The 115343-nt window shown below is 45.9% G+C and carries 113 protein-coding genes, 11 tRNA genes, 1 pseudogene, 1 riboswitch and 1 other annotated feature (1 of these 127 running past the window's edge); of the genes and pseudogenes, 90 read left to right on the plus strand and 35 right to left on the minus strand.

Annotated elements, in window-relative coordinates; translation table 11 throughout:
* Positions 1 to 31: 31 nt before the first annotated feature.
* The 16 genes from AC58QO_RS23030 (at position 32) to AC58QO_RS23105 (ending at position 8380) form a co-directional block, all read left to right on the plus strand.
* A tRNA-Asp gene (locus AC58QO_RS23030) sits at positions 32 to 108 on the plus strand.
* A 21-nt stretch (positions 109 to 129) separates the two neighbouring features.
* Positions 130 to 205, plus strand: a tRNA-Phe gene (locus AC58QO_RS23035).
* Positions 206 to 221: 16 nt separating this feature from the next.
* Positions 222 to 297, plus strand: a tRNA-Thr gene (locus AC58QO_RS23040).
* Positions 298 to 306: 9 nt separating this feature from the next.
* Positions 307 to 388, plus strand: a tRNA-Tyr gene (locus AC58QO_RS23045).
* A 13-nt stretch (positions 389 to 401) separates the two neighbouring features.
* Positions 402 to 475, plus strand: a tRNA-Trp gene (locus AC58QO_RS23050).
* Between the two features lie 25 nt (positions 476 to 500).
* Positions 501 to 573: transfer RNA gene (locus AC58QO_RS23055), tRNA-His, on the plus strand.
* A 22-nt stretch (positions 574 to 595) separates the two neighbouring features.
* Positions 596 to 667, plus strand: a tRNA-Gln gene (locus AC58QO_RS23060).
* A gap of 8 nt (positions 668 to 675) precedes the next feature.
* Positions 676 to 750 (plus strand) — tRNA-Gly (locus AC58QO_RS23065).
* Between the two features lie 10 nt (positions 751 to 760).
* Positions 761 to 834: transfer RNA gene (locus AC58QO_RS23070), tRNA-Cys, on the plus strand.
* 15 nt (positions 835 to 849) lie between these two features.
* Positions 850 to 938 (plus strand) — tRNA-Leu (locus tag AC58QO_RS23075).
* A gap of 17 nt (positions 939 to 955) precedes the next feature.
* A tRNA-Leu gene (locus tag AC58QO_RS23080) sits at positions 956 to 1034 on the plus strand.
* A 254-nt stretch (positions 1035 to 1288) separates the two neighbouring features.
* Positions 1289 to 2998, plus strand: coding sequence for a sensor histidine kinase (locus tag AC58QO_RS23085; protein WP_497269630.1), 1710 nt, complete (start codon positions 1289 to 1291; stop codon positions 2996 to 2998).
* Positions 2991 to 4595, plus strand: a complete 1605-nt coding sequence (locus AC58QO_RS23090) for a response regulator transcription factor (RefSeq protein ID WP_497269632.1) — start codon at positions 2991 to 2993, stop codon at positions 4593 to 4595. Before AC58QO_RS23085 ends, AC58QO_RS23090 begins: the two co-directional genes overlap by 8 nt.
* Positions 4596 to 4811: 216 nt before the next feature.
* The gene (locus AC58QO_RS23095; RefSeq protein ID WP_497269634.1) at positions 4812 to 5792 is read left to right on the plus strand and encodes an ABC transporter permease; all 981 of its coding nucleotides are present in this window, start codon (positions 4812 to 4814) and stop codon (positions 5790 to 5792) included.
* A 15-nt stretch (positions 5793 to 5807) separates the two neighbouring features.
* Positions 5808 to 6755 (plus strand): carbohydrate ABC transporter permease, encoded by a 948-nt coding sequence (locus tag AC58QO_RS23100; protein ID WP_497269636.1) that lies wholly within the window; start codon positions 5808 to 5810, stop codon positions 6753 to 6755.
* 74 nt (positions 6756 to 6829) lie between these two features.
* Positions 6830 to 8380 carry an ABC transporter substrate-binding protein gene (locus AC58QO_RS23105; protein WP_497269638.1) on the plus strand — a complete coding sequence of 517 codons (1551 nt, stop codon included), beginning with the start codon at positions 6830 to 6832 and terminating at the stop codon, positions 8378 to 8380.
* Between the two features lie 77 nt (positions 8381 to 8457).
* On the opposite strand, the gene AC58QO_RS23110 is transcribed toward AC58QO_RS23105, so the two are convergent.
* Positions 8458 to 8565, minus strand: coding sequence for a YjcZ family sporulation protein (locus AC58QO_RS23110; RefSeq protein ID WP_497269640.1), 108 nt, complete (start codon positions 8563 to 8565; stop codon positions 8458 to 8460).
* A 250-nt stretch (positions 8566 to 8815) separates the two neighbouring features.
* Here AC58QO_RS23110 and AC58QO_RS23115 point away from each other — a divergent pair, with 250 nt between their 5' ends.
* Together AC58QO_RS23115 and AC58QO_RS23120 are read left to right on the plus strand one after the other, a co-directional pair.
* Complete coding sequence (locus AC58QO_RS23115) at positions 8816 to 9526, plus strand: class I SAM-dependent methyltransferase (protein WP_497270016.1); 711 nt, start codon at positions 8816 to 8818, stop codon at positions 9524 to 9526.
* A 76-nt stretch (positions 9527 to 9602) separates the two neighbouring features.
* Entirely contained in the window at positions 9603 to 10817 is a 1215-nt protein-coding gene (locus AC58QO_RS23120; RefSeq protein ID WP_497269642.1) for an ROK family protein, read from the plus strand.
* On the opposite strand, the gene AC58QO_RS23125 is transcribed toward AC58QO_RS23120, so the two are convergent.
* Positions 10807 to 11604 (minus strand): alpha/beta fold hydrolase, encoded by a 798-nt coding sequence (locus AC58QO_RS23125; RefSeq protein ID WP_497269643.1) that lies wholly within the window; start codon positions 11602 to 11604, stop codon positions 10807 to 10809. The two genes, AC58QO_RS23120 and AC58QO_RS23125, sit on opposite strands and share 11 nt — an antisense overlap.
* A gap of 182 nt (positions 11605 to 11786) precedes the next feature.
* Here AC58QO_RS23125 and AC58QO_RS23130 point away from each other — a divergent pair, with 182 nt between their 5' ends.
* From AC58QO_RS23130 to eutC, 9 genes are all read left to right on the plus strand, one after another.
* Positions 11787 to 12170 carry a hypothetical protein gene (locus AC58QO_RS23130; protein ID WP_497269645.1) on the plus strand — a complete coding sequence of 128 codons (384 nt, stop codon included), beginning with the start codon at positions 11787 to 11789 and terminating at the stop codon, positions 12168 to 12170.
* Between the two features lie 180 nt (positions 12171 to 12350).
* Positions 12351 to 13706, plus strand: coding sequence for a molybdopterin-dependent oxidoreductase (locus AC58QO_RS23135; protein WP_497269647.1), 1356 nt, complete (start codon positions 12351 to 12353; stop codon positions 13704 to 13706).
* A gap of 94 nt (positions 13707 to 13800) precedes the next feature.
* Entirely contained in the window at positions 13801 to 14445 is a 645-nt protein-coding gene (locus AC58QO_RS23140) for an MOSC domain-containing protein (protein ID WP_497269649.1), read from the plus strand.
* Positions 14442 to 15056, plus strand: a complete 615-nt coding sequence (gene mobA / locus AC58QO_RS23145) for a molybdenum cofactor guanylyltransferase (RefSeq protein ID WP_497269650.1) — start codon at positions 14442 to 14444, stop codon at positions 15054 to 15056. The genes AC58QO_RS23140 and mobA overlap by 4 nt, the downstream gene beginning before the upstream one ends.
* 84 nt (positions 15057 to 15140) lie before the next feature.
* Positions 15141 to 16145: a GTP 3',8-cyclase MoaA gene (gene moaA / locus AC58QO_RS23150; RefSeq protein ID WP_497269652.1), complete on the plus strand. Its 1005-nt coding sequence runs from the start codon at positions 15141 to 15143 to the stop codon at positions 16143 to 16145.
* A 29-nt stretch (positions 16146 to 16174) separates the two neighbouring features.
* Positions 16175 to 17473 carry a molybdopterin molybdotransferase MoeA gene (locus AC58QO_RS23155; RefSeq protein WP_497269654.1) on the plus strand — a complete coding sequence of 433 codons (1299 nt, stop codon included), beginning with the start codon at positions 16175 to 16177 and terminating at the stop codon, positions 17471 to 17473.
* A 748-nt stretch (positions 17474 to 18221) separates the two neighbouring features.
* On the plus strand, positions 18222 to 19688 hold the full coding sequence (locus AC58QO_RS23160; protein ID WP_497269656.1) for an ethanolamine ammonia-lyase reactivating factor EutA: 1467 nt from the start codon (positions 18222 to 18224) through the stop codon (positions 19686 to 19688).
* The gene (locus AC58QO_RS23165; RefSeq protein WP_497269657.1) at positions 19685 to 21058 is read left to right on the plus strand and encodes an ethanolamine ammonia-lyase subunit EutB; all 1374 of its coding nucleotides are present in this window, start codon (positions 19685 to 19687) and stop codon (positions 21056 to 21058) included. Before AC58QO_RS23160 ends, AC58QO_RS23165 begins: the two co-directional genes overlap by 4 nt.
* Before the next feature lie 4 nt (positions 21059 to 21062).
* Positions 21063 to 21755 (plus strand): ethanolamine ammonia-lyase subunit EutC, encoded by a 693-nt coding sequence (gene eutC / locus AC58QO_RS23170; protein ID WP_497269659.1) that lies wholly within the window; start codon positions 21063 to 21065, stop codon positions 21753 to 21755.
* 80 nt (positions 21756 to 21835) lie between these two features.
* Here eutC and AC58QO_RS23175 read toward each other — a convergent pair whose 3' ends face one another.
* Complete coding sequence (locus AC58QO_RS23175) at positions 21836 to 21940, minus strand: YjcZ family sporulation protein (protein ID WP_497269661.1); 105 nt, start codon at positions 21938 to 21940, stop codon at positions 21836 to 21838.
* Between the two features lie 157 nt (positions 21941 to 22097).
* Positions 22098 to 22889, minus strand: coding sequence for a stalk domain-containing protein (locus tag AC58QO_RS23180; protein WP_497269662.1), 792 nt, complete (start codon positions 22887 to 22889; stop codon positions 22098 to 22100).
* A gap of 4 nt (positions 22890 to 22893) precedes the next feature.
* Positions 22894 to 23045, minus strand: a riboswitch (cyclic di-AMP (ydaO/yuaA leader).
* A 153-nt stretch (positions 23046 to 23198) separates the two neighbouring features.
* Between AC58QO_RS23180 and AC58QO_RS23185 the strand changes: the two genes are divergently transcribed.
* The 5 genes from AC58QO_RS23185 (at position 23199) to lepB (ending at position 26994) form a co-directional block, all read left to right on the plus strand.
* Entirely contained in the window at positions 23199 to 23864 is a 666-nt protein-coding gene (locus tag AC58QO_RS23185) for a PspA/IM30 family protein (RefSeq protein ID WP_497269664.1), read from the plus strand.
* 134 nt (positions 23865 to 23998) lie between these two features.
* A complete protein-coding gene (liaF, locus tag AC58QO_RS23190; protein WP_497269666.1) occupies positions 23999 to 24661 on the plus strand; it encodes a cell wall-active antibiotics response protein LiaF in 663 nt (220 codons plus the stop codon).
* Positions 24662 to 24685: 24 nt separating this feature from the next.
* Positions 24686 to 25753, plus strand: a complete 1068-nt coding sequence (locus AC58QO_RS23195) for a sensor histidine kinase (RefSeq protein ID WP_497269667.1) — start codon at positions 24686 to 24688, stop codon at positions 25751 to 25753.
* 26 nt (positions 25754 to 25779) lie between these two features.
* The gene (locus AC58QO_RS23200) at positions 25780 to 26427 is read left to right on the plus strand and encodes a response regulator (RefSeq protein WP_497269669.1); all 648 of its coding nucleotides are present in this window, start codon (positions 25780 to 25782) and stop codon (positions 26425 to 26427) included.
* 18 nt (positions 26428 to 26445) lie between these two features.
* Positions 26446 to 26994, plus strand: coding sequence for a signal peptidase I (lepB, locus tag AC58QO_RS23205; RefSeq protein WP_497269671.1), 549 nt, complete (start codon positions 26446 to 26448; stop codon positions 26992 to 26994).
* 93 nt (positions 26995 to 27087) lie between these two features.
* On the opposite strand, the gene AC58QO_RS23210 is transcribed toward lepB, so the two are convergent.
* Positions 27088 to 27807: a hypothetical protein gene (locus AC58QO_RS23210; protein WP_497269673.1), complete on the minus strand. Its 720-nt coding sequence runs from the start codon at positions 27805 to 27807 to the stop codon at positions 27088 to 27090.
* 130 nt (positions 27808 to 27937) lie between these two features.
* Here AC58QO_RS23210 and AC58QO_RS23215 point away from each other — a divergent pair, with 130 nt between their 5' ends.
* On the plus strand, positions 27938 to 28384 hold the full coding sequence (locus AC58QO_RS23215) for a GNAT family N-acetyltransferase (RefSeq protein ID WP_497269675.1): 447 nt from the start codon (positions 27938 to 27940) through the stop codon (positions 28382 to 28384).
* Between the two features lie 56 nt (positions 28385 to 28440).
* On the opposite strand, the gene AC58QO_RS23220 is transcribed toward AC58QO_RS23215, so the two are convergent.
* Entirely contained in the window at positions 28441 to 28809 is a 369-nt protein-coding gene (locus AC58QO_RS23220) for a hypothetical protein (RefSeq protein WP_497269677.1), read from the minus strand.
* Positions 28810 to 29000: 191 nt separating this feature from the next.
* Here AC58QO_RS23220 and zwf point away from each other — a divergent pair, with 191 nt between their 5' ends.
* The 4 genes from zwf to AC58QO_RS23240 all read left to right on the plus strand — a co-directional run bounded on the left by zwf (position 29001) and on the right by AC58QO_RS23240 (position 34379).
* Positions 29001 to 30536, plus strand: a complete 1536-nt coding sequence (gene zwf, locus AC58QO_RS23225; RefSeq protein ID WP_497269679.1) for a glucose-6-phosphate dehydrogenase — start codon at positions 29001 to 29003, stop codon at positions 30534 to 30536.
* Between the two features lie 48 nt (positions 30537 to 30584).
* Positions 30585 to 31796, plus strand: coding sequence for a metallophosphoesterase family protein (locus tag AC58QO_RS23230; protein ID WP_497269681.1), 1212 nt, complete (start codon positions 30585 to 30587; stop codon positions 31794 to 31796).
* 47 nt (positions 31797 to 31843) lie between these two features.
* A complete protein-coding gene (locus AC58QO_RS23235) occupies positions 31844 to 33427 on the plus strand; it encodes a peptide chain release factor 3 (RefSeq protein ID WP_497269683.1) in 1584 nt (527 codons plus the stop codon).
* A gap of 127 nt (positions 33428 to 33554) precedes the next feature.
* The gene (locus tag AC58QO_RS23240; RefSeq protein ID WP_497269685.1) at positions 33555 to 34379 is read left to right on the plus strand and encodes a YheC/YheD family protein; all 825 of its coding nucleotides are present in this window, start codon (positions 33555 to 33557) and stop codon (positions 34377 to 34379) included.
* Here AC58QO_RS23240 and AC58QO_RS23245 read toward each other — a convergent pair.
* On the minus strand, positions 34374 to 35738 hold the full coding sequence (locus tag AC58QO_RS23245) for a putative bifunctional diguanylate cyclase/phosphodiesterase (protein WP_497269687.1): 1365 nt from the start codon (positions 35736 to 35738) through the stop codon (positions 34374 to 34376). The two genes, AC58QO_RS23240 and AC58QO_RS23245, sit on opposite strands and share 6 nt — an antisense overlap.
* A 272-nt stretch (positions 35739 to 36010) precedes the next feature.
* Between AC58QO_RS23245 and AC58QO_RS23250 the strand changes: the two genes are divergently transcribed.
* The 4 genes from AC58QO_RS23250 to AC58QO_RS23265 are packed head-to-tail and all read left to right on the plus strand — an operon-like array spanning position 36011 to position 40032.
* Positions 36011 to 37045, plus strand: a complete 1035-nt coding sequence (locus tag AC58QO_RS23250; protein ID WP_497269689.1) for a LacI family DNA-binding transcriptional regulator — start codon at positions 36011 to 36013, stop codon at positions 37043 to 37045.
* A gap of 60 nt (positions 37046 to 37105) precedes the next feature.
* Complete coding sequence (locus AC58QO_RS23255) at positions 37106 to 38245, plus strand: Gfo/Idh/MocA family protein (RefSeq protein WP_497270018.1); 1140 nt, start codon at positions 37106 to 37108, stop codon at positions 38243 to 38245.
* 35 nt (positions 38246 to 38280) lie between these two features.
* Positions 38281 to 38913: a ThuA domain-containing protein gene (locus AC58QO_RS23260; RefSeq protein WP_497269691.1), complete on the plus strand. Its 633-nt coding sequence runs from the start codon at positions 38281 to 38283 to the stop codon at positions 38911 to 38913.
* A gap of 21 nt (positions 38914 to 38934) precedes the next feature.
* A complete protein-coding gene (locus tag AC58QO_RS23265; RefSeq protein WP_497269693.1) occupies positions 38935 to 40032 on the plus strand; it encodes a Gfo/Idh/MocA family protein in 1098 nt (365 codons plus the stop codon).
* A 246-nt stretch (positions 40033 to 40278) separates the two neighbouring features.
* Here AC58QO_RS23265 and sspI read toward each other — a convergent pair whose 3' ends face one another.
* A complete protein-coding gene (sspI, locus tag AC58QO_RS23270) occupies positions 40279 to 40482 on the minus strand; it encodes a small acid-soluble spore protein SspI (RefSeq protein ID WP_497269695.1) in 204 nt (67 codons plus the stop codon).
* 161 nt (positions 40483 to 40643) lie between these two features.
* On the opposite strand from sspI, the gene AC58QO_RS23275 reads away from it, so the two are divergent.
* The 7 genes from AC58QO_RS23275 to AC58QO_RS23305 all read left to right on the plus strand — a co-directional run bounded on the left by AC58QO_RS23275 (position 40644) and on the right by AC58QO_RS23305 (position 47917).
* Positions 40644 to 41303 (plus strand): potassium channel family protein, encoded by a 660-nt coding sequence (locus AC58QO_RS23275; RefSeq protein WP_497269697.1) that lies wholly within the window; start codon positions 40644 to 40646, stop codon positions 41301 to 41303.
* A gap of 8 nt (positions 41304 to 41311) precedes the next feature.
* A complete protein-coding gene (locus AC58QO_RS23280) occupies positions 41312 to 42115 on the plus strand; it encodes a TrmH family RNA methyltransferase (protein WP_497269699.1) in 804 nt (267 codons plus the stop codon).
* A 240-nt stretch (positions 42116 to 42355) separates the two neighbouring features.
* Positions 42356 to 43117 carry an SDR family oxidoreductase gene (locus AC58QO_RS23285; protein WP_497269700.1) on the plus strand — a complete coding sequence of 254 codons (762 nt, stop codon included), beginning with the start codon at positions 42356 to 42358 and terminating at the stop codon, positions 43115 to 43117.
* 171 nt (positions 43118 to 43288) lie between these two features.
* Positions 43289 to 44740, plus strand: coding sequence for a spore germination protein (locus AC58QO_RS23290; RefSeq protein ID WP_497269702.1), 1452 nt, complete (start codon positions 43289 to 43291; stop codon positions 44738 to 44740).
* Positions 44741 to 44764: 24 nt separating this feature from the next.
* Positions 44765 to 45853 (plus strand): GerAB/ArcD/ProY family transporter, encoded by a 1089-nt coding sequence (locus AC58QO_RS23295; protein WP_497269703.1) that lies wholly within the window; start codon positions 44765 to 44767, stop codon positions 45851 to 45853.
* Entirely contained in the window at positions 45850 to 46926 is a 1077-nt protein-coding gene (locus AC58QO_RS23300) for a Ger(x)C family spore germination protein (RefSeq protein ID WP_497269705.1), read from the plus strand. The genes AC58QO_RS23295 and AC58QO_RS23300 overlap by 4 nt, the downstream gene beginning before the upstream one ends.
* Before the next feature lie 82 nt (positions 46927 to 47008).
* Entirely contained in the window at positions 47009 to 47917 is a 909-nt protein-coding gene (locus AC58QO_RS23305; RefSeq protein WP_497269706.1) for an ATP-dependent DNA ligase, read from the plus strand.
* Positions 47918 to 48071: 154 nt separating this feature from the next.
* On the opposite strand, the gene AC58QO_RS23310 is transcribed toward AC58QO_RS23305, so the two are convergent.
* A complete protein-coding gene (locus AC58QO_RS23310) occupies positions 48072 to 49226 on the minus strand; it encodes a glycosyltransferase family 4 protein (protein ID WP_497269708.1) in 1155 nt (384 codons plus the stop codon).
* Between the two features lie 557 nt (positions 49227 to 49783).
* On the opposite strand from AC58QO_RS23310, the gene AC58QO_RS23315 reads away from it, so the two are divergent.
* The 6 genes from AC58QO_RS23315 to AC58QO_RS23340 all read left to right on the plus strand — a co-directional run bounded on the left by AC58QO_RS23315 (position 49784) and on the right by AC58QO_RS23340 (position 56479).
* Positions 49784 to 50701, plus strand: a complete 918-nt coding sequence (locus AC58QO_RS23315; RefSeq protein ID WP_497269710.1) for an RNA polymerase sigma-70 factor — start codon at positions 49784 to 49786, stop codon at positions 50699 to 50701.
* 416 nt (positions 50702 to 51117) lie between these two features.
* Positions 51118 to 51597: a carboxymuconolactone decarboxylase family protein gene (locus AC58QO_RS23320; protein ID WP_497269712.1), complete on the plus strand. Its 480-nt coding sequence runs from the start codon at positions 51118 to 51120 to the stop codon at positions 51595 to 51597.
* A gap of 127 nt (positions 51598 to 51724) precedes the next feature.
* The gene (locus tag AC58QO_RS23325) at positions 51725 to 52570 is read left to right on the plus strand and encodes an ATP-dependent DNA ligase (protein WP_497269713.1); all 846 of its coding nucleotides are present in this window, start codon (positions 51725 to 51727) and stop codon (positions 52568 to 52570) included.
* 312 nt (positions 52571 to 52882) lie between these two features.
* On the plus strand, positions 52883 to 54253 hold the full coding sequence (locus AC58QO_RS23330) for a spore germination protein (RefSeq protein WP_497269715.1): 1371 nt from the start codon (positions 52883 to 52885) through the stop codon (positions 54251 to 54253).
* A complete protein-coding gene (locus tag AC58QO_RS23335) occupies positions 54246 to 55358 on the plus strand; it encodes a GerAB/ArcD/ProY family transporter (protein WP_497269717.1) in 1113 nt (370 codons plus the stop codon). Before AC58QO_RS23330 ends, AC58QO_RS23335 begins: the two co-directional genes overlap by 8 nt.
* Positions 55355 to 56479, plus strand: a complete 1125-nt coding sequence (locus tag AC58QO_RS23340; RefSeq protein WP_497269718.1) for a Ger(x)C family spore germination protein — start codon at positions 55355 to 55357, stop codon at positions 56477 to 56479. Before AC58QO_RS23335 ends, AC58QO_RS23340 begins: the two co-directional genes overlap by 4 nt.
* Positions 56480 to 56639: 160 nt before the next feature.
* Here AC58QO_RS23340 and AC58QO_RS23345 read toward each other — a convergent pair whose 3' ends face one another.
* Entirely contained in the window at positions 56640 to 56813 is a 174-nt protein-coding gene (locus AC58QO_RS23345; RefSeq protein ID WP_497269720.1) for a hypothetical protein, read from the minus strand.
* A 213-nt stretch (positions 56814 to 57026) separates the two neighbouring features.
* On the opposite strand from AC58QO_RS23345, the gene AC58QO_RS23350 reads away from it, so the two are divergent.
* The 21 genes from AC58QO_RS23350 to AC58QO_RS23450 all read left to right on the plus strand — a co-directional run bounded on the left by AC58QO_RS23350 (position 57027) and on the right by AC58QO_RS23450 (position 78464).
* Complete coding sequence (locus tag AC58QO_RS23350) at positions 57027 to 58157, plus strand: GntR family transcriptional regulator (RefSeq protein ID WP_497269722.1); 1131 nt, start codon at positions 57027 to 57029, stop codon at positions 58155 to 58157.
* A 287-nt stretch (positions 58158 to 58444) separates the two neighbouring features.
* Positions 58445 to 59674: a glycoside hydrolase family 125 protein gene (locus tag AC58QO_RS23355; protein WP_497270019.1), complete on the plus strand. Its 1230-nt coding sequence runs from the start codon at positions 58445 to 58447 to the stop codon at positions 59672 to 59674.
* A gap of 68 nt (positions 59675 to 59742) precedes the next feature.
* On the plus strand, positions 59743 to 61080 hold the full coding sequence (locus AC58QO_RS23360; protein WP_497270021.1) for an ABC transporter substrate-binding protein: 1338 nt from the start codon (positions 59743 to 59745) through the stop codon (positions 61078 to 61080).
* Positions 61081 to 61138: 58 nt separating this feature from the next.
* Positions 61139 to 62026 (plus strand): carbohydrate ABC transporter permease, encoded by an 888-nt coding sequence (locus AC58QO_RS23365; RefSeq protein ID WP_497269724.1) that lies wholly within the window; start codon positions 61139 to 61141, stop codon positions 62024 to 62026.
* Positions 62027 to 62038: 12 nt separating this feature from the next.
* Complete coding sequence (locus AC58QO_RS23370; RefSeq protein ID WP_497269726.1) at positions 62039 to 62905, plus strand: carbohydrate ABC transporter permease; 867 nt, start codon at positions 62039 to 62041, stop codon at positions 62903 to 62905.
* Between the two features lie 24 nt (positions 62906 to 62929).
* A complete protein-coding gene (locus AC58QO_RS23375; protein WP_497269728.1) occupies positions 62930 to 64117 on the plus strand; it encodes a glycoside hydrolase family 76 protein in 1188 nt (395 codons plus the stop codon).
* Positions 64118 to 64204: 87 nt separating this feature from the next.
* Positions 64205 to 65005: a sugar phosphate isomerase/epimerase family protein gene (locus AC58QO_RS23380; RefSeq protein WP_497269730.1), complete on the plus strand. Its 801-nt coding sequence runs from the start codon at positions 64205 to 64207 to the stop codon at positions 65003 to 65005.
* Between the two features lie 30 nt (positions 65006 to 65035).
* The gene (locus AC58QO_RS23385; protein ID WP_497269732.1) at positions 65036 to 66388 is read left to right on the plus strand and encodes a TrkH family potassium uptake protein; all 1353 of its coding nucleotides are present in this window, start codon (positions 65036 to 65038) and stop codon (positions 66386 to 66388) included.
* Between the two features lie 201 nt (positions 66389 to 66589).
* A complete protein-coding gene (locus AC58QO_RS23390) occupies positions 66590 to 67570 on the plus strand; it encodes an aldo/keto reductase (protein ID WP_497269734.1) in 981 nt (326 codons plus the stop codon).
* Positions 67551 to 68444, plus strand: coding sequence for a creatininase family protein (locus AC58QO_RS23395; RefSeq protein ID WP_497269736.1), 894 nt, complete (start codon positions 67551 to 67553; stop codon positions 68442 to 68444). Before AC58QO_RS23390 ends, AC58QO_RS23395 begins: the two co-directional genes overlap by 20 nt.
* Positions 68445 to 68634: 190 nt before the next feature.
* Positions 68635 to 69234, plus strand: coding sequence for a TerD family protein (locus AC58QO_RS23400; RefSeq protein ID WP_497269738.1), 600 nt, complete (start codon positions 68635 to 68637; stop codon positions 69232 to 69234).
* 38 nt (positions 69235 to 69272) lie between these two features.
* On the plus strand, positions 69273 to 69854 hold the full coding sequence (locus AC58QO_RS23405; RefSeq protein ID WP_497269740.1) for a TerD family protein: 582 nt from the start codon (positions 69273 to 69275) through the stop codon (positions 69852 to 69854).
* Positions 69855 to 70072: 218 nt separating this feature from the next.
* Positions 70073 to 70819 (plus strand): TerC family protein, encoded by a 747-nt coding sequence (locus tag AC58QO_RS23410; protein ID WP_497269742.1) that lies wholly within the window; start codon positions 70073 to 70075, stop codon positions 70817 to 70819.
* Positions 70820 to 70883: 64 nt separating this feature from the next.
* A complete protein-coding gene (locus AC58QO_RS23415) occupies positions 70884 to 71987 on the plus strand; it encodes an HpcH/HpaI aldolase/citrate lyase family protein (RefSeq protein WP_497269744.1) in 1104 nt (367 codons plus the stop codon).
* On the plus strand, positions 71932 to 73347 hold the full coding sequence (locus tag AC58QO_RS23420) for a phosphoribosyltransferase family protein (protein WP_497269746.1): 1416 nt from the start codon (positions 71932 to 71934) through the stop codon (positions 73345 to 73347). The genes AC58QO_RS23415 and AC58QO_RS23420 overlap by 56 nt, the downstream gene beginning before the upstream one ends.
* Entirely contained in the window at positions 73320 to 74453 is a 1134-nt protein-coding gene (locus tag AC58QO_RS23425; protein ID WP_497269748.1) for a cysteine protease StiP family protein, read from the plus strand. Before AC58QO_RS23420 ends, AC58QO_RS23425 begins: the two co-directional genes overlap by 28 nt.
* Positions 74450 to 75283: an HAD family hydrolase gene (locus AC58QO_RS23430; protein ID WP_497269750.1), complete on the plus strand. Its 834-nt coding sequence runs from the start codon at positions 74450 to 74452 to the stop codon at positions 75281 to 75283. The genes AC58QO_RS23425 and AC58QO_RS23430 overlap by 4 nt, the downstream gene beginning before the upstream one ends.
* Complete coding sequence (locus AC58QO_RS23435; protein ID WP_497269752.1) at positions 75280 to 76302, plus strand: ATP-grasp domain-containing protein; 1023 nt, start codon at positions 75280 to 75282, stop codon at positions 76300 to 76302. The genes AC58QO_RS23430 and AC58QO_RS23435 overlap by 4 nt, the downstream gene beginning before the upstream one ends.
* 261 nt (positions 76303 to 76563) lie before the next feature.
* Positions 76564 to 77172, plus strand: coding sequence for a sigma-70 family RNA polymerase sigma factor (locus AC58QO_RS23440; RefSeq protein ID WP_497269754.1), 609 nt, complete (start codon positions 76564 to 76566; stop codon positions 77170 to 77172).
* Between the two features lie 57 nt (positions 77173 to 77229).
* Complete coding sequence (locus AC58QO_RS23445; protein WP_497269756.1) at positions 77230 to 77874, plus strand: pentapeptide repeat-containing protein; 645 nt, start codon at positions 77230 to 77232, stop codon at positions 77872 to 77874.
* A 26-nt stretch (positions 77875 to 77900) separates the two neighbouring features.
* A complete protein-coding gene (locus tag AC58QO_RS23450; protein WP_497269758.1) occupies positions 77901 to 78464 on the plus strand; it encodes a 5' nucleotidase, NT5C type in 564 nt (187 codons plus the stop codon).
* A gap of 562 nt (positions 78465 to 79026) precedes the next feature.
* Here the strand turns inward: AC58QO_RS23450 and AC58QO_RS23455 are convergent.
* Positions 79027 to 79896, minus strand: coding sequence for an IS1595 family transposase (locus AC58QO_RS23455; protein ID WP_497269760.1), 870 nt, complete (start codon positions 79894 to 79896; stop codon positions 79027 to 79029).
* Between the two features lie 399 nt (positions 79897 to 80295).
* Here AC58QO_RS23455 and yunB point away from each other — a divergent pair, with 399 nt between their 5' ends.
* Positions 80296 to 81027, plus strand: a complete 732-nt coding sequence (yunB, locus tag AC58QO_RS23460; RefSeq protein WP_497269762.1) for a sporulation protein YunB — start codon at positions 80296 to 80298, stop codon at positions 81025 to 81027.
* A gap of 12 nt (positions 81028 to 81039) precedes the next feature.
* On the opposite strand, the gene AC58QO_RS23465 is transcribed toward yunB, so the two are convergent.
* Positions 81040 to 82095 (minus strand): M23 family metallopeptidase, encoded by a 1056-nt coding sequence (locus AC58QO_RS23465; RefSeq protein ID WP_497269764.1) that lies wholly within the window; start codon positions 82093 to 82095, stop codon positions 81040 to 81042.
* Positions 82096 to 82193: 98 nt separating this feature from the next.
* On the opposite strand from AC58QO_RS23465, the gene larC2 reads away from it, so the two are divergent.
* Positions 82194 to 82697 (plus strand): nickel pincer cofactor biosynthesis protein LarC2, encoded by a 504-nt coding sequence (gene larC2 / locus AC58QO_RS23470; protein ID WP_497269766.1) that lies wholly within the window; start codon positions 82194 to 82196, stop codon positions 82695 to 82697.
* A 26-nt stretch (positions 82698 to 82723) separates the two neighbouring features.
* Here the strand turns inward: larC2 and larC are convergent, their stop codons facing one another.
* Genes larC through larE form a run of 3 tightly spaced genes read right to left on the minus strand, consistent with a single transcriptional unit; the run spans position 82724 to position 85299 of the window.
* Positions 82724 to 83671 (minus strand): nickel pincer cofactor biosynthesis protein LarC, encoded by a 948-nt coding sequence (larC, locus tag AC58QO_RS23475; protein WP_497269768.1) that lies wholly within the window; start codon positions 83669 to 83671, stop codon positions 82724 to 82726.
* 9 nt (positions 83672 to 83680) lie between these two features.
* Positions 83681 to 84454: a nickel pincer cofactor biosynthesis protein LarB gene (gene larB, locus AC58QO_RS23480; RefSeq protein WP_497269770.1), complete on the minus strand. Its 774-nt coding sequence runs from the start codon at positions 84452 to 84454 to the stop codon at positions 83681 to 83683.
* Entirely contained in the window at positions 84451 to 85299 is an 849-nt protein-coding gene (gene larE, locus AC58QO_RS23485) for an ATP-dependent sacrificial sulfur transferase LarE (RefSeq protein WP_497269772.1), read from the minus strand. Before larE ends, larB begins: the two co-directional genes overlap by 4 nt.
* A gap of 85 nt (positions 85300 to 85384) precedes the next feature.
* Here larE and lipA point away from each other — a divergent pair, with 85 nt between their 5' ends.
* Both lipA and AC58QO_RS23495 read left to right on the plus strand, forming a co-directional pair.
* Positions 85385 to 86332 (plus strand): lipoyl synthase, encoded by a 948-nt coding sequence (gene lipA / locus AC58QO_RS23490; RefSeq protein ID WP_497269774.1) that lies wholly within the window; start codon positions 85385 to 85387, stop codon positions 86330 to 86332.
* A gap of 42 nt (positions 86333 to 86374) precedes the next feature.
* Positions 86375 to 86695, plus strand: a complete 321-nt coding sequence (locus AC58QO_RS23495; protein WP_436234680.1) for a YutD family protein — start codon at positions 86375 to 86377, stop codon at positions 86693 to 86695.
* 89 nt (positions 86696 to 86784) lie between these two features.
* On the opposite strand, the gene AC58QO_RS23500 is transcribed toward AC58QO_RS23495, so the two are convergent.
* The 4 genes from AC58QO_RS23500 to ylbJ form a co-directional block, all read right to left on the minus strand.
* On the minus strand, positions 86785 to 87597 hold the full coding sequence (locus tag AC58QO_RS23500) for an NAD kinase (protein ID WP_497269776.1): 813 nt from the start codon (positions 87595 to 87597) through the stop codon (positions 86785 to 86787).
* Positions 87598 to 87608: 11 nt separating this feature from the next.
* The gene (locus AC58QO_RS23505; RefSeq protein ID WP_497269778.1) at positions 87609 to 88280 is read right to left on the minus strand and encodes a flagellar brake protein; all 672 of its coding nucleotides are present in this window, start codon (positions 88278 to 88280) and stop codon (positions 87609 to 87611) included.
* A gap of 133 nt (positions 88281 to 88413) precedes the next feature.
* On the minus strand, positions 88414 to 90963 hold the full coding sequence (gene glgP / locus AC58QO_RS23510) for an alpha-glucan family phosphorylase (RefSeq protein WP_497269780.1): 2550 nt from the start codon (positions 90961 to 90963) through the stop codon (positions 88414 to 88416).
* A 46-nt stretch (positions 90964 to 91009) separates the two neighbouring features.
* A complete protein-coding gene (gene ylbJ / locus AC58QO_RS23515) occupies positions 91010 to 92248 on the minus strand; it encodes a sporulation integral membrane protein YlbJ (protein WP_497269782.1) in 1239 nt (412 codons plus the stop codon).
* A gap of 276 nt (positions 92249 to 92524) precedes the next feature.
* On the opposite strand from ylbJ, the gene AC58QO_RS23520 reads away from it, so the two are divergent.
* On the plus strand, positions 92525 to 92917 hold the full coding sequence (locus AC58QO_RS23520; protein ID WP_497269784.1) for a globin domain-containing protein: 393 nt from the start codon (positions 92525 to 92527) through the stop codon (positions 92915 to 92917).
* A gap of 45 nt (positions 92918 to 92962) precedes the next feature.
* Entirely contained in the window at positions 92963 to 93664 is a 702-nt protein-coding gene (locus AC58QO_RS23525; protein ID WP_497269786.1) for a DUF2225 domain-containing protein, read from the plus strand.
* Positions 93665 to 93726: 62 nt separating this feature from the next.
* Here the strand turns inward: AC58QO_RS23525 and AC58QO_RS23530 are convergent, their stop codons facing one another.
* Genes AC58QO_RS23530 through AC58QO_RS23540 form a run of 3 tightly spaced genes read right to left on the minus strand, consistent with a single transcriptional unit; the run spans position 93727 to position 95277 of the window.
* Positions 93727 to 94836 carry a GGDEF domain-containing protein gene (locus AC58QO_RS23530; protein WP_497269788.1) on the minus strand — a complete coding sequence of 370 codons (1110 nt, stop codon included), beginning with the start codon at positions 94834 to 94836 and terminating at the stop codon, positions 93727 to 93729.
* Between the two features lie 27 nt (positions 94837 to 94863).
* Positions 94864 to 95109, minus strand: coding sequence for a hypothetical protein (locus AC58QO_RS23535; protein ID WP_497269790.1), 246 nt, complete (start codon positions 95107 to 95109; stop codon positions 94864 to 94866).
* A 3-nt stretch (positions 95110 to 95112) separates the two neighbouring features.
* A complete protein-coding gene (locus AC58QO_RS23540; protein ID WP_497269792.1) occupies positions 95113 to 95277 on the minus strand; it encodes a YycC family protein in 165 nt (54 codons plus the stop codon).
* Positions 95278 to 95424: 147 nt separating this feature from the next.
* Between AC58QO_RS23540 and AC58QO_RS23545 the strand changes: the two genes are divergently transcribed.
* Positions 95425 to 97242, plus strand: coding sequence for a M3 family oligoendopeptidase (locus tag AC58QO_RS23545; protein WP_497269794.1), 1818 nt, complete (start codon positions 95425 to 95427; stop codon positions 97240 to 97242).
* Positions 97243 to 97711: 469 nt separating this feature from the next.
* Here the strand turns inward: AC58QO_RS23545 and AC58QO_RS23550 are convergent, their stop codons facing one another.
* Positions 97712 to 98971 carry a methyl-accepting chemotaxis protein gene (locus tag AC58QO_RS23550; RefSeq protein ID WP_497269796.1) on the minus strand — a complete coding sequence of 420 codons (1260 nt, stop codon included), beginning with the start codon at positions 98969 to 98971 and terminating at the stop codon, positions 97712 to 97714.
* A gap of 298 nt (positions 98972 to 99269) precedes the next feature.
* Here AC58QO_RS23550 and AC58QO_RS23555 point away from each other — a divergent pair, with 298 nt between their 5' ends.
* Complete coding sequence (locus tag AC58QO_RS23555) at positions 99270 to 99623, plus strand: O-methyltransferase (RefSeq protein ID WP_497270023.1); 354 nt, start codon at positions 99270 to 99272, stop codon at positions 99621 to 99623.
* Positions 99624 to 99661: 38 nt separating this feature from the next.
* Here AC58QO_RS23555 and AC58QO_RS23560 read toward each other — a convergent pair whose 3' ends face one another.
* The 3 genes from AC58QO_RS23560 to AC58QO_RS23570 are packed head-to-tail and all read right to left on the minus strand — an operon-like array spanning position 99662 to position 102593.
* On the minus strand, positions 99662 to 100492 hold the full coding sequence (locus AC58QO_RS23560; protein WP_497269798.1) for an ABC transporter ATP-binding protein: 831 nt from the start codon (positions 100490 to 100492) through the stop codon (positions 99662 to 99664).
* A 32-nt stretch (positions 100493 to 100524) separates the two neighbouring features.
* Complete coding sequence (locus AC58QO_RS23565; RefSeq protein ID WP_497269799.1) at positions 100525 to 101574, minus strand: FecCD family ABC transporter permease; 1050 nt, start codon at positions 101572 to 101574, stop codon at positions 100525 to 100527.
* Complete coding sequence (locus tag AC58QO_RS23570; RefSeq protein WP_497269801.1) at positions 101571 to 102593, minus strand: FecCD family ABC transporter permease; 1023 nt, start codon at positions 102591 to 102593, stop codon at positions 101571 to 101573. The genes AC58QO_RS23565 and AC58QO_RS23570 overlap by 4 nt, the downstream gene beginning before the upstream one ends.
* Positions 102594 to 102779: 186 nt before the next feature.
* Here AC58QO_RS23570 and AC58QO_RS23575 point away from each other — a divergent pair, with 186 nt between their 5' ends.
* On the plus strand, positions 102780 to 103772 hold the full coding sequence (locus AC58QO_RS23575) for an ABC transporter substrate-binding protein (protein WP_497269803.1): 993 nt from the start codon (positions 102780 to 102782) through the stop codon (positions 103770 to 103772).
* Between the two features lie 77 nt (positions 103773 to 103849).
* On the opposite strand, the gene AC58QO_RS23580 is transcribed toward AC58QO_RS23575, so the two are convergent.
* Positions 103850 to 104086: an alpha/beta-type small acid-soluble spore protein gene (locus tag AC58QO_RS23580; RefSeq protein WP_056613391.1), complete on the minus strand. Its 237-nt coding sequence runs from the start codon at positions 104084 to 104086 to the stop codon at positions 103850 to 103852.
* A gap of 155 nt (positions 104087 to 104241) precedes the next feature.
* Here AC58QO_RS23580 and AC58QO_RS23585 point away from each other — a divergent pair, with 155 nt between their 5' ends.
* The 3 genes from AC58QO_RS23585 (at position 104242) to ilvD (ending at position 107225) form a co-directional block, all read left to right on the plus strand.
* Positions 104242 to 104739, plus strand: coding sequence for a hypothetical protein (locus AC58QO_RS23585; protein ID WP_497269805.1), 498 nt, complete (start codon positions 104242 to 104244; stop codon positions 104737 to 104739).
* A gap of 1 nt (position 104740) precedes the next feature.
* Positions 104741 to 105391, plus strand: coding sequence for a ribonuclease H (gene rnhA / locus AC58QO_RS23590; RefSeq protein ID WP_497269807.1), 651 nt, complete (start codon positions 104741 to 104743; stop codon positions 105389 to 105391).
* 148 nt (positions 105392 to 105539) lie between these two features.
* Positions 105540 to 107225 carry a dihydroxy-acid dehydratase gene (gene ilvD / locus AC58QO_RS23595; protein WP_497269808.1) on the plus strand — a complete coding sequence of 562 codons (1686 nt, stop codon included), beginning with the start codon at positions 105540 to 105542 and terminating at the stop codon, positions 107223 to 107225.
* A gap of 303 nt (positions 107226 to 107528) precedes the next feature.
* Here the strand turns inward: ilvD and AC58QO_RS23600 are convergent, their stop codons facing one another.
* Positions 107529 to 108542, minus strand: coding sequence for a permease (locus AC58QO_RS23600; RefSeq protein WP_497269810.1), 1014 nt, complete (start codon positions 108540 to 108542; stop codon positions 107529 to 107531).
* A 226-nt stretch (positions 108543 to 108768) separates the two neighbouring features.
* Positions 108769 to 109039 (plus strand) — a binding site (T-box leader).
* Positions 109040 to 109113: 74 nt separating this feature from the next.
* Between AC58QO_RS23600 and trpS the strand changes: the two genes are divergently transcribed.
* Positions 109114 to 110097 (plus strand): tryptophan--tRNA ligase, encoded by a 984-nt coding sequence (gene trpS, locus AC58QO_RS23605; protein ID WP_497269811.1) that lies wholly within the window; start codon positions 109114 to 109116, stop codon positions 110095 to 110097.
* 63 nt (positions 110098 to 110160) lie between these two features.
* Here trpS and AC58QO_RS23610 read toward each other — a convergent pair whose 3' ends face one another.
* Entirely contained in the window at positions 110161 to 110346 is a 186-nt protein-coding gene (locus AC58QO_RS23610; RefSeq protein WP_497269814.1) for a DUF5325 family protein, read from the minus strand.
* Positions 110347 to 110517: 171 nt separating this feature from the next.
* On the opposite strand from AC58QO_RS23610, the gene AC58QO_RS23615 reads away from it, so the two are divergent.
* The gene (locus AC58QO_RS23615; RefSeq protein WP_497258137.1) at positions 110518 to 110748 is read left to right on the plus strand and encodes an alpha/beta-type small acid-soluble spore protein; all 231 of its coding nucleotides are present in this window, start codon (positions 110518 to 110520) and stop codon (positions 110746 to 110748) included.
* Positions 110749 to 110902: 154 nt separating this feature from the next.
* Here AC58QO_RS23615 and AC58QO_RS23620 read toward each other — a convergent pair whose 3' ends face one another.
* Positions 110903 to 111886 (minus strand): metal-dependent hydrolase, encoded by a 984-nt coding sequence (locus AC58QO_RS23620; RefSeq protein ID WP_497269816.1) that lies wholly within the window; start codon positions 111884 to 111886, stop codon positions 110903 to 110905.
* A gap of 124 nt (positions 111887 to 112010) precedes the next feature.
* On the opposite strand from AC58QO_RS23620, the gene AC58QO_RS23625 reads away from it, so the two are divergent.
* Positions 112011 to 112307, plus strand: a complete 297-nt coding sequence (locus AC58QO_RS23625) for a hypothetical protein (RefSeq protein WP_497269818.1) — start codon at positions 112011 to 112013, stop codon at positions 112305 to 112307.
* A 53-nt stretch (positions 112308 to 112360) separates the two neighbouring features.
* Here the strand turns inward: AC58QO_RS23625 and gerQ are convergent, their stop codons facing one another.
* The 5 genes and pseudogenes from gerQ to urtD all read right to left on the minus strand — a co-directional run.
* Complete coding sequence (gene gerQ, locus AC58QO_RS23630) at positions 112361 to 112807, minus strand: spore coat protein GerQ (protein ID WP_497269820.1); 447 nt, start codon at positions 112805 to 112807, stop codon at positions 112361 to 112363.
* A gap of 137 nt (positions 112808 to 112944) precedes the next feature.
* Positions 112945 to 113117: pseudogene (locus AC58QO_RS23635) on the minus strand (cell wall hydrolase); the annotation flags it as partial.
* A gap of 130 nt (positions 113118 to 113247) precedes the next feature.
* Positions 113248 to 113940, minus strand: coding sequence for a response regulator transcription factor (locus AC58QO_RS23640; RefSeq protein ID WP_497269822.1), 693 nt, complete (start codon positions 113938 to 113940; stop codon positions 113248 to 113250).
* A 220-nt stretch (positions 113941 to 114160) separates the two neighbouring features.
* Entirely contained in the window at positions 114161 to 114904 is a 744-nt protein-coding gene (urtE, locus tag AC58QO_RS23645) for an urea ABC transporter ATP-binding subunit UrtE (RefSeq protein ID WP_497269824.1), read from the minus strand.
* Positions 114849 to 115343: the 3' portion of an urea ABC transporter ATP-binding protein UrtD gene (urtD, locus tag AC58QO_RS23650; RefSeq protein ID WP_497269825.1), read on the minus strand. The gene runs 297 nt beyond the window's last position; 495 of the gene's 792 nt are visible here — the last part of the coding sequence; the start codon falls outside the window, past its right edge; the stop codon is at positions 114849 to 114851. The genes urtE and urtD overlap by 56 nt, the downstream gene beginning before the upstream one ends.

Here is a 115343-nt window from a genome sequence, read left to right on the forward strand (position 1 = left end):
AATCCTGCCCCCGCAACCAAATAATGAATGTGGAGCTGTGGTGTAGTGGCCTAACATGCCTGCCTGTCACGCAGGAGACCGCGGGTTCGAATCCCGTCAGCTCCGCCATTTAACACATTCAACTAGTAAGGCTTTGTAGCTCAGTCGGTAGAGCAGAGGACTGAAAATCCTCGTGTCGGCGGTTCGATTCCGTCCAAAGCCACCATTTATCAACTTAATAAGCCGTTGTAGCTCAACTGGTAGAGCAACTGACTTGTAATCAGTAGGTTGGGGGTTCAAGTCCTCTCGACGGCACCATTGCTTTGTGGAGGCTTAGTGAAGTGGCTAAACACGGCAGACTGTAAATCTGCTCTCTTCGAGTTCGGTGGTTCGAATCCATCAGCCTCCATTTACCTTTTTGTAGGGGCATAGTTTAAGGGTAGAACAAAGGTCTCCAAAACCTTTGGTGTGGGTTCAATTCCTGCTGCCCCTGCCAAAAATGCAAGAAAACTAATATTGTGGCGGTCGTGGCGAAGGGGTTAACGCACCGGTTTGTGGATCCGGCATTCGCGGGTTCAAGTCCCGTCGTCCGCCCATTATTACCAAAGCAACATAATGGGGATTAGCCAAGCGGTAAGGCAACGGACTTTGACTCCGTCATGCCAAGGTTCAAATCCTTGATCCCCAGTTTTATATGCGGAAGTGGCTCAGCGGTAGAGCATCGCCTTGCCAAGGCGAGGGTCGCGGGTTCGATCCCCGTCTTCCGCTCCATTATTACTAAGGCGCCATAGCCAAGTGGTAAGGCAGAGCTCTGCAAAAGCTTTACCCCCAGTTCGAATCTGGGTGGCGCCTCCACAATCAATTTTATTAGCCGGAGTGGCGGAATCGGCAGACGCACAGGACTTAAAATCCTGCGGTAGGTGACTACCGTACCAGTTCAAGTCTGGTCTTCGGCACCATTGTTTTACAAGTTTATGCCGGCATGGCGGAATGGCAGACGCGCTCGACTCAAAATCGAGTCCGAAAGGGTGGAGGTTCGAGTCCTCTTGCCGGTATAACGAACAAAGAAAGCCTATGAAATCATTGATTTCATGGGTTTTTTTTCTGTTCACTTTTGTATTATCTTGGATGCAGCAACATTGTATCTAAAATGCTATGTAGATGTGTTTTACAGATAGTAAAATAAGTAGGGAATACTTACAATGGTAGTTCATACCCAAAATGACAAATGAGGCGGGGAACGCTTTTGAATATAGTGAATTCGGTTAGGTTTAAGATTTTTATTGGGTTTGTGTTGGTGGTTGGTCCCTTGGTCTTATTTCTGATTTTTAATAATGTATACTCCATGAATGTGGTGAGGGATCAAATTTCTCAAAACTATAATAAGCTTCTGCAGCAATATGTGGAGGACACGGATAACACGCTCAAAGAATTCGATAATTATTTGTTTCATCTCTACAGTGATCCTGATGTGATCAATATGAACTTATATCCTCTGGAATCGGATGATTATGTTTTAGCGAAGCAGCGCTTGTTCAATAAGCTTACCCGGCAGTTGGATATCTACAACTTGGTCAATACGTTTTTTGTTTTTTCAGCGACAACGGGAGATCTGTTACTATCTACAAGAGAGAATACGTACTACTATGATCGCGTCCAGACGGTGAAGCAATTTATCGTTGAGAATTCGAAGACACGCCCCAATGACAGTTCAAACGGGAACTGGCTGATTATGAAGGCACCGAATGGCGATCACTATTTGATGAAAATAAATAAGGACTTAGGCGCGGGGCTATCAGGCGGAATTCTCATAAAAATGAGCAGCATGGTTGAGCCGCTTAGCAAGTGGGACACTGGAGAAGGTGGAGGAACTATCGCGGTATCGCCAGAAGGGACTACGCTGACAACGGCCTACTTCCCTTTACAAAGGTATGAGAACATTAGTGACCAGATTGCTCCCAAAAACTCTGGCTTTCAAATTGTCAAAGACAAGGAACTCAATCAGCAATTTTTGATTGTACGCGAAGCTTCTTCGCACGCAGATTTGGAGTTCGAGCTCATCATCGCGGAGAAAAATATGCTGCAGAATTTGCCTTACTTGCAGATGCTCATTTACTTTTTACCATTGGGCGGAGCCTTTGTGCTGGGGATTTATTTGTTATATGTCCAGAGGATCCTATTCAAACCATTGATGCAATTAATCCGTGGTATGAGGAAGATTGCCCAAGGGGAATTGTCGATTCGTTTGCATGAGGCCAGCTCGACGGAATTTGCTTTTCTGATTGCTACTTTTAATAAGATGGTGGATCAGATTGAGAATTTGAAGATTTCGGTATACGAGGAGAAAATTCGCGTGCAGCAAGCGGAATTTAAGCATCTGCAGGTGCAGATCAACCCTCATTTTTATATGAATAGCTTAAATATCATTTACAATCTCGCGGCGCTGAAGGATACGAAATCAGTTCAGAAGATGTCCTTGCATCTGGCGGATTATTTCCGGTTTATTATGAGAACCAATCGGACGACGATGACGCTGAAGGATGAGATCGATCATATCCGCAATTATTTGGAGATTCAAGTGATGAGATATCCGGATCATTTGAAATTCGAGATTGGGCTGCCTGAGAGATACAGTCAATTCGCGATACCACCACTCATTGTGCAGCCATTTGTAGAGAATGCGGTAATCCATGGGTTTACGAAGCAGTATGGCACCTATGAAATTCAAGTAAGCGCAGCGCCAGATCCAGAAGCACCTGAGGAGTTCTTTCTTCTTTCCGTTGGCGATAATGGGGAGGGGTTTCAACCGGAAATGCTGCAGCAATTGAATTCAGCGGAGTATTTGGACCAATCAGGTGATGAGCATCTGGGGATATGGAATGTACGTCATCGGTTGCAAATGAATTATGGGAGCAATGTAGCACTGAGATTTCTGAATAAGCCGGAGAGAGGGGCCTTGGTTCAAATCAGGCTGCCGCTTCATACCCCGATTGTAGAAGGGACGGATACGGATGTTTAATTTATTGGTCGTAGATGACGAGAAGATCGCGGTAAAAGGAATAACAGTGGGGATTGATTGGGAAGCGTTTCCGATTGGTCACATTTTTGAAGCGTTGGATGTGAATGAAGCGAAGCAGATTCTTTCAGAGAATCGAATCGACATCATGATTTCGGATATCGAAATGCCGGGTAGCAATGGCTTGCAGCTGCAGGAGTGGGTGCGTACGAATTCACCGCAAACGGAGACGATTTTTCTAACGGGACATGCGAACTTCGAATATGCTCAGCAGGCTGTTCGTTTAGGCAGCTTTGACTATGTGTTAAAGCCGGTGGATCATGATCGTTTGCAAGACATCGTAAGACTCGCTATTGAGAAGATTAAAGAGGATCAGGAGCAGTTAGATTTTCATGAAACCTATAAGATGTACTACAGTCACTGGGTTAATGAGCTGCCGACGTTGGTGGAGAAGTTCTGGCAGGAGCTGCTGAGCGGGAAAATACCTGCAAATGAGGAGCGGTTAACTCGCAATTTCCAGATGTATGAAATACCATTGGATATGACGAGCACGATTTTACCCATCTTAATCAGTGTGGAGCACTGGAAGGAAGATTTGAACGCAAGAGACGAAGAGATCATGGAGTATGCAATTCGGAAAGCTGCTGCTGAAATCATTCTTGTGGAACAACCTGGCTGTGTGATTCAAGAGAATGGCTCGACTTTAGTACTGCTATATGTTGCAGAAGGTAGCAAACCCTCTCTCTCTGAAATAAAAGCGAAATGTGAGGCTTATATTAGTGCTTGTCATCGCTATTTCCAATGCAGCTTGTCCTGTTATATGGGCGATGTTACGCCTCTGCTCAAGTTGACAGGGAAGGTAGCTGATCTTTTTCAAAGTGAACGGAATAATGTGACGAAAAGCAATTGTGTCCTTATGGACAATGATACGGATCAGCCTCTCATGAGCAAGCCGCAAGCGCCAACCTTTGCAGATTGGATCGTACTGCTTGAGTCTGGGAAGAAAGCGGAGCTGGTGACCCGCATTCATGAGAATATTGACGGTCTGCAGAAAACTGATGACGTGGGTTCTGAAACCGTAGAGGCCTTCTACTATGGGCTGCTGCATGTGGTGTATCATGTTTTGCATAAAAAGGGATTAGCCGTCCATGATATGCTGCCTCATCAAGAACTGCAGGATTATGGTAGTGCGACACGTTCGTTAAATCAGTTGAGGAATTGGGCGATACGTATCGCTACGGTTAGCTGTGACTATATGAATAGCCATCTGAAGGGCGTCTCAGCGGTTACGGCGAAGGTGTGCCAATACATTGACGAGCATATGCAGGAGGAGCTAAGCAGAGAGGAACTAGCGGCTTCTGTGTATCTGAATCCAGCGTATTTATCTCGTTTGTTTAAGAAAGAAACGGGGCTCTCCATCTCGGAGTATAGCTTGAAGGTTCGTATGGAGAAAGCGAAGAAGCTGCTAGCAGAAACAAACGATAAGATCAGCTATGTGGCGGAGCAAACAGGTTATTCGCACTTTTCCTTTTTCGCTAAAATGTTTAAGAAATATACAGGTCTTCCTCCTCAGGAGTATCGAAAGAACTTCCAGGGTTGATGGGATTGAAGGAAGTCGAGTGATAGGCAAGGTAGAAAAGCTGCCCGTAATTTGGGCAGCTTTTGACGTTAAGCGCGAACATTTCGCGAATGTCACAGAAGTGCTGATTCGGTCACTGGGAAGATAGAGATTTGTTTATAAAAACTTTAGAATGAACCTATAGTAAAGAGGATCACTAGTAAGCGGATCCATCGGAAAGGGGAACACAGTGAGCTTATGAGTGACACATCTAATGTTGCAGCAGTGAACCCGGTTAAATTAAATAAAAAAACGAGAGTAAAAACAGGTTTTCTATGGACTGTTCGCAGGTATTGGATTTTCTATGTGATGATGGCGCCAGCAGCTTTGCTGATTATCATTAACAACTACATTCCAATGGCGGGTGTTCTGATCGCTTTTAAGAATGTGAATTACACCAAAGGGATTCTAGGAAGTCCGTGGGTGGGCTTCGATAACTTCAAGTATTTATTCTCCAGTGAGGTCGCGTGGGTCATTACACGAAATACGATCTCCTACAATCTCGTGTTTATCGTATTGAATTTAGTGATAGCGGTTGCAATGGCCATCATGTTTAATGAGATGCGCAGCAAATTCCTATCGAAGTTTCATCAAAGCACGATGTTTCTGCCGTTCTTTCTCTCCATGGTGTGTGTAGCTTATCTTGTATATGCCTTCTTGGGAGCTGAGCATGGCTTCGTGAATACGGTGCTTTTGCCCAAACTAGGTATTCAGCCGATTGACTGGTATACAGAGCCGAAATATTGGACGGTTATCCTGCCCATCGTCAACACTTGGAAAAACCTTGGTTATTATACGGTTATTTATATGGCCGCCATTATTGGGATTGATAACGAGTATTACGAAGCCGCATTAATTGATGGCGCGAACAAATGGGAGCAAGTGAAACGGATTACGATTCCACTCATCATGCCCGTCATGATTACGATGACATTGCTTCAAGTAGGAAGAATTTTCTATGCGGACTTTGGCTTATTCTTCCAAGTCACCAAAAATGCAGGCGCTTTATTTCCTACCACGCAAGTTATTGATACCTATGTGTATCAGACTTTCCTAACCATGGGGGATATCGGAATGTCGTCGGCAGCAGGCTTGTACCAAGCCGTAGTAGGTTTCCTGCTTGTCCTAGTTACGAACTTATTCGTAAGAAAAGTGAGTAAAGAGAATGCACTATTCTAAGAAGGAGTGGCTGTCGTGAGTGAAGCAATTGCTGTACGTAACCAACAACGGATAGCCAAGAAGCGAGGACCTAACGAATTATCACCTACAGCGAATTTGTTGGTTAACGTTTTCTTTTGGATATATACCGCAGCATGTATCATGCCTCTTGTGTTAGTTATTATCGTTTCCTTTTCAGATGAAAAGGGAGTTCTGATACATGGTTACAATTTCATCCCAGAAGCTTGGAGCCTGGAAGCCTATAAGTTCATGTTTAAGGATTGGCATCAAATATTACGCTCCTTCGGGATCTCAGTCTTCTTAGCAACGGTGGGAACGGCAATTAGTTTAGTGATGATGTCGTTATATGCGTATCCCATCTCGCGAAGTGATTTTCCACATAAAAGTTTCTTCTCATTCTTCATGTTTTTCACCATGCTGTTCAATGGGGGACTCGTTCCTTGGTATCTCGTGTATACGCAGATGCTGGACTTGAAAAATACGATTGCAGCACTCATGCTGCCTTTGCTTGTATCTGCCTTCTTTGTTCTGCTGCTGCGAACATTTTTCGCTAATTCGATTCCGATGCCTCTCATTGAAGCAGCGAAGATTGATGGCGCCGGGGAGGTTCGGATTTTCAGCCAGATCATTATTCCGCTCTCCTTGCCAGTACTGGCTTCGGTTGGATTGTTCCAGGTGTTAAACTATTGGAATGACTGGTTCCTCAGTCTGGTGTTCATCTCAGGAAGTAAGAACATTAATCTGCAGTTCATGATGTATAAAACGATGCTGGATATTCAGTTCTTAACCTCGAATGTGCAGGCCAGTCAAGGTCTATCCCAAGCAGGAGGCATGCTCCAGCTGCCAACGGAGACCGTACGTATGGCGATGGCTGTACTCGGAATTGGTCCCATCGTGTTCGCGTATCCATTCTTCCAGAAGTATTTCAAGAAAGGCTTGACGGTTGGTGCAATTAAAGGTTAGTTTAACACGGCTTGTACCAGTGTAGACTGGTTTAGCATATAGGAACAATTGAGAAAAAGGGAGGCAATCCATCCATGAAAGCTTTGAAAAAAAGCACTCTTGCACTTCTTACATTAACGTTTTCGTTATCACTCACTTTGGCGGGCTGTTCGAAGAGCAATACAGAAACGACTTCAAGCGCTACACCGGCACCTGCATCAAGTACTGCGCCTGCTGCCACGAAAGCCGCAACATCGGATTTGAAGCCTTATGAAGTGAAGCTGGTGTACCCTGGTACGCCACAACCGGATCAAGCTAAAGTGGAAGAAGCGATGAATAAAGTTTTGAAGGAAAAAATCAATGCAACGATCAAATTGATGCCAATCGACTGGGGTCAATGGGATAACAAAACGAACTTAATGATCGCATCCCGTGAAGAGTTCGATATCTTATTCACAGCACAATGGAATGGTCATGCAGTTAACGTAGGTAAAGGCGCGCTAATGCCGCTTAACGACCTATTGGGGCAATATGGTAAAGGGATTACGGATTCCTTGGATCCGGCGTTCTTGCAAGGCGCTAAAATCAATGGCAAAAACTATGGTGTTCCAACGAATAAAGAACTAGCTGCTTCAGGCGGGATCGTGTATCGTTCGGATATCGCAAAAGAGTTAGGCATCGATATGTCTGCTGTTAAAACGATGGCAGATCTAGGCAATGTTCTCAAAACAGTTAAAGAGAAAAAACCGGAAATGACAGCCTTCTTCCTTCGCGATGGGGATAACCTGAATGCGCATTATTTGGCACAATATGACTATCTGGGTGATAGTACAATTCCAGGTGTTATTATGAAAGATGGCACGGATACGAAGGTTATTCCAAAATGGGATCAACCTCGCTACAAAGAAATTTTGAAATTAACACGTGATTTTATGCAAAAAGGTTATATCAATAAAGATGCGGCTACAACGCAATTGTCGGGTCAAGATGCTTTGAAATCCGGAAATGTATTCATGATTACTTCATCTTTGAAGCCTGGTAAAGACAGTGAATTAGCAAATGCAACGAACTTGGTAGGCAAGCTTGGCCAAATCGAGCTGACACCACGTACAATCTCCACAGGTGACACGGCGGGTTCCATGTTGGGTATTTCCGTAACGTCCAAGGATCCAGCTCGTACGATGATGGTCATTAACCTTTTGCATACAGATAAACAATTGAACAATCTAATTAACTTCGGTATTGAAGGTACGCACTACACGAAAGTGTCTGACAACATTATTAAAGCAACAGATGCTGGTAAAAATTATGCACCAGGTGCTGCTTGGCAGTTCGGTAACCAATTCTTGAACTACTTGTACGATAATGAAGATCCGCAAAAATGGGATAAATTCAAAGAGTTCAACAAAACAGGTAAGAAATCCCCTGGCCTTGGCTTTACTTTCGACTCTGAGCCTGTCAAAACACAAGTGGCTGCTGCAGTTAACGTAGGTAAAGAATTCGATGCAGCGATGGATACAGGTTCTGTGGACATGGATGCTTCCTTGCCGAAATATCAAGATAAAATGAAAGCAGCAGGGATTGATAAAATTATCGCTGAAAAGCAAAAGCAATTGGATGCGTTCTTAGCAGCGTCGAAGAAATAAGACGTTCTATGTATAAGGAGCCAGACTCAGTAATGAGTCTTGGCTCCTTTTGTTTGTGATCGGACATGTATGACTAATTACCAAGCATAAGTCATAGTTACGATTACGAGCAATACGAACAACACAAGAACAGCAGCAGCAGAAGTTCCACCATAACCTGCACCAGTACCTACAGCAACACCCATTTATGTCACCCCCCATCTCTAGGAATGCTCTTCCGCAGAAGCGAATGAGAGACAATACTATCCTATGGAGAGATGTCTCGATTTGCTTGGGTGTTTAGCCTAAATCTACTGTGAGATGGGCTACTTTTAGGCAAACGCCTGTTTTTTGAAAAAGTGGGAGAGAAGTTGAACAAGTGGCAGGAGCCTTCCATATGGTAGAAAAAGAACGTAATGCCATTGCGGAGGTGTAGGGGCTATCGATTACTTGGATATGTTAGCGAAGCTCGGGATAGGAAATGCACATCCCGGAGGGTTTGGAGAGACGATTGAGCAATTGAAGAAATATCCCATAGAGAAAGGGAAAAGAGTATTGGAGGTTGGCTGTGGAACAGGAAGAACGGCCTGTTATTTGGCAGAGCAAGGCCTAGATGTCACCGCTGTCGATATACGTCCAGAGATGATTAATAAAGCTAAGATACGAGCGGATAAGCAAAGGGTTCAGGTGGATTTTCTGATTGGGGATGTATGTCAGCTGCCATTTGAGGACCATACTTTTGATGTAGTCATGGTGGAGTCGGTTACGAACTTTGCAGATGCTCAGAAAGCCGTATCTGAGTACTATAGGGTCTTAAAGCCGCAAGGAAAACTCTATGACCGAGAAGTGATTAAAGTGAAAGAGATGACAGCAGGTATCCATAGAGCCTTATGCAGCTTCTACGGGGTTAATAAGATCTATAAGCTGGAGGAATGGCAAGAGCTCTTTGAGAGCAACAAATTCAGCTCTGTCACCTCGACAGGTATACATCCTTTCCCGCTCACGATGTTCGAAGATCAGGTTCAGCATCCAGATCCTGTACATTTATCGGATCGACAATCATTCATGGATCCGCGCATATGGCAGATCACTGCGCGTTATGACGAGCTTGTTAGTAAATACCATCCGTATATGGGCTACACCCTCATGATTGGCTCCAAAGAGTAAGGAAGGTAAATAAGCAGGAAATTGGTTCCTTAATGGCGAATTATATGAGAAAGATTATCATTGGGGGCTGCTTCTTTTGAACGTAGAAGTGATATCAGAACGAATTTCGAACCGTAAAGCAAAGGAAGTTTATGAGCTGATTACGCGTCAAACGACGGTTTCGAAAATAGATTTATTAGACCAAAGCGGCATGACAGTCTCGACGTTGACACGACTGTTAGAGGAGTTAACGAGTCAGGGACTCATCTTGGAATCCGGCTTTGGTGCATCTACGGGCGGGCGTAGGCCGATTTTGTATGAGAAGAATCCGGCCTATGCTTATATATTTGGCGTGGAAATTTCGAGAACGTTATCCAAGTTGGTTCTTGTCGATCTAGGGATGAATAAGCTGGACACCAAAAGCTGGGCAATGACAGAGGTCATGACCCCCGAAGTGCTGATTCCGCTTATTGTTGCCGAAGCCAAGCGGATGTTAGTCCAACATGGCATACAAGCGTCAGAATTGCTGGGAATGGGCATCGGCGCAGTAGGACCTGTAGATCGAGTGTCAGGCGTTATTCTGGAGCCATCCTACTTCCCTGCAAAGGGGTGGAGGCATGTCGATATCTGTCAGTGGCTGAGTAGGGAGCTAGGTATTCCTGCATTACTAGACAATGGAGCGAACACTGCTATTCTGGCAGAATCCTGGCATCAACGAACACGGAGCTTCAAGCACTTGCTGTATATTCATGCAGGCGTCGGATTGCGATCTTCCATGGTCTCTGAAGGCAAAGTTATTTATGGGGCCGTAGATATGGAAGGCTCTGTGGGTCAAATGATTATTCAAACCGACGGTGTTCCCCATCGAGACCGATCTGGCAATTACGGTGCCTTGGAATCGTACGCGTCTCTCTATGCGATAGAAAAGGCGGCAAAGTCAGCATTAAAGCAAGGGAAATCCACTGCGCTCATACATATGGTCGAGGATCCAGAGCAGGTTACTTACCAGCATATTATGGAGGCGCTCAAAAAAAATGATCCCCTGGCCGTGGAGATCGTGACGGAGGCTGCGACCTATTTCGGGATCGGCCTTGCGAATTTATTGAATATTTTGCATCCGGAGAAAGTGATCATCGGGGGGCCCTTGATTACAGGCGGGGAGCTATTCTTCCAGACAGCAACGCAGGTGGCTATCCGCAAAACGTATTATTACCCCGCCTATCAGGTTATTTTCAGCAAAGGCCAGCTAGGCGATGAAGCACTTGCCATCGGTGCAGCCGTCATGGTGATGAATCAGCTCGTTAAGCCGTAGCTCCCTTAAGGAAATCAAGAAGCAGCGCATTGAAGGCTTCTGGCTTCTCCATGGGAGTCAGATGGGAAGCATCAGGAATCACATGAAAGCTCGCGCCCTGGATTTGATCAGCCATGGATTTCATGACATCCGGCGGCGCAATCGCATCCTGTTCGCCAGCGATAACGAGTGTTGGCACGGTGATGCGGCTAAGTAAAGGTACAGAGTCTTCGCGGAACGCCATCCCAATACTTGCATGGACAAGACCTTCGGCTGGCATGCTGTCCATGATCAGCTTCAGGTTATCGATAAGCTGCGGCTGATCTTGAAGTGTGGCTGCGGTCACAAGTTTAGGCAGCATGGCATCGCGGGCTGCCGCGGGTCCCTTATCATACAGAGAGACTGCCATGTTCATGCGATTCTTCCGTCCTTCTGGTCCGTCTGATTCGGGGCGAGTATTAGCAAGAATCAATGCTGAGAAGCGTTCAGGCGCTAGACGCAATAGAGCAAAAGCCACATAGCCACCCATGGAGAAGCCTCCGAGGGTGGCTTTTTGTATGCCTAATTCGTCCATGAGACCCAGAATATCCTGGGCATATTGATGGAGGGACATCGGTGTGAGGGGTAATTCAGATTGCCCCATTCCTCGAAAATCAGGTGTAAGTATACGATAGTTGGCTGACAAGGTATCGATTTGAGATTGCCACATGCGATGATCTAGCGGAAAACCATGAAGCAGGATAACAGGAGCCCCTTGACCTTGATCTTCAACGAATAATTCGGTACCGTTTACGTGTTTTTTCATCATTTTTCACCCTCCAAGGACCTGGCTTTTAAAAAAAATAGCGAAAAAGTTATGTCTTCATACTTTCATTATGGTTAACTCATACTTACTTAACATTTCATTGCTATTCTCTGATTATACCTTTTGTATTACACCAAGAACAGGAAATACGAAACATTCATATTTACGAAATGGGGTTTATTGAGATGACGAAAAAACCATGGTCCACCCAAGAGCTGGACAAACTAATTCGCCTTTCCTCGGAGTGTCCGCCAGTAGTCATTGCTAGAGAACTATCGCGTCCTGTCACTTCTGTCCGTAAAAAAATGCGTGAAATGGGTGTCAGTTATGTATCTGGGGAGCAGTGGAAAAAAAGTCAAATCCAATACCTGATTTCGGACGAAGGCACTTCCTACAAAAACAAACATAAGTTAACACAAGAATCAAAAGAAAATGGATTTGAGTCTCCTGTCCTAGATGAGTTCTGGACTACCCTTGTGAAAATGGCTCGCGTAGCTAAAAAGAGGGGGAAACGGGTCGATGTCCTGTCGTTTATCGATACATACCGCAAGATTCGTATTGGCGGCTAATTTCAAATATGCAATTTATTGAAGGTTAATCCGTTACTGACGTGATTTGACCTTTTTCTTTTTGTCTGGACGCGGGAATGAGGGAGATAAATTTATCCAGACTTAAACCTTTTTTAAGGTTCATACGTTATCATAGGTATATAACGATCCGGTACGTATTTCATGAAGGATGTGGCGAAGGTGGAGTCAAAAAGAGGATGGCTGAAGCAGTCGTTTGGAAAACGGTTAAACGCGATACATAGTTGGAATGCTTGGCTTCTGGTGCTGTTGACAGTGACAGGGATTGTGCTCAGTATTGGTGCGATCAGAGGGGATCTAGGAGCATTTCGTGTGACGTTGAAGCAGCTCCACATTTATTTGGGAGTGGCATCTATTGTACTTATGATTGTGTATGCGCCAATGATCCGCAAGCATTGGCGCCAAATCCGCGCGCGCCGCAACCAACGCGCGAATTTGGTGTTTGTTCTCGCGCTCCTGATCGGCTGGGCCGCATCAGGCGTGATCCTGTGGCAGTTCCGGCACCTGCCACCGGCTTTGAACAACGCGGCACTCTTCGTTCATGACCTGCTCACCTGGGTCGGAGTGCCGTATGCCGTGTACCACGCCATCTCGCGAAGCAGATGGCTGAAGCGCCAGCAGCGGCTCGAGCAAGCCGCTGCAGCGGGCAGACCGCCAGCGTCTGCGCAGGCGGTCACGGGCCCTGCTGCCGCCGCAAGCGACGCAGCGGCGGCGTCTGTGACTGTGGCGACGGATGACGCCACAGGAAGGCGCACAGCAGCGCAGGCGGTGATCGCCGCGCTGAAGGAATCGCCGATCACACGCGCCTCCTTCCTGCGGCTAGCCGCAGGATTGGTGCTCGTGATCGCGATCGGCCCCACCTTTTATCGCTGGATAAAAGGTGCATTCGATACCGGCGGCTCGCAGGTCGCCGAGTATGTGGCAAGCGATGGCAATCGCATGCTGCCGCCGCCGGAGGCATTGCCCGACTCCGCCGCTGTTGTAGGCGGAGGGGCGAAAGGGAATTTCCGTATCTACACGGTGACGGAAATACCGGCTTTTTCATCAGATACCTGGAAATTCGCGATTTCCGGTCTTGTGGATAAACCCAATGCTTGGAATTGGGAGCAGTTCCTGAAGATGAAGCGTACGGTACAGGTTAGTGATTTCCACTGTGTGACGGGATGGTCGGTATACCAATGTACATGGGAAGGCATCCCCTTGAAGCAGCTGTTAGCGGCGGCGGGCATTCAAGCCTCGGCTAAATTTGTGAAATTTTATTCTGGTGATAAAGTCTATACGGACGCCTTATCCTTAAGTCAAGCCAATGGGGACGATATTATGGTCGCTGTCCTATTGGACGGTAAGCCGATTCCACAGCAATTAGGGGGGCCCGTACGACTGATTGTACCGAAGATGTATGCTTATAAATCAGTCAAATGGCTGCAAGGCATCGAGTTGATTGATAAGGAGCACATGGGGTACTGGGAAGTGCGCGGCTATGATAACGATGCATGGGTCGGTACATATAACGGATAACCTGGTCTTTCGGTTGAAGCAGACACTGACTTTTAGCATGGATTTTGGTATAGTAAGGGCAAAGAATCCTGTTCGGAAATGAGGGACATTTGCCGTGCAAATTACATCTATTAATGTGGGATTACCCAAAACAATCTTATATCAAGGCAAAGAGCTGACCACGGGGATTTATAAGACGCCGGTCAGCTCCTCTTTGTTTGTATCGAAGGTACAAATAGACGGGGATGGGCAAGCGGATTTGACGGTTCATGGCGGTGTTGATAAAGCGATCTGTGTATATCCGGAGGAGCATTATGCGTACTGGGAAAATCTGCGGGGAAACAAGCTGGATGCCGCCACTTTTGGTGAAAACCTCACGATTCGCGGTTTGCAAGAGCATGAGCTATGTATCGGTGATACGTTTGCCATTGATGAGGTTATCGTTCAAGTTTCACAGCCCAGACAGCCTTGTCATAAACTAGCAAAGCGCATGGATTGGCCAGAAGCAACGCTCTACGTTCAAGAGACAGGCTATACGGGGTATTATTTTCGCGTGCTGCAGGAAGGGGTTATCGCACCTAGTTCCGAGTTGAGACGCATCGATAGAGATGAAGCGGGTGTGACGATTGCCTTCGCCAATCAGATTAAATATCACGATAAGTTCAATGTTGAAGGGGTTAAACGTGTTCTTGCTGTAGATGCACTTTCTGCAAGCTGGAAGCAATCCTTCAGGAAACGTTTAGTGGAGCTCGAAGCATGATAACAGGCGTCATTCTTGCTGGAGGCTTGAATCGCCGTATGGGCGGGAGAATCAAGGCGCTCTTACCTGTGCAGGGGGAAGCTATTCTGCTAAGACAACTGAAAGAAATGTCACACGTGTGTGAGCAAATGATCGTGGTAACTAATACACATGAGGTTTTACAGCCATTGCTTGCTGAGGTTAAAGGTATTAACGTGCAGTGTGTGAGCGACTACTATCTCCAAAAAGGCCCTTTAAGCGGTATTCATGCCGCCTCCTGCGTCGCGCTCGGGACTCATTTATGGATCGTCGGCTGCGACATGCCTTTCATCTCTGCTGATGCAGCTAGCTTTATGGTGGAGGTATGCCGAGAGTCGAATGTGGATGCGGTCATCCCGGAAATAGAGGACCGTCTGCACCCCCTTCATGGCATTTATGCCAGAGAAGTAGGGCCGGAGGCTGAACTCCTGCTTCAACAACAATGCTATCGATTGATGGGGTTGCTTGATCATTTGGATTGGCGTTCTGTGAGGACGGATGAATTCGTGAAACGTGGGATTCGAACGAATTTCGCTGCGAATATGAATACACCAGAAGAATATGAAGACATGTTAGGAAATCTACCATTATGAAATGATTTCCAGATAAAAAGCCATAAAACCTAGGATTTTGTCAGGAAATATGCCATAATGAACAGAGAGAGAAGGTGAACTCCTATGCCAAAACTGCTAATAGATCGTTTTGGACGGATGCATGATTACCTGCGCATCTCAGTGACAGATCGTTGTAATTTGCGTTGTGTATATTGTATGCCGGAAGAAGGAATGGAATTTGAGCCGGATGAGAAGCTGTTAACTTTTGATGAAATAACAGAGATCGTCCGTGTATTAGCTGGTCTTGGTGTTCGCAAATTGCGATTAACCGGCGGAGAGCCTCTAGTTCGTAAAAACCTAGAGCAGCTGATCGGCATGCTATCACAGATTCCCGGTATTGAAGATATAGCATTGACTACGAATGGGATTTACTTTGCATCGCGGGCTGAGAAGCTTCGGGCAGCAGGGTTAACCCGTGTAAATATTAGTTTGGATTCGTTGAAAGCGGATCGGTTCTCGATGATCACGCGTGGCGGGGATATTCGCCGTGTTTTAGCCTCGATTGAAGAAGCTTATCGGGTTGGTATTACGCCGATTAAGCTGAATGTGGTGCTGATGAAAGGCATTAATGATGATGAAATCGCAGATTTCTTACAAATGACGATTGATCGCCCGATTCAGGTGCGATTTATTGAATATATGCCAATCGGTCATCAAGATGAGGATTGGAAAAGCCGTTACCTATCGCTTACGACAGTTCTCGATCGCTGCAAGGAAATGGGCTGGGAAGCTAAAGCTTCAGACGCGGTTTATGGCAATGGCCCTGCACAGAATTATCGCATTGAGGGGGCATTAGGCTCCTTTGGCCTTATTCATCCGATTAGCGATCATTTCTGTGAGACTTGCAATCGCCTGCGTCTGACGGCAGATGGAAATATCAAGCCTTGCTTGTATTGGTCGGATGAATTTAATGTACGCAAATATATTGGCGATGATGCTGCGGTGGAAGACTTGTTCTTCCGGGCGTTGGATATTAAACCGCAAAATCACGAAATGGCTCAGGCCTTGATGAATGAGGAACAGTCGCATACACCAACTAATCGCAGAATGTCGCAAATCGGCGGCTAGCTAGAGGGCGTGGGGGGCATAGGAAGTAAGTGAAGCAAGCGAGAAGCGAAATGAAACAAGCGAACAACGAAATGAAACTTAGGTTTGGCCGCAATGTAATCTCGGTCGAAGAGGCGCGAGCCGCACTTTACGAGTACGTTAAGCCCACAGAGACGGAGTTCGTTTCGCTGCCGACGTCCTTCGGCAGAAGGTTGGCGAAGGATATTTATGCGGATCATGCTGTGCCGCATTTTCGCAGGTCAGGCGTAGATGGGTATGCTGTTCGTTCACAGGATATCGCTGAGGCATCACCGGATGCTCCGGTTATCTTACATGTGATCGAGCGGATTCCAAGCGGGACCATGCCCCAGATGACGATTCAGGCAGGAACCGCTGCTCGTATCATGACGGGGGCGCCTGTTCCAGATGGCGCTGATACTGTTGTGATGCTGGAGATGACGGATTCCATGCAGGAGGAGTCACTATCTTCCATTGTTGCCAAGGTGAAGGTTAAGAAAAATGTGCAAGCGGCAAGTAACATTACGCCAATTGCAGGTGAGGTTGCCCGCGGGGAGCTCGTCATCGACCGTGGAACCCAGATTGGTCCAGGAGAAGCCGCGATTTTAGCGACCTTCGGGTTCTCAGAGGTTGAGGTATATCGCAAGCCGAGAGTGGCTATTTTCTCAACCGGGTCAGAGCTGCTGCATGTGGAACAGGAGCTGCTGCCTGGGAAAATACGCAATAGCAACAGCTACATGCTGGCGGCACAAGTGGAAGCAATTGGCGGAACGGCCCTGATCATGCCGGCACTCTCTGATGATCCTCAGCAGGTAGAGACCGCACTCGAGGCTGTGCTGGGTGATGTCGATCTCATTCTGACCTCAGGCGGTGTCTCGGTTGGCGATTACGATGTCCTTGTCGACCTATTCGGGCGATTCGACGGGAAGCTGCTGTTTAATAAAGTAGCCATGCGCCCTGGCACTCCGACGAGTGCTGCGCTATGGAAGGGAAAACTGTTAGTTGCATTGTCAGGTAATCCCGGAGCATCGTTCGTTGGCTTCGAGCTATTTGCTAAGCCCATACTTAACGCGATGTTGGGGAGCCAGAGTCCTGTGGCGGAAGAGTTTACAGCCTATTTGGATGTCCCTTATGATAAACCTTCTGCCTACCCTCGTTATATACGGGGGACAACACGAGTCGAAGCGGGTTCTTTATGGGTCAGACCAGCCGGCATCGATAAGTCGAGTATTATGGTGTCGATCAAGGATGCGGATTGCTTGATTTGGCTGCCGGCAGGGGGGCAGGGCTTTCAGCGTGGCGATGTTGTGAAAGTTTATACAACGAGATAACGATAATAAGAATATATAGAAGATAGAGTTACGACTTAATAACAAGATATCGAAGTGAACTTATACTTTTATAAAAAGATTAGATCATATTCTATATGAATCAACGTTTGGCGCTAACAAGTAACCGTCTATCAGGAGGGTCGGCTGTAGCGTCTTTTTTTGTAGGGAGCCGAGGTCGAGCAGAGGGAAAGGTTTCGTCCTGAGTGGGAGGAGTTGAGTAATATCAATCGCGCAGGAACCTGCTATCAACACTATCCCCACAGCTCAGAACCTGAACTCGTTGTCGTCCTGAGTGGAAGGGATACTCTGTAGAGGAGGAGTTGAGTAATATCAATCGCGCAGGAACCTGCTATCAACACTATCCCCACAGCTCAGAACTTGAACTCGTTGTCGTCCTGAGTGGAAGGGATACTCTGTAGTGGGAGGAGTTGAGTAATATCAATCGCGCAGGGACCTGCTATCAACACTATCCCCACAGCTCAGAACTTGAACTCGTTGTCGTCCTGAGTGGAAGGGATACTCTGTAGAGGGAGGAGTTGAGTAATATTAATCGCGCAGGAACCTGCTATCAACACTATCCCCACAGCTCAGAACCTGAACTCCTTGTCGTCCTGAGTGGAAGGGATAGTACCTGTAGAGGAGATAGAGGAGGAAAAAGTGGTTAAGAGAGGGCCGAGTGAGATATAAGCCGAAAAGGGTTTAAAAGTTGGTGTCCGAGTGAGATAGAGTCCGGGAGGAGCGAATGCGCATGAAGGAAACTCATCTTATTAGTGTAGGACTCGACATCGGGACCTGTACAACGAAGTTCGTTGTAAGTCGGCTTACCATGACGCAACGTGGAGCGTCCTTCACGATGTCTCACGATGAAATCACGGAAAGGAAGCTCTTGTATGCGAGTCCAATTGTTCGCACACCCTTGCTCGATCCTGTAACCATTGATGCTGCAAAGCTAACAGAGCTTCTAGAAGCCGAGCTCCAATGCGCAGGTGTATCGCTTGCCGATATTGGCAGCGGGGCGGTCATCATGACGGGAGAAACTGCAACGAAAACGAATGCAGAAGATTTGCTGCATAGGCTTGCGGAGCAGGCAGGCGCCTTCGTTGTGGCAACGGCGGGGAGCGATTTGGAAGCCATCATGGCGGGCAAAGGATCAGGCGCAGCGCAACGTTCAGCAAATCTTCAAAACACCATAGCCAACATGGATGTTGGGGGAGGTACAGCGAATGTGGCATGGTTTCGGAATGGTATGCCGATTGCGACGGCAACCTTTCATATGGGCGGAAGCGTCATTCGGGTGCAAGCGGATGGGATGGTGACATATGTATCTTCAGCTATTGATCGCTGGCTTGACGAACAGGGAATATGGTTGAAACCTGGACAAATTACCAGCATCCATGTACTTCAGGATCTGACTCGACGAATGGCACAAGGGATAGGGTTGTTTTTAGCTGGTAGTAAATCTGTTGCTGAGGCCGTGCTCCTCGCCCTTGGTCCACTCCCCTCACAACTCCCGCAAGCGGATGAATGGATGCTTTCTGGAGGTATCGCAGAACTGGATCTGTTACAATGCCCGTCTAACTTGGAAATGTCAGACATCACGATATACGATGATATCGGTCCCCTGCTTGCACAAGCCATCTATGAGACTTGGACGGAGCTTGGCTTTACGCTAGTGGAAGCCAAGCAAACGCAGCGTGCCACGGTCATTGGAGCGGGCTTGCAGAGCGTGGAGCTCAGTGGTTCAACCATTCATGTGGATGCAGCTACGCTCCCCTTACGCAATGTGCCAATCGTGAAATGCCGGCTGCATCTTGATGCAGCAAAGCTAGCGGCCGATTTGGAGGAAGTATTCCAAAAAGCGATCCAGCTGTACGGTACATCGGATCAGGCACCATTTGGTATAGCGATGACAACGGAGCATCCGTACACCTATAAACAACTGCAGGAACTTGCGGGCCAGCTGATCCCGCTGTTGACCTCCCATTTTAGACATCATCAGATCGTAGTTATGCTATGTGATCAAGATATGGCCAAAGCACTGGGCCAGCTTCTTTCTCTTGGTTGTCAAGGGAATCCCCGCATCGTATGTGTCGATGGCATTTCTCTGAGCTTTGGTGATTACATCGATCTTGGCGAGCTGATTGGGAATCGTACGATTCCTGTAATTGTAAAAACGCTGCTATTTTCTCATGAGGTTACCGAGGTGAGCCAATGAAATTGAAAACGTCGATAAGAGGTCATGTCTATACGTTCGGAAGCTTGAAAGAAGTGTTCGGCAAGTCAAATGAAGCACGTTCCGGTGATGATTTGGCAGGTGTAGGAGCCTCCCATCTGAAGGAAAGAATCGCAGCTAAAACGGTACTTGCGGATCTTCTTCTCTGTGATATTCGAAATCATCCGCTACTGCCAGCAGAAGAAGATGAGGTATCGAGGGTCATCGAGGAGAATGTAGTTGAAACTGTATACGCTTCTATAAGCCAGTGGTCCGTGGCAGAGCTGCGTGAATATATGCTGCGGACGGAAACGACGGGGGATGAGCTGCTCCGTATATCGAAAGGGCTAACGAGCGAGATGATTGCAGCTGTCGCCAAAATCATGACGAATCTGGATCTCATTCAGGCGGCATCGCGTATTGAGGTGAAGACAACGAACAATACAGAGATCGGACATAAGGGGACACTCAACAGCCGAGCGCAGCCGAACCATCCTACCGATTCACTAGAAGGTATGAAAGCTTCGCTTTATGAGGCGCTGAGTTACGGCGTAGGGGATGCGGTTATCGGCATTAACCCGGTAACAGATCACCCGCAGACGACCAAAGCGTTGCTGGAAGCTGCGAAGGAAGTCATGGAGACTTGGCGCATCCCCACGCAGAACTGTGTCTTGGCCCACGTGACGACACAGATGGAGGCGATCAAGCAGGGGGCAAGGGCTGATCTTATTTTTCAGAGCTTGGCCGGCACGGAGAAAGGCAATCGCGCATTTGGCATTCACAAAGAGCTTCTGGATGAAGCGAATGCCTTGATCTACAGCGAGGGCAGTGCGACGGGGCCGAATCGGTGGTATTTTGAAACGGGGCAGGGCTCAGAGCTGTCTTCTGAAGCTCATCATGGCATTGACCAAGTGACGTTGGAAGCAAGATGCTACGGATTAGCGAGGATCTATAAGCCTTTTCTGGTTAACACGGTGGTTGGCTTCATCGGACCAGAGTATTTATATAACAGCAAACAAGTCATACGTGCAGGTTTAGAGGATCATTTTATGGGCAAAATGCATGGTCTCCCTATGGGCGTTGATGTATGCTACACCAATCATATGAATGCCGATCAAAATGATATGGATTCCCTATCCGTCATGCTGGCCAGCGCACATGTGAACTTCCTCATTGGTGTGCCCATGGCGGATGACTGCATGCTTAATTATCAATCGCTGGGCTATCATGATATTGCCACTTTACGAGAGCTTTTCGGGCGCACGCCATCACCTGCCTTTCGAGATTGGATGCAGGACATGGGCTTATGGTCCAACGGTACGCTTAGTTCATTAGCCGGTGATCCTAGGTTGTTTTGGCGAGGAGGTGCTTAGGAGGATGGATGAGATTACGGCAATGAAGGCACTGACGCCAGCACGGATTGGTGTCTCCCGATCAGGCACTCGGCCCTTAACGAGCGAGTTACTAACCTTTGGTTGGGATCATGCAAGCAGTGTAGATGCCGTGCAAAGTGAGGTGAGTCCTACTTTTCTTACAGAAATGGGATGGCTTATCACCGATTCCTGTGCGGATTCAAAGGATATATATTTAAAGCGTCCCCAGCTGGGCAGGGTGTTGAAGGACGAAAGCAAGCAGGAGATCATAGCGAGATGTCAGCATTCCCCGCAGGTGCAAATCGTAGTATCTGATGGATTAAGTGCAAATAGTGTAGAAGCAAACATGCGAGATCTGTATCCTGCGTTGCTGGATTCCTTACGATTGCGTGGTTTAACGGCGGGAACAACGATATATGTAAATCGAGGACGGGTAGGCTGTATGGATGCCATAGGTGATTTGCTGAAACCAGAATGTCTAGTGCTGCTTATCGGCGAAAGGCCAGGTCTTGTAACAGCGGAATCATTAAGCGCCTACATGTGTTACCAACCAAGAACAGGAAGAACGGATTCGGATCGAATGGTCATTTCGAACATCCATCGCGGCGGAACACCTCCCATGGAAGCGGGAGCTTATATTGGAGGTCATCTTGAGCAGATCCTGACACAACGAACAAGTGGTATCGATTTTAAATAAATGAAGCCCGCCTGCTGAAGCTCTAATTAGATGCTTCAACAGGCGGGCCTATTTGTATAAAGCTCATTGGGGTATAAGTCTTAGTAGAAAGTAGCAAGAATGATGACCAACAGTACATAAAGAACAAGAATTAAGCCTGCAGAACTTCCGTATCCTGGCGTGCCACAACTGCCTACAGCTGACATAGTATCCCCTCCGGTTATCAATGATATGGGTTAAACACTATATAGCATATGACCGGGGGATATCCGTTGATTGGACGAATGCCCGCTATCCGTAGGAACATTCACCCACGAAAAAAGCTGCGCTTGAGAGAATTCTCAAGGCAGCTTTCGTCTACTATTAATTGGGGATATGATACACTTTAATTTTCTGAATGCCGAAGCTTTTTAAGGATTTTCTCGAACCTGGAACAAAGATATCCATTCTCTTTCCTTTAATGGCGCCGCCGGTATCGGTGGCATACACGTACATACCGCCTTGAGGAAGCCCACTAAAAGAATAACCTTCAATATAAAGTTTCGTACCTAGTGGAATTACGGATGGATCAACAGCAACTGTGCCGATCGCAAGCGGGTTGCCCATGTAATCAAAGGCCCCGTATCCGCCATTTTCAGAAGGATCTGCTGAATAAGCTGTGGACTCGAAAATGTCATAGTCAGGTGCATGATGTCCGCCATCTTTGTTTAAAATGGCGATATTGCTGCTAGCATCCCACTGTACAGGGACCCCTGCAGCTGTGGAAAGAAATCGTAGCGGCACATAAACGCGCCCATTTTGAAACTGGGAAGCTCCATCTAAGACGACTGGTGCATCATCAATGCTGGCTTCTTTTTCCCCGGATACCAAGGTAATCGTATGTTTGTTGTTATTTAATGTTACCTTAATTTGATTTCCATCTTTTTGCCAGTTCACGGTATAACCAAGCTTCTCGGTTACGAACCGAAGTGGAACTTGGGTCGTGTGGTTGCCATCCAAAAATGGCTGTGCATCTGGGAAATGAATCAGGTCATCATTGACTTGCACTTTCACTTCCATTTCAGCTGCTTGAGCCGAAAATGGGGAAAGAAAGCCTCCTGCCAATACCGACAGTGTAACGGCAAGGCTAGTTAACCCTTTGGTAAACTTATTCAATTGGTAATCCTCCTTCATGAGCCTTCGAGGTTAGTTGACGGGTTCGGGAAGAAGGTTCTCCCTAGTCTGCTCCAAGCCGAAGCAAATATTCACCCCAAGTATTTCGTCCCCCGTACTAGTGCCTAATTTACGCACCAGACTCGGCTTCAAATATTTTATCATTGCAGACAGGCTCAAACAACGACCAAAATATGGTCGAGATCAAAATACTGGACTTAGGTCTAGGTTCAAAAACAGTCGATAGTCGGTTTTAGACTGCCAGAAATTGAGCTACGATAGGAGTATGATGAAGGATGAGGGGCGATTGACATGAACAATAAGAATCGGGAAATTGATCCTACTAATATATTTGATCGAATTGGCAAAATGGCAGAAACCGTCTGGCAGGAGACCATCGGGAAAACGAATCCAGGTGCCTTTGAGGACAGCACCATAATCAAGCTGGAGGAGCGCTATGACGAGGCGCTCCAGGCAACGATTGGGCTGCGCAGCCATATCGCGCGAGCGGAAGAGATGGCGAAGCTGCGCGGCGAGCAAGCCGAGCTGGCGATGCGCGCAGGCGAAGAGGATCTCGCGCGGCTCGCACTGCAAGAGAAGCTGCGCGAGGAAGCCGCTGGCGAGCACTATCGCGCGCAGTACGCGAGCAGCCAGGACTTGTGCCTGGCGCTCGCAGAGGAACTGCGCGAGCAGCGTGCCCGGCACGCAGCCGAGGCTGGGCAGCCGCGCAGCGGGCTGCACAGCAAAGAGGCTCGCGACACATGGCGCGAGCTGGAGGTCACCGGCCGCGAGCTCGGCCGGGAGGCGCTGCAGGGGCTCCGCGTGGCGGGCCGCCTGTCGAAGGAAACGCTGAAGGAAGCCGGAGGCAACCTTCAGCATGAGCTGCGCGCGCTGCGCAGCAAGCTGCAGCACGAGTGGCAGCAAGAGCAGCGCTCGCGAGATCAGCACAATCAGCACGACCCGCGCAGCAAAAAATAGCCATGATCGTGACCTCCATGAATTGCAAAGCCTTGTCCGATAAGGATTTGCATCTTGGAGGTCGTCCATTCTTATGGTATGCTAGGAATCGTATGAACGAAAGACATGGAGCAGCAGCCAGAGGAGGTGCATCGATGGGAGAAGAAACGAAAAATAACCGCAGCCGGAATACAGCGCTTGTGCTGATTGGAGCCGGTGTTTTTTTGCTTCTGGATCATACCGTAGGCTTTTTTCCCATTATGGCCATAATCCTTATATTGCTGGGCATTCATCGTGTTCGTTCACGCAAAGAACGCAAGGGTTATGTGCTGATGGGGATCGGTGCCGTCATTTTATTTGGTGATCATGTTACAATTGCCATTTCGGTTGTGTTGATTTCATTAGGTTTATTTTTCATTCGATCCAAGCAGGTTCATAAGGATGAGACATATACACAAAAGCAAAAGATTGTAGACAGCATACGCCTCGGCCGAGAGCCTTGGATTCTACGGAATACCTCGACATGGTACTTGGTGGGAGAAACGTACATTGATCTCTCGCTGGCGATTCTAGAACAAAAGGAAACAACAGTCATCCTACAGGGCGTTGTAGGAGATATTGATATAAAGATACCCGATGATATTGGCGTTTCCGTTACAGCTTCCGTGATGTTTGGTCAGCTTCATGTAGCCGAGCAACGTGAGGCAGGTGTGATGAATAAAGTGGTATGGCAATCAGAGAATTACCAACATTGCGACCATCGGGTGAAACTCGTGCTCTCTTTCATCGTAGGAGATATCAAGGTTAAAGTATTGTAACGGCTGGAGGGGGTACATCACCAAGTGGACGGCTACAAGAGACGTTTAACGAATATGATATGGCGCAGCATGGGGGAATCGATCCTCTTTAGCTTCGCTGTTTTCGGCGCTATGCTATATTTCTTGAATTCAAGACATTTGATCGAGCCCTTTGCCAGCTGGCAGCAGGGTGTCAAATTCTCGTTCATGGCTTTATCGATTCTAGGTGTGATTGGGGCGGTGTTCGGTTACTGGAACAGCTCGAAGGTGACTCGCAGACTTGAGCCGATGATGGAGACAATGATTTTATTAGAAAAAGGAACATTTGCCCGAGAAGGCTTCCAAAACGGAGACGATGATGAGATCGGGCGTTTAGGTGAACAACTCAGTCGAATTATGAAGCGATGGGAAGAGCAGGTAACCTCTCTCCAACGATTGTCGAATAGTAACGCTGAGCTTACTGAGAAAGCTAAGCTTACTGCAGTCATTGAAGAGCGTCAGCGTTTGGCACGCGAGCTGCATGATGCGGTAAGCCAGCAATTGTTCGCGATCTCGATGACAGCAACAGCCGTAGGACGTACGCTGGATAAGGATTTCGAGAAAGCGAAGCGGCAAATTCATCTGATTGAAGAAATGGCGTCTGTCGCACAATCCGAAATGAGAGCCTTATTGCTGCATTTGAGGCCGATTCATTTGGAAGGCAAACGATTGTCCGAGGGCCTTGTGGAGCTCTTGAAAGAGCTGGCAGCCAAGGTTCCGATGGCGATCACTTGGGATATGGATGAGGAAATCCGCTTGAACAAGGGGATTGAAGATCATTTATTCCGCATCGTGCAAGAAGCGCTTTCGAATGCACTGCGACACTCTAAGGCGAATAAGCTGGAAGTGAAGCTGCTTCATCGTTCGGATGGCATTCGTTTGGTGATCCGCGATGACGGTGTTGGATTTGAGCTGGATGCGAAGAAACTGACTTCCTATGGCATCGTGTCGATGAAGGAACGCGTGAACGAGATCGGCGGCTCTGTCGATATCATCACAGCACCTGATCGAGGGACACGTATCGAGATTCGAGTACCACTATTAGCGGGCGATCCTCAATTGATCGAGAATTAGCACTGTACATAGAGAGGGAGAAGCGAATGGACGACACCTTAATCAAAGTACTACTCGTCGATGATCATGAAATGGTCAGAATCGGACTAGCAGCTGTCCTCGGGACAGAAGATGGCATAGAGGTTGTAGGCGAAGCGAGCAATGGTCACGATGGTATTCGGCTAGCCACAGAATATCGTCCTGATGTGGTCCTGATGGACTTGGTCATGGAAGGCATGGACGGGATTGAAACGACTAGAAAATTACTGCAATTGTACCCAGAATGCAAGGTCATTGTGTTGACGAGCTTCTTAGATGATGAGAAAATGTATCCAGTCATCGAAGCGGGAGCTTTCAGCTATTTGTTAAAAACCTCGCGAGCATCCGAAATCGCGCAAGCGATTAGAGCCGCGGCCAAAGGGCAATCGATTCTGGAGTCGCAGGTTGCATCGAAAATCATGAACCGCTTCCGCCAACCGAAGCCAGCAGCCGAGCCGCATGAAGAGTTAACGGACCGCGAGATGGAAGTGCTTCGCTTGATCGCGAAGGGCAAATCCAATCAAGAGCTGGCCGATGATTTATTCATTGGTGTGAAGACGGTAAAATTCCACGTCACCAACGTTTTGTCCAAGCTTGGCGTAGAAGATCGCACACAAGCGGCGATCTATGCATTCAAGCACGGACTAGCGGAATAACACAAGGGAGCGATTAGCTTGAATGTAGTCAAACAGATTTGGAGCTGGTTTGGTTCCATTGTGATTTCCTTTGTTTTAGTTGTATTTCTAGGTGTGTTTGTGTTCCAATCGACGCGAGTTAGCGGTCATTCGATGGATCCGACGCTGCATGATAGTCAGCGAGTGTATGTATCGAAGCTTTCACATACCTTTCGTTATGAGCCTAATTATGAGGATATTGTTATTATCGACTCTAGGGTTGATATGAAGCGGACTTTTATCAATGATTTATTGGATAGCCCGTTGCTTAGCTTATTCGTCCGCGGTGATGATAAGCATGTATGGATCAAACGGGTGATAGGTAAGCCAGGGGATCAACTTGAGCTTAAGGATAATCAGATGTATCGCAACGGCGAACTTCTGAATGAGTCTTATATCAACGAGGAAATGCGAGCGAACGGGAACAAAAAGTGGACCGTTCCAGCCGACCATATTTTCGTGATGGGGGATAATCGGAACAATAGCATGGATAGTCGTGTTATTGGATTCATTCCTACTGATCACGTGTTAGGTAAAAAGTTATTTTAAAATGGAAAGAGGCTGTCTCACCAGTAGATGATTCTACGTTGGAGGGACAGCCTCTTGTTTTATAGGCATGGGGGTGGAATAGGTGAATTTAGCTCACATCTTCGTATCCAGCAACAAACCACGCAAAGGAACCGGCATATACGCCCCAAGCTGCGATTGATACTGGCCATAAGGCTTGAGCGGCGAGGAGGATAATTGGAACAGTGAAGCGGAAGGCAGCTGCTGCATGCGATCAATACTGCTGACTAACGAGCTCGCAAAGCTGGTGAGATTCAGCAAGCTTTTGCGATCAATGCCAGTAGGCTGCTTAAGTTGTTCCTCGAAGACCTCAGCTTGAAGGAGCAGCTTCCCGTCATCCTGCTTGGTGATGCCAAGCGCATCCAGTGTGCCCGGCTTAACGGTTCCTTCGAGACCTTGTAGAAGGGCATGACTGACGTAGTCAGGTGAATCCCCAAGTTGATCTTGCAATTCATTATATGTATGAATAAAGTCTTGAACTTTCTGGGCGATGTTGGTTTGAGAATCTTTGGAAGGCGTGTTATTAGGCGAATTCGTGCTTGAAGGAACACTCATGTTGACGAGTGTTTGCGCCGATTGTTTGACGTTATGCGTAGATTGTACGAAGCCTGCTACGTCTTTGGCAGCCGTCTGTGCGAATTGTTTGTAGGGCAGTCCCTCAAAGGGCAAGTCCAGCATTCGCCGAATCGTATTCGACTTACCTCCGGAAACCGCACTTACAGCTCCAACACGATAGTAGTCCTTGTGAGTTTGGTACCTGTTCACAGCCATGACGGATGGATACGCATTGATCATGAAGATCACCTCATTTCGTATACCTTAAGTATATCATTTGCGTAGACTGGGGTAAATTGGTACTTGTGGGGTCAATTGCGGGTTTACCAACATAAGATAGCATTATTGCTTCTTGTGGAGGCGGTGCCATGTGATACGCAAACGTTTGGCTACCATTGACGACGCTGCTATATATCGATTAGTTGTTGAACAATTAGTTCCTTTTTCCAGAATGTATGACTCAGGCAATTCGGTTACTTTCACGGAGATACGTAAACGTTTAAACGCGAATAAAACGTTGGTCATCGCAAAAGGGTACAAACGGCCTTACGGCTTCATTTCGGTTATGCGCAAATCCAATATGCTCTTCATTGATATGCTGGCCGTTGATCCGCGTGAGCAAGGGAAAGGCATTGGACACTCGCTGATGAAAGCGGCGGAGGACTACGGACTTAGTGAGCGTTGTCGTTCGGTTGAGCTCTTTGTAGATGACAGTAACCCGAAAGCAATTCGATTTTATGGCAAAAGAGGGTATGAAATTGATACCTTTGTTCCTGAGCTTAGCTGCTATCGTATGAGTAAGAAGCTCAAGCGTTGAGAACGGGGCTGTAGGTGAGGTAAGCATCCACAGCCTTCATTCTCAATTTGTCTTGTTCAATCGCTAAACATGGCGGCAATGTAGTCGATTTGAATTTCTACGGGACCAGTGGGTCTGGCTAACGCTTCCGGCGCAGGGCCGCCAAAGCGGATAAGGCCGAAGGATGAGAGCTGATCTGGGGTTGTCATTGGAGTCAGGGTCTCAGGTTGAGCTGGCTTCTTTTTCCCCTTCTTCGTAAGCGTTGGCTTTGTGTTTTTGGTGGAAGACTTGAGCTTAGCTTGCCCAGTATCATTTAAGATGAGCTTATTTTTCTCAACGCGACTGACGATCCCATAAAAGTCAGAGCCATTCGCTAAGAAGACATGAACGGGCTTTCCGATAAGACTTTTGCAGTTTTTTTCGGTGATCGGATGAAAGGGTTGCATGGCTAGGAGGCACCTCCGTATTGGTATGTACTGTTAGCCTATGCCATGGGATCGGTAACGGTATAGACGAATGTCTAGTTTCTCATAAGAAAAAGTTATGGGATAAAGTGTCCAGATAAGTTGAATAGCTTGACAATTTTAGGTATGCTAAGCATATTAACTAATTCTAATAGAGAAAGAATGATGAATAGATGAGTGGAGCTGTGTTTTTTATTTTCGGTGCAACGGGAGATTTAGCGAAAAGAAAGCTGTTCCCGGCCTTTTACAGCCTGTATCGGGAAGGTAAATTGGGAGAAAATTTTGCAGTAGTTGGTCTGGCTCGCAGACCGCGGACGAATGAGCAATTCCGTGAAGATGTGAAAAATTCGATTCAAGATTTTGCCCGCTACAAAAATACGGATGCTGCAGAATGGGATAAATTCGCCCAAAGATTCGAATACATGTCACTCGACATTAACAATGTTGCTGGCTTCCATGAACTGAATGCACTGACAGCGAAGCTGGATGAGAAATATCAAACCGGCGGGAACCGTCTGTTCTATTTAGCACTGGCACCGGAGCTGTTCGGTAATGTGTCCTACAATTTAAGTGAAGGCGGCTTACTCAAAACAGAGGGCTGGCATCGTCTTGTGATTGAAAAACCGTTCGGCTACGATTTGCCATCGGCTGAGCGTTTGAATGGACAGCTTCGTCAAGTATTCGAAGAGAAGGATATTTATCGTATCGATCATTACTTGGGGAAAGAAATGGTCCAAAATATCGAGTTCGTTCGTTTCGCGAATGCCTTCTTTGAGCCGCTTTGGAACAATAAATACATAGCGAACATCCAGATCACGTTAAGTGAGACTGTCGGTGTTGAAGAGCGCGGTGGGTACTATGACCACTCAGGCGCCCTTCGCGATATGGGGCAAAATCACATGCTGCAAATGCTGATGATGATGGCGATGGAGCCGCCTAGCCGTCTACATCCGGAAGATATCCGTGATGAGAAGGTGAAGGTGCTGCGCTCGCTTCGTCTGTTCGAAGACGGCGACGATGTACGCGCAAATGTGATTCGCGGTCAATATGCTGGCGGTTCTGCCAAAGGCAAGGCGCTCCCTGCTTATCGTGAAGAGGATTCTGTGAATCCGCAATCGACGACTGAAACTTATTTTGCAGCGCGTGTTCACGTAGATAATTTCCGCTGGGCGGGTGTGCCCTTCTACATTCGTACGGGGAAAAGGCTGCCAGTCAAAACGACCGAGGTCGTTGTGGAATTCAAGAACATTCCGAACAATGTCTACCTGGCTAAGAAGCATGAGTTAGAGCCTAACCTGCTTGTATTCCGTGTGAATCCGATGGAAGGCATTTATTTGAAAATGAACGCGAAGCAGCCTGGTTCTGAAGGTGTGATCGTACCTGTAGCGATGGACTTCTGCCAAAGCTGTCAGATCGGCATCAATACACCAGAAGCTTACGAGCGTCTGCTCTATGATGCAACTCGTGGAGATTCCACGTACTTTACACGTTGGGATGAAGTTGCGCTTGCATGGTCCTATGTGGATCGCATCGCAGCTGCTTGGAGCGAGCAGACCGAAGACCTCAAGCACTATCCTGCTGGCTCATGGGGCCCTGCAGAAGCAGCGAAGCTGCTGAGCGATGATGGATTCAAGTGGTGGCCGATTAACGGCCAGAATGAAGGGGAAGTCGATTGGGAAGCAGTTCAGAAAACAACCGTATTGGCTTAACATAGGGTAGCTCATCCAACAGGCGATTTTGGCCTGTTGGTTTTTTTCATGAAAGGACGAGAAGTCGAAGAAATCGCGGGGATGTCGCCTAGTCTGGACGACGTATATGACACGATTTGTGGTATACTAGTGCATATAGCTGTTTTCTTATTTTTATACACTTGGGGTGCATCGATGTCACGGAGAGCGTTTGTGCGATGGCTGCTGGCCATTGGGGCTGTATTAGTAGGATTAAGTGCTTGGTTTAGTCTGTTAGTTAAGAAAAAATTCATTCCCGAGAATCAGACTGCTGCCGCACCTTTGGCAACTGCTGAGCCTCCTAAAGCAAGTGCAGTACCGAGCCCAGTACCCTCCGAGGAACCTCTGCCTCTTGGCCCGCTAATGTCCTTCTTTATCCTAAGCGATCTTCATGTGACTTCGGGAGATTCACTTCCCAATAAGAAGCTGAGGCTAGCGCTGGATGATGTCACGCATTTCGATGGTCCTGTCGATGCGATTATGTTTACCGGCGATTTGACTGATACAGGAACCGAAGTTGACTATAAGGCATTGCGTGCAATCTTGAATGATTATAAACTTCCACCTATTCATGGGAATATGGGGAATCATGATTATTACACGATTTGGATTAATAAAGCGAATAGCTGGGATCAGGATAAAGTTCCGAATGGCAAGAGCGATGCGATAAGTAGAGAGCAGTTCAAAAAGTTTATGGGCTATACTTCCCTTTATAATGATTTTACGGCAAAAGGACACTCTATCATTCTGCTATCGCAAGAAGCTTACGTACAAGAGAAGCCTGAAGTTGGTGAAGGCGCTTGGTATTCGGATGAACAATTGGCTTGGTTCAAAGGGAGAATGAGCAATTTATATAAGCCAGGAAGACCCCTGTTCGTGATGACGCATCAACCGCTGCCTCCTGTAGGTACGAATGGTGGTTCACACCAGCTCATCCGTGCAATTCAATTCCGTGAGACGCTGAAGGATTATAAAAATGTTTTCGTCTTCTGCGGTCATCGTCATCAGGATTTCCAGAATGGGACACCGCACTATATTCAGGAAACGTTCCATTATTTCCATAATGCCTCTGTAGGGAGAACGCTGAATCGGGCGTACCAGCAAACTGCACAGGATAAAGCACAGGGCATTTATGTGCAAGTATTTGCGGATAAAGTGGTTGTACGCGGCAGGGAATTCAGCACTCGCAATTTCATTGAAGAAGCGAACTGGAGCGTTCCCTTGGAGAAAGTGCGCACTTGATTCCGAAGGTTGTCTATATGTAAAAGAAGAAGGGAATAAACGAACACATGAAAACGCAACTCACAAAACTTCTCGAAACGGAAGTCGCTAAACGACGGACGTTCGCGATCATTTCTCACCCGGATGCGGGAAAAACAACATTAACAGAGAAACTGCTCCTATTCGGGGGCGCCATTCGTCTAGCTGGAACGGTTAAAGGACGTAAAGCGAGTAAACATGCAACATCGGACTGGATGGAGATTGAGAAGCAACGTGGTATCTCCGTAACATCAAGTGTGATGCAGTTCGACTACGAAGGTCACCGCGTCAACATTCTGGATACGCCTGGTCACCAAGACTTCAGTGAGGACACGTACCGTACATTAACAGCCGCGGATAGCGCTGTGATGTTGATCGACGTGGCCAAAGGGGTCGAGACACAGACGAAGAAGCTATTCCAAGTATGTCGTATGCGCGGGATTCCTATTTTCACATTCGTAAATAAATTGGACCGTGAGGGTCGTGATCCTTTCGAGTTGTTAGAAGAGCTTGAAGAAGTGCTCGGCATTCGTTCGTATCCGATGAACTGGCCGATTGGTTCAGGGAAGCAATTCTGTGGCGTTTATGACCGTGGGAAATCGCAATTGGAGCTGTATCAAGGCGATGACCATAGGGAGATTGAAGTCCGTAAGGTTGAGGGCGTTGAGGATCCGTTAGTGAAGCAAATCGCAGGTGAATTCCTGCACAAGCAATTGTGCGGAGATATCGAGTTGCTCGATGTCGCGGGAGATCCTTTTGATATGGAGAAAGTGATGAAGGGTGAGCTTACGCCAGTCTTCTTCGGAAGCGCGGTGAACAACTTCGGTGTGCAGACGTTCCTTGAGAACTTCTTGCAGCTTGCACCTCCACCAGAGCCGCGCACGAGCACAGCTGGTGTGATCGAGCCTACGAGAGAGAAATTCTCAGGCTATGTGTTTAAAATCCAAGCGAATATGAACCCGGCTCACCGTGACCGCGTAGCCTTCCTGCGTATCGTCTCTGGTAAGTTCGAGCGCGGCATGGCCGTGAAACACGTAAGGCTTGGCAAGGACATTAAGCTGGCTCAGCCGCAGCAGTTCCTAGCTCAGGATCGTGATATCGTGGAAGAGGCCTTTCCAGGGGATATCATCGGTCTGTTCGATCCAGGTATTTTCCGGATTGGCGATTCCTTAAGCGAAGGGGAAGAGGTCGTATTCGATGAGCTTCCAACCTTCTCGCCGGAGCTATTCAGCAAGGTGTCAATCAAAAATGCCTTGAAGCAAAAGCAATTCCTGAAAGGGATCGATCAATTAACCGAAGAAGGGATGATCCAGGTCTTCACGACGATTGGTTTCGAGGATATGATTCTCGGCGTTGTAGGCCAACTTCAATTCGAAGTGTTGGAGCATCGGATGAAATCGGAATATGGCGTAGATATTCTCTTGCAGCGTCAGAATTATCAATTCGCACGCTGGATCATCGATGAGAAAATCGATCCAGCTAAGTTCCGAATCAACTCGCAGTTGGTGAAAGATAAGAAAGGGAATTACGTAGGCTTATTCGAAAGTGAATATGCGCTCCGCTCTTCCATTGATAAGAACCCAAGTGCACAGTTCCTAACGAGTGCGCCGTAATAGAAGACATGAAAAAGAGGCTCTCCTGATGGCTTTTCAGGGCAGCCTCTTCTTTCTTTTAATAGTCGCCAACCTTCAGTTGCCTTCATACACTAGGATGGGGTGAATTCGAAGCTGGAGGCTAGGTATGAAGAAGCGGATAAAGAAGCGTATGATTAGGCGTGTAAAGAAGATCACCAAGAAGGCGCTAGGCTTGAGTAGAGCAAGATATGTAAGCAGCAAAATGGGAAAAACCTTGGCCGTCGTGTCGGATGAATCACTTCGCAAGTATGTGCCAAGCACCAGACGTATGACCTCAGCAACCTTACAAGAAATGCTCGATCAATATAAAATGGTCTATGTCAAACCGAATGTGGGGATGTTCGGGAACGGTGTGATCCGTGTCGAAATGGCAGGGGAAGACACAGAACGAACCTATACCTACCAATCGGGTGTCACCATCAAAAGGTTCAAAACATTCGCTGAAATGTTCGCATCTCTCCTCAAACAGACAAGGAAGCGTCCCTATCTGGTACAAAAAGGGATACATTTGTTGACTTATAAGGGGAATCGCTTTGATCTCCGTGTCATGGTGCAGCAGACGCCAGCCCGCAAGTGGGAAACCACTGGCGTTATCGGCCGCGTGGCGCATCCGGCGAAGATTGTGACGAACTTTCATAACGGGGGTACATTGAAATCGGTGGATACCTTGCTTCAGAAGTATTTGCCGCCTAGTGAGAGGAAAGGGTATGTCAAACAGCTGCAAGTGATGGGGGTTCAGGTGGCTAAGGCGATCAACTCGAGGTATAAAGGGGTTAAGGAGATTGGGGTCGATGTAGCCTTAGATAAGGATCTGCATCCATGGGTTCTTGAGGTGAACACAAGTCCGGATCCTTATATTTTTCGGCGATTAAGTGATAAGCGCATTTTTGCGAAAATAAGAAGATACGCCAAGGCATATGGCCGGTTATGAAATCATAACCGGTCTGTTGTCGTACATATGAAAGTTGTGTTCGATGTCGTAGGCAGAAATAGGCGGGCTTAGCAAGAAGCCTTGAATCGTTGTGCAAGTGGTTTCTTTAAGAATATCCAACTGGCCTACGTCCTCAACTCCTTCGGCGACCACTTGGATATTGAGTGCATGGCCGAGGTGAATGATGGCGTTGGTAATGGCCCAATCATTGGAATTACTTTGAATATTTTTGACGAAGGAACGGTCAATTTTGAGGCAATGGATTGGGAATTCCTTCAAATAATTGAGGGACGAATAACCAATGCCAAAATCATCGATCGAGATGGAAATTCCTTTGGCACAAAGTTTATCAAGAACGGAGATCGTCTTTTCCATATTTTGCATAATCGAGCTTTCGGTAATTTCGAACTCCAGATAGGAGGGATGAATGCCGCTTTTCTCAATAATGTGAATCGCTTTATCCGCAAAATCTTCATCTTGAAACTGACATGGTGAAATATTGACGGCAACCTGATAATTGAGCTTATCTTCGGCTAGCCATCGTGCCTTCTGCAGACAGGCTTCTCTTAACACCCATTCTCCTAATGGCAAAATGAGGCCGGATTCTTCGGCTAGCGGGATGAAATCAGCAGGTGCAATCATGCCATGCGTGGGATGATTCCAACGAACTAAGGCTTCAAGGCAAATAACTTGACCCGTTGAAAGTTCAAGACGAGGTTGGTAGAACAACATAAGCTGATTCTCTGTGATCGCTTTTCGAAGGTCCGTTTCCATTTGAATTTGACTTGCAAACCGCGTTTGTGTTGGCATGGGTTGAAAGGTAATGAGTTTATTCTTGCCTGTTTGTTTGGCAATCAGGAGCGCTTGCTCGGCTTGGTTGAAGGCTTGTCCGACATTCTCGGGTGTTATCGTTAGGGCACTCAGACCGAAGCTTGCACTTAGGAAGCAGTCCTGACCCTGATAGGTAAAAGGGGAACTAAATACGTTTTGAACACATTGCAGATCAACTTGAAGTTGTTCCTGCGTGTCTGCCCGAAGAAGAAGTGTATATTCATCATCGCCAGATCGAACTACAAGATCAAGGTGATCTAATAATTTCAATCTGCGGCTTAATTCTTGTAATAGACGATCACCACATGCATATCCGAGTGAAAAATTCACTTGGCGAAAACGATCTAAATCGAAAATAAGAAGTGCACGTACGTGAGAATGTGATAGATGATGATGCCTCTGAACAGCATGCTCTAACTGAGTTAGGAGCTGCCCTCGAGTGTGAAGACGAGAGATCTGTGACCTGCTCTTGAGAGCTTCGATCGTTGTAGACGCAGTGAACTGAAGATGGCGCCAGATTGCTTTCATTTGCTATCACTCATTCCCATCTCATAGTTGTCCCAATACCCTTTATCATAAAGCCCGGAGAGGAGATAAACAATATTAAGAGTTTGCTTTTATGACAAAAAATGGGTATTTTTTTCGTATTTCTTTATGAAAAATTTATGAAAATGTCGAAAAATGACGAAAGCTAGAGATGATGGAAAAATAGGAATTTGTATTGACAGAAACAGCCATTGAATGAGAAAATGTACGCGTGTACATAATGCGTGAAAATGAGCGGAAGGGAGCCTATCCACATGGTAACGAGAAAAGAGGTTGCTGAGCTTGCCAAGGTATCAGAGGCGACCGTCTCTCGTGTGTTCAATGGACTTGGTCCGATGAAGCCTGCAACCAAAGCACGTGTACTTGAAGCGGCGAAAGTACTTGGATACCACCCCAATGCGATTGCGCAAAGCTTCGCTCGAAGAAGAAGCGGCAATCTGGGTGTAGTGCTTCCGTATATGCCGAAGGTGCATCTGTTTTCCGCCTATTATTTTGCAGAAATCCTGAGCGGGATTGGGGAGCAGGTAAGGGAGCAAGGCTATGACTTGTTGTTGTCCCTGCTGACACCAGATGATGATCTGGATTATGGAAGATTATACCGCTCGCAAAAGGTGGATGCCTGCGTGATTCTGGGGGCTCGAGATGTCGAATCCCAGCGAAGCTCATTGCTGCAGTTGCAGGAGCAGGGACATCCATTCTGTTTGGTCAATCAACGATTCGAGGGGCTATCCTTCCTCGAGGTAGATGCAGATCATGTGGAGGGGAGCTATCAAGCCGTACGTCATTTGCTGGATGAAGGCTACCGCAAGATTGCTTTTCTCAATGGATCTCCGCAGTATTCGAATTCCTTGGATAGACTTCATGGGTATCAAAAGGCCATGCTGGAGGCCGGCTTAACGATTGATCCAGCGCTGCAGTTAGAGGGGAACTACAGTCGTACGAGCGGGTATGAGGCAGCGGCAAACCTGTGGGAGATTCGGGATCAGGTAGAAGCCATATTTGCGGCTAATGATCGAATGGCTATCGGGTTGATGCAGGGTCTTCGGGAGCGAGGTTGGATCGCGGGGCGGGACTTTGCTATTATCGGGTGCGATGACTCGGATGCTGCGAAGCTAAGTGATCCACCGTTAAGCAGCATTAAGGTGCCTTTTTTTGAAATGGGGAAACAGGCGGCACGTGCTGTACTAGCAAGCGTCGGGCAGGGGAGCAGCGAGGTTCAGCTGCAAATGAAGCTGCCGACGGAAGTGAAGATACGGCAGTCATCGAGGCGTGAACAGCGGTTGAAGTGAGATAGCATAAACACACTTTGGGGAGGCGTGAATTCGGTGAAGAAAACATTTAATATCGGGATGATTGGCTATAAATTTATGGGAAAAGCACATTCTCATGCTTACAAAGATTTACCTATGTTCTTTCCGCAGACGGCGATTCCGAAGATGAAGCTCATCTGCGGTCGTGACGAGAACGGTGTTCGTCAGGCTACGGAGCAATTCGGCTGGGACGGGTATGTAACAGATTGGCGCGAGCTGGTGACGAATCCCGATATCGACGTCGTCGATATCAATGCACCAAGCGATGCGCACAAGGAAATTGCATTGGCGGCGGCGAAGGCCGGCAAGCATCTCTTCTGTGAGAAGCCGCTAGCACTGACCCTTGCGGATGCAAGGGAGATGCTGGAAGCGGCGGAAGAGGCTGGCGTGAAGCACATGGTCGGCTTCAACTATCGCTTCGCGCCTGCGGTGCAGCTGGCGAAGAAGCTCGTCGAGAGCGGACGTCTCGGGCAGATCTACCACTTCCGCGCGTGGTTCCTGCAGGACTGGATCGTTGATCCGACATTCCCGCTGGTATGGCGCTTGCAGAAGGAGATCGCAGGCTCAGGCTCACATGGCGATTTGGGAGCGCATCTCATCGATCTTGCGCACTTCCTCGTTGGCGATATGACCGAGGTGATCGGGATGAGTGAAACGTTCGTGAAGGAGCGTCCGCTGCCGACATCCATGACAGGACTTAGTGCCAAAGGCAGCAAAGATGCACCGCATGGCCCGGTTACCGTCGATGACGCGACGTTATTCATGGCGCGGTTCGCCAATGGCGCACTAGGCAGCTTCGAGGCTACACGGTTTGCACCTGGGCACCGGTGTACAAATTCTTTTGAAATTAACGGCAGTAAAGGCAGCGTGAAATTCGATTTCGAGCGATTGAATGAATTGCAGGTTTATTTTACAAGTGATGATGAGGATGTTCAAGGCTTTAGACGGGTGCTTGCAACAGATGCCTCACATGCCTACATGGATGCTTGGTGGCCGGCAGGACATACGATTGGCTATGAACATACATTTGTGCATGAAGTTGTCGAGTTGATGACAGCGCTATCAGAGGATCGTCAGCCGGTTCCGAATTTCGTCGATGGCGTGAAATGCCAAGAGGTGCTGGAAGCCGTAGATCAATCGATCGCGCAGCGCCGTTGGGTGAGTATTAGCGAAGTATAAAAAGGGACTTTGAGATAGAGAGGAGCACGTTTCAGATGAGTCAGAAACAAGCATTGATTGTATGGGGTGGCTGGGATGGTCATCAACCCGAGGAGGTTGCGGGGATTTTTGCAGGTTTGTTAAGGGAAGAGAACTATGAGGTGGAAGTTTCAGATACGTTGGACAGCTTCCGCGATGAGGAACGCTTGGCTGTTATTGATCTTATTGTTCCAGTGTGGACGATGGGTAAAATCGAAAAAGAGCAGCTAACGCCTTTAATTAACGCGGTCCAAGTTGGCGGATCAGGGATCGCAGGCTGTCATGGCGGGATGGCCGATTCCTTCCGAAATGAAGTGAATTATCAGTATATGGTTGGCGGCCAATGGGTGGCACATCCGGGAAATGATGGTGTTACCTACACAGTTCGTATGAAAGATAGCGAGCAGCCTTTGACTGCAGGTATCGGTGATTTCGTTGTAGTTTCGGAGAAATATTATATGCATGTTGACCCTGCGATTAAGGTTCATGCGGTGACAGACTTCGATGACGTGGAGATGCCGGTTATTTGGACCAAAACATACGGAGCGGGCAAAGTGTACTATAACTCACTCGGTCATCAGGCTAACATTGTTCGTATGCCAGAAACGTTGGAATTAATGCGACGCGGGTTGCTATGGGCGACACGCTAATCATAAGGGGGAAGTAATCGGATGAAGAAGATGAAGGTTGGTATCATTGGTTGTGGGAATATAAGCGCAGCTTATATGAAAAACATCCCGAAATTTGCACATTTGGAATTAGTCGCTTGTGCAGATATTGATGTAAGCAGAGCGCAGGCGCGTGCAGAAGAGTTTGGAATTCCTCATGCGTATACCGTGGAACAATTGCTTAGCGATCCTCAGGTGGACATTGTCATCAATTTGACCATCCCTGCAGTGCATGCGGAGGTATGTATTCAAATCCTTGAAGCGGGCAAACACGCTTATGTAGAGAAGCCGCTTGCCGTTACTCGTGAAGAAGGACAACAAATTCTAGAGGTTGCGAAGCGCAAAGGACTGCTGATTGGCAGTGCGCCAGATACATTCCTTGGTGGAGGTATTCAAACAGCCATAAAGCTTATCCAGGATGGCTGGATTGGTAAACCAATTGCCGCAACTGCTTTCATGATGGGCAAGGGGCATGAGCACTGGCATCCGGATCCAGAGTTTTATTATGCCAAAGGCGGCGGTCCGATGTTCGATATGGGCCCGTATTACTTGACTGCTCTAGTGGCTTTGCTTGGACCGATTCGTCGTGTTACGGGTTCAACGGGAGTAAGCTTTCCAGAGCGTACAATTTCAAGTGAGAAGAAGCGCGGGCAAAAAATTATCGTGGATACACCGACTCACGTTGCAGGGGTATTAGATTTCCACAATGGAGCGATCGCAACGCTTGTGACCAGCTTCGATATTATGGCTGGCACGCAACTGCCACACATTGAAATCTACGGCAGTCATGGCTCTTTGAGCGTTCCTAACCCGAATATTTTCGGAGGGGAAGTACTGATTCGCAAGCCTGGTTCCGCCGCTTATGAACCGATCCCGCTTTCACACGGTTATATAGACAATAACCGCGGCTTAGGTGTTGCTGCAATGGCGCAAGCATTGCTAACAGGGGATAGTTCAGAACACCGTGCGAATGGCGAGCTGGCTTACCATGTACTTGAAGCGATGCATGGCTTCCATGATGCCTCCGATACCGGACAGCATTATGTGATGCGCAGCAGCTGCGAGAAGCCGGCAGCCATGAATCCGTATACAGTGCTGTAAGAGATTAATCCTCCTCGTGGATGCGAGGGGGATTTTTTAAATTGGAGGACAGGAAATAGAACATCTAAGAGTGCTAAATTTAATAAGTGGAATAACCTCTTTTATATATAGACAAGGGCATATGGAGGGGGGGCAATGATTAAGCAAGCTTCGACTGCTTATCATACGAGCTAAGGAATGCCGCAGCATCCCTCAGCCAGTTTTGGTTATTTTGAAAAAGCGATGGTCGATGGTGATGGATTGATTTCACTCGAGATGTGCTTTGAGTGTTTCGACAAGCGTATCCTGCGTACTTGCTTCTGAATGCTGCCATATGATTTCAAAAAGCACACCAAGTCCGGGCAAAACCTTCTCTTCTCCGCCGATGGAATCTTCGATAACTTCCTTAAGCTCATCGCTTGATTTGTTATGAACCCGCTGGTGTATGGCTTGTCTAAGGGTGATATTCATTCGAGGACCTCGCTTCCATTTCATTCTCGCTATTAATATGTACAGATGAAGTTGGCTTCATCCTTTCCACACTTCGCCAATGCTCGGTTGGGAAAGTGAGCTACAGGCCCTAAGTATGATATAATGGGAGGTATTCTTGGGAATATGGAGGATCGTGAGCGGTGAAAAAACAATTTGCGATTATCGGGATGGGAAGATTCGGCTCCGCCGTCGCCAAGACGTTAGCACAAGCAGGGTTCGAGGTTCTAGCCATCGATCAGAATGAAGAAACCGTGCATGATATTTCCGCCTTTGTAACGCATGCTGTACAAGCAGATTCTACAGATGAGGAAGCATTGCGGGCATTGGGGATACGCAATTTTGATGTGGTTGTTGTGGCGATTGGGGAAGATATTCAAGCGAGCATTTTAACTACATTGATCCTCAAAGAATTGGGCATAGCTACGACGATCGTAAAAGCAGTGAATGATCTCCACGGCAAGGTTCTCAAAAAAATTGGCGCTGATAAAATCGTCTATCCAGAACGAGATATGGGACAGCGTGTAGCGCATCATATGATTTCGTCAAAATTTATGGATTACATAGAGCTCTCGGTCGACTACAGCATTCTGGAGATCAAGGCATCTAAGCTGATGATTGGCAAAAGCCTGCGTGATCTCGATATGCGTGCCAAATATGGCTGTAATGTGATTGCTATTAAACAAAATGAGCATATGATCATTCCACCTAGTGCGGAAGAACCCATTAAACAAGAAGATATTTTAGTGATTGTAGGTAAAAATTCGAGTCTTCAAGCTCTTGAAGTCACTTTTGCGGAGTAGGTATATTCATGAGGAATTCATACATAGAAATCATGTCAGTTCAAAATACGAGAGTCAAAGACTGGGCTCAGCTTTTAGAGCGTCGAGGCCGAGATAAGCAAGGGAAATATATCATTGAAGGTTACCATTTGATTGAGGAAGCATTGAAAGCTGGGGCACAGGTGGAGGTCATTCTTTTTCTTGCGGAAAAAGGATTACCTGCGGAGCTAGCAACGCTTGCTGAAGGATCGCACATCGAGTGGGTCGCTGTCAGTGCAGCTGTACTGGCCAAATGCTCCGACGCACAAACGCCGCAAGGCGTAGTGGCCATTGTAGCTCGGCCACAACTAGGCATGGACGAGCTGCTTGCCGGCGAGCACGATTTGGTTGTGGTCTTGGACGGCGTCCAAGACCCAGGCAACCTCGGCACGATCATCCGCAGCGCGGATGCCGTCGGGGCCAAAGCTGTCGTGCTCGGCCGCGGCACGGTCGATCTATACAATCCCAAGACGATCCGCTCGACGATGGGATCGATGTATCATCTGCCGATTGTCGAGGCAGATCTGGCAGAGCTGCTGCCGCGGGCGCGTGAGCGCGGCGTGCAGCTTGTCACGACGAGCCTGCAGGCGCAGGGCTCGTGCTACGACACGGACCTGCGGCAGCCGACGTGGCTGATTCTCGGCAACGAGGCCAAGGGCGTGTCGCCGGAGGTTGCTGCGCAGTCGGACGTGAAGGTCATTATTCCGATGCAGGGCAAAGCGGAATCGCTGAACGTCGCGATGGCTGCGACGGTTTTGCTGTTTGAGACAGCGAGGCAGCGGATGACGAGATAATTGAAGATGTCCCGATGTGAGTGAGGCTCAAAGCCTTGAAACATCGGGATTTTTTTATTTTTCTATCACTCCTTGCTCTTACTGGTGAGGAATTTAATTAAGTGGATATCGGATATGAGCGAAGGGGAAAATATAAAAAAAGTGGATGTCACACATTCTAATCGCCAATTGTCTTTATAGTGTAATTCGAAAAAAACATGACAAGCCCTTATTTAAAACGATAAATTAGGAGGAATTAACATGAAAATTGTAGTTATCGGCGGTAGTGGACTTATTGGAAAAAAACTTGTAAACAACCTTCGTCAACTTGGTCACGAGGTAGTAGCGGCATCACCTTCTTTAGGGGTTAACACGATCACAGGTGAAGGGCTCGCTGAAGCGCTTAGCGGCGCTCAGGTTGTCGTCGATGTGTCAAACGCGCCTTCATGGGAGGACCAGGCAGTTATGGAGTTCTTCGTTAAGTCGAACACGAACCTTCTTGCTGCTGAAGCAGCGGCTGGAGTAAGTCATCATGTTGCATTATCGGTTGTTGGTACCGAACGCCTTCTCCAAAGTGGGTATTTCCGCGCGAAAATGGCGCAAGAAGAGCTAATCCAGAATGCCAAGGTTCCTTATACGATCGTCCGCGCGACACAATTCTACGAATTCATAGGGGGCATTGCCGATGTGGCTACAGATGGGGACACTGTTCGTTTGCCTTCTGCTCTTATGCAGCCTATCGTTTCGGATGATGTTGCAGCCGCGCTAGTCGATTTCACTCTTGCGGCGCCAGTGAATGGCCTTGTCGATGTAGCTGGACCAGACCAGATTCGAATGGACGAACTCGTTCGACAATATTTTAGCGCAACGAAAGACAAACGCCAGGTTGTCACTGACGCCAAAGCGCCTTACTACGGCTCGGTAGAGGTGAATGATCAATCTCTCGTTCCAACGGGGGGGAACGCCCGAATTACCACAACGCATTTTAAGGATTGGCTTAGCCGTTCTGTAGTTCAAGTGTAAGGAAGTAAAGAGAAAAGCTTGTTAGAACTGAAGGAGAACCGGCAACGTCGGGTCTCCTTTTTTTTTGTGACAAAAACTAGATAGAGCGGTAACTATGCTTTGATTCTGTATAATTATCCCTTTGAAGTGACACAATGAATTAGAAATTATGAATAGAAAAGGTGATTAGAAGTGAATCCTGTCCCTCCATTATGGAAGGAGCTTAGTGAATCAGCGGATTTCGTATGCTACGAACATAAAATGAACGCTATTCCTTTATTCATTGGATATTTCAAATCACTTACAGAGCCAGAAGTCTTGCAATGGCATATACTAGGCTGTCTTCGCAACAATTCGGACATAACCTTCGAGGATTTGTATCAATTGATCCCCGTGGCGGAAAAAGAAATTTCCACCGATTGGGAGCTTATTCAAAACAAAATTTATCGAGGATATGTGGCTATTCAATATGGCCTTCAGAGCCATCAATGTATTTTGGTCAATGCCGCTGTATTAAAGGGGCGCAACGTAGCCTCACCTGAAACCGAATTCACTGTAGAAGGACCGAAAGAAGCTTTTGTTGAATCATTGGACGTCAATCTTAACTTGATTCGCAAACGTGTTCCGTATCCGGAATTACGTATCAAAGAGCTCACTAAGGGGAGTATATCTAAGTCTAGAGTTGCCATTGTTTACATAGAGGGATTAACGAATGAACAATATGTAAATACGTGCATTCAGCGTATAGAGGATGTACAATACGATCAAATTACGGACACCACTATTCTTCAACAAATGATTGAAGATAATTCCAATTCGATCTTTCCACAGACGATCGGGACCGAAAGGCCTGATTACGTTGCCTGGGCCGTATCATCGGGTCAAATATGCGTTTTGAAGGACGGGTCCCCGACTGCGTTTTTTGCACCGGTTAACCTCTGGCAATTTTTTATTACCTATGAAGATTATTATTTGCCATGGATTATTGCCTCCATACTGCGGTTGATTCGCATGTTCTCTGTGTTGTTTTCCGTATTTGCCTCACCCTTATATGTTGCCGTTATCACGTACCATGGGCAGAGCATTTCACCCGTTTTTTTGCCTACGATCATTTCTTCGAGGATCAATGTACCTTTCCCGCCTATCGTGGAAGTGCTCATTATGGAGCTTGTCATTGAATTGTTACGTGAAGCTGGCGCCAGATTGCCTACGAAAATCGGACAAACAATCGGCATCGTTGGAGGCATTGTGCTTGGTACGGCTGCCGTTGAAGCGGCACTTACGAGCAACTTTTTATTGATCATTGTGGCGTTGTCAGCATTGGCTTCTTTCACTACACCCATTTTTCGAATGAGCGCTACGATACGTATTCTTCGGTTTCCATTTATATTCGCTGCGCAATTATGGGGGTTACTCGGAATTTCCATCTGTATCTTAGCCATGGTTGCACATTTATTACGATTAACTTCGCTCGGGATGCCTTACTTGGTTCCGTTTTATCCGTTTCGCACGTCCGACTTATTTGATACAGTCATTCGTCCACCTTATTCCAAATATCATCACAGATATAGCTTTTTAAGAACAAGAAAACCTGTAAGATTTGATAAGAAAAACGCAAGCGCTAAAAAAGACATAGATGAATGAATCAGCTTTGGGAGTGAAACAAAGATGAAATCAACCGAACAACCGAGATTTACTATTTCGCCTTTCCTTGTATTCGTGTTGATTCACTCGATGCAATTCGGACCCGAGTATCTGTCCATGTCGATCAAGCCGATTCAATTGGCTGGTCAAGATACTTGGATCTCAGTCATCCTATGGGGGATCATTTTCCACGTCATCATTTGGATGATGTATCGCATTCTCAATCATAGTGGGACGGATCTTATCCATATTCATCAACAATTTTTTGGGAAATTGTTGGGTGGCGTTCTTAACTTTATCTTTATCATTTACTTCACGATCACTGCAAGTATCCTAATACTGAAATTTATAGAAATTATACAAGTATGGCTATTTCCTGAATTAAAGACATGGCCATTGGCATTGGTTATGCTCCTGCTTATGTATTACATCGTTGCAGGAGGCTTTCGCGTCATCGTGGGCATTTGTATGTTTAGCTTGGTACGATATATAACCATATTGGCCTTGTTTTTTCCAGTTGCCTATTTTCATTTTAATAATTTAACGCCAATGTTTGATCATTCGCTGAACGATATCATCTTAGCAGGAAAGGAATTGACATTTCCCTATTTAGGCGTGGAAACATTATTTTTCTGTTACACGTTTATCGAAACACCGAAAAAATCTGAAAAGTGGGTGCATTTAGCCAATTTTATTTCTACCATATGCTATCTTTTAATCATTTTCTTTTCATTATTAATGTTCAAGCCTGAACAATTATCCAAGGAAATATGGCCACAATTAACCAAATATAAATTTATTCATTTTCCGTTTATAGAACGATTTGAATATATCGGCGCGACTGCCCAGATTTTATGGGTAATTCCTATCCTATGCATCTGTCTTTGGGCTTCAAGCCGCATGTGTAAACTCATGTTCAATGTGAAACAATTGACAGCCCTGCCGATATTATTGATTCTGGTCTTCATAGCTGTGTGTCTGATTCCAGATCATGCGCGTATTGAAGCTGTTCAAACCATGTTATCCGGGATCGGATTTTACATTATTTTTGCGTACATCCCATTTTTGTACATAGTCGACGTTGTCAGAATGAAAGTGAGAAGAACAGTATGAATCGGTCTTTTTTCTTACTACTGCTCAGTTGTCTCCTCCTAGTGGGGTGCGTAAAGCAACATACTTTAGAGAAAATTACCATAACTTTTGTCAGCGCCTTAGATGTAGCACCGAACGATCAAATCGAATTTACGCTAGCTGCGCCTAAGTTTCAAGCTGGTAAGTCGGGTTCCGTTACAAATAACTTGTACTCAAAGGTTGGCCACACCAATAGGAACATCGCAGAATTAATGGACATGCAATTAAGCCGGCCTATTAAACCAGGAAGTCTTTCAGTGATATTACTTGGAAAAGAGTTAGCAGCAAACGGATTGATAGATGAATTGGATGTGTTTTTACGTGAAGCAGTAGCTTCTCGAAGGATGTATTTGGCTATTGTTGATGGAAAAGCAAAGGAGTTATTGAAGGCTAATTTCAGTTCAAATGAGGAAAAAGGGATGTTTTTGTTCAATTTACTCGATACGAACGTGCGGAATGGGTCTGTTCCCAGGCAGAATCTTCACGATTTCGAGTATTCGTATTTGGGCAAAGGCATGGACCCATTTTTGCCGATTCTTAATATGCAAAATAATCAAGTTATGATTTCCGGTTTAGCTTTATTTAAGGATGACAAATATGTCATGTCACTGAACGAAAGGCAGATGCGAGTAATGAAACTTCTTCTGGATGATGCGAAGTACGGTACTCTCGAAGCAAAGCTGGACAATGGATCTTACATCGCAGTGAGAAATGTCGGTTCAGAAGTGAAATATCGAGTCGGGAAAGATTCGAAAAGTCCCAAAGTGACGATAAATCTTATCGTTAACAGTGAAATTATTGATTCTAAGGGGATTCGCTTAACAATACAAGATCAAGATAGAATAAAAGATCTTTTCGAAAAGGATCTAACTACAACTGGCATGGATCTCATACAAATATTTAAAAAAGAAGAGATCGACCCGCTCGGATTAGGTGATTTCGTGAGAAGTAAAACGCGAAATTGGAACGAAGAGGAATGGAAACAAGAATATCCAACGATAAACGTTGGACTGAATGTAAAAGTGAATATTACGGAAATAGGAATCAGGAAATAAAGGTGGAAAGTATGCCTGGGTAGGGATTGAGGACATAATGGATATCATTCTACTCTGAGGACTAATAAAAAGGTGTAATTACATGCTATTTTCTGCCTTAAAGCCAATGATTGTTGCGAGCGGTAAAGAAGCGTTTGATGATGATGGATTTATTTTTGAACCCAAATGGGACGGATGGAGAATTCTCTTACACAAGCAGGGGACACGTATCGAAGCTTTTACTCGAAATGGTCATGTTGTAACAAGCAAATTTCCCGAACTGAAGGAAGCGATTTCTTCCATAAAAGCCGATACTGTCATATTGGATTGTGAAGGAGTATGTATGCGGGACGGCAGAACTGTGTTTGATGATTTTGCCTATCGTGGTCGTATTTCTGATTCATCCAAAATGAAAGCTGCGCTTAGAACGCATCCTGTTACATTTGTTGTTTTTGATGTATTGCTTACTGCTTCCGAGCTCCTGAAGGAACCGCTTATGACCCGCAAAAATCGACTCAATGAAATGGTCAGAAGCACAGAGATGATTACGCCAACCGTTTTCATTGAAGGACGAGGAAAAGATTTAAGCGCTTGGAGCATCGAACATGACATGGAAGGTATTGTTGCGAAGCGAAAAGATTCCAACTATGTTTTAGGTGCAGTAACGAATGATTGGTTGAAAATTAAAAATTTCAAAACGATCGACACTATTATTTTAGGCTATCGTACAGAACCGCAGTTTGGCTTGGTAGTAGGACTGCACTTTAGAACTGTTAGGTATAAACCTGTTGGTATCGTTGAAGTTGGTTTAAGTGAAGAGGATAAGCTCGTATTTCTAGAGATAGCTAAACAGCTAGAAATTAGAATGGATAAGCAAACCTATTGGGTGGAACCAAAGCTTTGTTGTAGGATTCAATATCAAGATCGCACCGATCAGCATCAGCTTAAAACTACCATATTTAAAGGTTTTTTATTGGATAAGGATCCGGAGGATTGCTTTTGGACGTATTAAGTTGGAGTTTGGTGGGAATTGTTAAGTAAAATAATATTATTTAAATACTATTTTCATCTGGAGTTAATAATTCACTCTTATAATAATAAACAACCCCCCTTTAAAATATAGACTTAGACCCTCAGCCCGTTGCTGAGGGTCTCTTTTTTTGCTTTTAGACCTGGATCCCTATTTCGATCAGCCGTTTTTTGATCATCTTACCAATGACGGCAGGCGAATAACCGTTTCGAATGGTCATCTGTCCCCGCTGTGCTATTGAATTTCGATACTTCGTATCGTTCACCAATTTAAGCATATAGTATGCCGCGTGAACGATATCAGGCTCCGCCCATATTTGAAATGCTTTGTAAGGGCCTATATCCCTTCCTAACTGGACTAGTGAATAATTAACCAAACAGGAATTGTCTGGTTTCATAAAATCAGTGTTTCCGGACCAATTGGTTCCGATTACTGGTTTTCCGAGATACATAGCTTCCGCCAGTACGAGGCCAAAGCCTTCGGATCTGTGGAGGGACATGAAACAATCGGTGGAGTTTAGTAAAATATCGACTTTATCGCGATCTAAAATTTCCTGAATCAAGTAAATATTGGAGTAGCCGCGGATGAGATTTTGCAGATTTTCCATCTCCGCCGGGTTCGAGTGGGGATTGTTCACTTTAATGACCAAGCCGACTGAGGTGTCGTTGGAAGCGAATGCTCTTTTGAACGCTTCGATAGAGCCCTGTGGGTTCTTTCTTTCGTTAAGGCTGTGTGTATCGTACATGGATAGGAACAGAAATTGATTCTCCGGCAATCCGAAAATAGACCTGTTTCTTACTTGACCTCGAACTTCAATCGCATGTGGAATTTGAATTACGGGTACGGTAGATTTCTTTTTAATGGAATCGGCAATAAATTTGGATGGTGCCCAAACCTCATGTACGAGTTCAAAGCTGTTGCACCATTCATCGGGAAAATCGGGCAATTCCCAGGCCCAATAACCAATATTATATCGGTAATGTAAGAGTCCTCTGCCAAATGGCAGTGCATGAAGGTCATAAGCCCAACGCAAGTTGGGGGCATTCAAATGAAAAAGATTAACGTTATAAGGGGCATGATTCATCTCTTTATGAACCCAAGAGGTATCATTATTTCTTGCGCTTAAGGTACCTGGATCGGAATAACTCAGGATGCCAAAAGGCAGCTGAGCCGCATCAAATGACTTAGCGAGTAATCTGGAAGCTTCACCTAAGCCAATTTCCGTTCGGGTATATCCGATCAAACTAACACCTGGCTGCAGTTGTGGAGGAGCCTCCAGGTATAGTTCCACGAGAGGAGGTCTGTGCTCCTGCAGTTCGACCTCAATTGGCACAGCAGGGTGGGACGGATCAACTTGAATAAATTTCTGTAGGGTTATTTTGTTCTTTTTCCTTTTAATGAGTTGACGCTTTTTGAACGGACGGTTTTTTCTAACTAAACGCATATTTCGCGGTTTGGATCTTCGAATAGAACGTTTTCTTAATCTCCCATGTATTAGCTTTCTTAATCGTTTACGATATCTTTTTCTTTTTCTAATCTGGGCAAGACTTGAGATTATCGTCATTCCACCGTCACTTCTTTCAGTACTTCTGTTTATGTATATACTATGAGCCAGAAACAAGCTATTTCTATGCAAGTACCTAAGCCTAGGGAAATTGGCGAATGTCCGGTTCATAAGGATTGAATTATTGAGCATAATGTCACACATCGACACCGCCAATTGTCTTATCAGAGTGGCGCACTGAGTTTGCTAATATAATGATTTTTTTCAATAGCATGGATCATTTCAAATTGTTAATAATAAACAGATCTAATTGAGATTCTCTCTTGAATTGAAAGGTGGGTATTATGCCAAGTTATACGATCGATCAACCAGGTAATAACATTGAAGAATTGTATACAACCTACAAGCCTCTTTTATTTTCTATTGCTTACCGTATGCTCGGTTCTCGGTCAGATGCAGAGGATATGGTGCAGGATTTGTTCATAGGCATTCATGGACATCTAGATGACAACATTATGAATATCAAATCCTATCTTAGCAAAATGATGATTAATCGATGTCTAAACGAATTAAAGTCTGCGCGAAAAAAAAGAATAAGCTACGTTGGGAATTGGCTTCCAGAGCCTACAGTGCAATTCGACGATGATAGTCCGCTAGCAAGCGCAGAGCGCCATGACACGATTTCATATGCTTTCCTGATTCTTATGGATAAACTTACACCCTTAGAGCGAGCCGTGTTTATTTTAAGAGAAGTTTTTGCCTATGAACATAGTGAAATTGCTGAGATGGTTAACAAGACGGAAGTCAATTGCCGCAAGATATTCAGTCGAGTCAAGAAAAAGGTGGATGAGTCATCTGCAAAAAATACCATGCAACCTACACAATCGCTTGCAGAGAAGGATCTAGTAAATCGATTTATTTCAGCCATTTCGAAAGGGAACATTCAATCACTAGTGGACATGCTTTCAGAGGATGTGATATTTGTAGCTGACGGTGGGGGGAAGGTTTCCGCGGCAATCCATTCCATTTATAGCAAAGAACGTGTGCTCAAGATTCTGAATGCCTTTTCGTCAAGTCGATTTCCAGAATCACAAGCACAGCTTGTCGAGGTTAATAATCAACCAGGGATATTGCTAACAAAAGACGGTCTACCAACAGGGGTTATTTGTTTTGAGTGGGATGATCAATCGATGACACTTCAACGAATTTACCTTATTGTCAATCCAGATAAATTGCAAAGTTTAAATGGAATTGATGTTTGACGCCTAAGGATGTCACACATTCACATCGCCAATTGTCTTGTTAGTGTCCAAATAAAAATAGCAACTGGTAGTGAACAGAGGGGATGAGGTGACCTTGAGCTTTAGTAATTATCCAGTTTGCCTAGTAGGTGTAGTTGAGCCACTAGGTTACGTCGAAATAAAGGAGGGGCCCTTGGCATTCAAAGTTGGTCAATTTCCACCAACGGAGACGGCCGCTATCATGATTGGGATGTGTAGTAGGGAACCATGTAAGCATGTAGGATTTGGGGCAGCACCCGAATCTCTTACTGTAGTTAAGAGTTTACCGCGAAGAAATGAGCGAGGAGAAAATAAGTAAAGAATGATGTCACACATGGCAGACGCCAATTGTCTTATAAGTGTTCAAAACAAAAACAAAAAACAGGAGGAATACAATTATGACACAACGTGTAAATTATATGCAGCAATCACCGGAGCTTTTCAAAGGACTGATGGCATTCAGCAACGCCGAGAAGGAAAGCGCCATTGAAGAGAAGACCCTCCATCTTGTTCACATCAGAGCATCGCAAATGAATGGGTGCGGATTCTGTCTGGACATGCACATCAAGCAAGCTAAGATCCATGGTGAGAGCGAGCTTCGCCTTTATCACACCTCAATCTGGAGGGAATCAGCGCTGTTTACGCCACGCGAACGTGCTGCACTGGCATGGACGGAGATCCTGACTAAGCTTCCTGAGCAAGGTGTGCCGGATGAATTGTATGACCGTGTTCGCGGACAGTTTTCAGAAAAAGAGATCTCGGATCTGACTTTCTCCGTCATGGCGATCAATGCTTGGAACCGCATCAACGTAGCCTTTAAGACAGTTCCTGGATCGGCTGACGCGGCCTTCGGATTGACGAAAGCAGGTCTTAGCTAATCTGTTATATCATGTATGAAAATGAAGGAGACCCGGGCAATTACGGGTCTCTTTATCATTTCGGGAAACAGTTTCCATTAGGCAGAAGGTTCATAGTGAAGTATCATTTAGAACAGGGTGATATCATATGTTCATTTCTCCTATGATGCTGTACAATGCCAAAAATAATAAGCCATTTTACAGTAAGAATCATATAGCAGAATTAAAATTAGATGGTTTACGTTGTATTCTCTCCAATATGGATAAATTGTATGTGTATACGCGACATAATGACTTGATCACACATAAATTCCCTGAGTTACTCCGATGTCCAGTGCCTGAAGGCACCATACTTGATGGTGAACTAGTCGTATTGGATGATCAAGGGAAACCTGACTTTGAAGCGATGTCCGCGAGATTTTTGTCATTAAAGAATAAGAAACCTGTGATTTTCTGTGCTTTTGATATTTTGCGATACAAAGGAATTGACGTCACCGGCTTAAGTTTGCTAAAGCGCAAAGAGTTGTTGGAGCAGGCTTTTACTGAAAATGAAAATTATAAAAGGATTGAAATGTTTGAGGGGAATGCCGTTGACTATTTTGAGCAGGTCCGCGGGCGAGGATTAGAGGGTATTATCATCAAATCCAATAAAGAGAATTCCAGTTACCACATAAATAAACGCTCCATCCAATGGCAAAAGGTCATTAATTGGACGTATGCAGATGTGTATATTTCTGGTTATAGGAAAAATAATTTTGCATTACTAGCCTCTATTGATGCAGCTGATGGATCTAAGTTTCCTGTAGGCATCGTTGAATCAGGCGTATCACCAATCCATAAAAAGGCCATAGAAAGCGTGCAGAAACGCTTGGTCTTCAAGGAAGACAAGAATTTCGCCTATATGGAGCCTCGGATCATGGCGAGGGTTAAGACTAGAAGCTGGACCCAAAGCGGTAGACTGCGTTCACCGGAATTTATGGAATTCGTTATTTAAGCATAGAGAGGCTGAAATCACCTGGGAAGAAGAGGTGACTTCAGTCTTTTCTAGTTATATTTATACCCATTCATTTACATAATCTCTACGGAACTAGAGCAGAATAGTCATACTATCGAAATGTCAGAATGTCAGGATTATGGTGAATTCGACCATGTTTTCCATAAAAAATTTACTGTTTAAATCCAAGCCCAAACTTAATAAGTCGATTGGGAAGGAAGCTCCGACTTTTAATTTTGCAGCTGAATTGGATCAAATGAATACACAATTCCTAGAAACGTTTCGCATGTTTCCTGACTTTGTAGTAGACAATTGACCACTGACGTTACGTATGGGGTTTATTATCTAAGCAGTTTGGTGGATCCAGAGATTCTGTATCAAGAAATTCTCAATCGATTAATTGAAGTCGAAGATACGCCCTCACCAGACAAGCTGGTTAATTTAATCCCAATAGGACAACTGCTGCTTGACGATAATTGGTATCATATGCAGCAACATCTTTTGCAAGGCTGGACGTATATCCACATAAGCGGCTACACCTTAGGTATTCTGGCTAAAACCAAGAAACAAAGAGAACGTAACTTATCAAAGCCGGAAAATGAAAGTCAAATTTTGGGGCCGCAAATTGCTTTTACGGAAAATTTGGAAACCAATGTTGCGCTAATCCATCAATATTTGCCGAACCCTGATTTATGCGAAATAGCTATGACTTTAGGTGAAAATACGCAAACAAGTATCCGTCTCGTCTATTTGAGGAATAGAGCCGATTTAGAAATGGTCACGCATATCTATAACAGCATACAGGCGTTGGAGCTGGAAGCGTTATTGGATGCAACGATCTTGACGCAATGGCTAGAAGATAATCCTAGCTCTGCTTTTCCGCAAATGATTACGACAGAGCGGGTGGATCGGGCGATATTTCCTCTCCTTGAGGGAAAAGTTGTGATTGTAGTTGGCGGCAGCCCGTTGGTGATTGTCTGTCCGACTACGTTCTTTGATTTTTTTAAATCGATTGAAGATTATTATTATAGATGGGCCACAGGGTTGTTTTTTCGTGGATTGCGAATCGTGGGTATTGCGATCTCCTTATTCGCAACAGCCTCGTATGTAGCTGCGCTGACGTACCATTATGAAATCATTCCACAGGCATTCTTGGTTCCTCTAGCTCAATCTCGTGCCAGAGTACCCTTTCCACCACTTGTTGAAGCGCTCATGTTGGAAACGATCATTCAGCTTTTAAGTGAAGCGGGTGCTAGACTGCCTTCTAAAGTTGGTCAGACGATGGGGATTGTTGGCGGTATTGTGATTGGACAAGCAGCGGTACAAGCGGGCTTCACCAGCAATATTCTCATCATCATCGTGGCGTTAAGCGCCTTGTCCTCGTTCACAACACCAGTGTTTGCCATGGCGAATACCATTCGGATTATCCGATTTCCGATCATCATATCCGCGGGTATCATAGGCGGTTTAGGCATCGCAATTAGCATTGCGTTTCTAATTCTGCATTTGCTGCGGCAATCCAGTCTGGGCCAACCTTATTTCTACCCTCCCTATACGATTGAAAATAAAAACAAACGAGACGGCCTCATAAGGTTCCCTTACCAATTAGCCCCGAAAAAACGCTCCGTATTCGCCAATAATGGGGACAACAACCCGAAGGGAAACACGGATATCGATGAGTAAAACACAACAAACGTATATGTATAGCAGCTTTCTACTCATGTTTATTATCCATGACGCGCTGGTGGGTGTAGGGCTTCCTGGTTATCAAAGAATTGTATTTCAAATCGCTGGCCATGATGCCTGGATTGCTGTGTTCATTGCTGGAATCATCACACAGCTAGTGGCTTGGTTGATGATTAAAACCTTGGCGAAATTCGAAAATAAGGACCTCTATGATATTCATTTGCAAGTTTACGGAAAATCTCTCGGCCATGTGGTGAATCTACTCTATATGGTGTATTTCTTATTTGCGACGATCATCGTGATGCGCAATTATATTGAAATGATTCAGGTCTGGTTATTTCCGAACGCCTCACAATGGCTGCTATCGTTATTAATCATAAGTGTCGTGTTTTATGGCGTAAATGGAGGCTTGCGAACGATTGTGGGGGCATGCTTTACTTTTGTGACCATAACAGTTTGGCTTGTCTTTCTACTGTACTTCCCTTTGATTTATGCGGAATGGACAGGGGTATTACCTATACTCGAAGCGGATCTCAAGCAATTGAGTAAGGGGGTGCTTTCGATGTCTTTTACAATGGCAGGTTTTGAAATGCTCTATTTTATTTATGCGTATGCCAAAGATAAGTCCAAAGTTCAATGGTATACCCAAATTGGTTTAATGAGTGTCAACTTGGTGTATACAGCAGTCATGTTTGTTTCGATTGTTTTCTTTAGCGGTGGCGAACTCTTGAAGACAGATTGGGCTACATTTACAATGTTGAAAATTATCAAATTTCCATTCTTGGAACGTTTTGAATACATAGGTGTTAGTTTATGGTTGTTAGTGATCGTACCTAATCTACTCATGTATAGCTGGGCGGCGACGAAGGGGCTCAAACGTACTTTTGCATGGAAACAAAAATACTGGTTGTATATATTCATGGGAATCGCCTGGCTTGCTTGTTCATTCATTGACTCCCGGAATCAGATCGATATTATTAATAATCTTTTTGCTAAATGGGTTGTCTATATTGTTTATGTATATCCCGTGGTACTCTTCGGAATTGTCCAATTTCATTTCTGGAGGCATAAGAAAAGGAGTCAGTCAGAGGTGATAGCATGAAAAGATTCAATCTTATTTTCCTTGTGGTGCTTGTATTCATTTTGGCTATCAGCATACGTTTAGAGACAAATGTGTTGGAGAAATTAGGAATGACAATCGCGGTCGGCTACGACCAAGGTGAGGGTAATAAAATTAATGCTACCTATGTGATCCATCAGATCGATCCGAATTCCAAATCCTCTGTCATGACGATTTCTTCTGAGGGATTGACCAGCAAAGGAGCACGTGTTGCTGCGAACCGTAAATCGAGTAAGAGAGTCGTTTCAGGTCAGCTTCGGGTCGCTATTTATGATTTCAAACTTGCCCAGGCAGGACTTCTGCCGTTGGTAGACACCTTATTCCGGGATGCCTCTATCGCCAGTACCGTTTATATGGCCGTCAGCAAAGACAGTGCAGAAGATCTATTAATGCATAAATATCCGCAGTTCCCAGATGTAGGATCATATATTGTGGATAACATCCATCAGAATATCATCGGAGAACAGATAGTGTCAGGAACACTGCATGAATTTCTATCCGCTTTATATTCCACGGCAGATCCTATGGTACCGCTTCTTCAAAGAAAAGGTGATGCTGTAGAACTCAAAGATGTGGCTGTTTTCAGTGGCGATAAAATGGTAGGAACCGTGGATCCCAAGGAGGCTTTCTTTCTTAAGACGATTCGCGATCGGTATAAGGCAGGGAGTATAGAACTATCTTTAGACGCGAATGAGATGGGGGATATCATTAAAGATAGTAAGGATAAGACGGTGCGGGTCGTTATTGAGAATATAACTAGCGAAAGCAGTAAAAAGTTGATCAGCCAGAACCCACTTAAGTTTCAGGTTAATATCAAATTGAGGGGAATGCTTACGGAAAGTTCTGCGCAGCTTGATCTTGGCCAAGCCAGTGTTATTCAAACCCTGCAAAAACAAATGAATGATAAATCTAAAGAGCATGTACATGCGTTGTTAAAGAAATTAACGTCCTTAGATTCGGATCCGATCGGATTTGGAGAACTCTACCGAAGTCGAGTTTACCACTCGAACCTGACAAGCGATGCATGGCATGAGATGTATAAAACGGCTTCGTATGATGTCCATGTCGACATGAGAATCGTGCGGTTGGGACAAATACAATAGCCTTCCAAGTTTATGTGTGCATGTTCAGCACATGACCTGGAAGGTTTTTTGTTATTTTACAAGTGAAAATAACCCGATAAAAAAGCTGAAACCCATGTGTATCAACGGTTTCAGCCTTTTTATTTTAACGTATTCTGGGCAATGGTAAGTGAACTGGAATTTATTCGTCAGAATTTTTACGGATGACTGTAATGAGTACTGAGGTTCGGTTTTCCTCCTCCATCTGCTGAATAATCTCGAGCAAATAAATGGCAGCACTATAGTTTGCCCGATCAACGCATTCGCGGATGAGTTCAATAACGTCTTGCTTGGATGCCAAATAGTATAGCTGCATATGACCACTTCCCCGAACGAGACCTTTCAAAATAATTTATGCAAAGCATTCATTCCGGGTATGGGCATCGGCTGACTAAATTTTTTATGAAGCTAAGGGAACGAACTTCGTGTAAATCCCATCCCACTCCCATCTTTCCAAAAACCGTATAACATGATATATTAATATCAACATATGATATAACATTTGGTTGGGTGTAGGGAGTGGGGAGCAATGTCGACAGATTCAAGACCCATTTATGAGCGGATTTATGAAACGCTGCGGGAAGAGATTCTACAACGCAAATATAACATTGGAGACCGCGTTCCTTCTGAGAAGGAATTGGCCGATGACTATAACGTGAGCCGGATCACGAGTAAAAAAGCATTAGAAATGCTGGCGGAAGTAGGACTGATCGTCCGGAAGCCGGGGAAGGGCTCTTTTGTTGCGGATGAAAGCGAGCCTTCTGCAGAAGCGTTGTCTTCCGAGGATCGGGCCAAACATACGCTGATTGGCCTGGTCATCACGGATTTCGGCAATACGTTCGGAACGGAAATGATTTACGGCATGGAGCGTGCCTCGGCCGACAACGATAGCTTCCTTGTGCTGCGCCGTTCATTCGGCATGCCTGAGAATGAAGAGAAAGCGATTCGCTCGTTTCTCGAATTAGGTGTGGACGGGATCATTGTATTTCCTGCGCAAGGGGAGTTCTACAATGCGGAAATCCTGAAGCTAGTCATTCAGCAGTTCCCGTTAGTGCTGGTGGACCGTCACCTCAAAGGCGTAGCTGCGGCTTCGATCAGTACCGATAACATCAGTGCTGCGCGCACAGGTACGGATTATTTGCTTGATTTGGGCCATAAGCAAATCTGCTTACTTACGCCGCCGCCGATGGATACAACAGCGATCGAAGATCGGATCGAAGGCTTCGTACGCGCTCATGCGGAACGCGGAGTTCTCGTGGACCGATCCCTGTGGTTGGACGAAATTACGTCGACACTTCCGAATTCGTTTCATCAGCCCAACATTGATCAAGATATTGACATGATCAAGGAGCATTTGCGGAGCAATCCGCACATTACAGCCTTATTCGCGATGGAATATAATATAGCCTTGCTAGCTAAGGCAGCGGTGGAGCAAATGGGACTCCAGATACCAGGGGACATTTCTATCCTATGTTTCGATAGTCCACCAACTACGCTGGGCAGCGGCTATCGGTTTACACACATGATTCAGAATGAGGATGAAATCGGTAAGCTGGCTGTTGAGAACGTGCTGAAGCTCAAGCGCGGCGAGAAGGTGTCGAATAAAACGACGTTGGATGCCAAGCTGATCATCGGAGAGTCGACAGGTCCAGCTAGATGACCGGAACACCATGCAGCCTAATAATAAACCTACACCAGAGATTGCTAACCTAGCAATCTCTTTTTTATTGATTGATATATTAATTAAATTAAATGGTATGCAAATAATATAATAAATACATATTGACATAATCTTAGACGGTCGCCTATAATCATAAATGTAAGCGTTTTATTTCCAAGTTAAGGGGGATGATTCACCCGATGAGGAAATCTGCTATGCTGCCGACATCTATGTACAATCTCATTGAACATGTTAGTAAAGAACTTTATTAGCTAGATCGGCCGAAGCTGGCTGCCATGTTTGGCGAATGCTTCGCGAATACATTTCAAACCACGATTGGGCAGCTGGAAGACGGTTCAACGTTCGTTATAACAGGTGACATACCAGCTATGTGGCTGCGCGATTCTTCAGCCCAAGTTCGGACGTATCTCCTGCTAGCACAAAAAGATCCCCTCATCGCCGATATGATTGAAGGTGTCGTGAGGAGGCAAGTTCAGTATATTGGGCTTGATCCATACGCGAATGCCTTCAATAAAGAACCCCATGGCGCAGGCCACCAGCAGGACATCACACCAATGAGCCCATGGATTTGGGAACGTAAATATGAAATTGATTCTCTCTGCTACCCCATTCAGCTCAGTTACTTCTTATGGAAGGTAACGGGCCGAACCTCTCATTTTACTCACGAATATCGAGCAGCCGTTCTTTCCATACTTCAGCTTTGGCGAGTAGAGCAAGCGCATGAAACCCACTCCACCTATCGCTTCCAACGGATGAACTGTCCACCTACAGATACCTTAACAAGAGAAGGACTTGGCAGCGAAGTTGGTTATACCGGCATGACCTGGTCTGGTTTTCGCCCTAGTGACGACGCTTGCACATATGGTTATTTGGTGCCATCGAACATGTTCGCCGTCGTGGTGCTTGGCTACCTTGCCGAGATCGCGGATAAAGTTTGGATGGATCGAGCGGTAAGTGACGAAGCCCTTCAATTAGCCGGCGAAATTAGAGATGGCATTGAAGCATACGGAACCATCCCGCATCCTTCGTTAGGTGTCATGTACGCTTACGAGACGGACGGCCTCGGAGGCTACCATCTAATGGATGATGCCAATGTCCCCAGCTTGCTCTCCATACCCTACTTAGGCTACACGGACATATCAGATCCGACCTATCAGCGCACGCGGAGCTTCATTTTAAGTGAAGAGAATCCTTACTTTTATCAGGGGAAAGCTGCGGAAGGCATTGGCAGTCCGCACACACCAGAGCGTTACATATGGCCGATTTCACTTGCGATTCAAGGACTTACGGCTTCTAGCCAACAAGAAAAGCTTCGACTATTGGATCTATTAGCAGCTACAGATGCAGGAACAGGATTTATGCATGAAGGCTTTCATGTGAACGATCCTGAGAAGTTTACGCGACCTTGGTTCTCGTGGGCAAACGCGATGTTTAGTGAACTGGTCTTGGATGTGTGTGGTCTTTCGATTATGCAAATAGTTCGGTCATCAAGCTAGGTTATGTGGGGGTAACCCCTTTTAACATAGGCATGGAAAAAGTAGTCTTTCATATAAAGGGAGGAAGAATCATGAAAAAATGGATGACTGTCATTACCGTAGTGACACTAACGCTTAGCTTAGCAGCATGTTCATCGAAAACAGACACGAATCAAACGACTGCAACTACGAAGCCTGAGGGGACGACGGCACCCGCAACTTCGGCGTCAACTGCACCAGCCGCTAAAGCACCGGTAGAAATCACCTTTTGGGGTGACTGGGGTGGAGAAGGTGAGAAGCAATTCGTCATGATGGCGGATGTCTTCAATAAGTCACAGGACAAAATCAAAGTGAAATACGTACTGCAGGAAGACATGATTACGAAATTTCTGACTGCTGCGACCTCGGGCGGTTCTCCGGATGTGATGTTCTGGGATAGATGGCGGACTTCCCTCTACGCCTCCAAGAATGTTCTTCATCCCATCGATGAATATATGAAGAGAGATAACATTAAGCGAACGGATTACTACGATGAAGCGCTTAAAGAACTGTCTGCTGGCGATAAACTGTACGGTCTTCCTTTAACAGTTGATGCAAGAGCACTCTTTTATAATAAGAAATTATTCGCTGAAAAAGGGCTGCAACCGCCAAAAACGTGGGAAGAGCTGGAGAACGCGGCTAAGCAGTTGACCGTATGGGAAGGCGATAAGCTGGTTCGATCTGGGATGTCGATGAATGATAATGGCCTGTTCAATATGTGGCTGCAGCAAGCAGGCGGCTCCATGGTAACTAGCGATATGAAGAAAACGAACTTCAACAATGACCAAGGTAAGCAGGTACTGGATTTCTGGGATAAACTGATCAACAAAGATAAGGTATATAAAGTTGGTTTTGAAAAAGGGTTAGGGGAAGGCACCGATGCCTTCGTCACAGGTAAAGTAGCGATGACCTATACAGGTCCTTGGATGTTGTCTACGTATAAAAAGTATGGCAAAGAGCTTGATTTCGGTGTTGTTCCTCCACCAACTGGACCTGGAGGCGGCAAAGGAAGCGTCATGGGCGGCTTCGGTCTCGTGATCCCTGCGGGCTCTAAGCACAAAGAAGAGGCATGGGAATTCGAGAAATGGTGGTTAGCGAATAAAGACAATGCGCTTCTTTGGGCCAAAACAAGTATGAACCTTCCTGGCTTCAAGCCAGCGATGCAGGATCCGTTCTTCAAGGATGACCCGAACTGGAAGCCATTCATGGATACGCTGGAATTCGCGAAGATTCGTCCGCAGCACCCTGGTTATTCCGTCATGGAAGTGGATGGCTTGATGCCGAATCTGGATCTATTCGTTCAAGGCAAACAGGACGCGGCAACGACGCTGAAAAAGGGGCAAGAACAAGGAGATAAGCTGCTGGATCAGAACGCGGCAGGTAAGTAAATAGATGCACAAGGGGAAGGTGATCCTGTCCTTCCCCTTTCTTGTAAGGAGGAAATCTATGGCATCCGTCAGCAAGCTTAGCCGGCATCAAGCAAGAATGGGATATTTTTTCATTACGCCGACAATATTCCTGTTTGTCATATTTACCGTAATTCCCGTGATTATGGCGCTGTACCTGAGCTTTACGAATTATGACATCGTAAGCAAAAATGATTTTGTAGGCTTGGCAAATTATAAGCGACTCGTGGATGATCCTACATTTTGGACGACATTGAAAAATGTGTTGTTCTATTCGGTGCTGTATATTCCCTTGAATATCGCCATTTCGTTGTCCATGGCTGTGCTCTTTATGCGCAAACGGATCGGTGTGAAATTATTCCGCACAGCAGGTTATTTACCAACGCTAACATCAGGCGTTGCAGCTGCAACGGTCTGGATTTGGCTGCTGAATCCTGAGTTCGGACTTGTGAATGAGCTGCTGAGTAAAGTTGGCATTACTGGACCCTCGTGGCTGGCAGAAATGCCCTATGCGATGATCTCCATCGTATTCGTGACCTTATGGCAATCCGTTGGTGCGAACATGATCATTTATTTAGCCGGACTGAACGGTGTTCCCGAGCATCTGTACGAATCAGGGAAGCTGGATGGCGCGAATGGTTGGCAATCGTTCCGTTACATCACTTGGCCTGTTCTAAGGCCGACGACTTTTTTTGTAAGCACGATGGCGATTATTGGCGCTCTTCAGCTCTTCGATCAAGCCTATGTCTTGACCAAAGGTGGTCCTGCAAACTCGACCAAGACGACCGTGTACTATATTTATCAGCAAGGATTTGGGCAGTTGCAAATGGGGTATGCCGACGCAATGGCTTTCGCTTTATCGCTTCTGATCTTAGTATTCTCGCTTATGAATATGAAGCTTAACAAAGAAGAAGATGCCATGTTGTAGGAGGGATGGACAATGAAACCCAATTATTTGTATACGACGATTTTGTACCTCATTTCCATCGCAGTCTGCCTAGTCATGGTTATCCCTTTTGTATGGAGTTTGGTCACTTCAGTTAGGCCGGATGAAGAGATTTTCATGCTGCCGATCAGGTGGATTCCTTCCAGCTTGACGATTTCGCATTACACGAAAGCTTTCGACTTAGTCCCGTTTGGACTGTATTTCAAGAATTCGTTTTACTTGGCCTTTATGGGCGTACTGTTTAACCTATTGTTAGGTTCATTGAGCGGGTATGCGTTCGCTAAGCTTCGATTCAGAGGCCGTGATACGATGTTCAAAATATTGCTCGCCGCCATGATGATTCCTGGTGTCGTCACCCTGATCCCGCAGTTTTTTGTGCTCAAGCATATCCCCTTCGTTGGCGGGAATGACTGGCTTGGCGGAGGCGGGAATGGACTATTGAATACGTTCTGGGCGGTTATTTTGCCAGGAGCTTCGGGATCATTCGCCGTATTTTTCATGCGGCAGTTTTTCGTATCCTTACCAAGTGATTTGCAAGAGGTGTCACGCATCGAGGGGAGCGGGGAGCTGCGCATTTATTGGAACATTTATATGCCGCTCGCGAAGCCGGCTTTGGCGACATTAGGCATTTTCACCTTTCAGGCAGGCTGGAATAGCTTCCTCGGCCCGCTCATTATGCTGAACGATCCCGCTAAGAAAACAATTCAGTTAGGCTTAGCTGCATTTACGTATAACAAGCAGGTTGATTTCGGACCTTTGATGGCAGGGGCTTTAATTGCCGTCGTTCCCATTCTGATCCTCTTCCTCCTCTTACAGAAGTATTTCGTACAAGGGATTGCTTTTACAGGGACCAAGGGATAAGACGCAAGTCAGACTCGAAGGTGAATGCGATTGAACAAACGATGGAGCATGCGAATAGCCCTAGCGGCTGTCGGGATAGGGATAATCATAGTGGCGATCTGGGGAGTGATGAACATGGGGAATGAACATATCGTGACGGACGGACAGATGAATGAAGAAGCCAAGACAGAAACCTGGGAGAATCGAGCAGCATTGGCGCAAGCAGGGTTAATGAAGCAATATTGGAACAGCAAGCGGAACTTATTCGATAATTTATCGCCATGCAACGATTTATGCAATGAGAAATTTCACTATTGGTGGCAAGCTCATGGCGTAGATACGCTGGTGGATGCTTATGTAAGAACGGGAGAAAGCGAAGTTAAAGGCTATTTGGCCAATATGTATCAAGGTATGTTAGATCGCAACGGCGGGGCTTGGCCCAATGATTTCTATGATGATATGGAATGGCTAGCGATAGCATGGCTTCGAGCTTATGAGGCGACAGGCGAAGACAAGTATAAACAAGCGGCACTGCTGCTATGGGAAGATATTAAGACAGGGTGGAACGAGGAGCAAGGCGGGGGTATTGCGTGGCGTAAGCCGCAGATGGATTATAAGAATACACCGGCGAATGCCCCAGCTGTCATCCTAGCCGCTAGATTGTATCAGCAGTTTGGCAATGCGGAAGACCTGGTATGGGCGCGTAAGATCTACGACTGGCAGAAGGCGAACCTCGTGGATCCCGAGTCTGGCTTCGTATGGGACGGGAAGAACCGTGAGGGCGACGGCAAGATCGATAAGAGCTGGGAGTTCTCTTACTGCCAAGGTGTTTACATAGGAGCGGGCGTTGAGTTGTTCCGAGCAACGGGAGATAAGGTCTATTTGGCGGATGCATCGCGAACCGCTCAAGCTTCGAAAGCTAGACTGACCAGCCCGATCACGGGCATGCTGCCTAGTGAAAGCAATGGCGATGGCGGCCTGTTCAAGGGCATATTTGTCCGCTATTTGGCCGAACTCGTGCTAGTGGACCCCAGTCAAAAGGAATCCCTTGACCTCTTAGTAACCAATGCGAATAGCCTCTGGGCTTACGGGAGAAATGAGCAACGCATGATGTTCAGCAAGTCGTGGGCCACTTCGCCGGAACCAGCGGAGGACTTAAGCGTTAATCTAAGCGGCGTCATGCTGTTGGAGAGACTGGCTGTATTAGAGAAGAAGGGATTGCTTGTCTATTGAGGGATAGGTTAAAAATTTGCACTAGTCAAATAATGTAAGATGCTTTAAGCTTGACTCATTGATTGTGATGAGGAGGGCTTATTGAAGATGGAAATCAAATTATTTAAAGCATTGTGGGGCATGGAAGGTTCGCTAGAGTCCCAGTTTGAGCGAATTGCAGCAGCAGGGTATGTGGGAATCGAGGCACCGATGCCGACACTTGCCGATGAAGATCAGTTCCGGAAGCTGTTAGAACAACATCAGCTGGAGTATATAGCCATGGTATTTACCGCTGGGCCTGACCACATTGCTTCCTTTGGAGAGCAAGTGGCACGTGCGGTTACATTTCGCCCCACCAGCATTACTTCACACAGCGGCAAGGATGCTATGCCATTTGAAGAGCAAGTCGCATTCTATCGTGAAGCTGCTGCTATTGAGAAGCAATATGGGATTGCGATTGGGCATGAGACTCACCGTGGTCGCACGTTGTTCAATCCTTGGGAAACCGGCAGGCTGCTGGATGCAGTGCCTGAGATCAAGCTAACAGCTGATTACAGCCACTGGTGCTGTGTAACGGAGACTACGCTTGAGAGTCAAGAAGAGAATCTGCGCAAGTCCTTCTCACGCGTTCAGCATATTCACGGCCGCGTAGGTTACGCACAGGGACCGCAGGTACCAGATCCGCGAGCACCAGAGTATGCGCATGAATTGCAGCGGCATTTGAGCTGGTGGGACAGCATCATCCAAACGCACCAGGAGCAAGGCAGAACGACAGTTACCTTTACGCCAGAGTTTGGGCCTCCAGGATATTTGCACACCTTGCCGTTCACGAATCAACCTGTTGCAGATTTATGGGAAGTCTGCCTTTGGATGGGAAAACATTTCAAAGGACAATATAAGAGTATCTAATCCTACTACTCTCAGTTGAAGGAAAACATCATGCTGCTAAGAAAAATACAGAAAATGCCTGCCTCAAGACTTATTGTTATCGCCTATATGATTGGAATACTTCTTATTGCCGTCCTTCTTAAATTACCTATCAGCTTACAACCGGGCGCCACAATCTCCTTTGTGGACGCCCTCTTTACGTCAGTAAGCGCAGTTAGCGTTACTGGCCTGACGACTGTAGGCATCAAAGATACGCTAAGCGGCTTTGGCATTGGTGTACTCATCATTGCCTTTCAGTTCGGTGGTATCGGCGTTATGACGCTGGGAAGCTTCTATTGGCTACTGTTCAGGCAGGAAATTGGGCTGCTCCAGCGCAAAATGATTATGATTGACCAGAACCGCAACAATCTATCGGGATTGGTTCAGTTAATGCAGCTCGTACTGGGCTTTACGCTGATTCTGGAAGCCATAAGTACGTTGGCTTTTGGTCTGTACTTCTACTTTGCCGGCAAGTATGAGTCCATTGGGTCAGCCTTGTACTATGGGATGTTTCACACCATTTCGGCCTTCACGAATGCTGGGTTTGATCTGTTTGGTAATTCCTTGCTCGATTATTCGGAAGACTATTTCGTCCAAGTACTCACGATGTTCTTGATCATACTGGGAGGCATCGGGTTTCCTGTGCTTGCCGAATTACGAGAATATTTGCGGAGGGGAGATACCAAATTCCGCTTTTCCCTGTTTACCAAGCTGACGGTTGCGACGACATCCGTCTTGCTGCTGTTCGGTACCGCTGGCTTCTGGTTGTCGGAGAGGTCTCATGCTTTGGCTGAGATGAGCTGGCATGGGAAAATACTCAGCTCATTGTTCACATCGGTTACCTCTCGCAGCGCGGGACTTACAACGCTGGATATGTCCACAATTACAGAAGCAAGCTTGCTGCTTCTTTCCATTCTGATGTTTATTGGGGCAAGCCCATCAAGTATGGGGGGCGGAGTACGAACGACGACGGTGACCGTTATCGTATTGGCACTGATTTCTTATGCGCGCGGGGAGAAGGAGCCGAAGATCTTTGGGCGGACGATTTCCCAAGAGGACTCGCTTAAGAGCTTTGTGTTTTTTCTCACCGGTATTGCATTGGTTATTGCCGGAGTATTCGTATTGCTGCTAGCGGAGTCGCATCGTTGGGGAGTGTCCGCTATTCTTTTCGAGATTGCCTCGGCATTCGGAACATGCGGCTTATCCACGGGCATAACAACCGAGCTAAGCAGTGCTAGTAAAATTACGCTCATCGTGCTTATGTTCATCGGACGCATCGGGCTGTTCCTGTTTTACTCCCTATTTACCAATGGGAAGAAGAAACCGCTCATCCGGTATCCGGAGGAGAAGCTGATCATCGGGTGATCCGCTATACGAATATTAACCGAGGTAGATCATTGATCTGCCTCGGTTTTCTGTTGATACATGTGTGAGCAGGTTACGTCTCTTGTGTGTTTTTGGGTACAACTTTGTTAGTTTTGGATACTTACAGGCCTCTTCTTGCTCCGTATAATTGGTAGTATTGAGAGCAATCATCCCTGAGGGCAAGAGGAGGTTCATACAATTATGAAATATACACGTTTTGCGGGATCAACCGATCAGGTTTCACGACTTGGCTTTGGAGCTATGGGCTTAGGCGGTTCATTCGGTACCTTTGACGAAGCCTATTTGATTCAATCTGTGCTGCATAGCTTGGAGCAAGGTGTCAACTTGATTGATACAGCGCGCGCTTATGGAGAGTCGGAACGAATTGTCGGACTGGCACTGAAGCAGTGGCGGGGAGAACGTCCTTTTGTCACCTCGAAAATACAATCCCTAGGGCCTGGGTCGATCGGATGGGGAACGCATATCCCTGTTGAAACCGCTTACCCGCAAGGCTGGCTGCGTGAAAGCACCGAAATTTCACTCAAGCAGCTGGGGCTTGAAACGATCGATCTTATGCAGCTCCACCAATATTGGCCGCAATGGGATAAGAAGGACTACTGGATGGAAGAATTACTCCGTCTGAAAGAGGAAGGAAAGATTCGTTTCATTGGTATCTCCATTCCAGATCAACGTCATGATATCGCACTTAGCCTTGTACAGAGCGGTAAGATTGATGCGGTGCAGACCGTATTCAACATCTTCGATCCACTGCCGCTCGATTGCTTAATTCCATTCTGTGAGGAGCAACAAGTGGCATTTCTCGCTCGTTGTGTGATGGATGAGGGCGGTCTGACAGGCTTCTTAACGAAAGATACGCAATTCGAGAATACCGATTATAGGAAATCCTACTTCGAATATGTGCCGCGCGAAATGTATATCGAACGGGTTGATCGCCTACGTAAATTCATTCCTGATTACGCCGATAGTCTTGCTGAATTGGCAATTAAATTCGTCTTGCAGCATCCTGCTGTAACGACAGCGCTTGTTTCCATGCATGTACAGGAGCAAGCCACTCAGAACATTGCAGCGCTATCGAAAGCTCCGCTTCCAGCTGACGTATTCGAAGAAATACGGAGATACCATCGGTGGGTGCGAAACTTTTATGACACGAAATTCTGGTAAGCTTATGAAAGTGCTATGGTCAGAGCTTCTGCCCTATGAGTTTAAGCAGCGGCTATCCGCCTGCCCCATCGTCTATCTCCCGTTAGGCATTTGCGAACCGCATGGTCAGATTAGCGCACTCGGGTTAGACACGTTGAAGGCAGAATGGCTTTGTGTGGAAGCAGCTAAGCGTGCAGGAGGGATCGTTGCGCCCTCACTAAGCTACCACATTCACGAGTCAGGCTATCATGCCCAGTGGCTGGAGGAGGTAGTCGGCGAGGAGCAGGCGCATATGACCGCCATGCCACCGCATGTGCTGCTGCATTTTTTCTTATATCAATTGCGAGCGTTCGCAGGAGCGGGTTTTCGATCCATTGTTGTCCTGACCGGGCATGGTGGCGGGAATGAGCTCGACCTCCGAAGAGTAAGCGAAGTGTTCATGCGGGAGACGGGGGTAACGATCTGGGTCGGTACCGATGTTCAGCTTGTCCAGGATCAATTTCAGGGTGATCACGCTGGGAAATATGAGATTTCACAGCTCATGTTCTTACATCCCGAGCTGATTGATTTCTCCCAGCTTAGGCGACAAACCGAAGAAGGAGCAGGCGGCCGCTTAGCACTTGGCGAAGATGCGATGGAGGCGAGTGCGGAGCAGGGTGCCCGCATCATGGAGGCATGCTTGGCGCAGCTGTGCGGGCTTGTTACAGATCATGCCGCTATCTTGCAGCGGAGCGAAGTCCCTTCTCTGCCTAGGCTGCTCTCCTATGAAGAAACGGAGTTCATATGGGAACAGGCAAAGCTTCAAGGACCATGGGTCACATCACGACCTCGTTCTGGTCAGAAGAGTGTGTCAGAGTCATCCCAGTGGAAAATTTTTGAATACCAGATGTTGTAAAATGTTATAATAAGACGAAGACGCAGCCTAGGAGCTTTCTGTGGCTGCTTTTCTTATGAATTATGGGGAATTATGACTGCAGAAGTCGAATTCACAAATAATTTAACTAGGAAAGTGAAACGTGATTCAATTTCATGCGTATCAGATAAGGGAGTTCACTAAAACAGGTAAGCGAAGGGAGGTGACCTCGTTGACAGTTAGTTTGGTCAAAGGTCAAAAAGTCGATTTAACAAAAGGTAACGCAGGTCTTGCTAAAGTTGTGGTTGGGTTAGGTTGGGATCCTGCTGTTGTTGAGAAAAAGGGTTTCTTCGGTTCGAAGAAGACAGCGGTTCAAATCGATTGTGACGCGTCCGTTCTCCTATTGGATGAAAAGGGAAGAATAACCAAAGAGAAAAACGTGGTTTACTTTGCAAACCTGCAAAGCCCAGATGGTTCAGTCGTTCACTCTGGTGACAACCGTACTGGCGATGGTGATGGCGATGATGAGCAGATTACCATTAATTTAGGACAAGTTCCCGCGGATGTGAGTAAGATCGTGTTCGTCGTGAATATTTATGACTGTGTGAATAGAAAGCAAGATTTCGGTCTTATTCAATCAGCCTATATTCGCGTATTGAATGGTTCGAATCAACAAGAGTTAGTTAAGTTTAACTTATCTGACGACTATTCAGGCAAATCTTCCCTCATTGTTGGTGAAATTTATCGCCATAGCGGCGAATGGAAATTCAGTGCAATTGGTGAAGGCAGTACAGACACAACCATTGGACAATTGGTGAAAAGATATCAATAATGGCACAGCCAAATCTTATTTAAAGAGAGGTTATTCAAATGTCTATTTCATTATCTAAAGGTCAGAAAGTCGATTTGACGAAAACAAACCCAGGTTTGACGAAAGTTATCGTTGGTCTTGGTTGGGATACGAACAAATACGATGGCGGCAAGGATTTCGATTTGGATGCTTCCATTTTTGCAGCGAATGCTGCGGGTAAAGTTGGAAATGAATCTGATTTCATTTTCTACAACAATCGTCAAAACGCGAACGGTTCTATCGTACACAAAGGTGACAATCGTACGGGTGCTGGCGATGGCGACGATGAAGTCATCAGCGTTGATCTGAGTGCGGTACCGGCAGAAACGGAAAAAATTGCTTTCTGTATTACGATTCATGATGCAGAAGCAAGATCGCAAAATTTTGGACAAGTCTCCAACGCATACGTACGTGTACTTAACGAAGGATCTGGCGCGGAATTGATTCGTTTCGATCTTGGCGAGGATTTCTCCGTTGAAACAGGTGTTGTGATCGGTGAGCTTTACCGTCATAGCGGTGAGTGGAAATTCAGCGCAATCGGCAGCGGATACAAAGACGGTCTTGCAGGGTTGGCACGCGATTACGGTTTGCAAACTTCCTAAGATTCAAGTCTTAATGAAATAGGGTGGTGCTTTTCTAAGCATCACCTTCCCTACTCTTCTGAATCAATTCGACTCGAGAAATGGTGTTCACATGACCAGCTTTGTTGTGTTATGAATTGGAAATCAATGCTCCGAGGACAATGTACGTTATATTCGGAGAATGATATAGATGGGGCTAGATCATGAGAAACAGCTAATAAAACAGGGGGTCCACCTTAATGTCAGACTTTTTTCAAAGTTTTGTAGATAATTTCATGAATTTTTTTAGCTGGGACGTGCTCTCGGCTACACTTACAGATCCCGTAAACTGGGGGATTATCGGAACACTAGTTCTTCTTGAAGGATTACTTTCCGCTGATAATGCGCTAGTATTAGCCGTGATGGTAAAGCACTTACCGAAAGCACAGCAGAAGAGAGCGTTATTCTACGGTTTGTTAGGTGCTTACATATTTAGATTTATCGCCATCGGTGTTGGTACGTTCTTAGTACAGATTACCTGGATTAAGGTAGGTGGGGGCGCGTATCTACTTTGGATTGCATATAGTAATCTCTTTTTGAAGAAACACAACGATGAAGGCGGGGAAGTCAAGAACAAAGGTCTTTCCTTCTGGCGTACGGTGCTTGCGGTAGAAATCATGGATATTGCCTTCAGTGTAGACAGCGTGTTGGCTGCATTTGGTGTAAGTGACAAGGTGTGGGTATTATTCCTTGGTGGTATCTTAGGCGTTCTCATGATGAGAGGCGTGGCACAAGTCTTCTTGAAGCTCATAGACAAGATACCGGAATTGGAAAAAACAGCGTTTATTTTAATTATCGTTATTGGTCTTAAAATGATTGCTGGAGCATTCGGTTTCCACATCTCACACGTGATCTTCTTCTCCGTCATTATTGCCTTGTTCGGAGGAACGATTATTCTAAGCATGCTTCGCAAAAAGGACAAGTCTGGATCTGTAAAAGAATCATAAGAATAGCAAATGAACAGTCCCTCCTTTAAGGAGGGATTGTTTCTTAAAAGAGGGAGGAATCGGCATGCGATATTTCAATTATTTAACAGCGGATGAAGAGAAAGCTTTATTTTACTTACCGCCGAATTCCTTCCATAATCATTCGCACAAAGACATTTTAGCTCATTCCGTTGGTGCTGCCTTGTACATGCCAGCGACTCGCCGTACGTTTGCAGAAGATATTGCCTTTGGTAAAATTGAAGGCTTAGTATCCGTAGTTCTTGATTTAGAGGATGCCGTTGGTGATAACGAAGTGCATGCTGCGGAGGATTCACTTATCGGACAAATGAACCAGATCGCCCATTGGATTGATGTTGGTATTTTAAACAATGATAATCTGCCGCTAATATTCGTTCGCGTAAGAAGCGTGAATCAATTGAATTATGTGCTGGAGAGGCTGGAGGAGAATGTAGCCCTTCTAACGGGCATTGTATTTCCGAAATTTACTGTAGACAATGGCGAGGATTATTTTCAAGTTCTAGAAAATTACAATGATGAGAAATCGGAAACAGCACCAACTTTGTACGGATTACCGATTCTGGAATCTGCCTCGATTATTTATAAAGAAAGCCGCACTTCTACTTTACTAGCAATTAATGACATTATCACGAAGTTTAAAGATTTGGTCTTGAATATCCGAATTGGAGCTACAGATTTTTCAAGCTTATTTGGTCTGAGAAGAAGTTCGGACAGAACCATTTATGACATTGCGCCTATTCGGGATTGTGTCGCTGATATTATTAATATTTTTGGACGAATGGAAGCTTGCAACGTGATCTCTGGACCTGTGTGGGAATATTTCCCTACGAAAGGACTCATTCACGAAGTGATGTTGGATAAGGAAAATGGCATGATCGGCAAAACCATTATACATCCCACGCACATTAAGCCGGTTCAGTCGCTCTATGCGGTCACACATGAAGAGTATACAGATGCGACGAGCATTCTGATTAATCATCATGGCGACCTTGGGGTGATGAAGAGCGCCTACGGCAATAAGATGAATGAATTCAAACCCCATTTCAATTGGGCGAAACGTATTCTGGTAAGATCACAAATATATGGGGTGCTGCATGAACAACAATCCTTTGAAGGACTATTCAGTAGGCCTGACCGAGCGTACGTATAAAATCGCAGGCGATCTTGAGCTTCACGTCACTGTGACCTCCAATCCCCATAACATCCCGCTGGATGCGCTATTCGCGATGGCGGCGAGAATTAATAAGAAACGATCTTTTTTGTTCGTGAGTAAGGTGCTCGGCAAGCATATCCCGGTGAATCCGTACACTTCACTGTTAAGTGGAACTACTTTAGCGTTGCTGCTGGAGCAAGCTTTACAGGGGACGAAGACAGAAGAGAAGGTGCAGCAAGCAATTGCGGGGCTCGTATATCCGGAGAAAGCAGAAACAGCCTATAAAACAATCATGTCTGAGCGCATACAGCTTCAGCAGCCCATCGCTTTCATCGGGTTTGCTGAGACAGCGACGGCCATTGGTCATGCGGTATATGAGGCTTTTGGACAGGGAAGTCATTATTTACATACGACACGTGAAGTGATTGATGAATCACCGACCATCCTTCAGTTTGAAGAGGAGCATTCGCATGCCATGGCACACTATGGCTATTCGGACGACCCTGCGATGCTTGCGCAGCCCGAAATTCTTGTCCTCGTCGATGATGAGATTACAACGGGCAAAACCTCACTTAATATTATTCGCGATCTGCAAGGGAAATATCCCAAGAAAGTCTACTATGTGTTAGCATTGCTCGATTGGCGCAAAGAGGAAGACATCTTGCAATTTGCTCAATTGGAGCAGGAATTAAACATCACGATCCATGTCATTTCACTGATACGAGGGAGGACGACTGTATTTGGCTCAAGCGAGAGCTTAGCCTTGCAAGCACCTAGCCCTTTGCAAGAGGAACGAACAGGAACCCTGCAAATCGCCTATGTGAATCAACTATTCTCACACGCGCCATTTGCTGGTAATCGTCCTTATTTGCAGCATAGTGGAAGATTCGGTCTGACACCTCCGAATAACCGGCAATTGGATCGTTCCATCACGCAAACAGCAGAGCGGCTCAAACGTATGCGTACGGGGATCAAGACACTCTGCGTGGGTACGGGAGAGTTCATGTATATTCCAATGCGCATTGCGGCTGAAATGGGGGCAGGGGTGTCTTATCAATCGACGACACGCAGCCCGATTCATGTCATTGAACAAGATGACTATGCGGTGAAATACGGTCATGCTTTTCCTTCCCCAGAGGATGAACATGTCGTGCACTTCTTCTACAACATCCCGAACGGCATGTATCAGGAACTCTTTCTGTTCATGGAAAGAGAGGCCTCGCCATCTGCGATGGATCCCATCCTGCGAATCCTCCAAACAAGGGGGCTGCACACCTTGCATATCGTCTTCTTTTCACCGCAGACAGTCGATTGGAAGGAGGCTAAAGTATGGAAGCTTGGCGAACCCGACCAATAGATGAGCCGCAACCGATGGGCAGCTATTCGCCTGCTGATGTGACATTTCTACTGAAGGATGTCAGCGAGGTACAGCTGGAAGTCGCCTTAGATGCCAGAGAACGTGCCATCCAGTCCGGCACGCACTACTCGGAAATGCTTCCACAAGAGCATCTGCCAGCCTCCGATTATTTGAATTTATATCAAGACACGCTTAAACTGTCTGCAGCGAAGGTAGCTGTATCCGTTGGGGCTGTGGCCGAACTTATCCGAGCAAAGAAGGGGCCGAATACGGTTCTGGTTTCCTTGGCTAGGGCGGGCACGCCTGTCGGTATTCTGATTAAGCGATATCTTCAGGATATTCATGGCCTTGATTTTCCCCACTATAGTATTTCGATTATTCGTGGCAAAGGAATCGATGAGAACGCTCTCTTGTACATGCTGCAGAAGCACCCTAACGCGAGATTGCAATTCATCGACGGGTGGACTGGGAAGGGCGCCATTCGTAAGGTACTTACCCAAGCTTGCGGCAAAATGGCAAGGGAATACGGGATCATTCTGGACGATGATCTAGCGGTGCTTGCTGATCCGGGCCATTGCACGGATATGTTCGGAACCCGTGAGGACTTTCTCATTCCGAGCGCATGCCTGAACTCGACAGTCTCAGGTTTAATGAGCCGGACCGTGTTGCGTGACGATCTGATTGGTCCGTATGATTTCCATGGATCTAAATATTACAGGGAGTGGCTAGATCAAGATCAATCGAATCATTTTATCGATACGATCGTGCCCTATTTCGGCGAGGTGACAGAGGAAGCTCAGGCGATTGCTCAAGACATTTTGACTCATCCACCCGAGATTTCATGGCATGGTTTCCGAGATATACAAGCGATTCAGACAACCTACCAGATTGCAGATATGAATCTGATTAAGCCTGGAGTGGGAGAAACGACCCGCGTCCTGCTCAGAAGAGTACCGTGGCGGATCTTAGTAAACCGTATGGATAATCCGCATATCCGGCATATCCTGCTTTTAGCTGAAGCACGCGGAGTACCGGTTGAGGTCTATCCCGGCCTCACTTACTCGTGTTGTGGTCTTATACAATCCGTGAAAGGAGATGCCGAATGATTTATGCGAGTGATTTAGATCAGACCTTAATCTACTCCCAGCCTGCAGATCGTGCAGAGCAGTGGGGAGATCGTATTATGATCGCCGAGCTTATTGATGGCAAGGTAAGATCATATATGTCTTCCAACACGTATTCACGCCTGCAAGAGCTGATGAATGAACTCATTTTCATCCCTGTGACAACCCGAACGATTGTACAATATGAGCGTATTCACCTGATTAGTCAAATCCTGAAGCCTCAATATGCGGTGACTAGCAATGGGGGGAATATGCTCATTGATGGCAAAGTGGATATGGAGTGGCGCGATCTCGTTAGAAACCGTGTTAGCGAGACGAGCGCACCTTTAGAAGATGTTCTCCCTGTCATGAACGCTGTTTTGCGTCAGGATTGGGTAATCAGCTCAAGCTTCTGCGATGAGCTCTTCTATTCCCATATCGTCGAACGTGACCGTATGCCTTTGCAGGAGATCGCCGATCTCAGCACGCAGCTGCAGGGAATGGGCTGGCGAACTTCCGTACAAGGAAGAAAGGTATACATCGTCCCTGAAGCTGTGAGCAAAGGCGCAGCGATTGCACACCTGAGTCAAGTCCTTGGTGGACGGAAGGTAATCGCATCCGGAGATTCGCTTCTGGATCAGAGCTTGTTAGACGTCGCTGATTTTGCCATTGCTCCAGGTCATGGAGAACTATTCCGCCAAGAGCAAATGGGACAGTCAGGGAATTATAGATTTACCGAGGAATCCGGTATTTTTGCAGCGGATGATATCACGTCATTTGTACATTCCACACATAGAGAGCACAAATTGTTGCTCGCAAAGGAGCCCACATGAAAAAAGTATGGTTTAACCGCTGGTTTTCTGTTGCTTATCATTATATGAACAGTATCCGCAATAATGAGGATGGCGTTCAGTTCAAGATGTATGCGACGCATCCAGACCGCAGCCACATGGCGCTGAGATCAGCAGATTTTGCAGATACCGAGCCAGTGCTCGGGGACGATGACTATGTGGAGTTCGCATTAGGCTTTTGCAAGCAGCATGGTATTGATGTATTTATCCCAAGGCTGCATATGTACGCTATTGCCAAGCATATTGATGAGTTCGAAAAAATAGGCACGAAGGTAACGGTTTGCCGTGACCTAGAGCTTCTGGAAAGTATCATGGAAAAGCAAAAGTTTTACGAGCGCATTCGCCCGCAGAAAATCGTTGCGATTCCCGACTACCATGTGGTCAACACAGCGGAGCAGTTTCTTGCGGCGCATGAAGCGCTAACGGCAGCTGGCCATGGCGTCTGTATGAAGCCAACAAATGGCGAAGGCGGCAATGGATTTCGTATTATCAGCAATAAGCGGAATGCGCTGAATGATATGTTTGGACCAGTCATGCCGTATCTTACGAAAGAGCAAGCGTACCAGAACTTTTCGACTGTGGAACGTTTTGATGACGTTATGGTGATGGAACTACTGGGTGGCTACGAATACAGCATCGATTGTTTGGCTTCCGCAACGGGTGAACTGCTTGCCGCTGTTCCTCGTCGTAAGGCAGATGGACGATTAAGGCTATTAGAGGAAGTTCCAGAGCTCATCGAGCTTGCCAATCAAGTTGCAGCCACCTACCGCATTCCTTTTAATTATAATATTCAAATAAAGTACAATCAGGGCGTTCCGAAACTGTTGGAGATTAATCCTAGAATGTCCGGTGGTTTACAAGTTAGCTGCCTGTCAGGCATTAATTTTCCGTATTTAGCAGTGAAATCGCTTCTGGGTGAAAAGGTTGACATACAAAAGCCGAATTTCGGCATATTGGCGAGTCACCTCGAACAATATGTTATTATGAATCTCGGTGAATAATCAGTGCCGCGCATCATATCTTTGATAATAGATGATCATTCGTATCAATCAGTCAAAGAGGGTGCGCAGTATGATCGTAGGCGGGATTATCTTATTCGGAATTATTGTAACGTTAATTGTGATAGCTAGTGCAGAGAAAGCGGAATATGTGTCCAATTTTATCGATAAATAGACATCTTTGAAGCCTGAAAAGGTTTCTTTTTTTTGCTTCGATTTGGTAGAATAGGAGATAGGTAGTTTCACGAGTGAAGGAGAATTAACATGCTGCAATTAAGTGATAGTCAACTTGCAACAATGTGGAGTCAAGGAGATGCGAAAGCGTTTAATCGACTTCTGGAGCTCTATAAGGACAAAATTTATCGATTAGCTTTTCGTATGCTTCGTAATAAATCAGATTCCGAAGACGTTGTTCAGGAGACTTTCCTGCGGGCACATTTGAATTCACATCGATATGATGCTACCAAAAATTTTTCCAGTTGGATCTTTAGTATTGGCAAGAATGTCACCATTGACTTGATGAGGAAAAAGAAAAAAGAGCTATCCATGGATACGAGTTCGTTTCCATCTCAAGATGAACGGCCCTTGATTGAGAAGTTAGTGAGTCACGAGAAAACGCCTGAACTTCAGCTCATCGAGCAGGAAACGAATAGCCAAGTCGAACTTATGATTCAAGATTTACCCGATAAATACAAAGACCTCATTGTATACAAATATTATTTGGATATGTCTTTAGAGGACATCAGTCGAGAAGTGAATTTACCTGTTTCAACGATTAAAACAAGGCTGTTCCGCGGCCGGAATTATATCAAAAGAAAATGGGGATCCTTATTTTTCATGCTGCATAGCTTATCCACGATGATCATTTTATAAAGGTAAGCCGATAAGGCTTATTTTTTTGCCTATGACCCCATGATAAAGGAGATACACATGAGTAATCCTAAACTAGATGCACCCAAAATGCCGAAAGAATTGCCCGTCATTACCTTGCAAGAAGGTAAATTTGCCCCTGAGGATAGCTTTCATACCGGTATCATTAGTGACTGCGTCATCGATAATCAATCGGCTTATAAGGTTGCATTTGATAAAATCATTTTCCGCAATGTGACCTTTACGCGTATCGCAATGAAAGAAATTGAACTGACGGATGTTGTTTTTGACCGATGCGACTTATCGAATGTCGACTTTACGGAAGCGACGATTCACAGAACTGAATTTCGGAATTGTAAAATCATCGGCATGGATCTTACGGGAGCAACACTGCGAAATATCCTCTTTCAAGATTGCTTAGGAGACTTCGCGACGTACCGGATGGCTAATCTCAAACAGATCTCATTTCATTCCTCTTCCTTAACAAGTTCTGACTTCTACGAAGCAACCCTGCAAAAGGTGCAATTCGAGGTTTGCCAGCTAGATCAAGCGCAATTTACTGGCGCTAAGCTGGAGGGGATCGATCTGAGCACGTGTGATTTTACAAGCTTAGGGGTCAGTATTGAGGATTTGCGCGGATGTATTATTTCTAAAGAACAAGCTTCCGTATTTGTTAGTCTTTTTGGGATAAAATTAAAGGAATAAAGACCAGGCGAATGGAGGGTTAGACGGTGAAGCTTGGATTTGATATTGATGATACCCTCATTAATCTGAGAGAGCATGCTTTTCATATTTATAATCAAAAGCTGCAGCAAAATATTGGGTTAGAGGTGTTCCAAGCCCTGCCCACGATGGAAATTCACAGTGCGTTTGGCCTAACCAAAGAGGAAGGCGGGAAGCTGTGGCACAGCCTGCGCGATGAAATTTATTATTCGGACTGTGCAACCTTCCCCCATGCGCGCGAGGTTCTGAACCAGTTGGTGGAGCAAGGCCACGAGGTTTACTACATTACAGCCAGAGATAAGGAACACACGGAGCGAACACGACAATGGCTGCTGGACAATGGCTTCCCTGTGGCAGAGGGACATTTCTTCTGCGGGATGAGTGATTCCGAGAAAGTACATATCATTGAGGCGTTAAAGCTGGATTATTATTTTGATGATAAACCAAAGGTGTTGGAGACGCTGTCCCATTTGCCTGTTCACGTTTGTGTGAAAGATAGATCGTATAATCGACATCTGGATTTGCCGCGGATTACGTCTTGGGATGAGCTTGATGAACTTTTGAAGGGGTAAAAAAGAGAAAAGGCGCGCTCGCATCGTTATAAAACGATTCGAGCACCTGGCTGAAGGGAGAGCAGATCTTGCTCTCCCTCTTTTTCAAGCTGATGGAGCATGAACGAGCAGCTTGAAGTTGCTGCGCTTAGATCGGACCATCAGGTGTACATCGGGGAGTCTTTGATGAAAAACCCGAACCCGAACCCAACCCCAACTCCAAACCTGAACCTAAGCTTGAACCTGAACCTAAGCTTGAACCTAAACTTGAAGCTGAATCCCAACCTAATCCTAAACCCAGTCGCCTGAATCATGAGACCTGAACCCCAAGTCCGCCCCTCCCCAAAACCGAACCCGCCTCTTAAATCCTGATCCCTCGAACTACATCTCTACGCCTACCCCCTTCCCTTCCCGCTCTTCCTATTGGCACTATCCCCAAAGCTCAGAAAGGAGTTCAAAGGAAGAGACTTAGAAAATACGATCCAAACGGAACAACATGAATGTACTTGGAGGCAGAATTAGTGATTGTTAAGTAATTTGAAGAGGGGGAGATGAGCTAGTGGCATAATAACTTTGCACATAGCTATGCCATGGAGGATATAGTGCTGTATTGGTTATGAATGATACAGCGTTGGAATAGATGTTCAAAAATAGGAACATTGGAATTAATCAGATTAGTACGATAGCAGAATTCGTCCAGATACGTTTGTAAATGTTTAGCTCCGATACCGTGAAAGGTAGAATTGATCCATTTGCTTGCTTGTTTTGCAATTTCGAGTAATGGACGTTGTCGTTTAGGTGTGTAAAAACCGGTGACGATTTCAACTGTATTCACTGCGGGATCAACGTGGTGTTGCTGGAAGAAGGAGGTGTGGAGTCGAGTTATCTGCTTATTCTTAGGTTGGGAAGGTAGGATATGTTTGATTTTGATTGTAGTCGAATTCCCATCATTATCGAGCGAGGAACCGATGAGTAGAAGATGCTCTTGGGGATGTTTATGGACCGTCGGGTTAAACGGACGTCCATAAATTGCAGCGTTAATTTGAACGGATCCAGTTAATGGACGTTGGCTTTCTGCTTGTTGGATGGAGGCACGAATTTTATGAAGGATTAGCCAGGCTGTTTTGTAAGTAACATTGATAAGCCTTGAGAGCTCCATAGCAGTTGTACCAATATGTGTACGTGAAATCAGAAAAAAGGCTAACAACCATTTACGAAGTTGTGTTCGTGAGCCCTCCATAATTGTCCTGGAGAGTAACGAAACTTGGTGACGACAGTGGCAGCATTCATATAATGGGAGTCTTCGAGTTGATGTTATATAGGCATGTCGATGCTCACAACGAGGACAACAGAAGCCTTCTGGCCATTTCGTTTGAAATAGATAATCGATACAAGCATCCTCAGAGGAAAAATACGCTTGAAACTGATCAAGGGAGAGGCTTGAAATATCCATGTAGTATTTCCTCCGAGATTCAAAATAGAACATTTGTTTCCATTATTATACCAAACGTATGATCCTATTTCAATGATTTGGAAGGTTTTTTTTGAAAATATTATTTTCTGAGTCTAGGGGATAGTGAGCATAGCAGCGGCTGATAAGTTTGGTAATGTCCCAGAAAAGCTACTCGAGATGATACTAGATAAGCTAGTAGTAATGTCCCAGTAAAGCTACTAGAGATGTTACTAGATAAACAATTGGTGATGTGTCCAGATAAGTTTTTAACAATGCGTGTGCAGAACTAAGGAAGGGCTGGTATTTTCTTCTTTTTTAGGTCATGTCCGCATAAGGTAGTACTAATGAGTTGAGGCACACCTAAGCTGGGAATGGGTATACAGAGAAAGGGGGAACAGAATGCTGCAGAGACGACGATGGAGAAGTAGACCAACTGTGAAAACAAGCCGTAAAAAGGTACTTGTGATTGGTTTGCTCATCTTTGTCTTGTTTTGCATACAATTTTTTATATTTGTAGAACGGAATCTCAGGCCTCCTTTGATGAATTTAGCCAAGGTTAGAGTTAAACAACTTGCAACACAAGCGATTAATAGTGCAATTGCTGAGCATGTTGCAGGAGGAACGAATGCTGAGCAATTAATTGATTGGAAAATGGATAAAAACAATAAAATAACAGGTTTCATGTTGAATTATAACGAGCATATGAGGATTACTTCGGAAGCGATAAAAACCGTCCAGGGTGAGCTGAACAATTTACAAAGCATTTCAGAACATGTTCCTATTGGGCAAGCTATGAATAGTGCTATTCTCGCTTCTTTTGGGCCAGATGTCCCGATAAGATTGCTCCCTGTTGGAAATGTGAAGGTGGATTTGAATACGCGTACGCAAAATGCCGGCATTAATATGGTGATGTTCGAAGTATATGTTCACATTGTTGCTGAAGTCTCGGTGATTATTCCATTCGATTCAGAAACGGAAATCGTCGAAACAGAGATTCCAATTTCGTACTCACTCGTTGTTGGGGATGTTCCAACTTATTATTATGATAATAAGGGCAATCCGGTGGGGAGTTCGAAGGATGGCAGCGCGCCAAGTATTACTTTACCAACGATAAATAAAAACCCACCCTGAGGGGGCGGGTTTTTATTTCTTTTTATTCCGATCTTCACGCTCCCATCTACGTAATGACGGGTAAGGATCGTAACTCCACTCCGTAGAGCCATTATCGCGATATAGTCCAAAATGGAGATGAGGTGGAAATTTGCCAGATGTACCTGGTTTTCCATAGCCTGAGCTGCCAACCCAACCAATGGTTTGTCCTGGTTTTACAATGTCGTTTATTTTGACGCTTTTTTGATACCCGGATAGGTGTGCGTAATAGTGATAAATGTTGTTTAGATCACGTATGCCAATACGCCAGCCACCGTACGGATTCCATCCTTTAATTTCAACGACGCCATAGCAAGTGCTTCTAACAGGCACGCCGTAGTTTGCAAAAAGATCTGTGCCTTCATGAGATCGATGCCCGCCCCAGCCGCGGCTATCTCCCCAAGTACTGCGATAGGAGTAATCAGCTGAAATTGGGAGGGGGAAGGCATGTTCATTGGCTTCTAATGTCCCCAACGACTCATAGATAGCTGCAAATTGCCGAATGCGATCTACACTTCGAGCATTTTGATAATATTGCCAAAGGTTTATTTGTAGGTTTTCTATTTTAGTTCCGTTTTTACTTAAAATGGCAGCCATTGTCGCAAGGATATCCAAATCATTGGTACGATCAGCAATGCCATCTCCCGATCCGTCACGGCCTAATCCGTGAAAAAAGGTGATACTTTTCAGATTCGAGTCTTGTGGATCTGGGTTGAGCATTCCAGCCCAATTTAACTCAGAGAAATAAATATTTGTTATGCCTTGATGAACTGTTCTTTTTTTTACGGTATTCATGGTTTTTTCATATTGATCAACGGCAGCTAGGTACGTCCAAGGGATGCCCGAAAGTAAGCCTATTTTTTCAAACAGCTCCTTACGTTCCGCTTGTGTATATTTTGTTGGTTGGGAAGTTGGCGTTGGCGCAATTTGGTCTTTTGCCATAGCACTTGTTGCATCAAGATGTGATACAAGCGTCGTTGAGACTGTTGATAGGAGGAGGCTAAGGACGAGAACCTTTGACCAAAATGCTCTGCTTTGCATCTCTATCATCCTTCCTGAAATGTTAGTTCTTAGGATGTACGGATGTCATCTTGTTTATCCTTCGATCTTTCGTTGCCCCGGGAAATTTGCTATGATGCCAATAAGAGGTGGAAAGAGTGACTTTTAACCATAGAGAAGAGCACGTTGATGATCATATGCTTTTAGTACAGGCTAATTTGGATGATATGAATCCAGAGTGGATGAGTTATGTCATGGAAAAGCTTTTTGATGCAGGTGCCAATGATGTGTATATGATACCCATTATTATGAAACGGGGACGCCCTGGTATTATGTTGAATGTGCTCATTGATGAGGAACGACTTTCTCTTATCGAGGGGATTATTTTTAGTGAAACAACTACACTGGGCATTCGGTATCTGCATGCTTCTTGTCATCGATTAGCAAGAGAATTCGAGCGTGTGGAAACACCGTGGGGACCTTTAACTGTAAAGGTTGGTTATCATGCTGGGAAATTAGTGCAATACGCACCTGAATTTAAGGAATGTGAACAAGTTGCTAAAATGCATGAAGTCCCTCTAAAGATGGTCTATGAGGAAGTTAGATTGTTATTTTTGGAGCAGATCAGACAAAAAAACGCTCTTCCAGAATGATGGAAGGGCGTTTGTCATTGGTGTGACTATTGAGGAGTGCCAGGAGTGACATCTCCATGATGTGAGTGAGTATGTGAATGAGAGTGACCATGATGATGATCGTGATCGTGATCGTGGCTGTGATCATGAGCATGGCTGTGTGAATGGTCATGATGGTGGTGATGGTCATCATGCGTGTGCGTATGTTCATGACTATGCTCATGCGCCAGATGCTCATGACTGACTTGCCATTTGCCGATAAAAGGATCGATCTTCCCGACCACAACACGAAGCACATTAGGCTGTTTTGGCAAATCTCTCGTACCTGCGCCATAGCCAATGCTATCAACGACCATCGGTGGGAAGCTTTTGGAGAATTCATCAACAATCCCAGAAATGATGCCAGCACCAGTAGGTGTGGTCATCTCCAAGCTATAGTGCGTCGAAGCGATGGGTAAGCCTAGCATCATTTCGAGTGTAGCAGGAGCGGGAACAGGATAAATACCATGATCGATATGTATGGTTCCAGATCCTAATGGTACTGGTGAGGAGAAAATACGCTCGATTTGCAAAGAATCGATGGCTAATGCGACGCCTACGATGTCAACGATGGAATCAATGGCACCGACTTCATGAAAATGAACTTTTTCAATAGGAGTCCCGTGAATCTTAGCTTCAGCAATTGCAATTTTTTCGAAAATAGCTAAGCTGAGTGCCGTAACTCGCTCGTTGAATTCTGCTTTTTGAATGACATTGACGATTTCTGAGTAGTGTCTGTGATGCTTAGGCGGATGCTCTGGGTCGAGTATGACATCCAGCTTTAGAGCGGAAATACCGCGTTTTACTACGCGTTTCCATTCTAAAGTGTAAGGCTCTAGTTTGATTTTGGAAAGCTCATCTTCAATATAAGCTCGATCTGCTCCCGCGTCCACTAGAGCGCCTAAAGTCATATCGCCGCTTATGCCTGAGAAGCAGTCCAAATATAGAATGCGCATGGTTGTAGTTCACGCTCGTTTCGACATATTTTTGTTAATGAGTCCAGCATAGTAGCCTGCGCCAAAGCCATTGTCAATGTTGACGACGGATATACCAGGCGAGCAGCTATTCAGCATGGACAGCAGCGGTGCGATCCCGGCAAGGTTCGCACCGTACCCAATACTCGTCGGCACAGCGACGATTGGTTTAGACACAAGCCCGCCCATAACGCTGGCGAGCGCACCCTCCATGCCGGCCACAACGACAATCGCGTTCGCACCGCGAATGAGTTCGAGCCGGCGGAAGAGCCGATGAATGCCAGCGACACCCACGTCGAACACGCGTTCAACGTGGCTGCCGAGGCATTCTGCCGTAAGGGCTGCCTCCTCCGCCACAGGGAGGTCGGAGGTGCCTGCACACACGACGGCGATAAAGCCGTCGTGGACTTTGAGCAGCGGGCGCTTAAACCAGGTGAGCGCCCGTGCCGTTTCGTGGTAGGTGACACCTGCCACGTTGGCAACTACATGAGCGGCTTTGGCCGCATCGACGCGCGTGGCTAGCACGCGGTCGGTGTGCTCCATCAGCCGCCGGAAAATGGCCTCGATCTGCTCGGGCGTCTTGCCTTCCCCGAAAATGACCTCGGGGAAGCCTGTACGCTTCTCGCGATCGATGTCGAGCTGCGCAAATCCAAGATCAAGGTTGGCGGGACCTGCGCCGCCTTCCTTGATGATTTGCTTTTTGGCTTCTTCTATGTCCAGATCGCCTGTCTGGACGAGTTTTAAGATCTTCTCTAAGTCCATCATAAGGATGCTTCTTTCACCTTATCTTTCGTTTCTTGAGACAGCACTTCATTCATGCTGCCCGTGCGGTAGCCTTGCAAGTCTAACGTGACATACGTAAAGCCAAGCTTGCTGAATTTTTCATAGATCGCATCACGATGTTCGACGACCTTATGAATTTCATCCGGCATGACTTCAATCCGAGCTATCTTCTCGTGGTGGCGTACACGGACTTGATAGAGACCAAGCTGGGACAGAAAGTATTCGCCTTCGTCCAATTGGTCGATTTTCCACTTCTCAATTTGTGTCCCATAGGGGATACGAGAGGACAAGCACGCAAAGGAAGGCTTGTTCCATGTACTTAGACCTAGCTCTTTGGAAAGAGCTCGGATCTCGTCTTTGGTTAAACCAGCTTCTTGCAGCGTACTGCGGACACCTTGTTCATTCTTCGCTTGAAGACCTGGTCTGTAGTCGCCTAGATCGTCAACGTTGGAGCCATCCAAGATATACGGATATCCCAGTTCTTTCGCAATATCTTGTAAATGGGAATAAAGCCCCGTCTTGCAGTGATAACAACGGTCAGGATTATTGGCAACGAAATTCGCGTTCTCCAATTCCTTTACCTCTGTTTTGTGCAAGCGAACGCCAAATTGTTCGGCTAGTTGTGCTGCGGCATCGAACTCCCTCGTGGGAAATGTTTCGGATGCTGCGGTTACGGCAAGCACTTGATCACCAAGCTCTTGCTGTGCACGTTTGAGGACGAATGTACTGTCAACTCCTCCGGAGAAGGCGACGATGACACGGCCCATGCTTCTTAGAATTTCGCCAAGCTTGCGATCTTTCTCACGCGTCACTTCTTGTATGCTCATGTTTCTATCCTCCCATACAGCCATTATGTAGTAAGCTGAGCTGTTTTGGTCCATCTAATCAAGTGTATCACAACTGACCCCCAAAGTGGATTGTTTTGTCAGTCATTCATGTTATAATAACATCATTGAGAAACCAAATAAAAAGGCGGGAATTACAGTGCCTAGAAAAGTATTAGAGAGAAAACCAGACTGGTTAAAGATTAATCTCAAAACCGATGAGAATTTTAAAGAAATCAAATCCATGATGCGTTCCAAGACGTTGCATACAGTTTGTGAAGAAGCCAAATGTCCGAACATTCATGAATGCTGGGCGAATCGGACAGCGACTTTTATGATACTAGGCGATATTTGTACGCGCGCTTGTCGCTTTTGTGCAGTGAAAACGGGTCTTCCTACCGAGCTTGATCTAGAAGAGCCAGAACGCGTAGCAGATGCTGCTTTGCAAATGGGACTTCGTCATTGTGTTGTTACTTCTGTGGCACGCGATGATTTAACAGATGGCGGGGCAATGATTTTCGCAGAGACGATCAAAGCGATTCGGCGTAAGCTGCCTATGTGCACAGTTGAAGTGCTGATCCCAGACTTCCTAGGTCGAGAAGAGTCACTAGCTACCGTGCTTGAGGCAAAGCCTGATATTCTCAATCACAATATGGAAACAGTTGAGCGGATGTCAGATCGTGTCCGTTCCAAAGCGAAATATCGTCGTTCACTGGAGTTGTTGCAGCGTTCCAAGCGGATAGCACCGAACATTCCTACGAAATCCAGTGTCATGATTGGCGTAGGGGAAGAGTGGGACGAGTTGCTCCAAACGATGGAAGACCTGCGTGAAGTGGATTGTGACATTATGACGATCGGGCAATATTTGCAGCCGTCTACGACGCATTTATCTGTTTCGCAGTACTACACACCCGAACAGTTTGCTATGTTGAAAGAAGAAGGCATGAAACGCGGCTTCAAGCATGTGGAGTCAGGGCCTTTGGTACGCAGCTCCTATCACGCGCATGAACAGGTTAAAGCGGCATCTACCGTGTAGCATTCATTGAACGGATCATAGAAAGGAGAGCTTCCTACCACCATGATTCATATTGCAAATAAAACATACGAGCTTGTCACAGACCACAAAAATGGTTGGAATTTCGAAGTGTTCAAGGAACGCTTCAGTGAAGTGCTGGAGCGTTACGATTATATTGTAGGCGATTGGGGATACAGTCAGTTGCGTCTGAGAGGGTTTTTCAAAGAAATCCACCCGAAGGCGACCAAAGAATCTTCGATCGCAGCTCTTCAAGATTACTTGAATGAGTACTGCAACTTCGGCTGTGCGTATTTTATTATCGAGAAGGTTAATGCGCCTAAGCAGCAAACACCTTCAGAAGTCATTAGCTCAACGACAGTTTAATTCGTATTCTCAATAAATAAACGCCATCTGAACTCCAACAATTGTGGAGAGCAGGTGGCGTTTTGTCATACAGCATGTATGTGTTTTACTTACTTCACTTCGAGGCCAACGAATGCCTCACGAACGCGGTTCCAGAAAGGAAACGAACGGAACCTGGCAAATTTCACTTTCACATTGCCAGCAACGCGGCAGCGAATGGACACAACGTCTGCACGCTGCATATATAAGTGGTCCAACGACAGCAGCATGTTCTGCTGTGCTTTCGGATAAATGTCACAGTGATGATGCTTCGGCAAAATCATGGATGAACCAAGCGTACGGTATACGCGATTGTTAATCGATGCGATCTCCGCAATTTGAATAGCTTCTAGCGAGGGATGAACCATGGCGCCACCCAAGCTCTTGTTGTAAGCTGTACTGCCTGCTGGAGAAGAGATGCAAATGCCATCACCGCGGAACATTTCGAACATTTCATCATTCACATGAAGCCTTGCTACAAGGGAAACCTCGATGCCTCGAATCGTAAACTCGTTGAGCGCGAGATGCGTTTCAACACCCTTATCTGTCGTGATTTCGATCTCGACAACAGGGTATCGCACGACTTGAAGCTCTTCAGGTGTTGCCACATTGAACATGAGTGACGCAAGATGATCCAGCTCATTAGGCTTCCAATCAGCAAAAAAGCCAAGATGACCCGTATGAATCCCAACGAACGCAATGTGATCTAGCTTGTCCACATATTTATGAAACGCTTGGAGCATCGTGCCATCTCCGCCAATGGACAGGACGATATCGGGATGTTCTTCATCCCTTGGCATACCTTGCTTAGCGGCGAGAGCGTGGAACCGTTCGGTCAGCCCCTTGGAGATGTCATCGCCTCGTTCAATGACGTTATATTTCAATCTTGTTCCTCCTAATAATTAGAGCAGTATGAATCGATTTCTTGGAGAATGGATTCAGGGGTGTGCCGAAATTCCGCTGCAACCCGATAACTATCATTGCTGAAATGAGTAACCCTGACAATTTCGCCATAGACCGTGATTGGCTGGGAGAAACTCGGGAGAATGAAGCTAAATTCTAGAATCAGTGGAAAGAAAAGTCGGTTTGATGTGACAAATGACAGACCGCCTGCACTAATATCAAGGAGTTGTCCAGTAAAAGCGACACCCTTCTGTGCAGACAAGCTTCGTATACCCGCGATACGTAGTGTAATAGGTGTTCGCAGCGTAAGCTTTGCGCGGGGATATCGTCTGTTTTGATGCAGGCATACTTCTTCTGGCAGAGATAAGGTCAGATAACAGATCGTCTTCTTGAGTTCAAGCCCAATCAAATCCACATAAGCGTGATATAAAAGGGCACCATCTTTGAAAGAAAATTCAACGAAAGAAACATGTTCGAGCTTGTCGAAAGGGTATAAGCCCAGTTGCTCTAGACATACTGTTATCGAATCTTCACTTATTTTGTCGATAGCAAAGTTATCTTCAAAGCAAAAAGGCGATCCATCTTTACATTCACCAACAATGATAATATGACAATCCTGATTTGGCGAAAATGCAGCCAATTCTAGTACCTTATTCCAATCCATAGCATCACCAAGTCGTTAGATTTACATTCACATCTGCCTGTACATCTTGTCAATTCTCTTCTCATCATAAGTTATCTAAGTCAATAAGAAAAGCCCCAAACGGGGCTTTATCTAAGGTTAAATAATTTTGTTGTTAAGACAGGGTGCTTGTAACAAGGGAGAGTTCAAACGAATGTGCGAAGTTGGATGAGATGGGGCGCACACGAATCGAAAAGTGAGGCCCATGAACAAGATGGGATGGAATTGTAGCTTGGAAGCGCTGCGATTGCTCAATCAGTTCCCCAACTGGAGCCATCAGAATGATTTTCTGCTCCCAGGTTTCGCCATTTTCTGCATAATAAATGACTTCTACTGCCGTATCCTGCGGCCAAATCGGACCGAAATGGATTTGCGCAGTAATCACTTTTGTTGAGGGGGGAATCTCAGCTAACGGGACTTCCGACGTTGATTTATTCGCATGGTCATCGATATTCATAATTCTGACCTGATGCCAATTGCTGCGGATGAATTGTTTGTAATCGGCGACTTTGGTAGCCACATCGTACTGATCAGCTACAAATAGGCGAGCGCGTTTGGCCGTTGGCAAATACGTAAGATTCGTATAGTCCTGCACCATTCGGTGTGTATTATAGACCGGGCTGAGCGACTGAACCGATCGCTTCATGCGTCCAATCCATTGATGTGGAATCTCACCTTGATTGTAGTAGAGAGGAATAATCTCATTCTCCAAAAGGTGATAAATCACTTTCGTATTTTCTTTCTCCTGTGCGGCCCAGTCCGCGGCTCCTGTAGATCCGATAGCCCAACCATTCATGCCGTTGTAGCCTTCCTCCCACCAGCCGTCAAGCACGCTGAAATTAAGGACACCATTCATGGCGGCTTTCTGGCCGCTGGTACCGCTTGCTTCAAGAGGTCTGCGAGGGTTATTTAACCAGACATCAACGCCTTGAACAAGATACCGAGCCATGTTGATATCATAATTCTCGAGAATAACGATTTTACCGAGAAACTCTTTCAACTGTGAGATGCGGTAAATTTCTCTTATTAAATCTTGACCAGGGTAATCAGCAGGGTGGGCTTTACCTGCAAAAATAAACTGCACCGGTCTCTCAGGATCATGAATTAATTTCTTGAGTCGATACAAATCGTTGAAAATAAGATTAGCCCGTTTGTAGGTGGCGAAGCGTCTCGCGAATCCAATTGTAAGGGCTTTAGGATTTAAATAGTGTCGAACCTCTTCGATTCGTTCTTCGGATTCTCCGTTACGTTTTCGCTGCTCCATAAGACTCTTGCGAGCAAATCGCACTAAATCCTCTTTCAACTGTTGATGCACGCTCCAAATTGATTCATCAGGAATGACCTCGATTTGCGCCCATTGATGCTCGTTGGACTGCTCTGTCCGCCATGTGCCAGGGAGGAAGCGATCGAAAAGCTCTTTCCACGCAGGCGCTGTCCACGTATCCAGATGAACACCGTTCGTGATGGAGCCGATAGGCACCTCGCTCGCATCGATATGTCCATGGAATTCTTTGAACATTTCGCGTGAAACCTGGCCATGCAGCTTGCTGACGCCGTTACGAAGTCCTGATGTGTTCATCGCCAAATGTGTCATATTGAATTGACCGGACTTATGATCGAGTCCTAACGAAATGATGCCTTGTTTATGTTTAGGCAGCTCGCTAAACAGGTGACCGAGATAATGTTCCACCATCCCGACAGAGAAGGTATCATGACCCGCGGGAACAGGCGTATGGGTCGTAAATACAGTAGCGGAGCGTACAGTCTCTACTGCAACGTGAAAAGGAAGACCCAAGTGAAGCAGTTCCTTCAAACGCTCTAAGGTAAGGAAAGCTGCGTGTCCTTCATTGATATGGTAGACATTCGGGTATATGCCCAATGCTCTTAACGCTTTGACGCCGCCGATTCCCAGCACCATTTCCTGGGCTATGCGCATGTCTTGATTGCCACCATATAGCTGTGCGGTCAGCGCTTTATCTGCGTCATTATTCGCTTCATGATCGGTATCCAGTAAAAAGACTAGATTACGTCCTACCCGAGCCGCCCAAACCAGAAGTGTGATGCTGCGACCGGATATATTTAGTGAGATCGTGAGTTGTTTATCATTTTGAAGGACCGGACGAATTGGCAATTGCTTAAAATCATAGGGAAATAGTTCACTTTGCTGACTGCCGTTGCTATCGATTTTTTGTGTGAAATAGCCTTTTTTATAGAGAAGGCCAACGCCCGCGAGCGGTATCCCCAGGTCACTGGATGATTTGATATGATCACCAGCCAGGATCCCAAGCCCGCCAGAATAAATCGGGAGCGATTCATGAAAACCGAATTCCGCGGAGAAATAAGCAATCTGCACATAGGATTCGTCGGAATAGTTGTTTTGAAACCAGGCGGGTTCGTTCATATACGTATCAAATCTAGCCATGACCTGAAGATAGCGCTCGACAAATGCACTGTCCTGACTTAGCGACAGAAGTTGTGTAGCATCCAGCTCATGCAGTAATCGGACAGGATTATGACCGAAAGCTTTCCAACGAGCAGGGTCCATGCTTTCAAAAAGCTGCAGAGCATCATGGTTCCAGCTGAACCATAAATTAAAGGCTAGCTCGTTTAAACGCTCAATCGATGGAGGTAAACCTTTCGCCTCGTGGGGGACGGCTGCTATCATATCAGAATATTCTCTCCCTTTATAAACATGATCGTAGTTACCCATATTATCTTGTTCCACCAACCTTTTCATACACCAGTTTAAGTAAGGAATATGCGAGGAAGAGACCCATGATGACAGTAAAAGAACCAATAAAGACCATCGCACTAATCGGGAAAATAAGCTTTAAATAGCTCATAACTGGTGCAGCTGCCTCATAGTGAGGCGAGAAAACGGCTTGAGGACTGCGAAATCGCTGCATAGGCTCCCAAATTAGGAGAACAATAGCAGATGAGAGAAATCCATGCAACAGGCGGGCAAAGAGAAAAGGGAGATATCGCATATTTGTATGGCTTAATAAGCTGACAATTTGAGCATGAACGGACATGCCAGCCCATGAGAGGATGAAAGCGCCGATGGCAACTTTACTCGATAGGGCCAGATCGGCGGGGGCACCCCCGGCAGCTTTGGCGCCAAGAGTGACTTCGAATAACCCATTCATGACAGCTTGCGAGAGCTCATGAGGTAATCCTGTGACGGTTAATAGGGATGTAATCAGCAGATAGAACACATTCATGACTTGGGCAGATGTGAGAACCTCCAGAACGACGGAGAAGAAGACAACAAGTCCACCTACAACGAAAATTAAACGGAGTGACTGTAAAATAGATTGACTTAACAAAGTGCCCAGGGGTCTCCCGTCCTGTATTCTTGCATTATGCATAGTCTCAAAGGCTTGCTTCCACACAGGCCCTTTCTCCTTATAAGGTTGAGGTGTGGGTATAGCTTTCCTACCGTGAAACCGCATGAGCAGGCCAATTATGAAGGAACCTCCATAATGGGCAACGGCTAGAATCATGGCTAATGATGCGTCATGAAAGAAACCGATCGCAACGGCTCCGATCAAAAATATCGGATCCGAGCTTGTCGTGAAGGCGACAAGACGTTCGCCTTCTTCCCGATTGACCAGCTTCTGTTCCCAGAGCTGCGCCGTTAGCTTGGCGCCGACGGGATAACCAGCAGCGAAGCCCATGGCCATGACGAATCCTCCGATACCGGGGATTCGGAAAACGGGACGCATCATGGGATCAAGCAGCGTGCCGAAGAAGTGAACGATCCCGAAGCCGAGCAATATTTCGGAGATGACGAAGAATGGGAAGAGTGCCGGGAAGAGCACATCCCACCAAATGGAAACACCGCGCAGCGCGGATTGAAACCCGACATGCGGGAACAGAACTAAGCATACAATAATGGCAATAATAACGAACGACATGAGTAACGCAGGGGTGAAGTCTTGTTTAGGCATAGACGATCGATACCTCCTCTTATTCAACTATATGAATAAGCTTGGACATACATGCCGTCCCGAATTTATCGGTCCTTGGTACTGTTCAGTCCTTGTTTTTATGGTAAAATAGAACTAGGTACATTTAAATCCTATACATCGGGAGTGATTCAAATGACAGGTGTCATTGCCGGAATAGTTGTCTGTATGTTCGTGTTTGTCATTCGAGAAACGCTCATGCACGCAGGGGATGAGGATTTAGAGAACTATTGATTACGAATTGCGAGGTTTATTGGCATGTCAGAGAGCAAGAACAGAACATTATTTGAGTTAATGGGGGGGGCGGAGACGGTAAGTCGTTTGGTAGAGGCTTTCTATCCGAAAGTACAACAGCATCCATTACTCTCACCGCTCTTTCCCGCTAATATAGGACCCGTTATTGAGAAACAGACGTTGTTTTTGACCCAATTCTTCGGTGGCCCAACCTTATATTCAGATGCCCATGGTCATCCAATGATGCGAGCGAGGCATATGCCATTTCCGATTACAAGAGAGCATGCGGATGCATGGTTAGCTTGTATGACAGAAGCGATGGCGGATGTAGGCTTGCCAGATGATTTAAAGGCTTTTCTACTTGATCGGCTTAGAGGCTCTGCTTATCATTTCATAAACACACCTGAGGAAGACTAGTCCGTTCTTCCTGCTATATTACTTTGGGAAAAGGCGGGATTTGTAGTGGTCGAACCATTATATGAAATTTCAGTGACTTGCACATTCTGTACGAATACCTTCAAAACGTTGAAGGTACGACCAAGCTTCAAGAAAGCGAGTAAGTCAGATTCTGACTTCTGTCTGCATTATAAGGACATTAATCCTGATTACTATGTTGTACGGATATGCCCGTTTTGCGGATATGCACATTCAGAAAACTTTTCAGATAAATGGAGTTCAGCACAGCGGGAAGTTTTTTATGAGAAAGTCTCGCAGAACTGGTCTATGCGTGATTTTTGCAGAGAAAGAACATGGGATGATGCGCTTCTAAGTTACAAGCTGGCACTGCTGAGTGCACAGATCAAGAACGAGAAGTCACGCGTTGTAGCTGGACTGCTGCATCACTTGGCTTGGCTTTATCGAATCAAAGAGGACTGGGAGCAGGAAGAACGATTCCTCGCATTCGCGTTAGATGCCTATGTGAACGTATTTGAAACGGAAGGCATGGATTTGAATAACGCAAGACTTATGTATTTAATGGGTGAGCTGAACCGGAGATTGAAACGGTTTCCAGATGCGATTAAATGGTTTTCACGCATTATTAACGATCGCAAGATTATGGACGCGGGGATGATTCGAGCTAGTCGTGAGCAATGGGTGACGACACGTGAAGATATGTTGGCGATGCGGTTAGAATTGCCGGATGAGATGAAACAAGCTACCTAAATGAACGTATAGTCACACAATAAAATGAACGCTAAGCCATAATGCGGTGTAGAACCGAGTGGCTAAGCGTTCATTTTTTGTTCATGTACTTGTGAATGCGTGTAGAGTGTGGGGCGGTTCTTACCCGTATGCTTGGACTGATAAAGTGCGTGATCGGCTTCTGATATTAACGTTCTAAGATCTGTGTGAGAGGATGCAGCAGTCGAGATGCCGATTGAAATGGAGATAGGCGCTGCTTCGAGACCGTTCTTTTTATACATAAATAATTCCGCAATAGACATACATAGACTTTGACCATAGCTTAGGAGTAGGGCAGGGTCTGTCTCAGAACACAGCAGTATAAACTCTTCTCCACCATATCTAGCTAGGTAATCCTGCTCTTGAATGAGTTGGCGCAGAACAGAGCTTACTTCTTGGAGAAGCTGATCCCCTTCCAAATGTCCGAATCGATCGTTGTACAACTTGAAATTATCGATATCGATCATCATGATGGAGACATTCCGTTTATGCAGGGCACTAGTGGCGATTGGGATAAAGCTTCGTAAATTAGGCAGCTTGGTCAAACCATCTTGATTCGCTTGCAGTTCAAGCTTTCGTTGCAGTCGCCAATTGTTATTTTCGTCATTCACCATAATGATGATCATGAAAAGGGTGGCAGATGTAATAGCAAACATAAATAATTGATCTAGCGTATAAGACCAAGAAAAGCCGCGTGTAAGGAAGCTGTGTGTAACTAGGCGCAGAATGAATACGAACCCACATATTTGAAGGGCAAAACGAATAGGAATGTCCAAGAAGCCATTGCGATATTCTTTGTTATGGAAAAAGGAGCTAATGAAGGCTGGGGCAATGAGGTCTTGTGCGATGATGAACCAGGCTTGATTTTCATGTGAGATGAGACTAGAACCAGCAGGCAATATGGTCGAAAAGAGGGCAACAGGTAATCCATATCTCAATCCGGCCATGAAGATAGGTAACGAGCGAAGATCGATTAGGCCAAATGTTTCGGGCAGAGGGACCAGCATCATGATGATGCTGGCTAAGCCTGTCAACAACGATGCAAATAGATGCTCGTGGGAATCGATCAACATCTTGCTATGAACTTTCAATGCTAAATAATTTAAGGTCACTAAGGTACATGCGCTTGTCAAAGGAATGAGGTACTCATTCATAAAGGTTCGTTTGCTCCTTGCAATGAACTACGAATTATGTTTGTTTCGTACCGCGGTGTCCGCTAGTAAATAATCCCGGTCAGTATCCACAAGCGTCAGCTTGTTATGACAACAAGGGAAGACGAGCAGCTTCTTTTTACCTTCATGTATGGAGGCGAGTTCGTGAACTTTGAGCGGCAGTAAGACATTTGAACTTAGACAGAATGGACATTGGGCCACGTAAATGTCCTTCATGATGATGTCGTAAGGCCAAGTGTTAGCAAAAGGGATCAAGGTCTACTTCGATTCCGATTCGCTTTTTTCTGAAGAAGTATTCTTCGCGAGTTCAGCTAATTTCTGCAAGAGAATATGTTGTGGCATATGCATGAGATGTTCTAAAGGTACTTTAAGCTGCTCAGCTAACTTAACAGCTGTTTCAGGAGATATTTGCAACGGTTTCATTATTGAGAAATCACCCATCCTGTTCCGATTTAGTCCGAAGGAACTATACATAATTGAATCATACTTTGTGAAGAGAAGCAATGAGCAAGATGCGGATAGTTGGCGAATAGCCAACGGATATGATTTAATTAAAAGTGGAAAGGAAAGGTGATCGCATTGTTAACATTACCTCTTAATCAAACATGGAATCTTGAAACATTTTTCCCTGGAGGAAGTGATTCTCCTGCATTCGCTGCACACCTGAAGAAGCTTCAGGAATCCATTGCATCTTTTCAAGAGCAAGTACGCAGTACGGCTTCACCACAAAGTGTTGAGGATACCTCGCAACTAGCACATTTGATTGAATTGCTCCAGCACAATGTGATGCATATTCATGAGGCTGATTCATTCGTGGGTTGTCTGCAAGCGGATAATCAGAAAGACAAGAAAGCGCCTGTATTGAGTGGTCAAGTCAAAAGCTTATATGCTGAGCATTTATCTTCCCTCACACATTTTGATCAGATTCTAACTGGCGTTCCAGATCAGGTTTGGACTGCGCTGCTGCAGCAAGAGCCTTTTCAAGCTATCGCCTTTTCGTTGAATGAACGTCGCTCACTAGCTAAGGAAAAGCTGCCGCCTGAACAAGAAGCATTAATTAATGATTTGGCCGTAGATGGCTATCATGGGTGGAGCGATTTGTATAATTCGACCGTTGGTCAATTCAGCATGGCGGTTGAAGTCGATGGTAAGCAAGTGGAACTATCTGCAGGTCAAGCTTTTAATAAGCTGCATACAGAGAATCGTGAAGAACGTTTGGACCTATTTGAGAAATGGGAAAAAGCTTGGACAGATAAAGAGGAATACTGTGCCGAAGCCTTGAATCACTTGGCTGGATTCCGTCTTCAGGTTTATAAGGCAAGAGGCTGGAAAAGCATACATAAAGAACCACTTGCAATTAATCGCATGGAAGAAAAAACATTGAACGTCATGTGGGACGTGATTGACCGTAATAAAGGCCTCTTCGTGGAGTATCTCAATCGCAAAGCGAAGCTGCTTGGCGTTGATAAGCTGGCATGGGTAGACGTCGACGCGCCGCTTGGTGATTCGTCCAAGAAGATTTCTTATGACGAAGGTGCGAGTCTCATCATTGATCAATTCAAACGCTTTAGTCCGAAGCTTGCTGCTTTCTCTGAGGAAGCGTTTGAGAAGCGCTGGATCGAGGCAGAGGATCGCCCTGGTAAGCGTCCTGGCGGCTTCTGTACCTCATTCCCGCTTGCAGGAGAGACACGTATCTTCATGACGTATGGCGGGACGCTGAATAACGTCTCTACGCTCGCTCATGAGCTTGGCCATGGTTACCATCAGCATGTGATGACGGATATGCCGGCTCTCGCACAAGAGTATGCGATGAACGTGGCAGAAACAGCCTCAACGTTTGCTGAGATGATCGTAGCGGATGCTGTAGTGAAGAGTGCTTCGACGGATGATGAACGCATTGTTCTGCTCGAAGATAAAATTCAAAGAGCAATCGCGTTCTTCATGAACATTCATGCGCGGTTTATTTTTGAGACGAACTTCTACGCAGAACGCAGCCAAGGCTTAGTCAGCGTCGAGCGTCTCAATGAGCTCATGGTTGATGCGCAAAAGCTTGCTTATAAAGATGCACTAAGCAGCTATCATCCGCATTTCTGGGCAGCTAAGCTACACTTCTATGCGACGGATGTTCCCTTCTACAATTTCCCGTATACCTTCGGATACATGTTCTCTGCTGGGATTTATGCAAGAGCTGTGCAAGAAGGCGCAACCTTCGAAGACAAGTACATCTCCTTGCTTAGAGATACGGGCAGCATGAACGTCGAAGAGCTTGCACAGAAGCATCTCGGTGTGGATCTTACGGAGCCGGATTTCTGGCAAAGTGCTGTTGACATGGCAGCCCAAGACGTGAAGCAGTTCATGGAGCTTACAGAATCGAAGATTCGCGCGTAGGTTTGGATGGTGGCAGTAGGCGAGGCGATCATACTGGGAACGGTAGGCAATGAATGAACGTTACTGTCCTACTGAGATTCCAATCAAAGTTGTCAAAGCAGTTAGCGCTGTCAAAATTGCAAAAGTGCACTTTTGAACGAGTGTTCACTTGTTTTATTGGAAATTGATGCAAAAAGGCATCAATTTGGAGAAATTTGAGTGGAGATTGATAAAAATCGATAAAAAGGATGCCTATTTGCACGTATTTTCCAGTTTTGAGGAAGAATAAGCGGAAAAGGTTGCCTATTTGCATTTTTCAGAGAGAAATCATCCGTCAACTTTGACTTATCCCGCACAAGCGTCACCCAATGTTGTCAGTTAACCTGATAACATTGGCGCTCACGCTGCTGTCCCCGCCTGTCCCGCTAGCGCATCGCACAATGAAACAGCCCCTCAGAGAAGGTCTCAGAGGGGCTGTTTCTGTTATGTATTAAAGCTTAAAGATCTGGATCGTTTGCTGCAATTGGGTTACAACACGCGTCATTTCTTCCGCTTGCGATACGATGCCTTGTACCGTTGAAATTTGCTCACTCATAGAAGCGGACACTTCTTGCGTACCAGCCGCGGACTCTTCCGTAATCGCTGAAATATTTTCCATCGCAGCAGCAATTTGACCGGAGCTTTGCAGCATGCTTTCGCTTTCTTCAGCGAAGCGTGTAATCTCCTCGGAAATGAATCCAACACTGCCTACGATCTCAGCAAAAACAATTTCAGTTTGATCGATGAGGACCGTTTGCTTCTTAACGACGTCTTCATTGACTTGAATACTGCGAATCGCATCTTGAATGCCTTGCTCAATACTCTTAACGAAGCCGAATACCTCACGTGTTAGGGAGGTGGATTCTTCAGCCAGCTTGCGTACTTCTTGCGCTACAATAGCGAAGCCTCGTCCATGCTCGCCTGCTCTTGCAGCTTCAATGGATGCGTTAAGGGACAACAGGTTCGTTTGTTCTGCAATCTCGGAAATGGATCGAGTAACATTCGTAATTCCTGCTGCTTGACGAGCCAACATGTCGATCGTATCCGACACCTGTCTAGTAACTTCCACATTTCGTTTCATTCCGACGCCTTGGCTTTCAACCGATGTGCGGCCCTTCTCAACGAGGGTCATCATTTGATCCGAGCGGTTTTTCATTTCCTTAGCGGATCCAGCATAGTTCACGATTTTCACTTCAATGTCTTTGGAGGTAATGGATACACCAGAAATCTCCTCGGAGATTTGTCCCGCACCTGCTGCTAACTCATGGGCCGAAATACTCACTTGCTCTAGGACGGTACGGAAGCTTTCATTTTTAACATAAATATCACGGCTTGTCTGGAAAACTTGCTTCGAAATAGATCCAGTATCACGTAAAATCTCACGGAGCTTATCAATCATCTTGTTAAAAGATTGGCCTAGTTGACCAAGGGAGTCATCTGTTGTGATCGCTACTTTTTGAGAGAAGTCACCTTTGGAAATGTTAAGTGCAATCCGGGAGATACCATCGATTGGCTCTGTAAGTTGACCTTCAAACCAACGGATAAAAGGATAGCTGCCAGCTAGAATTATTACTAGGAATATAATACCAAGTAAGCGGTTCCAGTCTGTGGCGAAAGTAACAATCATCATGAAAAGTGAATTTAAGCCAATTAGTGCAAAACAACCAAGTTGTAGTTTCTTTCTAAACGATAAGGATGAAATTTGATCCAATCCGACCGACTCCTCTGCAAAATTTGTTTACTTGTGGAGAAAATAATAGATGTATTTGAGAATTATATCATTGAACATGGAAACATTCTACATTTTTTCGACAGTAATCGTTCGGTAATTACAAGGAAATTGGGATTTATATTAAGTAAGTATAAAGAATATAGTGAATTATTCAAATATTGGAAATAAACTGTTGAATTATGTAAATTCTCTAGGTATAATAGGTCTAGAGTCACAGAATTAACATATTTAGTAAATTGTCGCAAATTTAAGGAGGAGTAAATCAAAATTGGAACAGATGACACTCGGCAGACAAATTGATGTGGTATTTCGTAAGATTAAGGAAGAACTTTCTAATGTGAATTCAGGTACAGTTTTTGTACACATTCGCAACAATGAGATTGGTAAATTTGGGATCAAGCACCTCCCATTTGAGAGCTCTGAAGGCGTATTGCCTGCGGTGACTAACACGGGACTGACTGAATTGCAATTTCAATCTTTTCGCCAAATGGCCATCGAATCGCTGAAGCGCAAGAAGAGCTGGACGCATGGGGAAATTTTGTTTGACTTCACAGTAAGAAAGAATGTGATTTCAATTAGCATTAGTTTTGAAAGCAATTATAATATGGCTACATACGCAAGAACGAATTAGCACTCATAACCTTTCTATAGCATAGAGAAGAACCCCGATCACAATTGTGATTGGGGCTCTTTTTTGAGCAAAATGCGACCCTTGCCATAAGGGATGCACATCGGGGTTCCAAAAATGGGATCGGTCGTTACCTGGCAATCCATATCAAACACATCAAGCAGCAATGCTGCATTTACGATATCCTCTGGCTTTCCTTCGGCATAAACAGAGCCCTTCTTGATGCTAACAATGTGGTGCGCGTAGCGGCAAGCTAGATTAATGTCATGCAGAACCATGACGATTGTGCGCTGTTCTCTCTCGTTCAGCTCAAATAATAAGTCCAGTACCTCAATTTGATGCGTAAGATCGAGATAGGTGGTTGGTTCATCTAGGAGTAAAGTAGGCGTGTCCTGTGCTAAAGTCATAGCAATCCAAGCGCGCTGGCGTTGTCCCCCAGAGAGTGAATCGACGGTGCGATCGGCAAACTCAAGCATGTTAGTAAGCTCAAGAGCGTTCATCACTTTGTTTTCATCCTCCGCGGACCACTGCTGTAGCCAACTCTGGTAAGGATAGCGTCCCTGCTTGACGAGTTGTCTGACCGTGAGTCCTTCTGGTGCAGTAGGTCCTTGAGGCAAGATCGCCATACGTCTAGCGACTTCTTTGGTAGAGAGCTTAGCAATCTCATGGCTATCCAATAAAATGCTTCCTGAGGTTGGCTTCATAAGCCGCGCAAGGGAGCGGAGTAACGTGGACTTGCCACAGCCATTACTGCCGATAAATACGGTTATTTTCCCTTTGGGGATTTGCAAATTTAGGCTTTGGAAAATCGTTGTATCGCCATATGTCAATTGAAGCGATTTGGCTTCGAGTGCTTGGTCTAAGGTTGTCATGAGCTCGTTCTCCTTTTCGTAGACATGGGAGGTTATCCGCGATTTCTACTGCGATATAGGACGTAGATGAAAATGGGGGCGCCGATAGCTGCCGTGAAGACACCAGCTGGAATATCAAGTGGCTTGAATAAGAAACGGCCAGCTAAGTCTGCAAGCAGCAACAATAGGGAACCCGTGAGTGCAGCGACAGGAATCAAAGAACCGAAGCTAGGACCAACAAGCTTGCGTGAAATGTGCGGTGCCATGAGTCCAATGAAGCTGATTGCTCCGCCAAACGCGACAGCAGCTCCTGACAAGGCGACACTAAGCATAATTAGCAGAAAACGTTGACGCTGAACGTGACTTCCAACACTTTGCGCAATATCCTCTCCTAAGGATTGGATTGTAATGTGCCGCGCGTAGAAGAAAATAACGGGTAACAGCACAGCCACCCATGGGAGCAAGGGATACACGGCTTTGGCCCAAGATACACCATAAATGCTGCCAGTCATAAAGGTAAGGGATTGATTGGCGAGTACAATGGGGCCGGTAAGCATCATGAGATATGATATGGCGCTCATAGCGGCTGTGAGTCCAGTCCCAATAAGGACAAGACGCAATGGTGTAATCCCATTTTTCCAAGAAAAGAAATAAACCAATAAAGTTGCTAAGAATGCCCCTAGAATAGCTGCAACGGGCAGCCAATGAATACTTAGTTTATCCGAGCAAAAGAAGAAAAAAGAAACAGCGCCTAACGTTGCACCGCCTGTTGTACCAATCGTGTCGGGCGAAGTTAGCGGATTGCGCACGATCCCTTGTAAAATGGCTCCGGCGACGCCTAAAGATGCACCGATCAAGACAGCCACGAGAACACGAGGTAAACGAAGTGTTCGAACAATCATGGTACTTGAATCAGTCCCATAACCGAATACAGCGCGTACTACATCAACAGGTTTGATCGTAATACTACCGACGCCCGTACTCACAATCATCATAAGAATGACGGCAACGAGAAGGGCTAGTGTAATGAGAATAGATTTTTTGTTAATTAAAAAAGAGTAGCTTTTGCTTCGAATTGTAACATATCGCTTGGAAGCACTCATTTGAGGAGTCCCCCTTTGCGTGCAATGTAAATAAAGAATGGAACTCCAAGAATAGCGGTCATAACGCCGACATGAACTTCCTTCGGCATAATAATGAAGCGAGCCCCAATATCTGCACTAACCAACAGAATACCGCCTAGCACAGCACAATAGGGAATTACCCATCGATAGTCAATGCCCACGAAAAAACGGACAATATGAGGAATCATAAGGCCAACGAATACAATAGGACCAGCTACAGCAACCGAACCACCGGCAAGAATTACAATAATGATTGCGGTAATGAGTTTTATGTATACGGTTTGCTGTCCAAGCCCTTTGGCAATATCGTCACCCATCGATAAAATGTTAATGTGAGGGGATAAGAGTATTGCGCCAACCCAAGCAATCAACATATAGGGATACACCGATTGCAGCATCGCCATGGTCCGCCCTTCAACAGAACCAACAAGCCAGTACAGCACTTGTTCAAAGGCTTTGCCATTGCCGAGCAGAATGCCTTGTGTGAGCGACGCGAAAAAGGCTGTCATCGCCGCGCCAGCGAGTGTGATTTTCATTGGTGTTAGGCCATCACGGCCTAGCGATCCGAGCCCATAGACCAGGGATGCGCTGATTGCGGCGCCGAAAAATGCAATCCATACAAATTGCGTAAGACTGGATACATTGAAGAATCCAACAGCTACAACAATGGCAAATGCGGCTCCCGAGTTGATCCCGAAAATACTTGGCGAAGCAAGTGGATTGCGAGTCATCGCTTGCATTAATGCACCAGCGACTGCCAAGCTGCCGCCAACTAGTGCGGCAATCAAAGCTCTGGGTATACGTACAGTTTGAATGATAATGGATTCATTCGTGGGTTTGTCAGATGGATTAAAGGAAGTCATGATTTGATCCCAGGAATAGGCATGCAGGCCGAAGCGGACACTGCTAAGTATTAATGCTAGGAGAATACAGACTGCTGCTAGTAATCCAATACTTTTATAAATATGAGAAAGACGTTCTGACGTTGATGTATACATGATGGATATCTGCTTCCTTCCTACCTTTCTTGCTTCGTATATTTTAAAGTTATCCGTAGGGGAAGTCAACGAATATGATAATCATTATCAAAGGAGTTGACAAAATTGGATGTAATCTAGTATTATGTCCTAGGATAGTGAGAATGATTATCACATTATAAGTCAACTAGGGGGAACACCATTATTATGTTTAGTAAAAAACGCCTCACGTTTGGAAGAGCGTGGGCTCTTATTGCATGTCTCTTTGTTTTTAGCATGGTCGTAACAGCATGTGGAGAGAAAGCAGCAACAACAGCTGCCTCTACAGCTCCGCAAGAAACTGCGAAAGCAGAAGCACCACGCACAATTAAACACGCCATGGGAGAATCCGTAGTTCCTGCGAATCCTAAACGTGTTGTTATTTTGACAAATGAAGGAACAGAAGCATTACTTTCACTTGGAATTAAACCAGTTGGCGCTGTGGAATCCTTTTACGGCAACCCTTGGTTTGAGCATTTTAAAGCGGACATGCAAGGTGTAACTACAGTAGGTGTCGAAGGACAACCGAACTTGGAAGTCATCGCTTCCCTTAAGCCTGATTTAATTATTGGTAACAAGCTTCGTCAAGAGAAAGTATATGAGCAATTGAAAGCCATTGCGCCGACAGTTTTCTCCGAAACGCTTCGCGGTGAGTGGAAAAATAACTATAGCCTATATGCAGATGCTTTGAATAAGAAAGCCGAAGGCGATAAAGTGATCGCGAGCTTCGATAAACGAATTAATGATTTCAAATCCAAAGCAGGCGATAAGCTGAAAGAAAAAATCGCTGTTGTCCGTTTTATGGGTGGTAAATCAAGATACTACTACGGCGATATGTTTTCAGGCGTAATCTTCAAACAACTTGGTTTCGCTCGTTCTGATGCCAAAAGTGATGAGAAATCGTTCGAAGACATTACCAAAGAACGTTTAACTGAGTTGGATGCTGCGGATCGCGTATTCTACTTTACGTATGAAATCGGCGATGGCAAAGGGAATAAACAAGAGCAAGAATGGATGAATGATCCGCTTTGGAAAAATCTAAAAGTGGTGAAAGAAAATAAAGTTGTTAAAGTAAATGATGCTACTTGGAATACTGGCGGCGGTGTTAGATCTGCCAACATCATGTTAGATGACCTTTACAAAATGTACGACATTAAATAAATGAGATAAAAAAGGGCTTTCTCCGAGTATCTACCCGGAAGAAGGCCCTTTTGTTGCTTAAGTATTTTGGAGCGAAATTATCTGCTGAATTTGTTGCTTGTACCAGCAAGTTGTTGCTCAGCAATTTGAACGAGACGACGAGTGATGCTGCCCCCGATAGATCCTGTGTCGTAAGACGTCATATAACCGTAGTAGCCATCTTGAGGAATTTGGATGCCCAATTCTTGAGCAACTTCATACTTCAATTGGTCTAGGGCTGATGAAGCTTGAGGAACTACTAAGGAGTTACTGCTGCGAGATTGTCCTGTAGCCATCTGATATCACCTCCAGTAATAGGTAGTATGAACTGTTTTGTAAATATTACTCATTTTTTTATTGGAAATTTAATCCTTTTTTTAAAACGCTAAAAGCAGGAATGTTTCGACTTTGTTATAATGAGGAAATGAAGTCGGGAAAGCGGGGAAAAAGCATGTTTGAACTAGCGATTAAGGGCTGGTCCCTAGATAAAGATTTGCAAATCATTCAAGCGGACGTTCATCTGTCCGTGGCGGATAGTTTGATCATTGAAGAACCCTTATGCATTGATGTTGGCTTGCCAGCCTTATTGTATAGCGCGCTGCACGACACAGCACCGAACCGCTTCGCCCCCGCTGATCAGTGGGAGCGGATGCCTTTCTTCGTCTGCGGCTGCGGTGATCCGGAGTGCAGAGGCTTCTCATTCGTTGTGCGTCACCTGGCTGAGGAGCAGGTTGAGCTTTCTTCTGTAGAAGAGCGCACGAATGGTACATATCGCGAGCTCGAGACACATGTCATTCCTAGCCGTGCATATCGCGAGCAGATTGTAGACATTGGTGAAACGTATCTGCGATTTGTCGCAGATTTGGACTACCGTCCGTATTTCCAAGATACGGTGAAGGTCGTCCAAGAGCTGGTAGAGCAATTACATCTTAAATTACGGAGTGAATAATATGGCAGCATCAAAATTTTATGTAGTTTGGGTAGGGCATAAGCCAGGCGTTTACCGTACTTGGGCAGAATGCCAAGCGCAGACCAACGGGTATCCTCAAGCGAAATTCAAGTCCTATGAATCCGAAGGGGAAGCTCGTCAAGCGTTGGAGAAGGGCTGGCAGAAATCTCTCAATTTTACCGGCAAAGGCACGGCTGCTTCTTCGACAACGGGTAAAAAGTCAGCGACACCAGAGTCAGCACCTGAGGTGGATTATGATAGTATTTCTGTCGATGTAGGCTGTTCAGGAAATCCGGGCATCGTGGAGTACAAGGGTGTGGATACACGGACAGGTGAAATTATTTTTTACCAGGGGCCTATCTCGAAGGGGACGAATAACCTTGGTGAGTTTTTAGCCATTGTACATGGACTTGCTTACCTGAAGAAAAAAGGCAGTAAACAAACCATTTATACCGATTCGGTCACAGCGCTGAGTTGGATTCGGAAGAAGGAAGTATCGACAAATTTGGTTCGTGATGCGTCTACGGAAGAAATTTGGACATTGGTGGATCGGGCCCTGAAATGGCTGCATACGAATACATACACGAATAAAATCGTCAAATGGGATACGAAAAAGTGGGGCGAAATTAAGGCTGATTTTGGCAGGAAATAATTTTATTATAAGGAATCGTTATGCTGTATGAGGCTGCTTTACTCTCACGTTGATGCGTTATCACACTAAAGGGAGAAATATTACGAGAAGTGTGGTATGATAGTTTCATTGTTTTCATAACAGATATGAATTCTAGGAGGAATAAAGAATGGCACATCCAAAACAGCGCAGTGACATGATCAAAAAAGGTTTCGACCGCGCTCCACACCGTAGCTTACTACGTGCAGCCGGCGTTAAAGAGGAAGATTTCGGCAAGCCGTTTATCGCGGTTTGTAACTCTTATATAGACATTATTCCTGGACATGTTCATTTGCAAGAATTCGGTAAGCTTGTCAAAGAAGCCATTCGTGAAGCAGGAGGGGTTCCTTTCGAGTTCAACACAATCGGGGTTGACGATGGTATTGCGATGGGGCATATCGGAATGCGTTATTCCTTGCCAAGCCGTGAGATTATTGCGGATTCCTTGGAAACCGTAGTAAACGCGCACTGGTTTGATGGTATGGTCTGTATTCCAAACTGTGATAAAATTACACCGGGTATGATCATGGGTGCCCTTCGCGTTAACATCCCAACGATGTTAGTCAGCGGTGGACCAATGAAAGCTGGTAAAGATAAAAACGGTAAATCCATTTCCCTTTCTTCCGTATTTGAAGGCGTTGGTGCTTTCCAAGCGGGTAAATTGGATGAAGCGGGTCTGGAAGAGCTTGAGCAATACGGTTGTCCGACTTGTGGATCATGCTCCGGTATGTTCACAGCGAACTCCATGAACTGTCTGGCTGAAGGTCTTGGATTGGCTATGCCAGGTAACGGTACGATTCTTGCCGTTGCTGAAGAGCGTAAGCAATTCGTGAAAGATTGCGCAAAACAGCTAATGGTTCTTATCGAGAAAGACATTAAACCGCGTGATATCGTAACGATTGATGCGATTGATAACGCATTTGCCTTGGATATGGCGATGGGTGGATCCACGAACACAGTTCTTCACACATTGGCTATCGCGGCAGAAGCAGGTATCGAGTATCCGATCGCACGTATTAACGAAGTGGCTGAGCGCGTTCCTCACCTTGCGAAAATCGCTCCAGCTTCCGATTATCACATTGAAGATGTGCATTTGGCAGGCGGTGTGAGTGCAGTAATCAATGAATTGCTCAAAAAACCAGGTGCTTTCAACGGTGACTGTCTGTCCGTTACGGCACAAACACTTCGCGAGAACGTGGCTGGTCGCGAGATTCAGAACTTTGACGTGATTCGTCCACTTACGAACCCGCACAGTGAGCGCGGCGGACTTGCTGTACTGTTCGGTAACCTAGCTCCTGAAGGCAGTATCGTAAAAGTTGGTGCCGTTGATAAGTCCGTTGGCGGACGTCACGTTGGTCCAGCGATCTGCTTCGATTCCCAAGACGAAGCTTTGTACGGTATCGCAAACGGAAAAGTAAAAGAAGGACACGTTGTTGTCATTCGTTATGAAGGACCGAAGGGTGGACCTGGTATGCCAGAAATGTTGGCACCAACTTCCCAAATCGTAGGTATGGGTCTAGGCGCGAAAGTAGCCTTGATTACTGACGGACGTTTCTCCGGCGCATCCCGCGGTATCTCATTGGGTCATATGTCACCGGAAGCAGCAGAGGGCGGACCTCTTGCTTTCGTACATGACGGCGACATCATCGACGTCGATATGGACGGACGTAAAATCGAATTGCAAATCAGCGATGAAGAGTTTGCAAAACGTCGTGAGTCTTGGACAGGATTCCAACAGAAGATTACTTCTGGCTACTTGGCTCGTTATACCAAAATGGTTACGAACGCAAGTGCTGGCGCGATTTTGAAAATCTAATTTTTCACAAGATAAAAGCCCTATCCGACTTGTGTCGGGTAGGGCTTTTTGTGCAACTATTGGTTGCGAGACATGCTATCATTACTATCCCCTAAGCTCAGTTTAGCTTTTTCGAACGCAACCTGTGGGGGAATGATAGTGGTCACTGACACATCCGTTTTATGGATCACTATGCCTTAAGCTCAGTTCAGCCTTCTTTGAACCGAACACCTGAGCGAAAGGGATAGTGGTCATAGATTTAGCTGTCATGACGATCCCTGATGAAGAGTTCAAATACATCGTACGAATCAAGAGTGTAGGAGATTAAGCCAGAAAAAAATGCATAAACAGAAGAGAGCCGCTCAAAACTGTTATCGCAACAACAATGGAAAGCGTCAATACAAATCGCGCTTTAAAGATCGACAACATCATTAGCGTGCTCTTCACGTCGATCATAGGTCCAAATACGAGGAAGGCGAGCAGCGAGCCTGGCGAGAATGATTTGGCGAAGGAAACAGCTACGAAGGCATCTGTCGTTGAACATAAGGAGAGCAGGTAGGCGAAGCCCATCATGAACACGTGGGAGATGAAGGCGCCTTGCCCGATGGCGCTCAAGCTATCCTGTGCCACGAATGTCTGAATCAGAGCTGTCAGCAGCGCGCCTAGCATTAAGTATTTGCTCATCTCGAACAACTCCGAGGAGCCGTGGCTAATCATCGTTAGGATACGGCTGTCCCCGTGAGCGTGGTTGTGGCCATGATGGTCATGTCCGTGATGATCATGACTGTGGCTGTGATCATGGATGTGACTATGACCATGATCGTGATGATCATGGTGATCCAAGTGCTTGGTTACTTGATCATGTGTATGGCCATGGGTCAAGCTTGCAGCAGGTTCAATCGGATGCCGCAATGGATTGCTCTTGAGAAACCGTGTGAGCATGAAACCGATCACGAGCGCGACACCGAAGGTGAGCCCCATGCGTGAATAAGCCATTGCAGGGTCACCGCGGAAAGCCATCCATGTAGAGGCAAATACGATGGGGTTCAGGATTGGCCCTACCAGAATGAAAATGACGGCGATGTAGACAGGCATTCCTTTGCGCATCAGGCGGCGCACGAAAGGGATCATGCCACATTCACATAAGGGAAACATAATGCCAAGCACACAGGCAAACAAGACCCCGCCTAAGGGATGTTTAGGTGTCATTCGCTGAATAACACCTTCGGGAATGAAGTTCTCTACGATGGTAGAGAGCAGAACGCCGAGAATCATGAAAGGAAGGGCATCTAAGAAGATGTCCATAAAGGACATGAACACATGCCTGATGGGTTCCATGATCAGCTCCATTGGGGGGAGTTGTCTTGTCGTCACAATAAGAATCATTAGAAACGCGCAAATCACCGTGGAGACGGGAAGGCTCCATCGGTATAGAGTTGAGGACAATGCATAGACACCCCTTTGCAGGAAGGATTGGTATGTATCTATCCTATGTACATGCTAGGCTATCTAGGACAACGTCCTCGATTGACAATGATCTTTAAGGGTGTATAATTATAGAAAATCAATTGCGATGATAGGAACAAGTACGTTTGTCTCGCGTTTCTCAGAGAGCCGGTGGTTGGTGCGAACCGGTGAAACAAGCAGACCGAATGGATCCTTGAGCTTGAAGCTGAACACTGTGTAGAATCACCGGAACCTAGGCCGGATTAAAACCACAGTTAACTATGCTAAACGGTAGCTCTCCGTTATCAGAGCCTGAAGGTTTACATGCACATAACTTTGGTTATGTTAGTAGACAAATTAGGGTGGTACCACGGTCTCTCGTCCCTTGCGGAGGGAGGCTTTTTTGTTGTCTTTTTTACCTATACGCAAGTCATGTACTGACAATTTCGAGGAGGTTATTTGAATGAAACGAGTACTATCCGGTATGCAATCCAGCGGTCAGCTGACAATTGGTAATTACATTGGCGCACTTCGTAACTTTGTGAAGCTACAGGAGCTGCATCGCTGCTACTTCATGGTAGTTGATATGCATGCCATTACAGTGCCGCAGGATCCAGCAGCGCTCAGGGAACAAACAGAGTCTATCGCTTCGCTTTACATTGCTTCGGGTCTAGACCCGAACAAGGCTTCTGTCTTTCTACAGTCCCATGTGCATGCACATGCAGAGCTGGGCTGGATTATGACGACGCTAACGCATATGGGCGAGCTGGAGCGCATGACACAATTTAAAGATAAATCCGAGGGTAAAGAATCTGTTGGCGCAGGGCTGTTCACGTATCCATCTCTGATGGCCGCTGATATTTTGCTCTATAACGCAGATCTTATTCCCGTTGGCGACGATCAGAAGCAGCATTTGGAGCTGACGCGTGATTTGGCGAACCGTTTTAATAATCGTTTTGGAGATATGTTTGTGATGCCGCAGCCTTATATGCCTGAGGTAGGTGCCCGAATTATGTCACTAGATGATGCCTCTAAGAAAATGAGTAAAAGCAGTCCAAATGCCGGCAGTTATATCGCGATGCTCGATGAGCCGGATGTGATTCGCAAGAAGCTTAGTCGTGCCGTTACGGATTCTGGGCGTGAAGTGAAATATGATCCTCAGAACAAGCCTGAGGTTAGTAATTTGATGTCGATTTACTCGCATTTTGCAGAGATGAGTCTAGTGGAGATTGAGGCGAAATACGAGGGGCTAGGGTATGGTCCTTTTAAAAAGGAGCTGGCTGAACATATTGTTGCTGTACTGGAGCCAATTCAACAGCGCTATCGGGAGATTCGCAGCTCAGGAGAAATCTTTGATATTTTGAAAAAAGGCTCTGACGAGGCTGCTGAAGTGGCGAATCAAACGCTGCTCGAGGTGAAGAAACGGATGGGCTTTATTGTCCGCTAAGTTCAGCAGTTACAAGTAAAAAAAAGCTCAAATTCCTAAGATCAGGAATTTGAGCTTTTTTGTTCACTTGGTGGGCGTGTTTTTACGACGCATCTTGGCTTTCACGGCAAAACCATATCCGATAAATCCTAAGGAAATGATGGAGCAAACGAGCACCATCAATGGCTCTCGCAAGGCGATGAATAGGGAGATACAAGCGAGCAGCAGCGTACCAACAACTGCGAATAGGAGAGCAAGTGGTTTACTCATACTGGTGATGACCTACTTTCTAGAAGTTTGTTCAAGGTGTGTTATCCTAGCATCTTCTTATTTTAAACTTTTTTGAGCGCTGTGCATATAAATTCATTTCCTCCACATACTATCTTTGCAAGCTTGCAAATACATCAAAGATTATAGCTGACTGAAAGGAGTACGATCCTGATGGCACAATCTCGTAGCAGCAACACACTAGTAGTTCCGCAAGCCAATCAAGCTTTAGACCAATTGAAATATGAGGTAGCTCAGGAGCTGGGCATTCAAATTCCTCAAGACGGTTACTATGGAAACATGGCAACTCGTGATACTGGATCTATTGGTGGTGCCATTACTCGCCGGTTGGTACAAATCGCCGAGCAAACGCTCGCGGGTCAATCTGGATCTAATTACCGTTAATTAGATCATTTGTCTCCGTACTAGCATTCCCGAACTATGTAATAATAAAGCCCAGGAGCCTAAATAGCTTCTGGGCTTTTGGTGCGCTTTGGAATGCAAATAAAAAAGACCCATGCAAATGCGCAGGGGTCTAGTCAATTGCTGATTGGACTTCTCAATACAAATCTACCTTTAGCTTTTTACCGAGCTTCGTATCGTTTACCCATCCGACATAAGAATCGAGGGTTTGGAAATTGTGATCCATCAGGATGACTCCGACGAATGGGAATTGCTTGCGATGGCGATAGCGCACATCTGCCCATCTTACTTCATAGCCCCAACGATGCTCTTTGACTTCAGCACAGGTGAAGGAGGAGAAATAAAGCAGGGATTGAATGTCCTCATGATGCTTGGAAACCTCGATAGCAGGGTGGTTAGTGCAAGTGATGGTGTCCAACCACTTCAGCTTGCCATTCTTGAGCTCGCCTAACTGATAGGTTCCATCGGCGCACTCCTTCACGACATTCCAGACATACAGGTTGAATGTTACAATTAGGGTATATTTATCTCCAGGCTGATAGGTGGCATCTTTGCGATATAGTCCTTTCTCGATAATGGCATGGTCCAGGGTTCGCCAAATGTAATAAAGCGCGAGTAAGCCATACAAGGTAGGGAAAATCAACTGTGGCTTCGCTATATCGAAGGACCACATGAAGATGGCAGCGATGTGACTCGTGAATATAAAAGGATCAAAGATGTGGATGATGTTCCATGATACCCATTTTTCTGAAAAGGGACGAATGGCTTGCGTGCCATAGGTGTTGAAACAGTCAGTGAACACGTGAACGCACACGGCGATGCCGATCCACATAGCAAGATGCAAGAAGGAGATGCCATGGAAGAATGGCGCAAGTGCACCAGTGATCAACAGCGTCCATAAGGGCAAGGCAGGCAGGGAATGTGAGCGGCCGCGGTGGTTGCGAATATACACAGCATTACTTTTGAAACGAAGGAGTCCATCGATATCAGGAATCTGAGAACCAACGACAGTTCCAATAAAAACAGCAGTCGTTGCTGCCGTATTTGCAGAAATGCTCGGATCAATTTGCGAAAGTCCTGCTAATCCTAAGCCAATGACGAGATGAGTGCCTGTATCCAACTGGTTTTCCTCCTAAGTGTTCTGTACACATGGTTTGTTCTTTATCTGGGGAGAGGGCTCAATTAACATCTTGCTCTTAGTTTACCATTTTAGAGTAAAAAATAAATCAGAAGGAGATCTAAAAATGTCTAAAGTTTTTGTAGAGTATGCCATAAAACCTGAATTTCGAGCTTCATTTCTCATCTATATGCAAGGACTTCAGCGGCGGGAAGGGCATTTGGAGCTGTTGGAAGGTACAGATCAAGAGGGACTTTATGTAGAAATTTGGCATGAAGTTTCATACGAGGACTATCTGAACATGAAGCAGGAGCGCTTGCAAGAGGGGCTTGGCGATGGCCAGCAGGGCGATTGGGAGCAATGGATCCAAGGCGGCATCAAGAAGCTGCATATGTGGCACTTCTCTCCAGTTGCATTATCATGACAAAAAACCGCTGCTCTATAACAGAGCAACGGTTTTGGTGTGTGATTCAGCTATTATCTGGAGACTCCGCCCCGGAAGGGGTAGGTGTAATTGAGTTCTTCATCAAATGTAATGTAATCCAAGTTCACCATAAGTAATAGGAAACGCATACCTGTAACAGGATCGCTGATAATAATATGATCACGTCCTGCTGCCTCTAGTCTGCCTTTGAAAATTTTGGCGTTCCATTGGGAGTTGTTTTCATATGTCATGTAGATGGTGGCCATTTTGCCAAGGTTCAAACGTAGAATATTTTCGATATACGATTCTTCAACCGGAAGTCCAGGTACATTGACTCCTGTTTGTAAACCGCTTCCTGGTGGTGTGAGTACAGATCCGGCTGGTGTTTGGGGAACAATCTTATTCGTAATGTTGGTTGGAACAGGGAAAGCGGGATAGGGATTGCCATATTGCATTTGCGGCATTGCTTGATTTCCTATTTTGTAAGGGTTATTCAACATGATGATAATTTCCTCCTCGAGCTTTCAATACGAAAGCTTTCTTCAAAAATGTGTTTGTAACAAAACGGATGGGCTGGCTCCCGATGAGATATACTTGGGCAAGCGCCTGCTGGCCAGAAGTACGATCCCGAAAACTAGACCATTTGGGAAGTGGTGCGGATGTTTTTGAAATCGAGGCAGTTCGCTTTTACACGATGTATGCCTACATTTCCTACCATCAACTTACCTTGCTCCCCTTCGGCCTCGGCTTCAGCTCGGAGTAATCGTGCAGTAATTGCCGATCATTTGAATTTGATAGTATTACTGCCATCTAGTAAGTCACTCCTTTCCGCTGCCTGAGTTCGTAAAGGTCATTTTCCATAATCATCATATTGTGCTGATGCCTATTTGGTGACGAATTTCCGTGTATTTCGCAAACAAAAAAGCTCCCGAGGGGAGCTTTACAGAAGTAAGAATTTATAACCAACACCCCACACCGTCTTGATGTGCTTGGGCTCTTTGGGGTCATCTTCAATTTTTTTGCGTAAATTTGCAATATGTACGTCAATGGCACGCTCAGTTACCTGGGAATCAAAGCCGCGAACCCGATTCAAAAGCTCTTCTCGGCTGTAAACCCTGCCTTGATTTTGCCAGAAAAGCTTCATGATTTCATACTCAGAGAAGGTAGTTTCTATATTTTTGCCGCCAACAAAAAGACAGCGCTTCTCTAGATCCAAGTAGATCCCCATTTGAATGTGCACGTCTGAAGCTGAAAGAGTCTGTGTAGGGAATGTGTTGGAACGCCGAAATAAGGCCTGTATTCTTGCTGAAAGCTCTCTCATTGAGAAGGGTTTACACAAATAGTCATCAGCGCCTGTCTGAAGGCCCTTCACACGATCTGAAACTTCGTTCTTGGCGGATACCATTAAGATCGGAATGGTCGAGGTGTTACGAATCGTCATGCATAGATGCATACCATCCATATCAGGCAGCATGAGATCAAGAATGATCATATCAGGCTGAAATTCACGGAATAAGGCCTCGCCTTGCCGCCCGTTCTCCGCGCGCTTCACTTCATAGCCATCTTCATATAAGTAAATGGACATCATTTCGCCGATACTTACATCGTCTTCGATAATTAATATTTTTGACATACAGGTTCCCCTCCTTTTCCTTTAAAAGGCTAGGTGCTCGATATGCCGTTCGCAATAATCGATCCTATCTATATGACATGTTATCCTATCCATTTTGTGACGTCCAGTTTTAACTTTAATTTACTAGTCAAAAAAAAGAAACTGTACCGGACTTAAACCCGCATGGTTCAGGTTAAGTTGGTCAGTTTCTTTGGGGTTAGGTGTGTAGATAAATCCACACTCATACAGTTAAATGCTTTCGGACGAGATCTTCGCTTAAATGCTCCGCTTTTCCTTCTGCAGCAATTGTGCCGCGGTCAAGTACATAGTAATAATCAGCAATGCTTGTGGCAAACTCTAAGCTTTGCTCGACGAGAAGCACCGCAATTTCTCGGTTGCGCTTAATTGTTTCAATGATCGCTTCAATCTCCATCACGATAGACGGCTGTATCCCCTCCATGGGTTCATCTAGAAGCAAGAGCTGAGGTCCTGGAGCTAGTGCGCGAGCAATGGCTAATTGCTGCTGCTGACCGCCGCTGAGGTCCCCTCCTTTGCGATGAAGCATTTGACGAAGAACGGGGAACGTGTCGAAGAGGGACTCCGGCAGCTTCTTTCGTCTATCTGAGGCAGCCTCAAGGCCTAATAAGAGATTCTCCTCCACAGTGAGCTGGGGAAATATTTCCCTGCCCTGCGGTACGTAGCCGATGCCTGACTTGGCGCGGCGATCTGGAGAAGACGAAGTGATGTCTGCCTCCATGTAGTGGATTTGGCCTGATCTGGGCTTAATGAGTCCCATGATACTCTTCATGAGGGTAGATTTCCCAACTCCGTTGCGTCCCATTAAACAAACGATCTGACCAGGCTTTACCTCGAGGTTCACGCCACGGACAACCATACTTTCGCCATAACCGGCTTCAATACCTTGTAGTTTAAGCACCGCGTTCAACTCTCCTTCCGAGGTAGACTTCCGCCACTTTGTCATCATTCTGAATGTCTTCCATCGTGCCTTCACGCAGGACAGTGCCTTCGTGAAGAACAGTGACTGTTCTGGCGAACTGGCGCACGAAAGCCATGTCGTGCTCAACAACGATAATGGTTTGACTCGCTGCAATTTCATGGAGCAGCTCACCGGTTTTCTCTGTTTCACTGTCCGTCATGCCAGCCGCGGGTTCATCGAGCAGCAGGAGATCAGGCTCCTGCATGAGCAGCATGCCGATTTCGAGCCATTGCTTCTCCCCGTGGGAGAGAGAGCCGGCACGCTCTTTGGCTTTACTCTGAAGACCGATCATTTCAAGTCGAAGGAAGAGTCGATCTCTTTGTTCACTTGTCGTTTTGGCCCACAGCGCACTGAGGAGTCCGCGCTGCTGCTTCATGGAAAGCGCCAGATTCTCAAAAACCGTTAAGGTGGAGAATACTGTAGGCGC

It is taken from the genome of Paenibacillus sp. J31R30 (assembly GCF_059692115.1).

Coding starts and splice junctions, on each gene's coding strand:
- AC58QO_RS23335 (WP_497269717.1), top strand. CDS start 54,246: ATGAGTAAAACACAACAAACGTATATGTATAGCAGCTTTCTACTCATG.
- AC58QO_RS23445 (WP_497269756.1), top strand. CDS start 77,230: ATGAGTAATCCTAAACTAGATGCACCCAAAATGCCGAAAGAATTGCCC.
- mobA (WP_497269650.1), top strand. CDS start 14,442: ATGATAACAGGCGTCATTCTTGCTGGAGGCTTGAATCGCCGTATGGGC.
- AC58QO_RS23110 (WP_497269640.1), bottom strand. CDS start 8,565: ATGGGTGTTGCTGTAGGTACTGGTGCAGGTTATGGTGGAACTTCTGCT.
- larB (WP_497269770.1), bottom strand. CDS start 84,454: ATGATGGACTTAGAGAAGATCTTAAAACTCGTCCAGACAGGCGATCTG.
- moaA (WP_497269652.1), top strand. CDS start 15,141: ATGCCAAAACTGCTAATAGATCGTTTTGGACGGATGCATGATTACCTG.
- AC58QO_RS23240 (WP_497269685.1), top strand. CDS start 33,555: ATGAAGAAGCGGATAAAGAAGCGTATGATTAGGCGTGTAAAGAAGATC.
- AC58QO_RS23415 (WP_497269744.1), top strand. CDS start 70,884: ATGCGATATTTCAATTATTTAACAGCGGATGAAGAGAAAGCTTTATTT.
- AC58QO_RS23090 (WP_497269632.1), top strand. CDS start 2,991: ATGTTTAATTTATTGGTCGTAGATGACGAGAAGATCGCGGTAAAAGGA.
- AC58QO_RS23410 (WP_497269742.1), top strand. CDS start 70,073: ATGTCAGACTTTTTTCAAAGTTTTGTAGATAATTTCATGAATTTTTTT.
- AC58QO_RS23585 (WP_497269805.1), top strand. CDS start 104,242: ATGTTTGAACTAGCGATTAAGGGCTGGTCCCTAGATAAAGATTTGCAA.
- AC58QO_RS23465 (WP_497269764.1), bottom strand. CDS start 82,095: ATGATAGAGATGCAAAGCAGAGCATTTTGGTCAAAGGTTCTCGTCCTT.
- AC58QO_RS23105 (WP_497269638.1), top strand. CDS start 6,830: ATGAAAGCTTTGAAAAAAAGCACTCTTGCACTTCTTACATTAACGTTT.
- sspI (WP_497269695.1), bottom strand. CDS start 40,482: ATGAATATCACCCTTAGACAAGCCATACACCAGCGGGTTCATAACAAA.
- AC58QO_RS23255 (WP_497270018.1), top strand. CDS start 37,106: ATGATTGGCTATAAATTTATGGGAAAAGCACATTCTCATGCTTACAAA.
- AC58QO_RS23495 (WP_436234680.1), top strand. CDS start 86,375: ATGATTCATATTGCAAATAAAACATACGAGCTTGTCACAGACCACAAA.
- ilvD (WP_497269808.1), top strand. CDS start 105,540: ATGGCACATCCAAAACAGCGCAGTGACATGATCAAAAAAGGTTTCGAC.
- AC58QO_RS23175 (WP_497269661.1), bottom strand. CDS start 21,940: ATGTCAGCTGTAGGCAGTTGTGGCACGCCAGGATACGGAAGTTCTGCA.
- AC58QO_RS23370 (WP_497269726.1), top strand. CDS start 62,039: ATGAAACCCAATTATTTGTATACGACGATTTTGTACCTCATTTCCATC.
- AC58QO_RS23575 (WP_497269803.1), top strand. CDS start 102,780: ATGTTTAGTAAAAAACGCCTCACGTTTGGAAGAGCGTGGGCTCTTATT.
- AC58QO_RS23570 (WP_497269801.1), bottom strand. CDS start 102,593: ATGTATACATCAACGTCAGAACGTCTTTCTCATATTTATAAAAGTATT.
- AC58QO_RS23325 (WP_497269713.1), top strand. CDS start 51,725: ATGTTCATTTCTCCTATGATGCTGTACAATGCCAAAAATAATAAGCCA.
- AC58QO_RS23430 (WP_497269750.1), top strand. CDS start 74,450: ATGATTTATGCGAGTGATTTAGATCAGACCTTAATCTACTCCCAGCCT.
- AC58QO_RS23095 (WP_497269634.1), top strand. CDS start 4,812: ATGAGTGACACATCTAATGTTGCAGCAGTGAACCCGGTTAAATTAAAT.
- AC58QO_RS23300 (WP_497269705.1), top strand. CDS start 45,850: ATGAATCGGTCTTTTTTCTTACTACTGCTCAGTTGTCTCCTCCTAGTG.
- AC58QO_RS23365 (WP_497269724.1), top strand. CDS start 61,139: ATGGCATCCGTCAGCAAGCTTAGCCGGCATCAAGCAAGAATGGGATAT.
- gerQ (WP_497269820.1), bottom strand. CDS start 112,807: ATGTTGAATAACCCTTACAAAATAGGAAATCAAGCAATGCCGCAAATG.
- AC58QO_RS23455 (WP_497269760.1), bottom strand. CDS start 79,896: ATGGATATTTCAAGCCTCTCCCTTGATCAGTTTCAAGCGTATTTTTCC.
- AC58QO_RS23625 (WP_497269818.1), top strand. CDS start 112,011: ATGTCTAAAGTTTTTGTAGAGTATGCCATAAAACCTGAATTTCGAGCT.
- AC58QO_RS23580 (WP_056613391.1), bottom strand. CDS start 104,086: ATGGCTACAGGACAATCTCGCAGCAGTAACTCCTTAGTAGTTCCTCAA.
- AC58QO_RS23440 (WP_497269754.1), top strand. CDS start 76,564: ATGCTGCAATTAAGTGATAGTCAACTTGCAACAATGTGGAGTCAAGGA.
- AC58QO_RS23220 (WP_497269677.1), bottom strand. CDS start 28,809: ATGCAACCCTTTCATCCGATCACCGAAAAAAACTGCAAAAGTCTTATC.
- AC58QO_RS23420 (WP_497269746.1), top strand. CDS start 71,932: ATGAACAACAATCCTTTGAAGGACTATTCAGTAGGCCTGACCGAGCGT.
- urtE (WP_497269824.1), bottom strand. CDS start 114,904: ATGATGACAAAGTGGCGGAAGTCTACCTCGGAAGGAGAGTTGAACGCG.
- AC58QO_RS23425 (WP_497269748.1), top strand. CDS start 73,320: ATGGAAGCTTGGCGAACCCGACCAATAGATGAGCCGCAACCGATGGGC.
- AC58QO_RS23640 (WP_497269822.1), bottom strand. CDS start 113,940: ATGTCAAAAATATTAATTATCGAAGACGATGTAAGTATCGGCGAAATG.
- AC58QO_RS23210 (WP_497269673.1), bottom strand. CDS start 27,807: ATGATCAATGCGTATCCATCCGTCATGGCTGTGAACAGGTACCAAACT.
- AC58QO_RS23540 (WP_497269792.1), bottom strand. CDS start 95,277: ATGAAACCGTTGCAAATATCTCCTGAAACAGCTGTTAAGTTAGCTGAG.
- AC58QO_RS23395 (WP_497269736.1), top strand. CDS start 67,551: ATGACACGAAATTCTGGTAAGCTTATGAAAGTGCTATGGTCAGAGCTT.
- glgP (WP_497269780.1), bottom strand. CDS start 90,963: ATGATAGCAGCCGTCCCCCACGAGGCGAAAGGTTTACCTCCATCGATT.
- larE (WP_497269772.1), bottom strand. CDS start 85,299: ATGAGCATACAAGAAGTGACGCGTGAGAAAGATCGCAAGCTTGGCGAA.
- yunB (WP_497269762.1), top strand. CDS start 80,296: ATGCTGCAGAGACGACGATGGAGAAGTAGACCAACTGTGAAAACAAGC.
- eutC (WP_497269659.1), top strand. CDS start 21,063: ATGGATGAGATTACGGCAATGAAGGCACTGACGCCAGCACGGATTGGT.
- AC58QO_RS23610 (WP_497269814.1), bottom strand. CDS start 110,346: ATGAGTAAACCACTTGCTCTCCTATTCGCAGTTGTTGGTACGCTGCTG.
- AC58QO_RS23185 (WP_497269664.1), top strand. CDS start 23,199: ATGAACAATAAGAATCGGGAAATTGATCCTACTAATATATTTGATCGA.
- AC58QO_RS23555 (WP_497270023.1), top strand. CDS start 99,270: ATGACACTCGGCAGACAAATTGATGTGGTATTTCGTAAGATTAAGGAA.
- AC58QO_RS23530 (WP_497269788.1), bottom strand. CDS start 94,836: ATGAATGAGTACCTCATTCCTTTGACAAGCGCATGTACCTTAGTGACC.
- AC58QO_RS23305 (WP_497269706.1), top strand. CDS start 47,009: ATGCTATTTTCTGCCTTAAAGCCAATGATTGTTGCGAGCGGTAAAGAA.
- trpS (WP_497269811.1), top strand. CDS start 109,114: ATGAAACGAGTACTATCCGGTATGCAATCCAGCGGTCAGCTGACAATT.
- AC58QO_RS23130 (WP_497269645.1), top strand. CDS start 11,787: ATGACGAAAAAACCATGGTCCACCCAAGAGCTGGACAAACTAATTCGC.
- AC58QO_RS23260 (WP_497269691.1), top strand. CDS start 38,281: ATGAGTCAGAAACAAGCATTGATTGTATGGGGTGGCTGGGATGGTCAT.
- AC58QO_RS23350 (WP_497269722.1), top strand. CDS start 57,027: ATGTCGACAGATTCAAGACCCATTTATGAGCGGATTTATGAAACGCTG.
- AC58QO_RS23280 (WP_497269699.1), top strand. CDS start 41,312: ATGAGGAATTCATACATAGAAATCATGTCAGTTCAAAATACGAGAGTC.
- rnhA (WP_497269807.1), top strand. CDS start 104,741: ATGGCAGCATCAAAATTTTATGTAGTTTGGGTAGGGCATAAGCCAGGC.
- AC58QO_RS23235 (WP_497269683.1), top strand. CDS start 31,844: ATGAAAACGCAACTCACAAAACTTCTCGAAACGGAAGTCGCTAAACGA.
- AC58QO_RS23340 (WP_497269718.1), top strand. CDS start 55,355: ATGAAAAGATTCAATCTTATTTTCCTTGTGGTGCTTGTATTCATTTTG.
- AC58QO_RS23600 (WP_497269810.1), bottom strand. CDS start 108,542: ATGGAACCCATCAGGCATGTGTTCATGTCCTTTATGGACATCTTCTTA.
- AC58QO_RS23385 (WP_497269732.1), top strand. CDS start 65,036: ATGCTGCTAAGAAAAATACAGAAAATGCCTGCCTCAAGACTTATTGTT.
- zwf (WP_497269679.1), top strand. CDS start 29,001: ATGAGTGGAGCTGTGTTTTTTATTTTCGGTGCAACGGGAGATTTAGCG.
- AC58QO_RS23250 (WP_497269689.1), top strand. CDS start 36,011: ATGGTAACGAGAAAAGAGGTTGCTGAGCTTGCCAAGGTATCAGAGGCG.
- AC58QO_RS23265 (WP_497269693.1), top strand. CDS start 38,935: ATGAAGAAGATGAAGGTTGGTATCATTGGTTGTGGGAATATAAGCGCA.
- AC58QO_RS23345 (WP_497269720.1), bottom strand. CDS start 56,813: ATGCAGCTATACTATTTGGCATCCAAGCAAGACGTTATTGAACTCATC.
- AC58QO_RS23285 (WP_497269700.1), top strand. CDS start 42,356: ATGAAAATTGTAGTTATCGGCGGTAGTGGACTTATTGGAAAAAAACTT.
- AC58QO_RS23380 (WP_497269730.1), top strand. CDS start 64,205: ATGGAAATCAAATTATTTAAAGCATTGTGGGGCATGGAAGGTTCGCTA.
- AC58QO_RS23165 (WP_497269657.1), top strand. CDS start 19,685: ATGAAATTGAAAACGTCGATAAGAGGTCATGTCTATACGTTCGGAAGC.
- AC58QO_RS23560 (WP_497269798.1), bottom strand. CDS start 100,492: ATGACAACCTTAGACCAAGCACTCGAAGCCAAATCGCTTCAATTGACA.
- AC58QO_RS23520 (WP_497269784.1), top strand. CDS start 92,525: ATGTCAGAGAGCAAGAACAGAACATTATTTGAGTTAATGGGGGGGGCG.
- AC58QO_RS23200 (WP_497269669.1), top strand. CDS start 25,780: ATGGACGACACCTTAATCAAAGTACTACTCGTCGATGATCATGAAATG.
- AC58QO_RS23565 (WP_497269799.1), bottom strand. CDS start 101,574: ATGAGTGCTTCCAAGCGATATGTTACAATTCGAAGCAAAAGCTACTCT.
- larC (WP_497269768.1), bottom strand. CDS start 83,671: ATGCGCATTCTATATTTGGACTGCTTCTCAGGCATAAGCGGCGATATG.
- AC58QO_RS23390 (WP_497269734.1), top strand. CDS start 66,590: ATGAAATATACACGTTTTGCGGGATCAACCGATCAGGTTTCACGACTT.
- AC58QO_RS23245 (WP_497269687.1), bottom strand. CDS start 35,738: ATGAAAGCAATCTGGCGCCATCTTCAGTTCACTGCGTCTACAACGATC.
- AC58QO_RS23315 (WP_497269710.1), top strand. CDS start 49,784: ATGCCAAGTTATACGATCGATCAACCAGGTAATAACATTGAAGAATTG.
- liaF (WP_497269666.1), top strand. CDS start 23,999: ATGGGAGAAGAAACGAAAAATAACCGCAGCCGGAATACAGCGCTTGTG.
- ylbJ (WP_497269782.1), bottom strand. CDS start 92,248: ATGCCTAAACAAGACTTCACCCCTGCGTTACTCATGTCGTTCGTTATT.
- AC58QO_RS23405 (WP_497269740.1), top strand. CDS start 69,273: ATGTCTATTTCATTATCTAAAGGTCAGAAAGTCGATTTGACGAAAACA.
- AC58QO_RS23435 (WP_497269752.1), top strand. CDS start 75,280: ATGAAAAAAGTATGGTTTAACCGCTGGTTTTCTGTTGCTTATCATTAT.
- AC58QO_RS23125 (WP_497269643.1), bottom strand. CDS start 11,604: ATGATGAAAAAACACGTAAACGGTACCGAATTATTCGTTGAAGATCAA.
- AC58QO_RS23320 (WP_497269712.1), top strand. CDS start 51,118: ATGACACAACGTGTAAATTATATGCAGCAATCACCGGAGCTTTTCAAA.
- AC58QO_RS23505 (WP_497269778.1), bottom strand. CDS start 88,280: ATGGATTGGAATAAGGTACTAGAATTGGCTGCATTTTCGCCAAATCAG.
- AC58QO_RS23615 (WP_497258137.1), top strand. CDS start 110,518: ATGGCACAATCTCGTAGCAGCAACACACTAGTAGTTCCGCAAGCCAAT.
- AC58QO_RS23115 (WP_497270016.1), top strand. CDS start 8,816: ATGTTAGCGAAGCTCGGGATAGGAAATGCACATCCCGGAGGGTTTGGA.
- AC58QO_RS23375 (WP_497269728.1), top strand. CDS start 62,930: ATGCGATTGAACAAACGATGGAGCATGCGAATAGCCCTAGCGGCTGTC.
- AC58QO_RS23295 (WP_497269703.1), top strand. CDS start 44,765: ATGAAATCAACCGAACAACCGAGATTTACTATTTCGCCTTTCCTTGTA.
- AC58QO_RS23160 (WP_497269656.1), top strand. CDS start 18,222: ATGAAGGAAACTCATCTTATTAGTGTAGGACTCGACATCGGGACCTGT.
- AC58QO_RS23230 (WP_497269681.1), top strand. CDS start 30,585: ATGAAAGGACGAGAAGTCGAAGAAATCGCGGGGATGTCGCCTAGTCTG.